Origin of the sequence: Bacillus sp. SIMBA_074 (genome assembly GCF_046534555.1) — a bacterium.
Classification (GTDB): Bacteria; Bacillota; Bacilli; order Bacillales; family Bacillaceae_G; genus Bacillus_A; species Bacillus_A mycoides.
The window spans coordinates 57,672-164,809 of sequence record NZ_JAWRYM010000010.1 but is presented as its reverse complement, the minus strand read 5'-3'; the positions used below and the strand labels follow the sequence as shown (position 1 = coordinate 164,809).

The following is a 107,138-nucleotide window of genomic DNA, read 5'->3' as shown; positions in this document are numbered from 1 at the left end:
GCAGAAGAAGTTGTGGAATTAGAGAAATCTGAGGAAGCGACAGAAGAAGTTGTGGAATTAGAGAAATCTGAGGAAGCGACAGAAGAAGTTGTGGAATTAGAGAAACCTGAGGAAGCAGCAGAAGAAGTTGTGGAATTAGAGAAATCTGAGGAAGCGACAGAAGAAGTTGTGGAATTAGAGAAATCTGAGGAAGCAGCAGAAGAAGTTGTGGAATTAGAGAAACCTGAGGAAGCGAAAGAAGAAGTTGTGGAATTAGAAGAAACTGAGGAAGCGACAGAAGAAGTTGTGGAATTAGAAGAAACTAAGGAAGCGACAGAAGAAGTTGCAGAATTAGAGAAATCTGAGGAAGCGACAGAAGAAGTTGTGGAATTAGAAGAAACTGAGGAAGCGACAGAAGAAGTTGTGGAATTAGAAGAAACTAAGGAAGCGGCAGAAGAAGTTATGGAATTAGAGAAATCTGAGGAAGTGACAGAAGAAGTTGTGGAATTAGAAGAAACTAAGGAAGCGACAGAAGAAGTTGTGGAATTAGAGAAACCTGAGGAAGCAGCAGAAGAAGTTGCAGAATTAGAGGAAGCTGAGGAAGCAGCAGAAGAAGTTGCAGAATTAGAGGAAGCTGAGGAAGCAGCAGAAGAAGTTGCAGAATTAGAAGAAGCTAAGGAAGCGACAGAAGAAGTTGTGGAATTAGAGAAATCTGAGGAAGCGACAGAAGAAGTTGTGGAATTAGAAGAAACTGAGGAAGCGACAGAAGAAGTTGTGGAATTAGAAGAAACTAAGGAAGCGACAGAAGAAGTTGCAGAATTAGAGAAATCTGAGGAAGCGACAGAAGAAGTTGTGGAATTAGAAGAAGCTAAGGAAGCGACAGAGGAAGTTGTGGAATTAGAAGAAACTAAGGAAGCAGAAGAAGTTGTGGAATTAGAGAAACCTGAGGAAGCGACAGAAGAAGTTGCGGAGTTAGAGGGTACTAAGGAAGAAGAACCAATTTCTCAAGAAACAGTAATTGAAGAAACGATGAATACAGATTTAGTGGAAAATACACCAGTTGCAGAGCAACCAGTGATTTCTCAACAAGAAACAATTACGTTCAAGGAAGAAAGTGAAGTATTCGTACCAGTTTCAGAAACGGATGAGCAAACAAAGAAAGATGTTCAAAACTTTGCGAACGTTTTAATTGAAGAAGCGGAAGAAAAGAAGCAAGTTGCTGAAGAACAGCCTGCTTTACAAATAGAAGAACCGAAACGTGAGAAAAAACGTCATGTCCCATTTAATGTTGTCATGTTAAAGCAGGATAGAAAGAAATTAATGGAAAGACATGCGGCAAGAACGAACGTAATGCAATCAACTGTCAGTGAACGAGTGGAAGAAAAGCCAGTGCAGCAAGTGGTAGTAAACCCGCAAGTGGAAGAAAGTCCAGTGCAGCAAGTGGTAGTAGAAGCCCAAGTGGAAGAAAAACCAATGCAGCAAGTGGTAGTAGAAGCCCAAGTGGAAGAAAAACCGATGCAGCAAGTGGTAGTGGAAGCTCAAGTGGAAGAAAAACCGATGCAGCAAGTAGTAGTGGAAGCTCAAGTGGAAGAAAAACCGATGCAACAAGTAGTGGTGGCTGGACAAGTACAAGAGTCAATTTCAAGTACGGAAGTACAAGAGAAGGCATATGTTGTAAATCAAAAAGAGAATGATATGCGCAACGTACTACAAGCGCCACCGAAGTATGAACTTCCGCCATTAACGTTGTTGTCAATTCCACAGCAGGCAGCATTAGATAATACGGAGTGGCTAGAAGAACAGGAAGAATTATTAAATACGACATTTAATAATTTCCATGTTGGAGCACATGTTATTAATGTGTCACAAGGGCCGGCGGTAACTCGTTTTGAAGTACAACCAGACCCAGGTGTGAAAGTAAATAAAATTACAAATTTAAGTGATGATATTAAGTTAAGTTTAGCTGCGAAAGATATTCGAATTGAAGCGCCAATTCCAGGGAAGAGTGCAATTGGAATTGAAGTTCCAAACAAGGAAAGTAAGCCAGTATTCCTGCGTGAAATTTTAAGAAGTCCTGTATTTACAAAGAGTGAATCACCGCTTACAGTTGCGCTGGGGCTTGATATTTCAGGTGATCCAATTGTAACGGATATTCGAAAAATGCCACATGGACTTATTGCGGGTGCAACTGGTTCAGGGAAAAGTGTGTGCATTAACGCGATTTTAACGAGCATTTTATATAAAGCGAAGCCGCATGAAGTGAAGTTGATACTAATTGATCCGAAGATGGTTGAGCTTGCACCATACAATTCTGTTCCACATCTTGTAGCACCTGTTATTACTGACGTAAAAGCAGCTACAGCTGCGTTAAAGTGGGCGGTTGAAGAGATGGAACGACGTTATGAATTGTTTGCTCATGCTGGTGCTCGTGATTTAACTCGTTACAATACGATTGTAAGTGGTAGAGAAATCCCAGGTGAGACATTACCTTATATTGTAATTGTCATTGACGAGTTAGCGGACTTAATGATGGTTGCTCCTGGTGATGTGGAGGAAGCGATTTGTCGTATTGCACAAAAAGCGCGTGCTTGTGGTATTCACTTATTAGTTGCGACGCAGCGTCCATCTGTAGACGTTATTACAGGTTTAATTAAATCAAACATTCCAACGCGTATTGCGTTTACAGTATCATCTCAAGTTGATTCGCGTACGATTATCGATATTGGGGGCGCGGAGAAGTTACTTGGTCGTGGTGATATGCTATTTTTAGGAAACGGCACATCTAAACCAGTTCGTGTACAAGGTGTATACGTATCAGATGATGAGATTGAAAGAACAGTTGATCATGTGAAAAAGCAAATGAAGCCAAACTACTTATTTAAGCAAGAGGATTTATTAGCAAAATCAGAGCAGAGTGAGTCTGAAGATGAACTATTTTTTGATGCATGTCAATTTGTTGTAGAGCAAGGGGGAGCGTCCACATCTTCTGTACAGAGAAAATTCCGCATAGGTTATAATCGCGCGGCACGTCTAATTGAAGAGATGGAGTCGCAAGGGATTATTTCTGAAGGAAGAGGAACGAAACCGAGAGATGTCCTTATTTCTGAGGATGAATTCGCTGCTATGCAGGAAACAAATGTATAGGAAACGGTTTTGCTGTATACTAATAGAAAATGTTGGATAGTAAAGTAGGGAGTAAAGCGACATGAAAGAAATTGAATTAAAATTAAAAGGTGAAATAAATCGACTAACAAATAAAACATTTAAATTTGATGAACGTGTTGGAGAAGGCTGGTTCTCTGCCGTTTACTTTTTAAAAACTAGAGAAATCATTGAAGAATTTCGCCCGAAAAGTGTTGTAACAATGCAGTTTTTTCAAAAAGAACATGCAGTTCTTTGCGGAGCAGATGAGGTAATCGCATTGCTACAAACATTTGCCAAAAATCCTGAGGAATTAGAAATTCATTCTTTAAAGGACGGCGATAATATTAGTCCGTTTGAAACAGTTTTAACAATTCATGGTCCTTATGAATACTTCGGCTTTTTAGAAGGTGTAATTGATGGGATTTTAGCTCGTCGTACATCAGTTGCGACAAACGTATATAATGTTGTCCAAGCTGCACGTAGTGTAGATAAAGAAAAACCGGTTATTTTCATGGGAGATCGTGACGATCATTATACGCAACAAGCTGGTGACGGCTATGCGGCATACATCGGAGGTATGAGCGCGCAAGCGACGCATGCAATGAATGAATGGTGGGGCAGAAGTGGTATGGGGACGATGCCTCACGCTTTAATTCAAATGTTTAATGGTGATGTTGTTGAAGCTGCAAAGGCATATCATAAAAAATTCCCAGAAGATGAATTAGTCGTACTAATTGATTATAACAATGATGTCATTACAGATGCACTTCGCGTAGCGCGTGAATTTGGATCAACATTAAAAGGTGTACGTGTCGATACGTCTCGCACAATGATTGATCAATACTTCATTCGTCACCCAGAAGTACTTGGAACATTCGATCCACGTGGTGTAAATCCATCACTTGTATTTGCACTTCGTAAGGCTCTTGATGAGGAAGGGTTCCAACATGTAGATATCGTTGTAACTGGTGGGTTTGATGAGAAGCGTATTCGTGAATTTGAAGCTCAAAATGTTCCTGTCGATATATACGGAGTAGGAAGTAGCTTATTAAAAATGAATATTGGTTTTACTGGTGATAACGTAGAATTAAATGGAAAACCAGAAGCAAAAGCTGGTCGTAAATACCGTCCAAATTCACGTCTAGAGCGTGTTCAATTAGAAACAAAAGAAGATATGTAAAAGCGAGAAAAACTGATAGGTGATTGACCCTATCAGTTTTTCTGTTATCATAGTATAGCGGCTTGTTTTTTGCTATAATAAATGTGTTATGGACATAAAAGAAGTACGTACGAGTTTATCACTGATAAGTGAATATAAAAAGAAATTCACTGCATCAGTAATGTATGATGATTACCAAAATAAGAAAAGATTCATATACTGTCTTATAGATAGGCCGTTGTATTAGTTCGAAATGTTGGAGGTTCTTTAAGATGACAGTTTACCATTTTGTAGGAATTAAAGGAACAGGAATGAGTTCATTAGCACAAATTCTTCATGACATGAAGCATACTGTTCAAGGGTCTGATTATGAAAAGCGTTTCTTTACACAAACAGCATTGGAAAAGCGTGGTATTTCCATCCTTCCTTTTGATAAGAATAATATTAAAGAAGGACAAGTGATTATCGCAGGAAATGCATTTCCTGATACGCATGAAGAAATCGTAGCAGCAAAAGAATTAAATATCCCAGTACATCGTTACCATCACTTCTTAGGTGATCTTATGAATCAGTACACAAGTGTTGCTGTAACTGGTGCACATGGAAAAACATCAACAACTGGTTTGTTAGCCCATGTAATGCAAGGTGCACACCCAACATCATACCTTATTGGAGATGGAACGGGGCATGGGGTAGAAAATAGTAAGTATTTTGTATTTGAAGCTTGTGAGTATCGTCGTCATTTCTTGTCTTACTATCCAGACTATGCAATCATGACAAATATCGATTTCGATCACCCAGATTATTTTGCAGACATCAATGATGTATTTAATGCATTCCAAGAGATGGCATTGCAAGTGAAAAAAGGTATTATTGCATGTGGTGATGATGAAGAACTTCAAAAAGTTCAAGCGAAAGTACCTGTTATTTTCTATGGATTTGGAGAAGATAATGATTTCCAAGCACGTAACATTCAAAAGAGAACTGATGGTACTATATTCGATGTATTCGTTCGTAATACGTATTATGACACGTTCAAAATTACAGGATACGGCGATCACAGCGTATTAAATGCATTAGCAGTAATAGCGCTTTGCCATTATGAAAACGTTGATGTAGAAGCAGTTAAGCATCAGCTAACAACTTTTGAAGGCGTAAAACGTCGCTTTAATGAAAAGCCAATGGGAGAACAAGTTATCATTGATGACTATGCACACCATCCGACAGAAATTAATGCAACGATTGAAGCAGCACGTCAAAAACATCCAGAGCGTGAAGTTGTCGCTGTATTCCAACCACATACATTCTCACGTACAGAGAAATTTTTAGATGAGTTCGCGGAAAGCTTAAGTAAAGCTGACCAAGTATACTTATGTGATATTTTCGGATCAGCACGTGAAAACAAAGGTGAATTAACAATTGAAGATCTGCAAAAACGTATTGATGGCGCAGAACTAATTACAGATACAACAACGGATGTGTTAAAGAAACATAAAAACGGCGTTCTTATTTTCATGGGCGCAGGTGACATCCAAAAATTCGAAGCAGCTTACGTAAAAGAAGTTCAAGTTGCAGAGAAGTAAGAAGAAAGACGCACAGCTATGGCTGTGCGTCTTTTTGTTGTGTTCGATATATTTTAAAAAGCGTTGATATGTTGATATTGCTTATTCTTTTTGTATTGTCGTTTTAATAAAACGATATACAGTGAACTAAAAAATACATATCCGATTAAATAATAGAATGAAAACATATCGAACTGTTTTGTTATCATAATTCGAATGGCGAAAAAAGTAAATGGAAGAGCGATTAACAACCTTGAGCTAACAAAAATCATTGTTTTAAAGTATTTTAATAGATCTGTGTTCCAATGATTTTCTCTAAAGATAAACCAAATGTTGCTTGCAATAAAGGCTAGTAAGAATGGCAAATTAGCTGAAATATTTATAAACCCAAGTGCGATAGGCACTGATAAAGCACCAAGCGGACCGATAGATAGACCGGAATAATATTTAATAAACGTATTTGTAGATTGCTGTGCATCTTGAATAACGTCTGTATATTCTGCTGCAATTTCCTTTGCTAATTCTTTTGGAGGCAGAAATTCTTCAATAACTTGTTGAGGGATCATTGCTGATGGTATCCCTTCACTTTCTTTACTTAATGCATTTTCGTATAAATCGGATTTGATTTCTAGCACATGTTGTTCTCTTGTTGATGTAGGCGAGTTCATTAAACCATTGTGAAGATCCTGTAAGAAAGAAGCGATGAGTTCATTTGAAAAGAACTGTTCCTTGTTCATTTTTTATCCTCTCCTTTAGCTAGTAACATTAGAGCATGATATACTGCATCATAATCATGTAAGCGACTATTTAAAATTTCTCTCCCTTCGTCTGTAATACGATAGTATTTTCTTTTTGGCCCATCACCGGACTCTTCCCAATAGGAAACAGCCCAATTGTTTTTTGTAATTCGATTTAATATAGGATAAATCGAACCATTTGGAATATGAAATACAGGGATCTCTTGTAGCGCACTTGTGATTTCATATCCATACATAGGTTGTTTGCTTATTAAAGACAAAATAGCCAGATCAAAAACACCTTTACGTAATTGAATTATAAAATTATCATTTTTTTCCATACTTTAACTATATATGATTCATATCTAGATATCAATCATATATAGTGGTGTTATATTTATTTCTTTTACAGAAGAAGTAAATGTAACACCCGCACAATGTGTAGGAATGATATTAGGCATTACGGGAGTACTATATTCTTCTGGCCTTATTAAGATAAGTTCGAAAGAAAGTGTGAATATTTAACATTTTCTATCTAAAAATGTTAGAATAATAAGAAAAATAAAAAGGGGCTAAAAAACATGTTCACACTCCGAGTAGATGATGAAATTGAATTACAACTATTAGAAAAACATCATAAAGGGGGACTATATGAATTAATAGATCAAAATCGTAATCATTTAAGAAGATGGCTTCCGTGGGTAGATGGGACGAAATCTGCTAATGCGTATGATGATATTTTTCCGATGTGGTTAAAGAAATTTGCAGAGGGAGACGGTTTTGAAAGTGGTATACGTTATAAAGGAAAGCTCGTTGGGATGGTGGGCATTCACCCGGTGAGCTGGGGGAAAAAAGCGACGAGTCTTGGATATTATCTTGCAGAAGATGCTGGTGGAAAAGGTGTTATGACACGTAGTGTGAAGGCTGTGCTTCAATATGCATTTGATAATTTAAAATTGAATAAAATAGAAATTCGGTGTGGTGTTGAAAATACGAAAAGCCGTGCAATCCCAGAACGTTTAGGTTTTAAGTTAGATGGAATTTTAAGAGATGAAGAATGGTTGTATGACCATTTTCAGGATATTGCTGTTTATAGTTTACTAGCTTCAGAATGGGAAGAAATTCGATGAATGAGAAGATTTGTGTCACTCCGTATGAAAGCAAATTTCAAGATGAAGTAGTAGATCTCATTGTTCATATTCAGCAAAAAGAGTACAATGTCCCAATTACGAAAGAAGAGCAACCTGACTTACTTGAAATAGAAACGTTCTATCAAAGGGATCACGGAAACTTTTGGGTAGCAACTTATGATGGTAAAGTAGTTGGAACGGTAGCTTTATTAGATATTGGGAAGCATCAAGTAGCGCTAAGAAAAATGTTCGTGAAGAAAGAGTTCCGCGGAAAAGAATGGGGTGCATCAAGTATGCTACTTCAAACAGCAATCTCTTGGGCGAAGGAACAGAACTTGGAAGACATTTATTTAGGAACAACAGTGAAATTTTTAGCAGCGCATCGCTTTTATGAAAAGAATAATTTCCAAAGTGTGAGTATAGACGAGTTGCCAAAAAGTTTTCCAGTGTTACAGGTGGATAAGAAATTCTATAGATATATTGTTTAAGAAGGTCATGTAGAAATGGCCTTTTTTTATGAACTAAAATGGAAAAAGTGGTATAATTTAGGGTAGGGGGTGCGTGTATGAACATTCCGATTCAAAGAAGTAAATCGGTAGTAATTTTCGTTTGTCTCACGTTAGCTTTTATGTTTGTATATCCACTTGTCATGATTCTCACAAATAAAGAGCAGTGGATGTCAGCGTTAATTGGAATGGGTTTATGTTTCCTTGTAAATGTACCACTCGTTTGGGAAGTATTTATTAAAAAGCATAAAGTAGAAAATGGTGTATTAAAGTACGGCATTTTAAATGACGATATCGTATTGAAAGAGATAAGAATCATTCGTCAAGTGGGAAAATCTCTTGAAATTACGACGAATGCATACAAAGTACATATGGTTGCGATGCCGCAAGATATGAATGAATTTTTGGCGCTTATCGAGAAAGAGAACCCAAATGTGAAAATAGAAATGGTAGGTAAGAAATGAAATATGTAAAACCTTTATTCTGTTTAGAAATTTTGTTTGTGCTTGTTGGTTGCACTAGAGTATATATGAAATGGGATCTGTCCTTATATGTACCAATATTAATAGGTACTATTGCAGTGACGCTTTTATTTTCATTTCCAGCAAACAAAAAGCGAGGCAAGTAGTTCTATATAGTGTAGGGAGGGATTTGGAATGAAAAAAATATGTGCGCTCTGTTTATTTTTATTAACGACATCAATTCTTTTAATAGGATGTAGTGCGAAGAAAGACAAGTCTGATGTTAGCTTAGAAAAGGCACAAAAAATTGAAGTTGAATCCCTTATTGATTTGAGTGATAAAAAAACAATTACTGATAAGAAAGAAATCACAAAGTTGTTTGAATCAATCAAAATGGATGAGTGGGAAATGGAATCGGCTCCTATAGATACTCCGCAAGGGAAAACATTTAAAATGTACCAAGCGGATACAACAAAATTATCGGAGTCGAGTAAAGATAAAAAAGAATTATATGAAATTGGTACTATGACAGTATATAAAGATGTTCCGTATGTCGAAGTTGAAATGAAAAATAAGAAAATGAGTTTTAAAGTGCCAGAAGATGTGGCGAAAGATTTATTACAATATTAATAAAAAGACGCTCGGAGAAAATTCCGAGCGTCTTTCATTATTTTAAGTTCTCTGGGTTTAAAGCTTCTAGTTCAGTTACAACGAAGCGTCCGTCTTTACGGATTAATACGTCGTCGAAGTAAATTTCACCGCCGCCGTATTCAGGGCGCTGAATGCATACTAAATCCCAGTGAATGTTAGAGTTGTTGCCGTTCCATGCATCATCATAAGCTTGTCCAGGTGTGAAGTGGAAGCTGCCATCGATTTTTTCATCGAATAGAATGTCTCCCATTGGATGTAAGATGTATGGGTTTACGCCGATTGCGAACTCACCAACGTAGCGTGCGCCTTCGTCTGTATCGAAGATTTTGTTAATGCGCTCTGAATCGTTTGCAGTTGCGTCAACGATTTGGCCATTCTCAAATTTAAGTTGTACATTTTCAAATGTATAACCGTTGTAAGGAGATGGTGTGTTGTAAGAAACTGTACCGTTAACAGAATCGCGAACTGGTGCAGAGTATACTTCACCATCTGGAATGTTTAAATGACCCGAGCATTTAATAGCTGGAATGTCTTTAATAGAGAATGTTAAGTCAGTTCCAGGACCAGTTAAGCGAATTTTATCTGTTTTATTCATTAATGTAACAAGGCTATCCATCGCCTTATCCATTTTACCGTAGTCTAAGTTACAAACTTCGAAGTAGAAGTCTTCGAAAGCTTCTGTGCTCATTTTAGCAAGCTGCGCCATAGAAGCATTTGGGTAGCGAAGAACAACCCAGCGTGTTTTCGGAACACGGATGTCTCTATGAACTTTTTTGCCAATTGTTTGGCCGTGAACTTTCATACGTTCACTTGGAACGTCAGCTTGTTCGTTAATGTTATCGCCAGAGCGAAGGCCAATGTAAGCATCCATATCTTTCATTACACTAGCTTCATATGCAGCGATTTGTTCGAAATGTTCTTCAGTAGCACCCATTAATAAAGAGCGATCTACTTGATGATCTTTTAAAGAAACGAATGGGAAACCACCAGCTGCATATGCTTCTTTTACAAGTGCAGTTACAAGTTCTTTTTGTAAGCCAAAGTTTTCAATTAATACTTTTTCGCCTTTTTGTAAACGAATAGAGTAGTTAATTAAATTGTATGCTAACTTTTCAATGCGTGGATCTTTCATATGTAAAGCCTCCCTACTAATTATGTATCCTCTCCTATTGTAACCTACTTAGTGGAATTTGTTGAATCATTTATGTTAAAGTTAACGAATAAGTATGAAAATTCTAATGAAAAGATAGGGATTAGAATGAAACGGAAAATGATTGTATAATGGGAGAAAGTATGAAAAAGATAAAGGAAGTGATGAAATGCAAGTTCTTCTATATGTAAGTGCGGCTATTATCGCGGTTGCTTTCGCAGTATTAGTAGTGTATGTATGCAGAACGTTGTTATCGGTTCAGAAGACGTTAGAAAACGTTGCGAGCACGTTAGAAGGTTTAGAAAAGCAAATGCAAGGAATAAGCGTAGAGACGGAGCAATTATTACATAAGACAAATGCGTTAGCTGATGATATTCAACAGAAGTCACAGTCGCTAAATAAAGTAGTAGAAGGTGTGGATGGAATCGGAACGACGATTCACTCTTTAAATACGAAGCTTCGCAACGTTTCAGAGTCTGTTACGGACGAAATTGAAAATAATGCAGATAAAGTAGCACAAGTTGTACAGTGGAGCAGCGCAGCAATTGAAGTATATAATCATTACCGTACTACGAGACAAGAGAAAAAGATTGAAAAAGAAGAGCGTAAACTTGAGAGAGCTGAGCAGAAGGCTGAAAAGAGAGAGAAGCGCTCTAGACTTCGCATGAGAGGTGAGTAATGATGAGTATGATGAAGATTGAAACAATTGAAGAACTTGAAGCGTTAGTAGAAAAGAACGAGCCTTACGTTCTTTTTAAACATAGTACGACATGCCCAATTAGTCACGGTGCATATACAGAGTTTCAAGCGTATTGCGGTGAAGAAAGAGAAGTGCCAGCATATTACTTATACGTACAAGATGCGAGAGATGTTTCGAACCATGTTGCAGAGCAGTACAGCATTAAGCATGAATCTCCGCAAGTGTTATACATAAAAGATGGAATGGTAGTATGGCATACATCGCACTGGAATATTAAAAAAGAAGCTTTAGAAGAGAATGTAAAATAGGGAGAGGCAAGCGAAGGGCTTGCTTCTTTTTTATTTTGTTGCAATATATTTAGTGGTACACTAGAGATACTTTAAAACTAAGTAAATTGACTTTTGAAAGTGGGTTTTAAGCAATGAAGAAAATGGCATTATGCATCGCAAGCTTAAGTTTATTACTGGGGGCTTGCAGCAATAATACTATTGAGAAGAAAGATGAAGTTGTACAGAAAGATACGAAAGAAAAAAGTATGATTCCAAGAACTGCTGTTTCTAAGGATTACTATAGAACTGTTATTCCTTTAAAAGAACAAAAGGTAATTAATACAGTTAATGTTAAAACTAATTCTAAACTAGATTTAGCAGAATATGAAAATGGTTTAATGGATATTGCTTCAAAACAATTCGATACAGAAAATTACGTATTACAATTAAATCAATATATTCCAGAGAAAACAATTGATGAATTAGTTACGAAACAAGAAGTACCAGTTTTGACTAATATTATAGAACAGGACTACTTCGGCAAACAGAATTCAAATGAACTAAGTTTATCTGGTGTTGTTATTGGTTTATCTATGTCTTCAAGTGTATCTAATGAGGAAGCTATTTCTAAAGGTACTGAAGTCGCTAAGGGGCTTATAGAAGCTATTAATAAAAATGATAAATATAACAAATCTCCAATTACGTTTGCTATATTTAAGCAAGAAAGTACAAGTTCTTTAAAGAATGGTACTTATATTTCAAGCGCTACTGTTCAAAAGAACGAGACTAATCTTGGAAATTGGGATACTATTGATGAAAAGTCGTATTCGTATCCTTCTCAAGAATTTGAGGGGGCACATGGAGAAGATAATGATAAGCTAAAGGATTTTTCTAAAGCAATGAAGGCATTTTCTCCAGGAGATTATATCCCTGTTAATGCTAAGGTTTCTTATAAGCAAAATAAGATGGATAAATTAAAGATGGATATTGTCGTTAAATATAACGGTAAGTCAGAATTAATGGCACTCTCTCAAACGGCTGCTCAAAGTATGTTAGAACAATTTCCTAAAGATGCTAAAGTTCAATTACAAATAAAGTCCGAGAATAAAATCGAGGCTGTTATTATAAAAGAGAAGAACAGCGATAAACCGTTTGTTTCTTTCCTATAATAAAAAAAGACAGTTTTTAAGCTGAGGCTACTGAAAAAGTGAATACTTCGAGAAAAACATTTCGAATTTCCTAAAGATGTTGAAAGAAGAAAGGAGGTCATTACCTGTACATAATAGGGAATGACCTCTTTTTTCTTATGAAATAGCCTCTTTCAGTGCCTTCTTTAAAGTGTCAGATTATGTTGATGTTATTCAAATTGGCGCTCGCAATATGCAAAACTTTGAACTGTTAAAGGCAGCTGGTGCTGTAAATAAACCAATATTATTAAAGCGTGGTTTATCAGCAACAATTGAAGAATTTATTAATGCAGCAGAATATAGTATGGCAGAGGGGAATGGTAATATCATTTTATGTGAGTGTGGTATTCGCACATATGAAACAGCAACGCGTAATACGCTTAATATTTCCGCTGTGCCAATTTAAAAGAAAGAAACACATTTACCTGTTGTTGTCGATGTAACGCATTCTACAGGGCGACGTGGCCTTCTATTACCGTTTGCAAAAGCGGCTATGGCAATTGGTGCTTTTGCTATTATGGCTGAAGTACATCCAGACCCAGCAGTTGCATTATCAGATGCAGCGCAGCAAATGGACATTCCAGAATTCAATGAGTTTATGAAAGAATTAAAAGCATTCGGAAGTAAATTATAAAAAGATTTCTTAGTCTATGTAGCCTTGTTACATAGCTTTTTTACAAAAATTGACCTTTTTTGCATAAAAAATACGAAAATACGAGAAAAGAAGCGAATTTTTTCGAAACTTTTGCGGGAAAATATTGTATGACCCTGTGTTTTTAGCGTATCATTAGTAAAAGGAAGAACTCGGGACGATTGTTGGCATCTGCAAATAGAGTTGATGTCTTTTTTTCATTCAAGTGAACCGATACATAAAAATAGATAACATAAATAGAAGGAGTGTGCGAAGAGATGAACGTAACAATCTATGATGTAGCGCGTGAAGCAAATGTTTCAATGGCTACCGTATCACGTGTTGTGAACGGTAACCCAAACGTAAAGCCTACAACAAGAAAGAAAGTATTAGAAGCAATTGATCAGTTAGGATACCGCCCAAATGCGGTAGCACGTGGACTAGCAAGTAAGAAGACAACTACAGTGGGTGTTATTATTCCTGATATCTCAAATACGTTTTATGCAGAACTTGCTCGTGGAATTGAAGATATCGCAACAATGTACAAATATAACATCATTTTAAGTAACTCTGACCAGAACAAAGAGAAAGAGTTCCACTTATTAAATACGATGCTTGGGAAACAAGTGGACGGGATTGTTTTCATGGGTGAAGATATTACAGATATTCACGTTGAAGAGTTCAAAAAATCTCCAGTACCAATTGTATTAGCAGCGTCATTTGATGAACAAAATGAAACGTCATCAGTAAATATTGATTATACACAAGCAGCTTACGATGCAATGAAGCATTTTATTGAGCAAGGACATAAACGTATCGGTTTCGTCTCTGGTCCTTTCATTAATAAAGCAGGAAGCGCGAAGAAGTTACAAGGTTATAAAAAAGCTTTAGAAGAAGCAGGTATTTCATATGATGAAAATCTTATAATTGATGGAGATTACACATATGATTCAGGTATAGAAGCGTTTGAAAGACTTTGGGGCATGGATGAAAAAGCAACAGCAATCTTCGTATCTTCTGATGAAATGGCACTAGGTGTAATCCACGCAGCACAAGACGCGGGATTAAACGTACCAACTGATATCGAAGTGCTTGGTTTTGACAACACACGTCTTGCATTAATGGTTCGTCCGCAACTTTCGACAGTTGTACAACCAATGTATGATATCGGTGCAGTAGCAATGCGTCTACTAACGAAATATATGAACAAAGAAAAAGTAGAAGATCACTCAGTTATTTTACCTCACCGTATCCAATTTAGAGATTCAACGAAGTAAGAATAAGAGAGCTCACAGCGATAGCTGTGAGCTTTTATTCATATTCAGGATAATGGTGTTTAACTACTGTATCTACAATTTCAGTTTTCTTAACATGTAAAAAGCGTGCATATAATTCTTTTCCTGTCTCAAATGGTGTGTCATCTCATTCGAAAACATGCAACACTTTTCTAAACGTCCATGTTACTTGCTCACCGTACATATTATCGTACGTATCTTCAGACTGTAGAGCTATCTTTTCACCTAGCTTGCGAGCTTCCTCTAAACTGTTCGCCTTAACGAGAATGATACTTTCTTCAAAAAGTGTATCGTGATTCTCTTCATAATGTTCATCAATTTTACTAGGATTAGGCTCACCTGAATGGACAGATTCAAATAATAATTTTACAGCATACACATGAGATCAGTCTCCTTATGCTGAATGTTTTACTTTATAAACAATACTCGCGATAAGTGAAGCGGGTATTGTAAATACGTTACTTTGATAATGATAATGTATTTGGGATTCTTCATAAGACATTCGCTACAGTTGGGGTTATTCCTTGTTATATGTCACACAAGTGCAAATTTAACTATTATAGGGCAATGTCATGTATAATAGAAAGAAAAGGCTTGTGAGGGGGGAGAAGAGATGATCGTTCTTTGGATAATTACGCTTTGCATGACTGCTATTTTTGCATATATGACGTTAAAACAAAATGGCTTAAAGCGATTTGTTCCAGGAAGTATTCTTGCAGGAATCGCCCTTATCACGTATGTAATTTCTATTTTTATTGAAAGTGTATCAGTGGACATGAGCACAAGTTTAATGTTCATGGGTATTACACTATTTGCAGGTAGTATTATGGTACTTATGGTTGCTGGTATTATTTTATTTATTCATATGAATTCAGAAACGTTATAGCATATAGAAAAGGCATGTCCCGAGGGGGCATGCCTTTTTATCCGTTCAATTATGCTCTATCTTTAGAAGAGTTTTGTTGTTTTAGTAAGTCGCGAATTTCGCCAAGAATTTCTTCTTCTTTTGTTGGTTCTGGAAGTTCTTCTTTCTTTTCTTCTTCTTCTCTTTTAGATGTTAGTTTGTTGAAAACTTTAACAAACATAAAGATAGCAGCTGCAATAATTAAGAAATCAAAAATAGTTTGGATGAAGTTACCATACATAATAGATGATTTACCGAATGTAAGTTTTAAATCTGTAAAGTTAACGCCGCCCAGTACCATACCAAGTAATGGTGTGATGATATCTTTTACTAAAGAACTAACGATTTTACCGAATGCAGCACCGATTACAACCCCGACAGCTAAATCGATTACATTCCCTTTGAATGCGAATTTTTTAAACTCGTTCCACATGTGTTAATCCCACCCTTTCCACGATTCATTATGAAATTTATAATTCCTATCAACATATTCTATAGAAATTTGTGAGAGAAATAAAGGGGAAATGGGAATGAAAGTAAATTCTGAAAAATGTATCCGTTTTAATTTTTGTTTACATTCTCCAGTAGAGATTGTAACAGTTGCTGCGTTTTTAATCCTTCTAATCCATCTACAACAGGCTTTGTATCGCCGTGTACACATTCAATAAAATGATGAACAGCATCTTCAAAACCGCGCTGTTTTAACGTCGTATCCCATGATGGTGAACCAATCTGAGAAACTGAATTTTCCTGCTCAACTTCAAATGTGTTCATATTTTTTACGCGAATGATTTTCCCTGTCGTTACAAGTTCAATTTGTTCTAAGTTTGTACCGGCATGGCGATGCATCGCTGTTGAAAGTAACAGTCCATTTGCAGTTGTATATGTATGATGTCCGTAAAGAAGTTCATTCTTTTCATTAATTTGCATCATATTATGAACGACGTTAAGATCATCATTAGCTAACCAGCGAGCAGTATCTACAATATGTAAGTAATCATCTAACATAGTAAAGTCGTACGTATATGGCCCGACTTTATTTGTGCGGTGTTTTTCAATTCGAACCCATGAAATATCATGAGCTTGCTCTTTTGCAGCAACATACATAGGAACGAATCGGCGATTAAATCCGACCATTAACTTTCGGTTATGCTTTTCGCTCAACTCGACTAGTTGCTCAGCTTGTTCCACTGTAGCTGCTAGCGGTTTATCAACATAAACGTCGATTCCTTTTTTCAGAAGTTCAGAAACGATTTCATAATGTGTAGCAGTTGAACTGTGAACGAAGATTGCATCACATTCCGAAGCTAACGTTTCAATAGAATGGAAGTCTTGAATGCGGTATTGTTGGCAAACTTGTTTCCTTTTCTCTGCGTTAGGTGTAAACGCCCCTACAAAATTCCAATCTGTTTCTTTTGTAAGTGTTGGAAGATAGGCCTTTTGCGCAATACTTCCAAGTCCAATCATCCCAATTTTAGGTTTGTTCATGTTTATTCCCACCCTATTAATATTAATGTAACGGGTTAAATGTAGCATAGGGTGGGGGAGGAAGGCAAAAATTAGCTTTTTACTTACGCCCTTCTAACAAAATCTTCTCTATCTCTTCAAAGTTATGAGCGCGAGCATGCTCTAACGGGGTAACACCATCGTTGTCTGGAATATTTACATCTGCACGGTGCTCAATAAGAAGCTGAATGACTTGTTGCTGTGTTTCGTTTCCATTACTTAGTACGATGGCTTCCATTAAAGCGGTCCACCCGAGATTATTTACATGGTTAACATCAATAGTTGTTCGCGTAAGGAGTTCTTTAATAACATCAATATAGCCATGTTCTGAGGCGGGGATAAGAGCTGTTCCGCCGTAACGATTTGTAAGCGATGGATCTGCACCGGCATCAATCGTTAGTTTTAAAATATCAAAGTAACCTTCTGCACCGGCGTATAGAAAGGGATTGTTTTTCATATCGTCTTGGATATTTACGTCAGCCCCTGCTTCAATAAGCGCTTTTGCAGTTTTTACATCATTTTTGTATGTAGAAATCATAAGAGGGGTACGTCCTTTACTGTCCGTTATATTTATGTCAGCCCCTTTTTTGAGTAACGATATAACAGTATTCGTTTCTTGTTTCTCAGTAGCTGCTAGTAGCGCTGTCTCCATGTTTGTCATCTCCTTTTTTACTTCTTGTTCTTGCGAGCATCCTTGCAAAAAAATTACGCAACAGATCATGCTTAATGTTTTTTTGAACATGGAATTTCAACCTCCTCATTTCAACTGTAAAATAAGAACATTAAATTTTTATAAACTGGTGCTAAAATTACTATAAAATCGCTTGAGTATTTGAACATATATTTTTATGCTTATGAGTAATAAGGATAGATAAAGTGAAACTTTAATCAATGGGGGGGCATCCCCACTGATTATTAGTTGAACCAATCGGGCGTTTACGGGCAGTTGATCTTCCACCTAACTTCTTTGCTCCAGGCGAATTTTGAGGTGGGAGTCTTACTGCCCGTTAATGCGGGGTAAAGTGAGGATTTTAATTATGTCTATTAAAACAAGATTTTTATTTTCTTATATCGCTGTTATTCTCGTTTCCATTACGCTTATATTAGTTACGGGATTTTTAATTGTTTTTTCGATAACTGGTGATTTAGAATCAGTGAAAAATTTCTACAAAAGTTCTTATATTCAAAAGCCGCTTACGCCAGAAGAAGAGAATACGTATATTGAATTGAAATTAGCGGCAAAGAAAAATCAATCACAACTATTAGATGAATCGTTCGTTTCATCACTTGAAAAAGAAGGTGTGAAAATAGTTGTAAGAAAGGGAGAAACCATTTCTTATGCTACAAAAATATTTGAAGGTGTATCTTTAAAAGAAGCCATTCCGAAATTTGAATCAGCAAATATTAATAGTCGTGGTACAACGGAACTAGGCGATACATTTTATCGATATGTAAAATTTGATTTTTATTTTCCCGGAGATGAAGAAGGGAGTATATTTGTACTAAAAAGGCAGAGTTCATTTGTCGATCTTACACAAAAATTATTTCCAATTTTGTTCGGAGCGCTTTTACTGTTAGCCATTTTACTCATAGGGTTATTAAGTTATTTCGTCTCAAGAAGTGTGATAAAACCAATTTTTGTATTGAAAGATGCAACTGAGAGAATTAAAGAAGGAAATTTAGATTTTCAAATTCCAGTTACATCGCACGATGAGGTAGGGCAATTAAATCAAGGGTTTGAGGAAATGAGGAAGAAGTTAAAAGAGTCGATTGAAGTACAAACGCAGTATGAAGAAAATCGAAAAGAGCTCATTTCAAACATCTCCCATGATTTGAAAACACCGATTACATCTATTATCGGATATGTGGAAGGAATAAAAGATGGGGTAGCAAATACCCCAGAAAAAATGGATAAGTATTTAACAACGATTCATACGAAAGCAAAACATATGGATACACTCATTGATGAACTATTTTTATTTTCGAAGCTCGATTTAAATCGAGTTCCATTCCAGTTTGAAACGGTTGAATTAAATATGTTTATGCAAGAATTAATAGAAGAGATGCAGATGGATTTAAGTAAAGAAGGTATAGAAATTAACTTACAATTACATGCATCACCACTATATGTAACGGCTGATTGCGAAAAGATAAATAGAGTGATATCAAATTTAATTCATAATAGTGTGAAATACATGGATAAAGAAGAAAAGAAAATTACTGTAACAGTATCGAGTGATAACGATAAAGTTATTGTGAAAGTGATGGACAATGGATCAGGTATAGAATCTGATACGCTACCGTATATATTTGAGCGTTTTTATCGTGCGGAACAATCACGAAACTCTAGTACAGGTGGAAGTGGACTTGGTTTAGCGATAGCGAAACAAATTGTTGAAGAACATGGCGGGGACATTTGGGCGGAAAGCGAGCTTGGGGAAGGCACAAGCATTTTCTTCTCATTGGAAAAAGTACAGGAATGTGGTGAGTAAATTGAAAAGAATCTTACTAATAGAAGATGAAATAAGTATTGCAGAATTACAGCGAGATTATTTAGAAATTAGTGATTTTCAAGTTGATGTAGAGCATTCAGGAGAAGTAGGTTTACAAATGGCCCTGCACGAAGATTATGACTTAATTATTTTAGATATTATGCTTCCGAAGATGAACGGATTTGAAATTTGTAAACAAATACGTGCTATAAAAGATATTCCGATTTTACTTGTTTCAGCAAAAAAAGAAGATATAGATAAAATTCGCGGACTCGGATTAGGTGCAGATGATTATATAACGAAGCCGTTTAGTCCAAGTGAATTAGTCGCAAGAGTAAAAGCACATATTTCTCGTTATGAAAGATTATCAGGAAATATGGTTAAGAAGCGTGATACATTATACATTCACGGGATTTCTATCGATCAGCGAGCGAGGAAAGTTTTTATCAATAATGAAGAAGTTTCGTTTACAACGAAGGAATTTGATTTATTAACATTTTTTGTGATGCATCCAAACCAAGTGTTAAATAAAGAACAGTTATTTGAACGCATTTGGGGATTAGACTCAGCTGGCGATTTAGCAACGGTTGTTGTTCATATTAGAAAGTTACGTGAAAAAGTTGAAAGAGACCCTGCCCACCCGCAATATATTGAAACAGTGTGGGGAGCTGGTTATCGCTTTAATGTGTAGTGAACCTGTCGAGTGATTGACAGGTTTTTTTATGCGTAATGGTGTAGTTCACTTGTTATTTGAATAAAAAGGTAAAAATAGGTAATTCGTGTTAGGATATAAGGAGAAATAAAACGTAGGATAGTTTGAGAGGGCGTGCTAGATTTTGGGGGAGAAATTGCAAAATAATAAATCAAACAAGGCTTTAAGGATTGGAACTAATATCGTAATTATTTTATTAATTATTGGTGCAATACAAATGTTTTATGATGAAGATTATAAAAATGATCATTATGGTTGGTTATTTTTGATAGTGTGTTGGATAGTTAGAAGTGTTTTTAATATTACGATAAGTTTAAAAGAAGGAGATAAAAAGTCAGTATTACTGGATTTAGGTTTAGTGCTTTTTTCCTTTTACCTTATATTTGTATATAGTACGAAATATTTCTACTGACAAAAAGCTCATAGTCTTATAGAGACTTTGAGCTTTTTGTCAGTAAATTTGCTTGTGAATTAATATGTTATTTTAGATTTTTACAATAATAGGCCCAGTACCAGCGTTGCTGTAACCAGGGGCAAAGTAAATATTTTAAACAGTAGAGTTCTGGCTTTCAGAACTCTTTTTACATGCTAAAATCTTCTTAAGATTTTTCAAAAAAGAAACTTCCTTATGGTAGTAGAGGGCACCATATATACATTGATATCACTGAGTTGTTTACTACGAGTAGAATATTTTATTTCTTTGTAAGGTGCTCTTTATCGAGCGATCCATTGGCGAAAATTTGAAGAAACGCAGAAGTAAAAAACTTCGTGTTTCTTCTTTAATATATTTATTAGAAACCGCTTTGCACTTCCCGTCACAGTTGCTCCTTCTAGCCCTCATTAAACAAAGTAACACCAACTGCATACAAGGGGCCTTTCGTCATAAGCTTCACTAATTGTTTTGCAGTATATTTCGGTGAATATTTCATGTCATTTTGAAGCCACCAAATTGCCATCCCAACAACACAGGAAGTGATGAAATGGAATACCATATCCTTTGGAATATCTAAGTCATGGTCTTCAATTTTAAGCTCAATGAAATTTTGTTCAAGATTATCCATAATAGTCTGCTGCATTTTCAGGTTAAAATCATGAATGCCATGAGGTCCAAGCATGCTTTTATAAAAGTCTGCATGTTTTAATATACACTCAAATATGGATTGTAAAATTCCCTCGAATTCCGAAAAATCTATTTGCTGTCCCTGCACATGAGTATATAGGACCATCTTACTTGTCAATTCTCCTAGTACATTTTCACTAAGCTTTGTTAACAAATCTTGTTTATCCCTGTAATGTGAGTAAAATGTCGCCCGATTAATGAGTGCCTCATCTGTGATGTCTTGAATGGTAATAGCATCGTATCCCTTTTCCGCTACCAGTTTAATAAAAGCATCATATATAAATTTCTTTGTCCGAATAATCCGCAGATCCGCTTTTTTCAACACCTTATACCTCCCTGTTCGTTATTGTCATTATAAACAACAGATTTCATTCTTTTGTTTTTTATCGTACATTCATGCCTTAAATGTAAATTGAATTGTTTAGTAAAAACGATATAATTACACTATAGACAACATGTATTTATTATAAACTACACTTTGTTCGTTATCTATCTTTTTGTTGAACGAATACTAGGAGGATGAACATGAGAGAAGAACAAACAAGCATTATTCCACAACCCAAAACATATGGACCACTGGGCAACTACCCCCTATTCGACATGAGTCAACCTACTATTTCTTTTTGTGAGATGGCGAAAGAATATGGACCAATATTTCGGTTGACCGCTCCAGGTTTTAAAACAATATGTATCTCTGACCACAAACTTGTAACGGAAGTCTGTGATATCAATCGTTTTGATAAACATGTCGCAAATGATATGGTGCATGTACGTGAATTTACAGGAGACGGTCTGTTTACAAGTAAAACATCGGAGCCAAACTGGCGAAAAGCCCATAATATATTGCTGCCAACATTCAGCCAACAAGCCATGAAGGGCTATCATACTATGATGTTAGACATCGCTTCACAGCTGATTCAGAAATGGGCTCGGTTGAATCACGATAGTGATCATATCGATGTACCGGGAGACATGACTCGCCTTACTTTGGATACGATTGGTCTTTGTGGCTTTAACTACCGATTTAATAGTTTTTATAAAGAAAAACATGATCCATTTATCGACAGCATGGTACGTGCACTTGACGAAGCTATGCATAAAGTTGCCCGCTCGAGGGGCATGGATACTCTGATGGTTAGAAAAAACAGACAATTCCAAGATGATATACAAAGCATGTTTTCGTTAGTAGATAAAATTATTAAAGAGCGGAAGGCTAATGGAAATAATGGAGAGATAGATCTGCTAGCCCGCATGTTAAACAGTAAAGACCCTGAGACCGGGGAAGTGTTGGATGATGAGAATATCCGATACCAAATTATTACCTTCTTAATTGCTGGGCATGAAACAACAAGTGGTTTATTATCCTTTACGACTTATTTTTTACTGAAACATCCGGAAGTTCTGAAGAAAGCACACGAAGAAGTGGATCAAGTTCTCGGTGATTCCACTCCATCTTATAAACAAGTGCTAAACCTCAAATACATTCGCATGATTCTAAACGAAGCCATACGGTTATGGCCGACCGCTCCATCTTTTGATGTGTATCCAAAGGAGGATACTATAATCGGCGGACAGTATCATGTGAAAAAAGGTGAAGGTTTGACCGTGCTTCTTCCCGCACTTCATCGGGATAAAGCAGTTTGGGGAGAGGATGCAGAAGAATTCCGTCCAGAACGTTTCGCAGATCCTTCCAAAGTACCAAATCATGCATATAAACCATTTGGGAATGGTCAGCGTGCTTGTATTGGTATGCAGTTCGCACTTTATGAAGCTACGCTGGTGCTTGGAATGATTCTTCAAAAGTTTGAATTAATTGATTCTGAAAACTATCAGTTGAAGATTAAACAATCATTGACCATAAAACCAGAAAATTTCAGAATTAGAGTTAAATTAAGAGAAGGAAAGGCAGTCGCATCTTTACTGAATCTTCCGTTGGATGATGAAACGGAGAAAGAGATTTCCCAATATTCAAAACAAGAAGCGCTTGAAGGTGCTGAAAACGTACCTCTACTTGTATTATATGGTTCAAATCTAGGAAGAGCGGAAGAGTTTGCTAGGAAGCTCGCAGACCATGCAAGGTTACTAGGCTTCCAGAGCGATGTGGGAACATTGAATGATTATATCGGAAAGTTACCTAAAGAAGGTGCGGTACTCATTGTAACTTCTTCATATAATGGTCAACCCCCTGAAAATGCCGCTCAGTTTGTAAAATGGCTGGAACAAAAAAGTGCAGAGGAATGCACCGGAGTCAAGTATGCAGTTTTTGGTTGTGGAGATCGAAATTGGGCGAATACTTACCAGAGTGTTCCGAAATTCATTGACAAAGAGCTTGAACAGAAAGGTGCTATAAGGTATACCGCAAGAGGAGAAGCTGACGCTGGAGGAGATTTCGAGAATGATTTTGCTCAATGGCAAAAGAACATGTGGAAGGATGTCTCGAATGCATTTGGCCTAAAGATGAAAGAAGGAGCAGAAACATTGTCTCATCAAGCATCGCTTTCCGTTCAATTGATTTCAGGCTCCCCCGCTAATCCGGTTGCTCAAAATAACGAAGCTGTTTATGCAACGGTGATTGCTAACCGGGAGCTTCAGTTACCTGAAAGTGAGCGAAGCACTCGGCATATTGAGATAGCCTTGCCGGAAGGAGTTACTTATCAAGTAGGAGATCACCTTGGAGTACTGCCAAGTAATAGCCGAAAAAATGTAAGGCGCATTTTAAAACGTTTTAAATTAAACGGGAAGGATCAAGTCATACTGAATGCAAGTGGAAGCAGTTCAGCTCATCTTCCTGTGGACCGTCCTGTTAGTTTATTTGATCTTCTTAGCTATAACGTTGAGATTCAAGAAGCAGCAACTCGAGCACAAATACGGGAATTGGCAACATGTACAATTTGTCCTCCCCATAAATATGAGTTGGAAGCATTATTGGAAGACGGAGTTTATAAGGAGCAAATACTAAAGAAGCGCATTTCAATATTGGATCTTCTTGAAAAGTATGAAGCGTGTGAAATCCCATTTGAGCGATTTTTAGAACTTCTCCCTATGCTCAAACCGCGTTACTATTCTATTTCAAGCTCTCCACTTGTTGCACAAGATCGTCTAAGCATTACGGTCGGTGTTGTTAGTGAACCTGCATGGAGTGGACAAGGAGAATATAAAGGTGTCGCTTCTAATTATTTAGCCCAATGTCACAATGAAGATGAGATTACTTGTTTTATTAGAACACCAGAATCCCGTTTTCAGTTACCTGAAGACCCAGAAACACCAATTATCATGGTTGGACCAGGCACTGGAGTTGCACCATTCCGTGGATTCTTACAAACGCGTCGTGTTCAAAAACAAAAAGGGGTTAACTTAGGAGAAGCGCATCTGTATTTCGGTTGTCGTCATCCTGAAAAAGATTATCTCTATCGTACAGAACTAGAAAATGATGAAAAAGATGGCTTAATATCTTTACACACAGCTTTTTCTCGCTCGGAAGGACATCCGAAAACATATGTACAGCATTTAATGAAACAAGACGGAGCTAATTTAATTTCGTTATTAGATAGCGGTGCCCACCTTTATATATGTGGTGATGGGAGCCGAATGGCTCCGGATGTAGAAGATACTCTTTGTCATGCATATCAAGAAATTCATGAAGTCAGTGAACAAGAAGCAAGAAATTGGTTGAATCAGTTACAACATGAAGGACGATACGGAAAAGATGTTTGGGCTGGAATCTAAATTTGGGTAACTTTGCCCACCCCATTAAAAAGGGGTGGGCAAAAACACCTAATTAATATTTTACTATTTTAGGAGGATAAATCATGACAACTAAGAATACGTACAAATTTTATATAAACGGAGAATGGAGAGAAAGCTCTTCAGGAGAAACAACCGAAATTTCATCTCCATACTTACACGAAGTAATCGGGCAAGTACAAGCAATCACTCGCGGAGAAGTAGATAAAGCAATTGCATCTGCAAAAGAAGCTCAAAAATCATGGGCGGAAGCTTCTCTACAAGATCGCGCAAAATATTTATATAAATGGGCTAAGGAGCTCGTAAATATGCAAGATGAAATTGCCGATATCATTATGAAAGAAGTCGGTAAAGGATATAAAGATGCGAAGAAAGAAGTTGTTCGTACAGCTGACTTTATTCGTTACACAATCGAAGAAGCTCTTCATATGCACGGAGAAAGCATGATGGGCGATAGCTTCCCAGGCGGAACGAAATCTAAACTTGCGATTATCCAACGCGCACCACTTGGTGTTGTATTAGCAATCGCACCATTTAACTACCCAGTAAACTTATCTGCTGCAAAACTTGCACCAGCACTAATTATGGGTAACGCTGTTATTTTCAAACCAGCAACTCAAGGTGCAATTAGCGGTATTAAAATGGTTGAAGCACTTCATAAAGCTGGCCTTCCAAAAGGTCTTGTAAACGTAGCTACAGGACGCGGTTCTGTAATTGGTGACTACTTAGTAGAGCACGAAGGTATCAATATGGTATCGTTCACAGGTGGTACAAACACAGGTAAACATTTAGCGAAAAAAGCTGCAATGATTCCACTTGTATTAGAACTTGGTGGGAAAGACCCTGGTATCGTTCGTGAAGATGCTGACTTACAAGATGCTGCAAACCATATCGTAAGCGGTGCATTCTCTTACTCTGGTCAACGTTGTACAGCTATTAAACGTGTACTTGTACACGAAAACGTAGCGGACGAGCTTGTTGGCTTATTAAAAGAGCAAGTAGCTAAATTATCAGTTGGATCTCCAGAACAAGACAGCACAATCGTTCCATTAATCGACGATAAATCTGCTGACTTCGTTCAAGGTTTAGTTGACGATGCTGTTGAAAAAGGTGCAACAATCGTTATCGGTAACAAACGTGAGCGTAACTTAATTTACCCAACATTAATCGACCACGTAACAGAAGAAATGAAAGTTGCTTGGGAAGAGCCATTCGGCCCAATCCTTCCAATCATCCGTGTTTCTTCAGATGAACAAGCAATTGAAATTGCTAACAAATCAGAGTTCGGCTTGCAAGCAAGTGTCTTCACAAAAGACATTAACAAAGCGTTTGCAATTGCTAACAAAATCGAAACTGGTTCTGTTCAAATTAACGGACGCACAGAGCGCGGACCTGACCACTTCCCATTCATCGGTGTAAAAGGTTCAGGTATGGGCGCACAAGGTATTCGTAAGAGCCTTGAGTCTATGACACGTGAAAAAGTAACTGTATTAAACTTAGTTTAATATTACAAAAGAAGCTAATCTAAAAGTTAAATTAGCTTCTTTTTCCCTATATGTTGCCCGATTAATAAGTGCCTCATCTGTGATGTCTTGAATGGTAATAGCATCGTATCCCTTTTCCCCCTATCAGTTTAATAAAAGCATCATAGTATAAATTTTTTTGTCCGAATAGGCAAATCCGCTTTTTTCAACACCTTATACCTCCCTGTTCGTTATTGTCATTATAAACAACAGATTTCATTCTTTTGTTTTTTATCGTACATTCATGCCTAAACTGTAAATTGAATTGTTTAGTAAAAACGATATAATTACAATATAAACAACATGCATTTATTATAAACTACACATTGTTTGTTATCTATCATTTCGTTAAATAAATACTAGGAGGAATAATTTTAAATGCTTACAATAAAGCAATTTTTCAAACAAAAGATGGTTCTAGGTGGCTTGTTAGGCATTATGGTTGCTGTTACCATCGCTAGTTTTGCTTTTATGGGATCAACTGTTAACCCTGTACCTAAAGACTTACCGATCGCTATAGTAATACAGGATACAGGTGTGAACTTACCAGGACAAGGAAGTGTAAATTTAGGAGATGAAATAAAAAAGAAAATTCTGCAAAATAAGCAAAGCCAAGTTAAATGGACGTTCTTACAAACACAAGAAGATGTATTGCAAGGGATGAAGGATAAGAAGTATTACGCTGCCATTATGTTTCCACCAGAAATGTCCCAGCAACTTATATCGCTGACCACACCGAAAGGAGAACAACCTGAGGTGCAAGTCTTGGTGAATCAAGGAATGAACTATACTGCCGCAACGGTTTCGAGCCAAATGATTGATAAGTTCATTGGAGGGATAAACGAAAATATCCGTAATACCTTATTTAATCAGATTTCACAAAGCAATATGACAGTAACAACTGAACAGGCAAAGTTATTAGCCAACCCATTTCTTATTAAAACGGAGTTAATTCATCCAGTTCAAACACATACAGGTAATGGAAATATTCCTATTATGCTGACACAAATCTTATGGATTACTACTCTTATCAGTTCTTTAGTCTTATTTATAGCTGTCCAAAAGTTTACAAACGGACGCGTTACAGGAAAGTCAGTCTTATCACAGGTCCTTGCAGGTTCTGTTTTCATGACAGTAATTGCAAGTTTAACCCTTTTCATTGCTCATACTATACTCGATGTATATATACCGAACGCAGGAGAAATTTTCTTATTGTTACTTTTCTTTGGTTTCATGTTCTTCCTTCTGCAAAGTGCAGTACTCAACTGGATTGGGCGTGTCGGGGTACCAATATTAATGGTAGTCTTCTTCTTTTCCATGCCAGTTTTATCACTGGCACACGAATTTCTTCCTGATGTGACAAAACATTGGTTGTATTCTTGGACTCCTTTTAAGTACAGTGTAGAAGCATTTCGTAGCAGCTTCTTCTTTGGAGGGTACAGAGTGGGATCATATGTTCAGACGATGGGGCTTCTTGGACTTGTATCTTTTATCATTATGGTATTGGCTGTATTCAAAGGGAAAGATAAACAAAAAGGTTCTTTATCTACTGAGTCAGTGTAGAGAGAGTAGATCTAAAGCTAAAGAGATACAAGGAATTTCCCTTGTATCTCTTTGGCTTTCATGAGCTCGGCGTTATTCAGCATCATTAAAAAGGAAATGGAATATCACAAAATTCCATTTATCGGATCATATATTAGAGAAAACTTGAGGAAACGAGCCTTAGAAACCTCACAATTTATTAATCCATTATATTTTATATAAATGATATGACGGACTAGAGCAGCAACCATGTGATTCTCCTTAATAGAAATGCTAGGTTACAGCTCCCATATACGAACTCTACATTTAAGAAAGAATAGGTGAATTTTATAAAGATGAAAAACCCGAAAGTTCAATTATTATGTGTATTTACACTTGTATCTATCATTCTCTTTCTGTTAGATACATCTATTACCTCACTATACAACTTTGTCGACGTACTATGGTTTATCACAATAGTAGGAATTGCCTTCATTATTTTTATCGAAAACCGTTCACCAAAAAGTACTTTAGCATGGTTTTTAGTATTAGCACTTCTTCCTGTTGTTGGTGTACTTTTGTACGCTCTTTTTGGCCGAAGTCGTTGGAGAAGAAAGAAGCATCTACATCGTTCAGAAGAGCAAAGAAAATTATTCCGTGAGATTTTAGAAGGAAAACATCTAGATTTATCATTCACTTCCCCATTAAGTGAGCGCTCTACTTATTTAACACATGTTGTACAAAAATTCGGTGGCGGTCCTGTCGCCAATAATACAACAACAAAACTCTTAACAAATGGTGATCAAACATTTACAAGCATTATACAAGCTATTGAAAGTGCTACACATCATATACACATTCAATACTTTATTTATCGAGCAGATGAAATTGGTACAAAAATTCGCGATGCATTAATTGAGAAAGCAAAATCTGGTGTAATTGTACGCTTTCTCTATGATGGAATCGGAAGCAATTCATTACGAAATCGTTTCTTACAACCTATGAAAGATGTAGAAATTGAGGTTGTGGCATTTGATCCTATTCTTTCGTCATGGCCACTTGAAACAGTAAATTATCGTAACCATCGTAAAATTGTCATTGTAGATGGAGAGATTGGTTTTACAGGTGGGCTCAACGTTGGTGATGAGTATCTTAGTCGTTCTAAAAAATTCCCAATTTGGCGTGACAGCCACTTAAGAATAGAAGGAAAAGCATTGTACAAATTACAAGCAATATTCCTTGAAGATTGGCTTTATGCCACTAATGGTTTAAATACTTATTCTTGGAATCAATTTATGAATACAAAATACTTTCCAGGTAAACAAAATTCTCATGCAGAAGGTGCTGTTCAAATTGTAGCAAGTGGACCAAGTTCAGATGATACAAACATTCGTAATACTTTACTTGCTGTTATAGCTTCTGCTAAGAAATCAATTTGGATCACAACACCCTATTTCATTCCGGACCAAGAAACATTAACATTACTACGTTTAAGTGCAATAGCTGGAATAGATGTCCGTATTCTATACCCAGGTAAGAGAGATAGAATCATTAGTGATCTCGCATCTCAATCATACTTCACACCACTTCTAAAAGCCGGTGCTTCAATTTACAGCTATAAAGATGGTTTTGTGCACGCTAAAATTGTACTTGTAGATGATGAAATTGCAACAATTGGCACAGCAAATATGGATGTCCGTAGTTTTGAACTAAATTATGAAATCATTAGCGTACTTTATGAATCTAAGACAGTTCTTGATATTAAACGTGATTTTGAAGAGGACTTTAACCATTCAACTGAAATTCAATGGAAATCATTTCAAAAACGTAGTATTCGAAAACGAATACTGGAATCCCTAATGCGTCTAATTTCCCCTTTATTATAATTCTGAAAAAAGTAATCTAAACAAATTTGATTACTTTTTTCTTTTATAATCACATGTTTTCTGCAAAACAAAAGTGGTTATTACGCATATTTGGCGAAACAACAAAAGAATTTTTAATTGACAATACAATCGTTCATTTTTTATGAAACCTCAGAGTGAAAATGTGTTCAAGCAAGACTCTATCTTTTCTTTAATACGTACAATTTTTAAATCGTCACCAAAAGAGCGTAAGAACCATTTTTTATTACACTGGAAACGAAGTCAGAGGTTAAACGAGTTCGCGGTAAAATTCCTGTGCGAAGCTTACTCGTTTCCTTATTTATTTTAACAGGTGTCATTTGTATGCAAGTAACAGAAGCTGGAACAGAAAAGAGATGGCAAAGTCATCTCCAAAGAGACCTACTACCAGCGTAGCTACGTTTAGAGCAAAGTAGTTTTATGTAACAAAAACGACCGTTTATGTTACATAAAGTGCTTAAGAATAATAAATTCTATAACTCTTGAATTCGTTGTAACAAAATACTGTATCAAAAATGATTCGTAACATTACTAATTGAAACTCTTTTTGTTACTGCAAAACACATGCATATATGGCTGATTTTCTACACTTAATCGCTACTTTGCCCCTGATTACAAGAACGCTGGTACTGGGCCTAATAACGGAACTAAAGACAGGTATTTTCCTGACGCAGCGATTTGTAAAATTCTTGAATAGTAGAAGTAAAATGAGCAGCTTCCTCTAAAAAAGGATAATGATTACTATCCTCAAATGAAACAAAAATAGAATTACGTATGCCCTCATGCATCTCAATAGAATACTGAATCGGGCACTGTATATCGTGTCTGCCGCATGTAATAAGCGTCTTTGTTTGAATAGAGGAAAGGGAATCTCTTAGATTGAAGTATGGGTATTCTTTATTGAAAGCGTTCATCCGATTGGCAGACATTGATTTATGAATTGGTTTATAAAAATAAGATTCATAGTGTTCTGGTATATATAAAGATAATTTGGTTCGCTTAGTAGATAGTTCTTTTCGCTCTTCACTTGTAAGGTGTGGGCTTTTTAAGTTCTCAATAAGTTCTTGCATATAATGAAACTGTGGATGTGCAGGGTGATAAATACAAAATGGTGTTTCGGTATAGTTACTTGCTGCTGCTCCAACAACGACTAGTGATTGTAAGGATTCTAGATATGTAATCGCGTATAAAAGTCCAAGCACACCACCAGTTGAATGGCCGGCGAAATGCCATGTGGAAAATTGCAAAGCTTCTTTAATTGCTTCTAAGTCGTGAATCGTTTCAATCATACTTAATTCGTTTTCTACTTTGGCTTTTACAGAGTTCCCAGCGTCTCGTAAGTTAATAAGGAATACACGATGTGTAGAAGTAAAAACATCCGCAAAGTAATCACCAGTTTCATTAAATTGTGAATAGTGATGTGTCATGCAAAGCGGTTCGCCATTTCCTTTAGTAAAGAGTTCGAATGTCCCACGTTTTGTGCTGATTATTTGTTGTTTCCACATAATATCACTACCTTTTCTCATAAAAGTTGGGCCAACCCGTTATTAAATGAAAATATATCAGCGATTTTTAAAAAATATCGACTTACCGACAGAAAACGACAATAATAGCTAGCTATAAAAGAAAGGAGGCTGTTCAAAAACGAGCCTCCTTTTCGTTTAGTACAAAGATTTTGTCATATTATTCCGAATAATTTCAAGGGATTTCGTTACAGTTAATGCATTCTTTTCTTCAATTTCTGGTTTACGGGGGATCGGTTTATACATGTTGTCTGGATCTTCCCATGTGAGGGGAAGTTCTGTTTCTGCTTGTCCTTTCCAAGCGTCAATCCATTCTGGAGGGAGATAACCTGAGATGTTTTGGATGTTGTTCATTTCGAGCCAAATAAGTGCCCAAGCTCTTGGTACGACGCGCCAGTGATCATAGCCACCACCGCCGACAGCAATCCAGCGACCGTCGCAATATTCATTAGCGATTTCACGAGCGAGCTTCGGTATTTCACGGTAAATGTTCATCGTTGCGCAAAGGTGTGTAAGTGGATCGTAATAATGTGCATCAGCACCATTTTGCGTTAAAATAATATCCGGTTTAAAGTATGCTGCCACTTCTTTTACAACTGTTCGATATGAATCTAAAAACGATTCGTCTTCTGTAAAAGCATCGAGTGGAACGTTAAAAGAATAATTATATCCATTTCCTTGTCCACGTTCATTTACTGCGCCAGTTCCAGGAAATAAATAACGCCCAGTTTCGTGTAATGAAATGGTGCATACGTTAGGATCGTCGTAAAAAGACCATTGTACCCCGTCACCGTGATGAGCATCTGTATCAATATATAAAACGCGTAAACCGTATTTCTTCTGAATATATTTCATTGCGATAGAGCTATCGTTATAAATACAAAAGCCAGATGCTTTACCACGAAAGCCATGATGTAAGCCGCCACCTAAATTGAGGGCGTGCTTTACTTTTCCAGAAAGAACAGCATCGACAGCTGTTAATGTTCCGCCAACGAGTAATGCACTTGCTTCATGCATATTTGGAAACATTGGTGTATCTTCTGTTCCAAGTCCATATGTCATCGCAATTGATTTTTCTAACTTTCCTTCTCCAGCAAGTTTTACCGCATTTATGTACTCCTCTGTATGAATGAATGCAATTTCCTCATCTGTAGCCATTCTTGGCGAGATGACTTGAGAAGGGGAGATAAAACCACTCTTTTGTAATAAATCATACGTGAGTGTGACGCGTAGTTGGTTAAAAGGATGATCAGGGCTAAAAGAATAGCCCCGAAAGTCATCCGAATAAATGAAGGCGCTGCTCATGCTTGCATCCCCATTATGTTTGGCCATAATACGCGGTAGCCCTCTGTTTCGAGTGCATCAATCACTTTTAGAGGATTCATCGTTTGAATGCGGAAAACGAGTACTTTATCATTCTCATCTTTTGCTGGATAGACGAGAACGCTCACAATATTTATTTGTAAATCACTAAAAATAGCAACGACTTTTCCAAGAATACCAGGTTCATTTTTCACTTGAATTTCAATTTGTGAACTCGGTTGATGAGCTCCTGTTAATTTTACTAACGTGTGCAGCACTGTAGATTCAGAAATGATACCTACGAGTTTTCCAGCTTTCGTAACAGGAAGACAGCCTATTTTATTTTCAAAAAATAAAGTCGCAATTTCCTCAACGAAATCGAGAGGGTGACAAGTCATAACAGGGTGTTTCATTATGAGTTCAAGAGGTTGCTTCAGCATATCGAGTGAAACTTGTTCATCTAAAATAGACGGACTTGCATCTCTTACATCCCGATCAGAAATAATGCCTACGACATGATTATTTTGATCGACAATTGGAATGTGCCGAATGCCTTTCGTACGTATCGTTCGGATTGCTGTTTCGATTGTATCGTTTGGATGTAGTGTTACTACATTTTGATTCATAATTTCTTCTACAATCATTCCAGTTGCCCCCTTTATTAATACATAAAACGATTGTGAAAACGTAGACGATCGAATGCTTGAATGGAATCCGTATCAACACGTTTACCGATGCGGACCATTAAACAGTTGGCAGGATGTGAACAAATTTCAGGATCATCTGTAGCCATCCATTGTAAACCACCAGCATTCATCATTTTTTCCATTACTTTTCGGTATTCCCAAACATTTAAGCCTGTTTGTTTTAAATCCCAGTGCCAATAATATTCAGTCGTTAATATAATGTAATCTTCCATATGATCGTCCATCATTGAAACTTCTAATAAATTTTTTCCGACAGAGCAACCACGAAAGGCTGGGACAACTTCAATCGCCCCGAGTTCAATTAAGTTTTCAATCTTTCCTTCTGACCATCGCTCGAGCGGATCAGGATATAAGTATGTAACATATCCAACGATCGTTTGGTCATGTCTAGCAATAATGAGACGAGCTTCTGGTAATTTAGAAATTTCGACAATTGCTTTATATTGCTGCTCGGCAGGACGAAACGCAATTAAGTCTGGATGAAATTCATACATTTCAAGATTATGTGTAGAGACAGGACCTTCAATAATTAAAGTGCCTTTCGCTGTTTTTAAGTTTCTGGCATTATATATTTTTTTATGAATCAATTTATTGCTCACCACCTTGAGGGTTTGTGAATCTATTAATATCGTACTTTATAATATATGCGATGTGAATCGAATTTTGTCATTAAAAATTTGTCTAAAAATCAACAAAAAATACTGAAAATTTTAAATAATGTCATTATAATAGATAATAGAATACATAGGAGGGGGATGTAAAGTATGAAAGTGGAAACGCTTCCTGTCATTAAAGGAGAAAATAATTTGCCGAATTATGAAGAGGCATACGCGAATTTTAACTGGGAAGAGGTTAATAAAAATTTTACTTGGAATGAAACAGGACGAGTAAATATGGCGTATGAGGCAATTGATAAGCATGCGAAATCAGATCGAAAGAATAAAGTAGCACTTTATTATCAAGATGGATCGCGAAAAGAGAAATATACGTTTAAGGAAATGAAGGATTTTTCTAATAAAGCAGGAAATGTCCTGAAAAACTATGGCGATGTTGAGAAAGGCGATCGCGTTTTTATTTTTATGCCGCGTTCCCCAGAATTATATTTCGCACTTTTAGGTGCAGTGAAATTAGGGGCAATTGTTGGACCATTATTTGAAGCATTTATGGAAGGCGCAGTTCGCGATCGTTTAGAAGATAGCGAAGCGAAGGTGTTAATTACAACTCCTGAATTGTTAGAGCGCATACCATTAAATGATTTACCTGCTTTAAAAACAGTCTTCCTTGTTGGAGACAATGCAGAAGAAGGCGGTAAAACTGTAGCGTTCAATCCTTTATTTGAACAAGCTTCAAAAGAATTACATATCGAATGGTTAGGCCGTGAAGACGGTTTAATTCTACATTACACATCTGGCTCTACTGGTAAGCCAAAAGGCGTCCTCCATGCTCAAAACGCAATGGTTCAGCACTATCAAACAGCGAAATGGGTATTAGATTTAAAAGAAGATGATGTATATTGGTGTACAGCTGACCCAGGCTGGGTAACTGGAACAGCTTACGGTATTTTTGCACCGTGGTTAGTGGGAGCATCAAATGTTATTTTAGGCGGGAGATTTAGTCCAGAGGCATGGTATGAAGCACTGCAAGATTACGGTGTAACAGTTTGGTATAGTGCACCGACAGCGTTCCGTATGTTAATGGGAGCTGGACAAGACGCAATTAAAAAATATGATTTATCACAAGTGCGTCACGTATTAAGTGTTGGTGAGCCATTAAATCCAGAAGTAATTCGCTGGGGTATGAGCGCATTTGGACTTCGTATTCATGATACGTGGTGGATGACAGAAACAGGTGGACAAGTTATTTGTAACTATCCTTGTATGGAAATCCGTCCAGGTTCAATGGGGAAACCAATTCCGGGTGTGAAAGCAGCGATTGTTGATAATGAAGGAAATGAAGTGCCTCCATACACAATGGGGAACTTAGCGATTGGTAAAGGTTGGCCAGCTATGATGCGTGGAATCTGGAATAACCCACAAAAATATGATTCTTACTTCATGCCGGGAGATTGGTACGTATCAGGTGACTCAGCTTATATGGACGAAGATGGATACTTCTGGTTCCAAGGACGTATTGACGATGTAATTATGACGTCAGGTGAGCGCGTTGGTCCGTTTGAAGTAGAAAGTAAATTAATTGAGCACGCTGCTGTTGCAGAAGCAGGTGTAATTGGTATTCCTGATCCAGTACGCGGGGAAATCATTAAAGCATTTATCGCGCTTCGTGCGGGATACGAACCATCTGATGAATTAAAAGAAGAGATTCGTCAATTTGTGAAAAAAGGCCTAGCAGCTCATGCAGCGCCAAGACAAATTGAATTTAGAGATAAATTACCGAAAACGAGAAGTGGTAAAATTATGCGCCGCGTATTAAAAGCGTGGGAATTAAACTTACCAACAGGCGATTTGTCGACGATGGAAGATTAAATAATATGTAAATGTAAGTATTATCGTACTTTGAAATTTTAAAAATAGAGGTAAGCAAACATATTAGTTATGTTTAATATGTTTGCTTACCTTTTTCAATGCGATTGTAGATTTAAAATAAAGAATAATCAACATAGCAGGAGGAGAAATACGTGATTACACTAAAGCCTATGAACCAAGAGGAGTTTCAGCGTTATTTTGAGTATGCGATTGATGATTATGCAAAAGATAAAGTTGCTGCTGGAAATTGGAGTGAAGATGAAGCAGTTAACTTGTCCAAAATAGAATTTGAGCGGTTGTTACCAAAAGGTGAAAAAACGGAGTACAATTACTTATACTCTATCTTTCATGATCAAAATCTAGTTGGAATGATTTGGATTGCGCAACAAGCGTCTACAAATAATGAGGTAGGTTTTATTTATGACTTTATTATTTTTGAGCAATATCAAGGGTTAGGGTATGGTAAGAAAGCAATGAAAGAAATTGAAGTGATTGCTAAAGAATTAGGAATGAAAAAAATTGGACTTCATGTTTTTGGTCATAACAAAGTTGCTCGTGGATTATATGAAAAGTTAGGGTATGAAATTACAAATATAAATATGATGAAATCCATTTGAGAAAGCTATTTATAAGTGTTTAAAGGGGACTTCTTATAAAATAGTTGGCTTTCGTTATGTAATTTGACGCTGAAAAGAACCGGATTTTTTATGAAAGAAAGAGTGTGTTTAAAGCACACTCTTTCTTTTTGTATGCTATTATAAGAATGAATAACTTATATATATAAGTTAAAGGGGGCAGTAAAATGAAAACAGAAAAAGAAAAGATGATACAAGGGGAAATGTACATACCGGCTGATCCAGTTTTAGTAAAGGACAGGGAGCAAGCTCGTATATTAACGAGAAAATTAAATGAAACACCAGAAGTAAAACTAGAAGAACGTAGTGCAATCGTAAAAGAATTATTCGGAACGACTGGAGATAACATTCATCTTGAATCTTCTTTTAGATGTGATTACGGTTATAACATTCATGTTGGCGAAAATTTTTACGCAAACTTTGACTGTACGATTTTAGACGTATGCCCAGTTACAATCGGAGTGAACTGTATGTTAGCTCCAGGTGTTCACATTTATACAGCAACACACCCGCTTGATCCGGTAGAGCGCATAAGTGGATCAGAGTACGGAAAACCAGTTACAATTGGCGATAACGTATGGATTGGCGGAAGAGCTATCATTAATCCGGGCGTAACAATTGGAGACAATGCAGTTATCGCATCTGGCGCTGTTGTAACGAAAGATGTGCCAGATAATGTAGTAGTTGGCGGGAATCCTGCGAGAATCATAAAAAAAATAAAATAATATTTGAACGAAGCGCCTTCCTCGTTTGTATACATTTATGAAAGAATAGATGAGGGAGGCTTTTTTATGTCTAATAAATTGATGCTTACTTTTGCTTTAATTGGAATTATAGTTGTGTTTTCTTGTGGTATGTTATTACCTATACCAATTGGATTTAAAATTTCAATGATTACAGTTGGGATTATTATGATTGTTATTTTTTCAATCCTTATTCCGTTTGATAAGAAGTATATTGTACGAAAAAATGGAAATAAAATTGATTTTACAAAAACAAAAATATATTTTCGTTGGAATGTATTTGATACAATTTCGGTCTGTCTTGCAGTGTATGCATATATATGTGTGCTGGCGGTAAATATTTTAGTTTCAACCGGCCATACGATTCAAAACCCATATGTTCAATTTTTTACGAATCAGTCACAAGTATGGGTCATTGTCGCAAGTGCATATTTAATTTCCCGTATTTCATTAACGTTAAAAGGAATAAAGGAGATCAAAAAAAATGGCGCAGATTGGGATTGAGGAGGAGCTCATGCTTGCTTATCAAAATGGAGATAAGCAAGCCGGAGAAAAACTATATGTTTTAATCAAACCAGCGCTATATACATTTTTGTATCGATTTAATCGTGATGAACAACTGAGTATAGATCTCGTTCAAGATACGTTTTTGACTCTAGAGCGTAAGAAACATATGTATGAAACCCGAAAAGGAAAAATTAAAACGTATTTATTTCAAATCGGTTACCGTCTTATGATTAATAAATTGAATAGAAGAAAAAAGTGGCGTTCGCTCTTACCGTTTTTAGTACCAATGCAAGAGGTAGAGTTTTCCCACGAAGATCGGCTTACGGTAAGAGAAGCAATTTTGAAAGTTCCTGAAGAACAGCGAGCGGTCCTGATTCTTTCTTATTATCATGATATGCAGCAAAAAGAAATTGCAGAGGTACTGGATATTCCTGTTGGAACAGTGAAGTCGAGACTTCATAACGGGATAAAGAAATTGAAACAATTACTGGAGGTGGATGAAATTGAGCGAAAATCCTTTTAAGAATGAATATAAATTAAAGCAGCATTTAGATAGCGATCATGTAGAAATACCGGATTTTCCAAAAACGGTAAGCCGCTTCGATCGATTACTTGGATTTCTTGCTTCTCCAGCGAAAGATCCTGTGGAAGCGACGATTGGGAATGATTTATCGGTTGTGTTTCATGTGTCGTTATTAGTTGGTGTTCCAGTTATTTCTCTTATTACGATATTCCTTGCGACTTTATAAAGGATTGGTAGGGAAAGAACTCATACCTCTATTTGACACGCCTATATAAATGATGGTATAAAGAAAAGTATATGAATAATTGAGCGTGGAAAGGGAGAAGTAGTGATCATTTCCCTGTTTTAGAGAGCTGATGGTCGGTGGAAATCAGCACATAGATGATCGTGAATTACGCCCCTAGAGCATCTTTTTTCGATTGAATTGTATTCAAAAGGGAAAAGACGGTGCTAAGCCGTTATGTAAATAAGGTGGTAGGCTTTTTTTGTCTGCAACTAGGGTGGTAACGCGATGATCAAAATCGTCCCTTATTTAAAGGGGCGATTTTTTTATGTTTTCAACCTTCACGCCAGTAATGAACTTAAAGGAGAGTATGTAGGATATGGGTATTTTACAAGATCTTGAATTTCGCGGTCTAATTAACCAGCAAACAGATGCTGAGGGCCTTGAGCAATTATTAGAAAAAGAAAGCGTTAAATTATACTGTGGTTTCGATCCGACAGCGGATAGCTTACACATCGGTCATATGTTACCAGTATTAATGTTACGTCGTTTCCAATTAGCTGGTCACCAACCAATCGCACTTGTTGGCGGTGGTACTGGTATGATCGGTGACCCAAGTGGTAAAAAAGCAGAGCGTACATTAAATACGAAAGATACAGTTGCTTACTACACGGAAAGCATTAAAAACCAACTTTCAAACTTCTTAGAGTTTGAAAACGTGGACAACCCAGCAACGATGGCTAACAACTATGACTGGCTTGGTAACTTAGATGTAATTACATTCTTACGCGATATCGGTAAAAACTTCGGTTTAAACTATATGTTAGCAAAAGATACAGTAGCATCTCGTTTAGAAACTGGTATTTCATTTACTGAGTTTAGTTACATGATTTTACAATCATACGACTTCTTAAACTTATACCAACAACACAATTGCCGCCTTCAAATCGGTGGTAGTGACCAATGGGGTAACATTACAGCTGGTCTTGAATTAATCCGTAAATCAGAAGAAGATGCGAAAGCATTCGGTTTAACAATTCCGCTAGTTACAAAATCTGATGGTACGAAGTTTGGTAAAACAGAGGGCGGCGCAATTTGGTTAGACCCAGAGAAAACAACTCCTTACGAGTTCTACCAATTCTGGATCAATACAGATGACCGCGATGTAGTTAAATACTTAAAATACTTCACATTCTTATCTCATGAAGAAATTCTTGAGCTTGAGAAGCAAGTAACTGAAGCACCAGAAAAACGTGCAGCACAAAAATCATTAGGATCTGAAATGACAAAACTTGTTCACGGCGAAGAAGCGTTAGAGCAAGCAATTAAAATTTCAGCTGCATTATTCAGCGGTTCTGTAGCAGAACTTACTGCAAGCGAAATCGAGCAAGGATTCAAAGACGTACCATCTGTAGAACGTACTGCAGAAGATACAGTATTAATCGAATTACTTGTAGAAAGTAAAATTTCACCATCTAAACGTCAAGCACGTGAAGATGTAACTAACGGTGCAATCTACGTAAACGGTGAGCGTACACAAGCGTTAGACTACGTTGTAACAGAAAACGACCGCATCGAAGGTAAATTCACAATCATTCGCCGCGGTAAGAAGAAATATTTCTTAATTCGTTACTAATAAATAAAAAGCTTTGAGGAAATTCCTCAAAGCTTTTTTTGTTTTAATCTCCTTTTCGAGTTCATACGGAAATCACATGTAAGCGGTATGATAAACGTATAACAAATAGAAAGGAGTGGTAAAACAAAATGTCACTAGAAGCGCTCATTATTTTTTCTTTGCTAAATGCGGGTCAGCTTGCAGAGAACACGAAGGTTGATGTACATAAAGAGCAGAAAGATGCTTATGTATACGTTCAAAAAGAGGAAAATAAATAATTTTAATATATAAATAAGGGCTACCAGAGAGAACGTTTTAATTTCTTTGGTAGCTTTTTCTATTGAGATATAATTTGGAAGTAATGAAATAAGGAGTAGTCTGAAAACGGATTATATGTTTAAGGGAATAAGTATAACAGCATGTAATGAAGATGGATTATAAAATTTTGCACAATAAACGGAGCCAGTATTAAAGAGAATCCAATCGTTGGAATGAATAAAAGAGAAGTAAGGACGATTATCCATAACTCATGAAAAAACTTCCTTGAAGTGTCTTACTATACATACGACATTTATATAAATAAAAAAAGCCCAGGCCCCTTGATAAACAAGGTTCCTAAGGCTTTTAATAATACTCTTTGCAGAGTACCGAGATTAACGAGAGTAGAACTCTACGATTAATGCTTCGTTGATTTCAGCTGCTAACTCAGAACGCTCAGCGTGACGAGTGTAAGTAGCTTCTAACTTATCAGCATCGAAAGTTAAGTATTCTGGTACGAAGTTGTTAACTTCGATCGCTTCTTTAACAACAACAAGGCTGTTAGATTTTTCGCGAACGCTGATAGTTTGGTTAGGTTTAACGCGGTAAGATGGGATATCTACGCGAGCGCCATCAACCGTGATGTGACCGTGGTTTACTAATTGGCGAGCTGCACGACGAGTGCGAGCTAAGCCCATGCGGTAAACTAGGTTGTCAAGACGAGCTTCAAGAAGGATCATGAAGTTTTCGCCGTGCTTACCAGGCATTTTACCTGCTTGGTCAAATGTGCGACGGAATTGACGTTCAGTCATGCCGTACATGTGACGAAGTTTTTGTTTCTCTTGTAATTGTAAACCGTATTCTGAAAGTTTCTTACGTTGGTTAGGACCGTGAGGACCTGGTGCGTAAGGGCGTTTTTCTAATTCTTTTCCTGTGCCGCTTAGAGAGATTCCAAGACGACGAGACAGTTTCCATGCTGGACCTGTATAACGAGCCATAGTTGACTCCTCCTTTAAAAATGTTTTTATTTTCGTAAAATAAAAACAGACGTAATCGATATTTACGGGTATTTTGTTTTCATGTACCTTCGCTCCAGCAGCAGGGAGTTACGAGATACACCTCCGCAGAGGAACAAAATACAAACGATAAACTCACATTACAAGGCTGCCTTTTTATTTTACACAAACGCTATTATATCTTTTACTTACAGTTTCGTCAAGAGACTCCCTTTTTGTTTTATGCAGATAAATTTTGGGAATTAACAAGAAGGAATTTAAAACAATATAAAAGAAAAGATAGAAACACAAATAAAACGCTTACATAAAATATAGTAAAAACGTTCATCAGTTTTTTCCTGGTGGATATGTGGCAATAAAGACATAAGGGGGATGTTTTTATGAAAAAGAAGCATATGGAGACAGCGTTAATTCATCACGGTTATACATCAGAGGAACATAAAGGAAGTTTAACACCACCTTTATTTCAAACGTCTACATTCACATTTGAGACTGCGCAACAAGGAGAAGCGAGTTTTGCGGGAGAAGATCCATCTTATATTTATTCAAGGCTTGGGAATCCAACTGTGAAATTATTTGAAGAACGTATGGCTGTTTTAGAAGATGGAGAGGAGGCGCTGGCGTTCGGTTCAGGTATGGCAGCCATTTCAGCAACGTTAATCGGTTTTCTAAAGGCTGGAGATCATATTATTTGTTCAAATGGATTATATGGATGTACGTACGGTTTTTTAGAAGTATTAGAAGAGAAATTTATGATTACTCATTCGTTTTGTGATATGGAGACAGAGACTGATATTGAAAATAAAATTCGTCCAAATACAAAGCTCATTTTCGTTGAAACACCAATTAATCCAACGATGAAATTAATTGATTTAGAAAAGGTGATCGGGGTAGCGAAGCGCAATGATTTGCTTGTTATTGTCGATAATACGTTTTGTTCACCTTATTTACAAAGACCTCTGGAGCTCGGTTGTGACGCCGTCGTTCACAGTGCGACAAAATATATTGGTGGTCACGGGGATGTTGTAGCGGGTGTAACAATTTGTAGAACGAAAACGTTAGCTGACAAAATCCGTCCGATGCGAAAAGATATCGGCGGTATTATGGCGCCGTTTGACGCGTGGTTATTGTTACGCGGATTAAAAACATTAGCAGTAAGAATGGATCGGCATTGTGATAATGCGGAAAAAATTTTATCGTTTTTGAAAAATCATGAAGCAGTAGAAGGTGTTTGGTATCCGGAGGGAGAATTAGCATCCCGCCAAATGAAACGAGGCGGGGGCGTTATTTCTTTTTCAATTAAAGGCGGGAAAGAGGAAACACAGTCGTTTATCAATGACCTCCATTTTATTACAATTGCCGTAAGTTTAGGTGATACAGAAACGTTAATTCAGCATCCAGCGACGATGACGCATGCAGCTATTCCAGCTGAACTAAGAAAAGAAATGGGTATTTTCGATAATTTAATACGCCTATCTGTCGGCTTAGAATCATGGGAAGATATCGTTTCTGATTTAGAACAGGCACTAAAGAAGATATCTACTGTGAGTAATCAATAAAGTGAAACTTTAATCAGTGGGGGTTTTGTCCATCCCCCGCTGATTATTAGCCCTCACCAATCGGGCTTTTACGGGCAGTTATCTCCCACCTAACTTCCTTGTATTCGCCGAATTTACTGCCCGTTAATGCGGGATAAAAAAGAGTGAGCTATCGGTTTCGTACATTACGTACTTAATCGATAGCTCACTCTTTTCTTTATTAAATATGTTTTAGGAGTGTTTCCACAAACTTTTCTAAATAGTGCTGATCTACTTCATCGAAACGATTTTTTTCAGGACTATCAATATCAAGCACACCAATGATATTCCCTTCTTTCATAATCGGTACAACGATTTCAGAATTAGAGGCACTATCGCAAGCGATATGTCCTGGGAATTGGTGAACATCTGCTACAAGTTGCGTTGTTTTTGTTTCAGCTGCAACGCCGCAAACACCACGTCCGAACGGAATACGCACGCAAGCTGGCATCCCTTGGAATGGTCCAAGAACAAGTTGATTTCCTTCTGTTACATAAAAGCCAACCCAATTAACGCGATCTAAAAATTGATTTAATAGTGCGGACGCATTTGATAAGTTTGCGACTAAGTTCGGTTCGCCAGTTAATAATGCATCCAGTTGTTTAATTACTGTCTCATATTGCTCTTCACGAGATCCTGCATAACTTTCTTTTGTAAACATGGAAACAACTCCCTTTTTAGCGAGATATGTAAAACGATAGCAAAATACGATGTATTTCACATGACTTTGTCGATAGAAAATTAAAGGAATTTGTCTTAAAAGTCAAGAAATTTAAACTATAGCTGTTCATTGAGAGGAAGTGAGCGCATGAAACAGACGAAACAAAAAGTAATTGATGCGGCAATATCGTTGTTTAACACGAAAGGTTATGACGGGACATCAGTGCGAGAAATTGCAAAGCGAGCGGATGTGAATGTAGCGAATATTTCATATTATTTTGCTGGAAAGCAAGGGTTATTAGAACAGCTTATTACTGATTTTTTAGAAGGATATATTCACGTAATTGAAACGTCATTTGAACAGAGAGAATATTTATCGGCTAAAGATGTGATGGTGCAAATGGTGCGCGGGATTTTACGATATCAATTTGATAATAGAGAACTGACACGTTTTTTTTATAGAGAGCTTTCGCTTGATACGACATTAATTCGTGAAGTGATGACCGTTTATTTTTCTAGAGAAAGATATTATATAGAGCAAATCATTAAACAAGGACAAATGAAGCAAGAATTTAAAAAGGTATCTTTTACAATGTTTATGACGCAATTAAAAGGCATGATAAATATGCCGTTTTTATATCCACAATATATATCAGAGGTGCTACACTCATTTCCGTCTGAGACGTTTTTCTTAGAAATGTATACGAAGGAAATTGAGCAATGGATGGAACGAACATTATATAAAGCGAGTATGTATTATGAACTACCAAGAGCTGTTCATATGTGAAAAATCCCCACCTAACGAACTGAGGTGGGGATTTTTATATGTTGTTTTCTTTGCCATAAATTGTTACATACTAGCGCAATAATTGTTAATGAGGCGCTGGCAATTTCTATGTTATCGACAGTATAACTTTGAAACATAGAACCGATAAGTGCAAGTACAGGAACTAAATTCATAAATAATATGCCGTTAATAGATGAAATATATCGATTTCCCGTGTTCCAGCAAAATACAGCGATACCCCCCGCAATAATCGACATATAAAAGAGTTCAAAACGAACGCTCATAACGGTACGCAGTGACGGTATAGAAATTATATTTGTGTAGGTATATTACCGAGTTTAGCGGCTCATTACATATCAAAGTGTAAAGACTTATTAGAGGATACATATGAAATAGAATGGAAAATTGAGCATATGAAAGTATTAATAGAGTTATTTAAAGAGTGAAAAGTTGAAGCGATGTTCATCGATTCAGTAGTAGAAGGCGCTACATATATAAAAGAAATGCGGGAAGAAAAAATCGTTTGTGCTGTTTCAAATGATCATCCGTATAGAGTGAAAAAGGTAATCCGAATGGAGGAGTTGCAAAATGAACAGCTAATTGTATACCTAGAAATATGTGATGTAAGGAAAATGATTATGAATGTGTTTCAATGTATGGGCGCGAAACCAATAATTGCGGTTGAAACATCTTATGCAGAACCGATGATTGCGATGGTAGGAGCTGGACTTGGTATAACATTGCTTCCGGAAACCGCGTTACAGTAAGCCGTAATGCAAGGTAACGTACGTGCGATTTCTGTAGAACCACCACTAATGCGAAAGATTTATTTCGTCTCTCATATGAAAGAGAGCTCTTTATCCTGCATTAACTGCCCGTAAAAGCCTTACCTTTATTGCATTCATTTGAGGACGGATAATGGAATAAGTGGAATATTAAGAAGTATTACAATTACATGTAAAGAAACATGAAATTTTAAAAAAAACTAGGTCAAAAACACGTCATTACATGGTATGATTAGAACATTGTTAGTTGTTAAATATAGGGGAATTCCCTTTTTATACATAATGCCTTCCATTTCATAAACGGAACGGACAAAAAAAGAGATATAACTAGGAGGCTTTTTTGCATGGATTCTATCCTGACGATCGTTATCATTGTAGTAAGCTCTATTCTAGTGCTGCTCATGATAGAGCTTGTGATAAGAAATCGTTCATATAAAGATATTGAAGCACTGGAGCAGTGGAAACAAGAGATAAAAGATAAACCTGTGGCAGATGAACTAAAGCGGGTAAAAGATTTAAATATGACAGGTCAAACAGAAGAGCTGTTTGGTAAATGGCGTGAAGAGTGGGATGAAATTGTATCAACAACTCTTCCGAAAGCTGAAAAAGATTTAGGGCAAGCGCGAAAATTCGCCTCGCAATTCTCCTTCCGCAAAGCAAAGCATGCGATGAAAGAATCCATAGGTGGTTTAGATGACGCTGATAATCGTATTACAGACATTTTAAATGAATTACAGCAACTGTTAGAAAGCCATGAGAAAAATAGCGCGGAAATTGAAGGGTTACGTGATACATATCGTAGTATGAAAAAGAGCGTTCTTGCTCATCGACACATGTATGGAGCAGCTGAGCAAAAAATTGAGGAGATGTTAGATGTTGAATCCGAGAAGTTCAAAACTTTTGAAGAGGCAACAGATAATGGTGATTATTTAAAAGCGAGAGAAATTGTTATTAGTTTAGAAGAAGGTTTAGCAAGTTTAGAAATCGTTATTCATCAAATTCCAGATTTATTGGTAGAGTGTCAAGCGACATTACCAGTTCAGCTGGAAGATTTATTACAAGGCCATGATGATATGATAAGACAAGGCTATGTATTAGAGTATTTGGAAATTCCTAAAGAAGTCCGCGATATGACGACACAACTACACACATGTTTAATGGATATACAGGAACTTCATATAACAGAAGCAGCAGAAAAAGTAGAGAACTTAAAAACTCGTTTAGACAGTTTTTATGATCAACTTGAACAAGAAGTGCATGCGAAACATTATGTGGAGCAAAAAACAATGTCTGTTTATGAAGATTTAGAAGAAATTCGTACAGAAACAATTGAAACGAAAATAGAAACACAACTTGTGAAACAAAGTTATCAATTACAAGACAAAGATATTGAGTCACAAAAAGTAATTGAAAAGCAAATGCATATTTTAATGAAACGTTTTGAAGTGTTACAAATACGCGTTGCTGAACAAGATATTGCATTCTCTATCATTCGTGAGGAACTAGAAGAGGTTTATGAGCAATGTGAAACTTTAAAAGTACTTCATGCAGAATATAAAGAAATGCTGCAAACGATGCGCAAAGAAGAATTTGAAGCACGTGAGAAGTTACAAGAAATGCGAAATACAATTTTTGAGACGAAACGTTTTATGCAAAAGTCGAATTTACCAGGTCTTCCAGAGAGTATTATGGAAGATTTACAAAAAGGGCAAATGGCGATGCAAGCTGTATATGAGCAATTAGAAGTAAAGCCGTTAAATATGAATACTGTAAATAGCAGTTTAGAAGAAGCATACACAGTTGTGAATGGTGTATCTGAAATGACAGAAGAATTAATTGGACAAGCTTATTTAGTTGAAAAACTAATTCAATACGGTAACCGATACCGCAGTCATGATGAGAATCTTGCAGAAAGCTTAAATTATGCGGAGAAATTATTCCGTGAATATCAATACGATGCAGCTTTAGAACAAGCGGCTTCTATATTAGAGCAACTTGAACCTGGTGTTGTTCAAAAAATAGCTGAATATGTAGACAATGAGCAAACCCTTTAATAAAGGGTTTGTTTTTTTGTGTAATTTTGAAGTCGATGTTGCTATAATGAATAGCGGAATACAGTAAGGTTGTTCGTTTCAAAATAAAGTGAAACTTTAATCAGTGGGGGGCCATCCCCCCACTGATTATTAGCCTTCACCAATCGGGCATTTACGGGCAGTGGATTTCCCACCTAACTTCTTTGCTCCAGCTGAATTTTGAGGTGGGAGTCTTACTGCCCACAAATAGCGGGATAAAGTGAAACCATAAGTGATGGGGTTTCATCCACCACTGATTATTAATCTTCACCACTCAGTATGCCTGCAAATGGCCGGGGGAAATGTACACTTTTATATAAAAACGGAACCTTTGAGTAGTCTTAGCGTAATTACACGTATTTGTGATATGATTATATGATGTGATAGCGCTGAAAGGGGAAGAACGATGATCTATTTTGATAATAGTGCGACGACGAAGCCATATCCAGAAGCGCTGCAATCGTACGTAACGGTTGCAGGGAAATATTTTGGTAATCCTTCTTCTATTCACTCGCTTGGAGGAGAGGCAGAGCGTCTATTAACACAATCGAGAACGATTGCGGCACAGCTCCTTCACGTTAAACCTTCTGAAATTATTTTCACATCAGGTGGAACGGAAGGGAATAACCTTGCGATTAAAGGGATAGCGATGAGGAATCGTTCGCGCGGCAAACATATCATTACAACAAATATTGAACACGCGTCTGTGTTTGAAGCATATAAACAATTAGAAGATCTCGGTTTTGATGTAACGTATTTACCGGTTAACGAGCACGGTGTTGTATCGGTAGAAGATGTAAAACGAGCACTTCGTGAAGATACGATTCTTGTGTCAATTATTCACGTGAACAACGAGACTGGAGCGATTCAGCCCGTTGCTGAAATTGGAACATTATTAACGAACTATCCGAAAATAAGATTCCACGTGGACCATGTACAAGGGATAGGAAAAGTACCACTTGATTTATACGCTTCTCATATTGACCTTTGTTCAATATCTGGACATAAATTTCATAGCGTAAAGGGGACAGGTCTTCTTTACGTACGTGATGGTGTAAGATTAGATCCAATCTTATCAGGTGGTCAACAAGAGCTCAAGTATCGTTCAGGTACAGAAAATTTACCTGGTATTGTAGCGATGGTGAAAGCACTTCGTATGACGATGGAACAAGTGAAAGAAAAGATAGTTCATTTGCAAAATTTACAAACAGAGCTGGTCCGTTTCTTTAAAGAGATGGAAACTGTAACGATTAATACATCACTTGAATATGCGGCACCGCACATTTTGAATGTATCATTTGTCGGTTTAAAACCAGAAGTAGTCGTTCATGCTTTAGAAGAGCATGGTGTATATGTATCGACGAAGTCTGCTTGTTCTTCAAAAGCAAATGAAGTGAGCAGAGTACTAGTGGCAATGGGAGTACCGCACGCCGCAGCTACAAGTGCGATTCGCATTAGTCTAGCACCAGACAACACGATGGAAGAAGTAAAACAATTTGAAGGTATTGTTAAAGAGACGATGCCAAAATTATATGAAGTGATGAGGTAAAGAAATATGATGACATATGAATATATTTTAGTTCGTTATGGAGAGATGACGACAAAAGGAAAGAACCGTTCTAAGTTTGTAAGTACGTTAAAAGATAATGTGAAATTCAAATTAAAAAAATTCCCAAACATTAAAATTGATGCAACACATGATCGTATGTACATTCAGTTAAATGGTGAAGACCATGAAGCAATTTCTGAAAGATTGAAAGATGTATTTGGTATTCATAAGTTTAACTTAGCAATGAAAGTAGCATCAGAATTAGAAGATATTAAAAAAGGTGCATTAGCAGCTTTCTTACAAGTAAAAGGTGATGTGAAAACATTTAAAATTACAGTGCACCGCTCTGATAAGCGCTTCCCAATGAAGACGATGGAGTTACTTCCAGAAATCGGTGGGCACATTTTAGAAAATACAGAGGATATCACAGTAGATGTTCATAATCCAGATGTGAATGTACGTATAGAAATTCGCAGTGGTTACAGCTATATTATGTGTGGTGAGCACATGGGAGCTGGCGGTTTACCAGTTGGCGTTGGCGGAAAAGTAATGGTACTTCTTTCTGGTGGTATCGATAGCCCGGTAGCAACTTACTTAACGATGAAACGCGGCGTATCTGTGGAAGCAGTTCACTTCCATAGTCCACCTTTCACAAGCGAGCGCGCGAAACAAAAAGTAATCGATTTAGCACAAGAGTTAACGAAATACTGTAAACGTGTAACACTTCATCTTGTTCCATTTACTGAAGTGCAAAAAACGATTAATAAAGAAATTCCATCTAGCTATTCTATGACAGTTATGCGTCGTATGATGATGCGTATTACAGAGCGTATTGCAGAGGAGCGTAATGCACTTGCAATTACGACTGGTGAAAGTCTTGGACAAGTAGCGAGCCAAACGTTAGATAGTATGCATACGATTAACGAAGTGACAAACTATCCTGTTATTCGTCCGCTTATTACGATGGATAAATTAGAAATTATTAAAATTGCAAAAGAAATTGGAACGTATGATATTTCAATTCGTCCATATGAAGACTGCTGTACAGTATTTACACCAGCAAGTCCATCGACGAAACCGAAGCGTGAGAAAGCAAATCGTTTTGAAGCGAAGTACGATTTCGCACCGTTAATTGAAGAGGCTGTAGCGAACAAAGAAACAATGGTATTACAAACAGTAGAAGTAGTGGCTGAAGAAGAAAAATTCGAAGAACTTTTCTAAACCCATAAATTACCACATTCAAATGTGCATGAAGTCATGTTGTTTATCACACTCTATACTCACAAGGAGGTGATATAACATGACACGAAGCACAAATAAATTAGCGGTTCCTGGTGCTGAATCAGCATTAGACCAAATGAAATACGAAATCGCTCAAGAGTTTGGTGTTCAACTTGGAGCTGATGCAACATCTCGCGCTAACGGATCTGTTGGTGGCGAAATTACGAAACGTCTAGTTTCACTAGCTGAGCAACAATTAGGCGGTTACCAAAAATAATCCCATATACGATGGCTTAGAAAGAGCGGGTTCTCCCGCTCTTTCTTTTTGTCGTTTTCGTCGTTATTTGCCGATGAATCGTTATGTTAAAAACATCGTCGCTATACATTCATACATCAATTCGACATAAATATAAAAAAATTGTCAAAAGAAGAGGGTTCAAAATTTACTGAAAATTCTTTATTATATAAGGGAGGCATAGAAATAAAGGAGGATGTTATATGAAGAGAGAGGAATTGTTAGCGCCACCGTCTTATAATTTAGTTTCGGAAATAGAGAAATATACGAGTGATAAAGAGAAGCTTGCTTTAATTTGGCAAGATGATAAAGGGAATAGACGAGAGATTACATATTTTGAATTAATGCAAGGTGCGAATAGAATTGGAAACGCTTTTATAAAAAGTGGCTTACAAAAAGGGGACAAGCTCCTTATTATGATGCCGCGCTTAATTGAAGCTTACATGACGTATATTGCTGCGATTAAAGCAGGATTTGTCGTTATTCCAAGCTCAGAAATGTTGCGTAAAAAAGATATTGAGTACCGTATTGGGCACGGAGAAGTGAAAGCAATTGTAAGTTACGAACCGTATATTGGACAATTCGACGGCGTAGAAGCGGTGGAATCTCTTCAAAAATTCGTTTTGAGCGAGCGTTCAGTAGATGGATGGACGAATTTAAAAACAGCATTAGAAACGGAAAGTGATACGTTAGAAATGGCGAAGACGGATAAAGAAGATATGGTCTTTTTATCTTATACGTCAGGGACGACAGGAAATCCAAAAGGAGTTGTTCATACACATGCATGGGCATACGCTCATTTACGTACAAGCGCCCCGAACTGGCTCGGAATTGAAGGGAATGATGTTGTATGGGCAACGGCTAGTCCAGGTTGGCAAAAATGGATTTGGAGCCCGTTTGTAGCGACTCTCGGTTCAGGTGCAACAGGATTTGTATACAATGGTAAGTTTGAACCAAAAACGTATTTAAATTTATTAGGCGATAACAAGGTGAATGTGCTTTGTTGTACGCCGACTGAGTATAGATTAATGGCAAAGGTAGAAAACTTAAGTGAGTACAATTTAGAAGCGTTACATAGCGCTGTATCGGCAGGTGAGCCGTTAAACAGGGAAGTTATTGAAACGTTCCAAAGGCATTTCGATATTACAGTAAGAGACGGCTATGGGCAAACGGAAAATACACTACTTGTTGGAATAATGAAAGGGATGGACATTAGACCAGGATCAATGGGAAAACCGACGCCAGGAAATCATGTTGATATCGTAAACGAAGAAGGAACTCCTGTACAGGTAGGAGAAGTTGGTGATATTGCAGTTCACATTGAAACACCAGCACTCTTTAAACAATATTATAAAGACGATGAGCGCACAGCGATGCAATTCCGCGGTGATTATTATATTACCGGTGATAAAGCGAAAAAAGATGAAGAAGGATATTTTTGGTTTGAAGGTCGCGGTGATGATATTATTATTAGCTCTGGTTATACAATCGGACCGTTTGAAGTCGAAGATGCACTTGTAAAACATCCATATGTAAGAGAATGTGCGGTTGTCGCAAGCCCTGATGAAATTCGCGGAAGTGTCGTGAAGGCATTTATCGTATTAAGAGAGAATATAGACAAGAACGAAGAAACATTAATTCCAGTGCTCCAACAACATGTCAAAGAATTGACTGCACCATATAAATACCCTCGCAAAATTGAATTTGTAGATGAACTACCAAAAACGATTTCCGGAAAAATTCGCCGTATTGAACTTAGAAAACAAGAGATGGAGCTGCCTTCAAAATAATTTTGAAAATAGGGAAGTAAATAGTTGAATGAAATGTTAAATGTATGATATTATAAAAACGAACATAAGTTCGATTTTATAAATTAAAAAAAGAGGTGTCCGTATGATTTTAGGTATTAATCCGTACTTAGTTTTAGATGGTGGTGGGCAAGAGGCTGTACAGCTTTATAAAGAGGCGTTAGACGCAAAAGTAGAAGTAATGCAAACTTTTGGTGAGATGCCTGAAAATCCAGAATACCCAATTCCAGCTGAAGCGAAAGAGCGCGTTGCACATGCTCATTTGAAAATTGGTAATACGGAACTTATGATTTCTGATACATTCCCAGGTCAGGGGCATACGATTGGATCTCAAGTGACAATTGCAGTTCGAATTAGTAATGCAGAAAAAGCGAAAGAAGTATTCGATAAGTTACAAGAAGGTGGAGAAGTTATTATGCCACTTCAAGAAACTTTCTGGAGCCCAGCATACGGACAAGTAAAAGATAAATTTAACATTGAATGGCAAGTTACAACGAACCCTACTGAACAAAATTAATTTTTGGGAAAGCACCATTTTTAATCGAAATGGTGCTTTTTTTATACGAACGAATTTCGTAGACTAAAGGAAAAAGGGGATGAGCATATGGGAGAAATTTGGTATGGCGGCACCATTTACACTATGCGAGAAGAGAATGAAAAAGTAGAAGCTATTTACGTTGAAAATGGCGTCATTGTTCATATAGGGAATAAAGAAGAGTTAGAAAGCCGATATTCAGAAGTGAAGTTATGTGACTTAAAAGGGAAAACGATGATTCCAGGGCTTGTTGATAGCCATATGCACCTTATTGGCCATGGGGAGAGGTTACTTCGTCTAGATCTATCAAATTGCAAATCTTATAGCGAAGTACTTACTCTTGTTCAGAAGCGCGTAGAAGAAGCGCCAGAAGGATCTTGGATTATCGGAGAAGGATGGAATGAAAATAATTTTACAGATACAAAACAAGTTCATGTACGTGATTTAGATGAAATCTCTAAAGAACATCCGATTTTATTAAAGCGCGTTTGTCGTCACGTGACATGGGTGAATTCATACATATTGCAAGAAGCGAACATAACAGAAGCGACGCAAGATCCAAAGGGCGGAAAAATTGGTCGTGACTCATTAAATAAATTAACAGGACTTTTATATGAGCAAGGACAAGAGTTAATTAAACATGTTCAGCCCGAAATAGATGGAGTGTATTTGCAAAGTGCTCTGCAAACAGCGATTTCAGACTGCTGGCAATACGGATTAGTTGGCGGACATACGGAAGACTTAAATTATTATGGCGGCTTTCAAAAAACGTACAATGCGTTTTCACACGTTATAAAAGAAATGCGGTTTAAAGCGCATTTACTCGTTCACCATGAAGTAGCGAATGAACGAAAAGAATATGAAAATGAGCACTATATTGAATTTGGTGCGATGAAAATTTTTTCTGACGGCTCTTTTGGCGGAAGAACAGCTTTATTAAGTGAACCGTATGAAGATGCGAAGGAAACAAATGGAGTTGCCATTTTCTCACGTGAAGAGCTTGCAGGTTTAGTGAAAAAAGCACGAGATTTACATATGCCAGTTGCGATTCATACAATTGGTGATTTATCGCTTGAATATGTCATTGATGCGCTTGAATTACATCCACCAGCAGAAGGATTACGTGACCGTATTATTCATTGCCAGCTAGCTCGTGAAGAGTTGATTGAAAGAATGCAACACTTGCCAGCTATTATTGATATTCAGCCGGTCTTTGTTTCATCGGATTTTCCGTCAGTTATTGAAAAACTAGGAGAACATCGTCTTCGTTATGCGTATGCTTGGAAGACGTTACTGGATGCAGGATTACACTGTAATGGAGGCTCTGATGCTCCAATTGAACAAGTGAATCCGTTTTTAGGTATGTATAGTGCTGTTACACGTAGAAGTTTTATTGATGGTGTATGCTATATGCCAGAAGAAAGATTAACGGTATATGAAGCTGTCTCTTTATTTACAACAGGAAGTGCCTATGCAATCGGAAAAGAAGCGAAGCGAGGACAAATCGCAAAAGGATATGAGGCAGACTTTACGATATTAGACCGCAATGTTTTTGAAATTGAGGCGGAAGAAATAAAAGAAGTACAGGCAGAAATGACCGTCATTGATGGGAAGATTGTTTATAGAAAAGACGTCTAAAAATTTGAGGGAGCGGCTCCGAAAATACATTTTGGTGCTGCTTCCTCTTTTTAGATAGGTTGATGATGTCGGTAAATTGATATTTTGGGTAAAATCGTTGATATAATTTCATATACTGTTGTCCTGTTCCAAAATGTTTTGTGAAACAGCGTCAAGTTGCATTTGATAAATAAAAAACCCTCGAATTATGGAAATCCCATAATTCGAGGGTTTTTTGATTACTATAAAAACGTTCTCTGTACTTTTTCCCAGAAAGAGTTGTTTTTTAATTTAACAGTTTTAATTTGTTTATCGCTTAAACGAACAACGGCTTTTTCCACTTGTTTAATGCTAAGTGCTTCGTTATCCATTCCGATAACAGGATAATCATTTCCATCTGGTTTAAGTGTTAAAGTTAACGTACGCTCGTGATTTAAAAGGAACGGTGACCCGAGTGTACGGTATGTGTTGTTATTTAAAGATGCTAGTTCGCTTACTTGGAAACATGGGATAAGTGGATCGACAACTGCACCATGTAATGATTTATTGTAAGCGGTACTTCCTGTTGGTGTGGAGATAACTAATCCATCACCTCTAAAGGTTTCGAAATGTAAATTGTCGACGTGTACATCTACGACAAATGTTTTAATGATACTAGAGCGTAATGTGAATTCATTTAAACAATGGAAAGATGTACCGTGATCTACATCTACTTTAATTGTTGGATATTTTCGTACTTCAATTTCGTTTTTTGTAATTTCTTGAAGGGCTGTATCAACGTGATCGATGTGGAAATCGCAGTAGAAAGAAATTTCATCTTTCGTAGAAATACCTGCGTATAAGCAATCTTCTCTAAAGCCAGTTTTACGAACGGCTTGTAAGAAAGTTCCATCATCTCCAACGCTGACGATAGCGTTTGCATTTTTTGGATGATCTAATATGGTAAATCCATTCTCCTCTAAAATACGATATACTGGTTTCATTTTTTCAACGAGCGTTACTTTGTCATCACCATAAAAGAAAAATAAATTGCGACGATTTGCCATTATGTATCCCTCCACTGCAGTTAAATTTTCTAGTCTTAGTGCTGCATATCATCAAAATGTATTCTGAATAATATGCTCAAATAGTATATTTCGATATAAAATGTCAAAATCCCTTTTTATTTTTAGAAAAATTTTTATATTCAATTTTATAAAAGGTTGTTTAATGATGAATAAACTTGTCGATAATGGGTATGGAGTGAAAGGATGGTAAGAATGAAATGGCTTGTAATTGGAATGATAATTCTTCTACTTTTTATTTTGCTTATACTATTATCGAAAATATCGCTTAAGGTGACGTTTTTATATTCAGAAATGGAAAAACAATGTTTATTTCAAGTGAAAATATGGATGATTCGATATACGTTTGATGTATTGGAAAGAATTGAAAAACAACAGAAAAAAACGGGGCAGAAAATCGAAAAAGCTGAGAAAGATGGCGGAATAGATAATAAAATTATGGCACAACTTGATAGCATTGGAGAACTGATAAAAAAGCTTCAAGAAGTTCATACTATTGTTAAAGATTTTCTCAAACGAGTGAAAATCAATAGTTGGAAGTGGCATTCACAAATTGGAGCAGGCGATGCGGCTAGTACTGGAATTGTCACTGGGTATGCATGGGGGACAAAAGGAATGGCTGCTGGAGTTGTAGGACAATATATGCATATTGTCGACGTACCAGAATTTGAAATTACCCCTGTTTTTCAAGGGAAAGGATTTGCATCAAGGTGTGAGTTAACAGCATCTTTTCGTATATTTCGTGCTATAAAAACGGGTATCAAATTACTCACGTTTATGAGAAGACAAAGATCTGGTACGAACGAAAAATCAGTTCAATCATAGGGGGGATATAAAGTGGACCATCCAATTCAAGGTTTAATGACAACTGCAATGCAGCATTTAAAACAAATGACTGATGTAAATACAATTGTTGGTGACCCAATTAAAGCGGCAGATGGAAGTGTAATTCTTACAGTTTCGAAAGTCAGTTTTGGATTTGCTGCTGGTGGAAGTGAATTTGGTAAAGTAGAACATTCAGGCCGTCATCCATTTGGCGGGGGAAGTGGTGGAGGAGTTTCTATTAATCCTGTTGCCTTTCTTGTTATAAATGGAGAAGGTGTGAAAGTATTACACTTAGATAAGCAAACACACGTCATCGATAAAATAATTGAATTAGCGCCACAAGCTGTTGATAAAGTGAAAGAAATGATGGATAAACGAAAAGAAGATGATCCTGAATTTCAAATTTAACGAATAAAGAAGCTGATCAATGGATTAGCTTCTTTATTTTTTTGTAAATAAAGCGATTTTATTTGCATTATTGATAGGGACAAACTATCATTTACATTGTACATATTTTGTTTAAAATAAGGGAGGATTTTTAAGTGGCAAATGTAACTTTTAAAGGTAACCCAATGACTTTAGTTGGAACAGAAGTTAAAGTTGGCGATCAAGCGCCTAACTTCCAAGTATTAGCAAATGACTTATCTCCAGTAAGTTTAGAGACATACAAAGGTGAAGTAAAATTAATTAGTGTTGTACCTTCAATTGACACAGGTGTATGTGATGCACAAACTCGTCGTTTTAACGAAGATGCAGCAGGTATTGAAAACGCGAAAGTATTAACAATTAGCGCTGATTTACCATTCGCTCAAAAACGCTGGTGTGCAGCAAACGGTTTAGAAAATGTTGTAACACTTTCTGATCACCGTGACCTTTCATTCGGTGAAGCTTACGGCTTAGTAATGAAAGAACTTCGTTTACTTGCTCGTGCAGTATTCGTAGTAGATAGCAATGACAAAGTAGTTTACGCAGAATACGTAGGCGAAGGTACAAGCCATCCAAACTATGAAGCAGCATTAGAAGCAGCTAAATCTGCGAAGTAATGTAAATGAAGACGACCTCTCATTAAAGTTTTACTTTAGAAGAGGTCGTCTTTTCTCATGTATTGTTAACTGAACCAATATATGAGAAAAGACGTTACATCATAAACAACTTGAAGGGGAGCTCTTTGCAAGAGGTCGCTTTTTCTTTTGGGAAAAATTTAGATTATGGTATGATATAAGTTATGTGTAAAAGAGAGAAGGAGGAATGTACGTGAGTCAGGCAGTGGAAACATTATTTTCTATTTTTGATTCTTCTACGGTAGTTTTACGTAAAGAATTAGATGTAACATATTTAGAGGCGCTTGTAGAAACAGGTGATAACTTGTTTGAAGGAGCGATTTTACAAGAGGAATTATCCGAATCAACAATTGAACGGTTGAATCGTGAATATAGTACGTTTAATGAAGAAACATATAAAGGGGAAGAAATTCGTAAAGCATTTCAGCTAGCCATTTTAAAAGGAATGAAAGAGGGCGTACAAGCGAATCACGAAATGACGCCAGATGCAGTTGGAATGTTCATGAGCTACTTATTCCATAAGTTTATGCAAGGTCAAAAAGAAATTACTGTTTTAGACCCTGCAATTGGAACTGGTAACTTAATGACTACATTGTTTAATAGCGCCAAAGAAGAACTAACAATGAGTGGATTTGGTGTAGAAGTGGATGAGGTGTTAATTAAACTTGCTTTAGTAAATGCAAATTTACAAAAGCATGCAATCGAATTCTTCCACCAAGATGGACTAGCACCACTTTATATTGATCCAGTTGATGCAGTCGTTTCAGATTTACCAATTGGTTATTATCCAAATGAAATTGTTGCAAGTGAATATACATTAAAAGCAAATGAAGGAATGTCATATGCACATCACTTATTTATTGAACAAAGTGTGAAACATACGAAAGAAGGCGGGTATTTATTCTTCTTAGTACCAAACTTCATTTTTGAAAGTGATCAAGCGCCAAAGCTACATGCATTCATTAAAGAGACATGTTTTATTCAAGGATTATTACAGCTTCCTGTTTCCATGTTTAAAAACGAGAAAAATGCAAAAAGTATATTTGTTCTCCAAAAGAAAGGCCAAGGTGTAACAATGCCGAAACAGGCACTACTAGTGGAATTACCTAAATTCTCTAACATGAAGGCTATGGAGAACATTATGGATCAATTGAATACTTGGTTTGCAACACATAAATAATACGATATATATGTAACAGGGTTAGTAATTAATGTAGTACAGTTTTATAGGATATGTAATGTTTTTTAATATATACAAGATTTAACTGAATTTTTTTGAAATCTGTAATATATTTTTTTTCTTGGTGTTACAATTTTTTCACTTGAAATATATGTCGGACGATGTTTAAATTAAAATCGTGAGTATAAAATTTACTAATGATGAAACGTTTTCATAATGAGTGAATTTAATTAGATAAAATCGAGCGGTTTGTGGAATGATCCACACAACTACCAAGAGAAAAAGGGGCGAAAGACTAGATGTCAAAAATCATCGCGATTAACGCAGGAAGCTCTTCGTTAAAGTTCCAATTATTTGAAATGCCAAGTGAAACAGTATTAACAAAAGGTTTAGTAGAACGTATCGGTTTAGAAGATAGTATCTTCACAATTACTGTAAATGGCGAAAAACAAAAAGAAATTACAAACATCCCAGATCATGCAGTAGCAGTTAACATGCTTCTTAAGAAATTAACTGAAAACGGAATCGTAAAATCTCTTGATGAGATTGGCGGTATCGGTCACCGTGTTGTACACGGCGGCGAAAAATTTGCTGATTCTGTTTTAATTGATGCTGAAGTATTAGCTGATATCGAAGAATTAAGCGATTTAGCACCACTTCACAACCCAGCAAACCTTGTTGGTATTAAAGCATTCCAAGAAGTACTACCAAACGTACCAGCAGTAGCAGTATTCGATACAGCATTCCACCAAACAATGCCGGAATCTGCATTCCTATACAGCTTACCATATGAGTACTATGAGAAATTTGGCATCCGTAAATACGGTTTCCACGGAACTTCTCATAAATATGTAACTGAGCGTGCGGCTGAATTATTAGGTCGTCCAATTGAAAGCTTAAGCCTACTTTCTTGTCACTTAGGTAACGGTGCAAGTATCGCAGCAGTAGAAGGCGGTAAGTCTATCGATACTTCTATGGGCTTCACTCCACTTGCTGGTGTAACAATGGGTACACGTTCTGGTAACCTTGACCCTGCGTTAATTCCATACATCATGGAAAAAACAGGCCAAACAGTAGAAGAAGTAGTTAACGTATTAAACAAGAAGAGTGGTATGTTAGGTCTTACTGGTTACTCTAGTGACCTACGTGACATCATTGCGAAAGAAGAAGAAGGCGACCACCGTGCGAAAGTAGCACTTGATGTATTCGTAAGCCGTATCCACAAATACATCGGTTCTTACACTGCTCGTATGAAAGGTGTAGACGCAATCATCTTCACAGCTGGTGTAGGTGAAAACAGTGCGATTATTCGTGAGCGCGTATTAGAAGGCCTTGAGTACATGGGCGTATACTTCGACGTAAAACGTAATAACGTATTCGGTGAAGAAGCATTCATCAGCTTCCCACACTCTCCAGTAAAAATTATCGTAATTCCAACTGACGAAGAAGTTATGATTGCTCGTGACGTATTACGTCTTGGAGATATTGGTTAATATACTATATAAAAAAAGACGAGATCCTATAGGATTTCGTCTTTTTTCTTTTGGATATAGTTTAAAATTCCATCTGGATATAGCACTTTTTCCTTCTGAATGAAAGCTGTAATGGGAATCCATTTCGCATACGATACGGTTTGCTCATCTTGTATATTCATTTTTTCCATTTCATATAGTGATGTGTCTAATAAGCGTAAAGAATATAGCTGAATGATTTCATGACCAATTTCTCCATCAAGATGAAAGATATTTTCTAAGCAGCCTAAATAATTGTTGATTTCCACTTCTGTGTGAAGCTCTTCTTGAAATTCGCGAATAACAGTATGTGCTGATTTTTCACCAAGTTCAATTGATCCGCCAAGAGGTCGGTAATATGTTTCATCGCCTGTATGATATTCTTGTACGAGAAGGCGACCGTGATGTATAGCAATGCCAAAAGCTTTTGCACGTGGATACATATATAATCACTCCTTATTTATTTTGTATAAGGATGATTATAAGGCAGGGTGTGATAAAAGGTGACGTGTATTTAAGCGTTTGGCCGAATTGTGATGCCATTAAATAAGTCATTCCAAAATGCTTCATTGTACTGGTATATATCCATCACTGGGCATTTTATAACACAAATATTTTGTAATCCCCAATCTTCTTGGGCGATAGTTGGTACATCTTCAGGAATGAGTAATAGGACAGAGAATGTATGTTTAACTATTTGAGATAAAATTTGTTCCAAGGAACGTGCTTCTTCGTATGTTCCTCCCGTTCGAATAAACAATGTGGATTCTGCCGTTTCGATTGTAGTTAGAAAACGATTAATTCGATGCTCATAGTTTAACTTAATTTCTGTATAAGAAGGCCAGGATGTTGGTGTGTTTACATCTGTTTTAAAGTCGTGACAGGAGTCGATTTCATATAGGTTGTCACGGAGTCTTAATTTCGCATCATCATCCCAAAATGAGATGAAGGATAAGTTTTCGAACTGTAAAAAACGGTCAAATCGATTTTGTAATAATAAATTCACTTTTTCTAATGAAGGGCTTAGCATAAAATCGATAACACCAAAAAATGGTGATAATTCGAATTGATATAAAGCCCAAGCAGGCCAGCAGTTTTGTCCTAAGCTGAATACTGCATTATATTCTTTTTTTATATTGGATAGATTCATGTGATTCATTTCATCCTTTTTGCTAATATTTTATGTCACTAAAAAATGGTATGTGAATAAAGATAGACAAGCATATTTGCAAAGAACAAGCAGAAATATGTTACAATAGGAAAAAATCGAACGAGGTGGTTGTTGTGATGCGATCGAAGCGAGAACAAGCCATTTTAGAAAATATAAAAGAGTGGGAAGGGCAATTAGTAGAGCAAGAAGCGACCGATTTTCAAAAGATGTTTGATAAGTGGTTGCATACTACAGTTGCAAAACTACCTGAGAAAAAACGAAAAGACTTTTTTACGAAAGCAGATGGATGGCTCTTTCATTTGCATGCACTTATTCAAAGTTCACAATCACAGTTAGATGCACGTAATCGTATTTTAGGAACATCGAGATTATTTGATGAATCAATTGAGCAACTTGAAGATTTGAAGGCGTTATCTATTGATCAATTAACATACATAGCAGAGCAGCAAACAGCACGTCATCGTCTATATTCATTCGTACAAGGCGGAGCAACAGGTGTTGGCGGCCTATTATTATTAACGGCTGATTTTCCGGTTATGATTGCGTTAAATGTGAAGGCTGTACAACTTATTGCGACATCATTTGGGCATGATGTGAACAAGCCGTATGAAATGATGCTTGCGTTAAAGGTATTCCATGCATCATTATTGCCGGCGAGACTTCAGCAATACGCATGGTACAATTTACTGAGAGAACTTGAGCAAGAAGATTCATTCTTTTATGAAGGAGACGAAGAGGTGTTAAAGCCAGCTTCTACTGAGGTTGTGTTAAAACAAATTTTGAAGACATTTTCGATTTATGCTCTCCGTCGTAAATTATTCCAAGGCATTCCTGTACTTGGAATGGCAATTGGCTCTACAGTGAACTACCGCTTAACGAGGAATGTTACTGAATTTGCAAATAAGTTTTATCAAGTACGCTACATATTAGAAAAAGAAAAGAGAGCATGAAAAAAAGCGAGAGGCCGAAGCCTTTCGCTTTTTAGTTTGTCGCATGTTTTTTGGATATTGGAATAGAAACGGGTTGCTTTGCTGCTTTCTTTTCTGTTTTTGGATAGTAAATTAAATCCAATGTTTTTGCCTGTACGGCAATCGAAAGAATAGTAAAAGCAATTTCTGTCCAATTTAAATAATATAATGAAAGCGCAAGAACAATCGCGTCAAAGACGAAGAAAATTTGCCCAATTGTAAACCGAGTTCGTTTACTTAATATAATTGTTAAAATATCGTCTCCACCGGTTGCACCGCCAAATCGCAATATAAAACCGAGTCCAATACCAGCTAACGCACCGCCAACTACTGCAGCTACAAATAAATTATTTGATAAATCTACCGTAAAAGGAGAATAATTTTCCATAAGGGAATAAAATACTCCGAATGAAAGTGAACCTAAGAATGAATAGCCAACCATTTTTCTACCTAAAAATGAAGCACATAGTAAAATAATAGGGATATCCATTACTACAGTTGAAATAGATGGTGAAATATCATAAAAATTTTGGATAAATAGTGCAATACCTACAAAGCCACCTTCTGTTAAGTGGTTTTGGAAGTGAATGTGATATAGCGCTGCTGCTAATATAAATGAACCGATTAAAACCATAAAAACTTCTTTAATAATTTGTCGACTTTGGATGTTCCTCATCGTTATTCCTTCTTTCAGTAGTTAGTAGTCCTTTTGGTGTTGTGAACTAACTACGAGCTCACATGTAGCTTTCAGTTAGTTTACGAAAAAAACTAACTACGCTATATGTCGCTGAAGAAATAACGAATAATCCTCTCGTCCATCAATTCTCCCTACCTTCGTTTTAGTTTAAGTCTTAAAGCGACTAAACAAAACGGGGAGTAGGATTCTTCATTTAGCAATCCTGCTCTTCTTTGTTTTGTTTAGCTAGTAACAATTAAGTCCTAAACAAAACGCTATGTGTAAGAAGAGTCTTTTTTTTGCCAAATTATCCTTCGGGCAATCATAATTTCCCCACTCTCGTATTTTTTTCGCTAGACTAAAGTATCTGAGCTGAAAAATACGCTACGTGTATGATTCGTCAATACGATGCCACATGCTCCTTCGAGCGATCATGATATCAAAATCCCTTCCTTCAAGATTTATATTATTATATCATACTTTCAAAAAATACATGCGGATGGAAACCGACAATAACCGGAGAGAATCTACAAAAAATGTTATGTTTAAATATTTTTGTAGAAAAGCCTAAGTTATTTCGTAGAACTGGACAACTTTTAGAAGTTTGTCCAATAAGTAAGAAAAGAAGGGTTTTTATTCAATTGTATTGTTCTCATCACTTTTATCTTTAAAAAATGCATCCCAGCTAATGATACTTAAAAAAGTTAAAGCGATAATAATGAAAGCTCGCATAAGTTTGAGACCTGCTTTTGTACATAGTATATGAATAATTTGTTTCGGAATGTGTCATTTTTTTACAAGCTCTAACTATTATGAGAGTATATTAATATAGATAGATGAGGGGGAGAATGGAGATATGCTAAAAGACATGTTTAAAAGAAAAGAATTAAAATGTGTTTCATGTCAGAAAAAGATTCAATATGAAGAAGAGCTAGTTGCTTTTGTAAAGTTGCCAAAAGAAAGAAGTATATTAGTTGGTCCGTTTGATGTGTGTTTGGCGAAAACAGCACAAGAAATATATTGTAAATCGTGTTACGACAAAAAAGCATGACCCGAATTAATTGAGGGGCATGCTTTTTTCATTGGTGTGCTTTTCCCTCAGATACGTTTTGGGTTAGACGATACCAAAGCCAAAGATCGTTAATAATTGAAGCAAGATCGGCAATTTCTGAATTTAGCCTGCAAGAAATTTCGAAGTCTTCTTCGTTATTTAAGTGGTGTTGTTTCGCGTTAATATGGTGCTCAAGTTCCTTTATGCGATCAGGTATTTTTCCGCGAACTTGCTCCCATTTTAATAAAATAGAATGCTGCGCTTGTTCAGAGATGTCTTCCCATTTTTTTTGTATGTTCGGTACTTCAATTCCTAGATGTTCATTGTATATAAAATACTTTTTCATAGACACCCCTCCATTTTCCTTCCTCTATTTTACATAAAAAAAGAAAGAAGTTCGACGGAATTGTTTGAAAAAAATTTATAAATTCCCCTTGATTCATTTTATGAAAGGTGATAAAGTTTGGATTATTATAAGGAAAGATGAATATTTATTCTTTAGGGGGATGCAAAATGGAGAAGAAAAAAGTTGTATTAGCATATTCCGGAGGTCTTGATACTTCCGTTGCAATTAAATGGTTACAAGAGAAGAATTATGATATTATCGCGCTTTGCTTAGATCTAGGGGAAGGTAAAGACTTAGCGTTTGTAAAAGAAAAAGCACTTTCAGTAGGTGCAATTAAATCATATATGATTGATGTTCAAGAAGAATATGCGAATGAATATGCATTGATAGCGATGCAAGCTCACACGTTATACGAAGGGAAATATCCTCTTGTCTCTGCATTATCTCGTCCGCTTATTGCAAAAAAATTAGTAGAAATTGCAGAGCAGGAAGGCGCAAGTGCAGTTGCACATGGATGTACAGGGAAAGGGAATGACCAAGTTCGTTTTGAAGTTTCTATTCAAGCGTTGAATCCATATTTAGAAGTTATTGCGCCTGTACGTGAATGGAAATGGTCACGTGAAGAAGAAATTGCATATGCAAAAGAAAACGATATACCGATTCCAATTAATTTAGATAGCCCGTTTTCAATCGATCAAAACTTATGGGGACGCAGCAACGAATGTGGAATTTTAGAAGATCCATGGGCAGCGCCGCCAGAAGAAGCATACGAGATGACATTAGCATTAGAAGATACACCGAATAAACCAGAGTTTGTAGAAATCGGATTTGAAGCAGGAGTACCGAAGACTTTAAACGGCACTGCATATTCACTTTCAGAACTAATTAAAACGTTAAATGCACTTGCTGGCAAACATGGCGTTGGACGTATCGACCATGTAGAAAATCGCCTTGTCGGTATTAAATCTCGTGAAGTATATGAATGCCCAGCAGCAATGACATTAATAACAGCGCATAAAGAACTTGAAGATTTAACACTTGTGAAAGAGGTCGCTCATTTCAAACCGATGATTGAGCAAAAACTAACAGAATTAATTTATAACGGTTTATGGTTCTCACCTTTAAAACAAGCGCTCAATGCTTTCTTACAAGAAACGCAAAAAAATGTAACAGGTACAGTGCGTGTGAAATTATTTAAAGGTCATGCGATTGTAGAAGGGCGTAAATCTGAGTACTCTTTATACGATGAAAAATTAGCAACGTATACTGCCCAGGATGAATTTAATCATGATGCAGCAGTTGGATTCATTTCATTATTCGGTTTACCTACGAAAGTATACAGCCAAGTGAATCAAAAGAAGGTGGAAGCGTGAGCAAACTTTGGGGCGGACGTTTTACAGAAGAAGCGGAAGCGTGGGTAGAAGAATTCGGAGCTTCTATTTCCTTTGATAAGCAATTGGTTAGCCAAGATATAAAAGGGAGTATCGCACACGTAACGATGTTAGCAAAGCAAGGCATCGTTACGAAAGAAGAAGCAGAGAAAATAAAGATAGGGCTTCAATATTTACTAGAGGAAGCGAAACAAAATAAATTGAATTTCTCAGTCGAGGCTGAGGATATTCATTTAAATATTGAAAAGATGTTAATTGAAAGAATCGGTGAAGTAGGAGGGAAACTTCATACAGGCCGAAGCCGTAACGATCAAGTAGCGACAGATATGCATTTGTATTTAAAAGAAAAAGTAGAAGATATTATAAAAGCTACAAAACAATTGCAAACTGTTCTTGTTCATCAAGCGGAAAATAACATTGAAACAATTATGCCCGGCTATACGCACTTGCAACGTGCACAGCCGATTTCATTTGCGCATCATATTCTTGCTTACTTTTGGATGTTAGAGCGCGATGTGAATCGTTATGAAGATTCGTTAAAGCGTATTAACATTTCACCATTAGGAGCAGGAGCACTAGCTGGTACAACATTCCCGATTGACCGAGAATATAGTGCGGAGCTTCTTGGATTTAATGGAATCTATGAAAATAGTTTAGATGCGGTAAGTGATCGTGATTTCATACTGGAGTTTTTAAGTAACTCATCTATGCTTATGATGCACTTATCACGCTTTTGCGAAGAACTTATTTTATGGAGTAGTCAAGAATTTCAATTTATTGAAATGAGCGATCAATACGCAACTGGAAGCAGTATTATGCCGCAGAAGAAAAATCCGGATATGGCGGAACTTATTCGTGGTAAAACGGGCAGAGTATACGGTAATTTATTCAGTTTACTTACAGTAATGAAAGGATTGCCGCTCGCTTACAATAAAGACTTACAAGAAGATAAAGAAGGAATGTTTGATACAGTGAAAACAGTTGAAGGATGCCTTCATATTATGGCAGGCATGCTTGAAACGATGAATGTAAACAAAGAAAAAATGGGGCAAGCTGTGACGCAAGACTTCTCTAACGCAACAGAAATTGCCGACTATTTAGCAAGCAAGGGAATGCCGTTCCGTCAAGCTCATGAAATTGTCGGGAAACTAGTTCTTCATTGTACGCAAAAAGGAATCTATTTATTAGATGTACCACTTGAAACGTATAAAGAAATGAGTCCGTTATTTGAAGAAGATTTATATGAAGTTCTTTCACCTTATGCAGCTGTAAAGCGTCGTAACAGTGCTGGTGGGACAGGATTTGAGCAAATTGAAAAAGCTTTGGAGAAAGCGAAGGGGTTAGCAATAGAGTTTGTTGGAAGTTAAATGATATATGATATAGAAGGTAAGGTGCTTTTTTAGAAAGTACCTTACCTTTTTGTATGGATTTAATTAAGCCTAGAACAATATGTTCTAGGCTTAAAGCTTCATTGATTAATCATACTTGTGTCGATCTTCCGTAATCCGAATGTATTCAATATCCATTAAATCTCGAAGCAATGCACCGTGACTTAGTTCAACACCATGTTTTTCTTTAAAATGCTCGCGAATCGTATTTAACATTTCGAGTTCTGTACCGTTCACATCTAAAATAATACGTTCATAATCATCCATGTAGCATCCTCCTTTTCTAAACACATATATTTTGTCCGTCTATTTCTAAAAAATGTATTTAAACTATTAAAGCATTTATATACAGTATCAAACACAAAACATTGATATGGTGTACCCTTTACCTTTGTTTCTTTATTTATGATAAATACGGTCAAAAATCTGTATATAAGGGGAGTTTAATTGAAGAATGATTTTTTAATTTTTTATGGTTTCAGAACCCCTAACCAGTTAGGAAGTCTAGACACTGTTGTTGAGGATATTGATTCATCGCTAATTGGAGGAAAGTAAAAAGTCTAGTTCTTTTTTTATGTTATTCTGGTAAAATTGGGCTAACATCATATGAAAATACTTTAGGAGGAGTTACAAATTGAAAGTGGTTTTAGAATTTTTAAAAAAGAGATGGAAATATGTACTAACAGCATTGATTGCTCTTAGTATTGGAGTTGCAGTTGGTCCTTCACAAGAGCAAATTGATGATGCGAATGCTAGAGTAGATGAATATAAAAAACAACTGTCTGCTAAAACAGAAACCGTAGCGAGCCTTGAAACAAAAAATAAAGATTTACAAGCGAAAGTAGATGAAGCAGCTCCATGGTTTAAAATGCAAGATGAGCAGAAGCAAAAAGAGGCTGAAGAGCAACGTTTAGCGGCAGAAAAAGCAAAACAAGAAGCAGATGCAGCCGCAGCCGCTAAAGCTAAAGCGGACGCAAAAGCAGCAGAACAATCACAAGAGCAAATGACAGTTGATAAAGTGAAAGAAATTATTGAGTATTATTCTATTGGAGGAAATGACAAATTAAATAACGTTTCTGTTGAAAATGGTGAAATAAAAGCAACTATTGTATTAGCACCCAACGAATTATTTTCTGCTAAGGATATGGCAGTTAATGGATACAGTAAATTATCAGATGAGTTATTAAACCATAAAGGTTGGCAAATATTAAATGTTACATATACTAATATAGGAAGTATTAGTATGAATCGTAATGAAAAGGAAACAAATGAGTTTGGTGATTATTTCCCGACACTTGAAATTGAGAAAAGATTAAAATGATAAAATAAGCATCCTTATAGGGCACATAGCCATCAAGTTAAGGAAATGAATAAAATCTGAAAATAGGTTATCCTTCCATATGTGTTGTGTGGAAGGATAACCCATTTTGTGTCTAAACTCAACGATACTACACAGGAAGAATTACATATATTAGGTGGAGAATTTAGAAGAGAAGAGGAAGATTCTAGTGAAGAAGAAGTGAGAGAACAAGAGAGTAAGAGAATAGAAGAAGACATAAAGAAACTTGGCGAACAAAAGTGGTATTTAAAATCAAAAATTATATATGTTCTTTGCTTCATTACGCCGCCAATCGGTTATGTGTATGTTTTCTTACTTCGTAAAAAAATGACAGAAGATGCAAAGCAAACGTACTTAACTGTTGCCACGATAATGATGGCGCTATGGTCTTTGAAATTTCTTCCGCCGTATGTGTTGGCAGGTACCGTTGTTGTTGTTGCTTGTCTTGTATTTATAGTGAAGTTTGTGAAATGAAAAACACCAAGCCTATGTGGACTTGGTGTCTTAATTATAAATTAAAGATCACCTTGCTCCTCATCACCACGAACAACAAGGACATCGCATTTCGCATAGCGAATAATATGTTCAGAGACGCTACCAATTAGGAAACGTTCTACAGCATTTAAACCAGTTGCACCACACATAATTAAATCTACTTTATGGTTTGGAGCGATTTCTTTTGAAATTTTAGATTTAGGATTACCAAATTCTAATACAGTTTCCACTTTTTCAAGACCAGCTTCAAGCGCAGTTTTTTTGTAGTCTTCTAATAAGTCTTCTGCAAATAGATTTGCACGTTCAGCAATTGCGCGGCTATAAGCCTCTACTGCTGAGTATGCTTTTACATCAACGATATGAGCAATTGTTAATGTTGCGTTGTTTCGTTTTGCAACTTGAATTGCTTTTTTAAAGGCTTTTTCTGCTTCTTTAGAACCGTCCACCGCAATTAAAATATTTGTATATGTATTATTCATAGTAAATTCCTCCCAATCATTTTTATTACCGTTTACAACTTTATTATAAAACAAATTTTGGTAATGTGCTTGTCGGAAACGTTACAGAATTTTGAAAACTTTGCCTTAATTCATTTTAGTTGTAATTGAAGCGAGAACTTGTTACATATGGAGTATAGCAATTTAAAAGGAGGCATGTTTGTGAGACACGCGCTCATTACAGCCGGTACGAAAGGTTTAGGAAAGCAAGTAACAGAAAAGTTATTGGATAAAGGATATTCAGTAACAGTAACATATCATAGCGATACAAGTGCTATGGAAACAATGAAAGAAACATATAAAAATATGGAAGAACGTCTACAGTTCGTGCAAGCTGATGTCACGAAAAAGGAAGATTTACATAAAATAGTAGAAGAAGCGATGAGCCGTTTTGGCAAAATTGACTTCTTAATTAATAATGCTGGTCCTTACGTATTTGAAAGGAAAAAATTAGTCGATTACGAAGAAGACGAATGGAATGAAATGATCCAGGGTAATTTAACAGCGGTGTTTCATTTATTAAAACTTGTCGTACCGATTATGAGAAACCAGCAATTTGGCCGTATTATTAACTATGGATTTCAAGGGGCAGATAGCGCGCCTGGATGGATTTATCGTTCAGCCTTTGCAGCTGCGAAAGTCGGACTTGTTTCTTTAACGAAAACAGTCGCATACGAAGAAGCTGAATACGGTATTACTGCGAATATGGTATGTCCTGGTGATATAATTGGTGAAATGAAAGAGGCAACAATTGAAGAAGCACGAAATCTGAAAGGTAGTAACACACCAATTGGTAGATCTGGAACAGGGGAAGATATCGCAAGAACCATTTCGTTTTTATGTGAGGACGATTCTGATATGATTACTGGCACGATTATTGAAGTAACAGGCGCTGTTGATGTTATTCATAGACATCGATAGAATTAAATAAAGTGAAGTTTCGAATAATTGGACAGTTTATCCTTTATACTGAGAGGTACGGATAATACTGTCCTTTCATGTAAGATTAAATCTATCGGAAAACTTGTATTATTTTTTTGTCAAATATTGAGATATTATGTTAGAATATAAGAGTATAGAAAGCGCTTTAAAAAATGATTCAGGGGTCATTTCATAACTCAAGGGGGAACTAATAATGCGTATCGGTATTCCAACAGAAATTAAAAACAATGAAAACCGCGTGGCAATGACGCCAGCGGGAGCTGTACATTTAGTACAAAATGGTCATGAAGTTTTTGTTCAAAAAGGATCAGGTGTAGGATCAGGCTTTACAGATGAAGAATACGTACAAGCTGGTGCGAAACTTGTTGAAACTGCTGAAGAAGCATGGAATCAAGATATGGTTATGAAGGTAAAAGAGCCAGTTGAAAGTGAATACGGTTATTTCCGCGAAGGTTTAATTTTATTCACATACTTACACTTAGCTCCAGAGCCAGAATTAACGAAAGCATTAATTGATAACAAAGTGGTATCAATTGCATACGAAACAGTACAATTAGACAATCGTTCTCTACCATTACTTGCACCTATGAGTGAAGTAGCTGGTCGTATGTCTGCGCAAATCGGTGCACAGTTCCTTGAGAAAAACAAAGGTGGTAAAGGTATTTTACTTGCAGGTGTTCCAGGGGTGAAACGCGGTAAAGTAACAATTATCGGCGGTGGTCAAGCTGGTACAAACGCAGCGAAAATTGCAGTAGGTTTAGGTGCAGATGTAACAATCATCGACTTAAGTGCAGAACGTCTTCGTCAATTAGATGACATTTTCGGAAACCAAGTGAAAACGTTAATGTCTAACCCGTATAACATTGCAGAAGCTGTAAGAGAATCTGACCTTGTAATCGGTGCAGTATTAATCCCAGGTGCAAAAGCGCCAAAACTTGTAACAGAAGAAATGATTCAATCAATGGAACCAGGTTCTGTCGTTGTAGATATCGCGATTGACCAAGGTGGTATTTTCGAAACAACTGACCGTATTACAACTCACGACAACCCAACTTATGAGAAACATGGTGTTGTTCATTATGCAGTTGCAAATATGCCAGGTGCGGTTCCACGTACATCAACTCTTGCATTAACAAACGTAACAGTACCATATGCAGTACAAATTGCTAACAAAGGCTACAAAGAAGCTTGCCTAGGCAACACTGCATTATTAAAAGGTATTAACACATTAGATGGCTACGTAACATTCGAAGCAGTTGCAGAAGCGCACAGCTTACAATATGCAGATGCAAAAGAGCTTCTTGAAAAAGCTCCTGCTTTATCATAATAGAAATAAAATAAAGACCTTTCCTTTGTAGGAAGGGTCTTTTTGTTTAAACTAATTATCTAATTTCTTCACAATTTTCAAGCCGAACATCATTGTGAAGAAAAGAATTCCAAACAAGTAATACAGGGCATACTCTACTCGTATCGTCGAATTTTTGTCAGTAATATATAAAATAAATAGTATCGCAGAGCCGATTAAATGAGAGAGACCGAAAATTTGCGCCATAAGCTTTAAGCCCATTTTTTCAATTCTTTCATCTGTCTCAGGTAATGGGTATTGCTTGGACTCTTTCTTTTTTTTCTTAAAGAATATTCGTTTCACTACTAATAGTACCAAGGCTAAGAGTATGTATACGCTAGCGAATAGAAGGACAGAACGAATCTTTTCTTCATCACTACTATTGAAATAAAGAAAGGCCGATCCTAACACTAAAATAGTAAGATGCGAAGCAAACCCTTGGATAAAATTATTTTTCATTTTTTTCCTCCCCAGTCTTATCTAATTGAAATAAATCCTCCACTTTACAGCCGAAAAACTCACATAATTTCAATGCTAATTCTAAACTTGGGTTGTATTTATTCTTCTCGATAGCGATGAGGGATTGTCTAGTGATTTGAACAGAGGAAGCTAATTGCTCTTGGGTGATGTCTCTAACGACACGGAATTGTTTTACTTTATTTTTAATCAAATATACAAAGTCTCCTTTTTGTAAATTTGTTACATTTACAATATCCATTTTTAGGTAAAAAGTAAATAAAACTTTACAAAAAGTAAATGAAACTTTACGAGAAATATTGCTTGTTATGATGTTGTTTTTTGTGATAATTTGGAATTAAATGAAAAATGAAAGTCGATAGAGGAGATTCAATGGGGAGCAAAAAGAGTAAGAAAAAGCAAGCTAAAAGACAAAAGTATATAAAGAAAAAACAGGAAGAGAACATACCTCTTTCAAAAAAAGTAGTCATTATGATAGAAAAAACATTTCGGTATATTTGTATGTTCTTGTATGTGATTTTTTGCGTGTTTTTATGTGGGATGGTTAAAAATTTTGGGATAACCCCTAATGTTATTGAAGGTATTTTTGGCGTTACACTTGTTATGGTAGAAGGATTCTTATTCTTTATATTATTTGATAAAGTGTGGCCTAGTCATGAAAGTAAAAAAGATAGAAAAAGAAGAAAAAAATCTTCATCCGATTCAAGCTCATCAAGCGGATTTGGTGATTACAGTAGCAACGATTGTAGCAGTTCAAGTGATGGTGGAGGAGATTGCGGAGGTGGTGGAGACTAAATTAGTTTTTCAGAAGAACGACTAATGAAAGGGTGGGACGAAAGATGGAAACTGTGAATTTATTAGAATTAACAAAGGACATTCAAGAACAACATAAAAACTTCGTCGTTTCAAATGTAAATAATCATTGCTTACGAATCGCCGTATTTACTGGTGAATATGATTGGCACTATCATTCTAATTCGGATGAATTATTTATTGTGCTAGAGGGAGAACTACTTATCGATTTTGAAGATGGAGAGACGGCGGTTTTAAAGCCAAATGATTCTATCTTAATTCCAGCATGCACGATCCATAGAACGAGAGCATTCAAGAGAACGGTAAATCTTTGTTTTGAAAATATAGAGGCGGATACGATTAAAGTGGAGCAATTATGAAAAAATTATCTGTAGCCCAGTATAGAAAAATCCTTCCGATTTTAGAAGGTCATACAAGGACAACAACCTTTGCTCATGCGGTATGTGATCAAATGATAGATGGTGAAGTTTTTGCAAACGAGAAATTAACAGCAGGACTAATTCGTACAGCTAATGGTATCTATTATTTATTTGGTGATACGGATGATCAAAATTATAACGAATATTTATTTGCGTATTTAAAAATGGCTATTGAAAAAACAGAGAAGAGATTTACATTGTTCACTTCGAGTGACGAGTGGGAAATGATGTTAGAAGAGCGTTTTAGTAATGCATTTCGGAACATCTCACGAATGACATTTCAATTTCAAAGAGAAGTTTTTGAAGATAGAAGAATAGAATTAAACAAAAATACATATGAAATTAAACGTATTGATAAAAGTGATATAGAACGAAGTAATGAATTTACAGAGGATTATTACAAAGAATATTGGGGATCAAAAGAAGTGTTTTTAAATAACGGCTTTGGTTTTTGTATAGAACAAGATGGGATGATTGTAGCCGAATGCGTCTCAATATTTAGAGGGAATGGTTTTGCTGAAATTGATATTGCAACACATGAAGCACATCAAGGGGAAGGGTTAGCTCAAGCTGTCGCAACACGTTTCATTGAACAGTGTATACAAAATCATATTACACCATGCTGGGATTGTAATGTAGATAATATTCCCTCGCAAAAATTAGCTAGTAAATTAAGCTTCCATAATCCAGTAGAATATGTTTTGTTTGTCCGCAAGAAAATGGGGGAATAAAAGATGAACGTAGAATTAACAAGATTCAAAGTCAAGCCAGGTAAAAGTCATCGCGTAGATGAATGGATGCAGCTTCTTAATGATAATATGAAAGAAGTGCTTTTGACATTAAACGACGAAAAGATGTATGTAGAGACAATTTTCCGGGAAATAAGAGATGGAGAAGAGTACTTATATTGGTATTCTGTGCAAGGAGAAGGCGGGGCTCTTGTCGGAAATTCTCATCATGAAATTGATAAAAAACATTTAGAGTTTTGGTATGAATGTATTGATGAAGAAGCACCGGCTGTCGATCTGAAGACGGAAGTCGTTATGATTCAAGATGTTGTGAAAGAAGCGATGAAATAATAGAGTAGTATTTTGTAAAGATAAACCATCCTCTTTTTTTGTGAAATATATATTATTGGAGATGCTGTAAGATGCGAATTAGTCATAAATATATCACTCTCGATGAAATAGAGATAATCAGAGACTCATTAGATAAATTGCATGAATATCATAACAGTAAATCAAAATGTTTTTCTGGTGATTATCCAAGAATGACATTTGAGGAACGTATTGAAGATTATAAAAAAAATTCAAAGTACGGAGAATATAGAATTGAACTATTGATTGAGTTAGAAACAGATAATATATTAGGCTTTTGTATAGCGTATAGTAAAAGCGTAAGTGGGAAGATTGAAGTTTTATTTGTTGATGAAAAATATCGAAGAAACGGATTCGGTTTGAAATTAATGAATAGTGCAGTGGAATGGTTTAAAGAAAAGCAAGTAGATGACATTGAATTAATAGTAGTGTACGGAAATGAAGCTGTATCGTTTTATCAAAAGCTGGGATTTTATCCACGTTCAATTATTATGACAACTAAATCATAAAGATATTATGAGAATATATCTTTTAAATGAGTGGAAGTTTTTATTTCGAAAAAATTGATTTGTATGTTAAAAAATTAAAATATATGTGAGAAGCACATTAAAATAGATGTGCTTTTTATTATGAAAATTTTTTTGGATTTGAAGGGAGTTATGCAAAAGTAACAGAAGGTGTGAAAAATGATTTAACAATAAACTCAAAAGAGTTTCTGTACCAAATGAAGTCTTTAGCAAAAAAATAGTGAAGGTATACCAAGTGATTATTTTGAACAATATTATAAAGAAATAAAAAACATCAAACCAAAAGACCTACCAATATACGGTGTAGTTGTAACAGGGAAAACAGAGGATTTACAAGGTTTACAAGGAGCGCCATATATTAAGGTGGCTGTAAGAGGCGTAACAGTTGAGAAATATTGATTACAATTAATTAATGTGAATAATCAGAAAATTTATGTTATAATATGGGAAAAGGAGGCTTATATGAGGCAAATACATGGAGCAATTTATATTTACATAACAATGTTTTTCGTAGGAGCATCTTATGGATTAGGGCATGTGTATTCGCATCCTATATTAACTTTTTTAAGCGGAGCATGTATGGCGTTTGCGCTTCTTGTGCACCTTTTCTCAGTTTGGATCGTGAAATTTCAAATAAATATTAGTGAGATAGAAGAAGGCACTTTTTAAAGGGCCTTCTTTAATAAAAGGTAGCGATCACGCTACCTTTTTTATTATTTCACAAATTGTAATTCTTTCGGGAACTTCGTTAAGATCTCTGATCCATCTTTTGTGATGTAAATATCATCTTCAATACGAACGCCGCCTACGTTTGGTACGTAAATACCCGGTTCGATTGTGAAGACCATACCTTCTCTTAATAGAGACTCGTTGCCTTCTTTTACATCTGGATATTCGTGTACGCTAATTCCAAGTCCGTGACCAAGGCGGTGTGGGAAGAAGTCTCCGTAACCTGCATCTGCGATGACAGAGCGAGCAGCGTTGTCGATTGCACCAAATGTAACGCCTGGTTTACACGCTTCAACTGCTTGTAGTTGTCCAGCAAGTACAGTGTTGTAAATGCGAGTTTGCTCTTCAGAAATATCACCAAATGCTACTGTACGCGTAATGTCAGAGCAATAACCTTCAATGATTACACCTAAATCAAATAGTACGAAATCGCCGCGTTTCATTTTGTTTGCACCTGGAATGCCGTGTGGAAGAGCAGAGTTTGCACCTGCTAATACCATCGTATCGAATGACATTTTATGGATGCCTTTTGTTTTTAATTCATGCTCAATAATTGCTAATACTTCTAGCTCGCTACGATTTTCTTTAATTGCATTTACACCAACTTCAACAGCATAATCTGCCATTTTAGCTGCTTCACGTAAAATAGAAAGTTCTTTTTCGTCTTTAATTAAGCGAAGCTCGCGAACTTTCTCTTCAGCTGATTTGAAAGCTGCATTTGGGAACAATTTTGTTAATTCTTCGTAACGTTCTACGTTTAAATGTTCTTTTTCAATTGCAACTGCATTTGCATCAATACCACGATCTTTAATTGCTTTTGCAATCATATCCCATGGTTTGTCCGTATCAGTAAATCCGATAATTTCATGTGCCCAGCCAGCGTTACGCGCTTGGCCTTCTTCCATTTTAGGACAAACTAAAATAGGTTCTTTTTCTTGGAATACAAACATACCAAGTAGTCTTTCATGTGGTTCACAATGGAAGTTCGTCATGTAGAAAACGTTTGGTGTAGAAGTTAAGAACGCAGCTTCTACGTCTTTTTCTTTTAGCCATTGCATTAAATTTTCTAATCTAGCATTCATCGATTGGCACCCCCGAGATATTTAATTACAAATATAACTTTACCTCGGACGAAAGCGTTATGACAAGTAAATAGATGTTAGAAAAGACAGGTAATTGAGAAATCATGTAGAATAAAAAGTGAGAATGTGAATAGGGGAGGAATGTAATGATGAAAGTATCTTATCACGGGCATTCAGTTGTAAAGATTGAAACGAATGGAAAAGTTATTTTAATTGACCCATTTTTAACGGGAAATCCGAAAACAGATTTAAAAGCTGAAGATGTAAAAGTTGATGCGATTATTTTATCGCACGGACACGGTGATCATGTCGGGGATACAGTAGCGTTAGCGAAGAAAAATAATGCGGTCGTTGTGGCACCGTTTGAATTAGCTACATTTTTAGGTTGGCAAGGTGTAAATACACATCCGATGCATATTGGAGGTTCGCATGAATTTGACTTCGGAAAAGTGAAATTTACCCAAGCATTCCACGGCTCTAGTTATATTGATGAAGAAAATAAGACGATTACATATACAGGTATGCCAGCTGGTATTTTGTTTACAGCAGAAGAGAAAACGGTATATCATGCAGGAGATACTGCTTTATTCTCTGATATGAAGTTAATTGGAGAACTGAATAATGTTGATGTAGCATTTTTACCAATTGGTGATAATTTCACAATGGGGCCAGAAGATGCTGTGTTAGCAGCAAAATGGATAGGTGCGAAAACAGTTGTACCGATGCATTACAATACGTTCCCAGTTATTGAACAAGATCCATATCAATTTGTAGAAAAGCTACAAAATTGTACAGGGAAAGTATTAGAAGCTGGAGAAAGTATTACACTATAAAAAAGAAACCCTTCATTTGAAATGACAAGTGAAGGGTTTTTTACGTGTGTAGTAAAGCTTTTAAAGTTTGCGCTTGTTTTGGTGATTCTTTTCTTTTTGGAAGTGGCTGTTCGGGTGTTTCATTCAACTCCATTGCAACTTTTTTTCCATCTACGAAAGCTACAAATACAGCACCTACAACCTCTAAAAATTTTTTCATCATGTATTCGCTCCTTTGTTTCATTTCTTGTCTTAATTGTATATGGAATCGAGTGGACAAACTATCGAACGAGATGACAACAGCATTACATTGTTGTAATAGAGTGACTAATGGAATGTAAGGGGCATTTTGTTATAAAAAAAATAGTACAGGTATATAAAGAGAGAGTGTAACAGTTTTGAAAATATAGTATACTGAAAATACAACACATGAAGAATTTAGGGAAAAGAAAGTATGGTGAAACCATTTGGCTACCAAGCATAATCAAATTTTAGAACATATTAATAGCCTACCGGTAGGGCATAAAATTTCTGTAAGGCAAATTGCGAAAGATTTGAGTGTAAGTGAAGGGACAGCTTACCGTGCAATTAAAGACGCAGAAAATAAAGGATATGTTAGTACAATTGAACGTGTCGGAACAATTCGAATTGAACAAAAGAAGAAAGAGAATATCGAAAAACTGACATATGCAGAAGTCGTTAACATTGTCGATGGCCAAGTGCTTGGGGGCAGAGAAGGACTACATAAAACATTAAATAAATTCGTAATCGGGGCTATGAAATTAGAAGCGATGATGCGCTATACAGAAGCGGGGAACTTGCTTATCATCGGGAACCGTACGAATGCACATCAATTAGCATTAGAAACAGGGGCTGCTGTATTAATTACAGGTGGATTTGATACAGAAGAGCATGTGAAAAAGTTAGCAGACGAATTAAAGCTTCCAATTATTTCGAGTAGCTATGATACATTTACGGTCGCAACGTTAATTAACCGTGCAATTTATGATCAACTTATTAAGAAAGAAATTGTACTCGTTGAAGATATTTTAACACCGATTGAAGAAACGTTATATTTAAAGCCAAGTGATACTGTGCAGAAATGGCATGAGTACAATGAAGAGACGATGCATGGACGTTATCCAATTGTGGATGAAAATAAAAAGGTGTTAGGTATTGTAACTTCAAAAGATATGATTGGTGTCGTGAAAGAAACACCAATTGATAAAGTGATGACAAAGCATCCAATTACGGTGAACGGAAAAATGTCTGTCGCAGCTGCAGCACGTATGATGGTGTGGGAAGGTATTGAGTTACTTCCTGTTGTGGAAGAAGGGAATAAATTGCAAGGGATCATTAGTCGCCAAGATGTACTTCAGGCGTTGCAAATGATTCAACGTCAACCGCAAGTTGGGGAAACAATTGATGATATTGTAACGAACCAATTTATGACGCCGAAAGAAGCTAAAAATGAGCATTTGTATCAATTTTCAGTGACGCCACAAATGACGAATTCAATCGGGACGTTATCTTACGGTGTATTCACAACAATTGTGACAGAAGCAACAAACCGTGTCATTCGTGCGCAGAAGAAGAGCGATTTAATTGTTGAAAACTTAACCATTTATTTCGTTAAGCCAGTTCAAATTGATAATGTTGTATCAGTTCATCCGAAAGTATTAGAAATTGGGCGTAAATTTGGTAAGATTGATGTAGAAGTGCATCATGAAGGTAATGTTGTCGGGAAAGCGTTACTTATGGTGCAATTGATCGATAAATAAAAAGATGGAACAAATCGCTTTGGTTTGTTCCATCTTTTTTGTTTTATTGGATTTGGAAGCTGTTGCTAAAGATGTGGAAGAGTTTTAGCGGGAAATATATATAAGGAGAGATGATTGTATAATTAGAAAAAACAGAATATTAATCCATTTAGAGTGTATACTATGATATAATTAGATTGTAAGATAATGGATGTCGGAAGGGGGATGCAATATGTCATCAGAATTACTCTTTTTTGTTGGTATCGCACTCTTTTATTTCCTTGTGATGATACCAATTCAATACTTATACTTACAAGGATTAAATGAAAAAAAGAAACGAACAGGATTATCTCAGCAAGAACTATACAAACAGATGTCTTTTGGAGAAGAACAATTACATTTTCACGTGCAAGGTAATCCCTTTAATATACCATCTGCGTTTGTTGCATATATGATTTTGAAAGTGAAGGGACGTAAAAAAGCATCACAATGTTGATGCTTTTTTTACGTTGTTTTATAAGATTCGGCTTCTTTGACTGCTAATGGTAGAAAGTGTTTATATTGGCGGAATCCATTAAATGTACTCGCGCTGCCAAGTAAAATAAACAAAACACCAACGATAATGCGTGCAGTTGAAAGTTCTAAAAAGAATTGGTTTATCCCAAAGAATAGGACGAATAAGCCGAGTGCCATTGCGGATTTTCCAGAGAGCCAACCTTTCTCCATTGGACGGTTTGTACGAAAGAATTTTGTTTTATAGAAGAGGTACAACACAAATGAGATGATAATACAAAAGACGAATACTGGCATAATACACGCTCCCATCGATTGGTATAAAAATAACAATTTAGAAAAAAGAAAAATCTAAACTTTCTAACTTTTATTATAAAGCAATTGTTCGCATGTATGAAATGTTTTCCGTTATAATGGGGGATAAAGTGAAACTTTAATTAGTGTGGGGAGATCCCACGTGCTAATTATTAGCCCTCACCAATCGGGCTTTTACGTGCATCCAGGCTCCAAATTAATTTTGCCCCATTGTTTTTAATACTTTTGAGGTGGGAGTCTTATTACACGTTAATGCGGGATAAAATGAAGAAGTTGAATAAAAAGGAGATTATACATATGCATGAGCAAATTTTAGGAGCAATTAAAGAGTTTGATACAATTATTATTCATCGTCATGTACGTCCGGATCCGGATGCGTTAGGTTCTCAGTGCGGACTTGGTACAATTCTGCAAGAATCGTTTCCAGAGAAAAATATTTATATGGTTGGGTACAACGAGCCTTCTTTATCGTTTTTACGAGTAATGGATGATATTGAAGATAGTGTATATGAAGATGCACTTGTTATCGTTTGTGATACAGCGAACCAAGAGCGTGTTTGTGATCAGCGTTATGCAAAAGGAAAGATGTTAATTAAAATTGATCATCATCCGAATGAAGACCCGTACGGAGATATTACATGGGTGGATACGACAGCAAGTTCTACAAGTGAAATGATTTATGAATTTTACAGTTATGGAAAAGATAAAGGATTAACGATTTCAAAGGAAGCAGCTCGCCTTATTTTAGCGGGTATTGTTGGAGATACAGGTCGTTTCTTATTCCCGAATACAACAGCGAAAACACTTCGTTACGTAAGTGAGCTTGTTGAAATGGATGTTAAATTTACGGATTTATACAATGAAATGTATAAGACAAAAGAAAAAATCGCTCGTTTAAACGGTTATATTTTACAAAACTTCACGATGGTAGAAGAAGGCGCAGCGTACATTAAATTAACGAAAGAGGTACTAGAAGAGTTTGATGTACTTTCTACTGAAGCATCTGGTGTTGTCGGAGCACTTGGTAATATTGATGGATTAAAGGCATGGGTTCTATTTTTAGAGGAAGATGATGTTATTCGTGTTCGTCTTCGTTCAAAAGGACCAGTTATTAATAAGTTAGCAATGCAATATAATGGCGGAGGACATCCGATGGCTTCTGGTGCAAAAGCATCTTCTTGGGAAGAAGCAGATCGCCTGTTTGCTGATTTACGTGAGCTGTGTAGATAAAAATTGTATGTTGAACGAAAGAGAAGGAGAGGCACTGAAGCCCTCCTTTTTTTATTTTTCTTTCTCTATATCAATACTAATTTCAAGTACGGTATCAAAAGAGACTGTGTCTACTTTAAAGCGGTATATACGATCGTAATGTTTGTACGTTTTATTTTCGATGACTTTTTTGAGCAGGTCTTTATTTTTTGCGATGCTTTGAATGTTTTTCGTTAAAAGATGCTGGAGATCATTATGGATAGAAGTGGTCATGTTTTCAAGTGTAAGATTGTCTAAATCATATTTTTTTCGATTTATAATTTTTATTTTGATTTCTTGAATTGTTAAGAGCCGTTTATTTTCTGTGTTCAATTTCTCTTGGTCTTCGAGAAGGACGTGGAGTTTTGCTTCTTGTTTTTCGATAATTTCTTTTTGTTCTGCTATTTTACTAGTTTGTTCTTCTTGAAAAACACCGTATATGTACAAGAAAACAAACCAGCTCAACACTCCTCCAACAGCAGCGCCAGCTAAAACTAAATACCACCTTTTGGCTGTATTGGCACTGGGTACTCTCATACATGTTCCTGTGTAAGCCATTTAATAATAATAAGACCAGTTTGCATACCGCCAGTTGCAAAAAAAATAAGGAGAATTTGTTTTACGATATCTTTTATATCTCCGCCAAAGAAGCTTCTTTCAAAGCTATAAAAGGTATCGAACGTTCCGCCAATTGCTGCAACGAGTGCCCAAATTCTTAAATTTTGGGCGAATTGATTAATATAAGTTAGAGTTGGTTTTCCGATGAGAAATGCACCAAATCCGCCAATTAATGAACCACCAAGTATAACTCCAAAGGCAATAAAATAACTAATAATAAGCAGAGAGAAAAAAGTATGTTCTCTTACATCCATCGTCATTCCCCTTTCTTCTTCATATATATGGACAAAGTATGAGAAGTATGTTTTGATTTCCGCTTTCCTCATCACCTATAATAAAAGTAGTCACATAGGTAAAGAGAGGGTACAACAGTGAAGTTTGTGCATTTACAATGTCAAACCGTTTTTAGTTTATTAAAAAGTGCTTGTAAAATTGATGAGCTTGTCATTCGGGCGAAAGAGCTTGGATTTTCATCGCTGGCCATTACAGATGAAAATGTTATGTATGGAGTTATTCCGTTTTATAAAGCATGCAAGAAAAATGGTATACAGCCTATTATAGGCTTAACAGCTTCTATTTTTAGTGAAGAAGAAGAAAGGTCTTATCCACTTGTCTTACTTGCTGAGAATGAAATAGGCTATCAAAATTTATTAAAGATCTCTAGCAGCATTATGACGAAGTCAAAAGAAGGTATCCCGAAGAAGTGGCTTGCTCATTATGCGAAAGGGTTAATTGCAATTTCACCAGGGAAAGACGGAGAGATTGAACAGCTATTATTAGAAGACAAAGAGAGTCAGGCTGAAGAAGTAGCTCATACGTATCAAAATATGTTCAGCAATTTTTATATAAGTTTGCAGCATCATGCAATTCAAGATGAACTGCTTTTACAAGAAAAACTGCCTGAATTTATTAATAAGGTAAACGTTCCAGTCGTTGCAACAAATGATGTTCGCTATATTAATCAAAGTGACGCACTTGTTCATGAATGTTTATTATCTGTTGAAGGCGGAACGAAAATGACTGATCCAGATAGACCAAGAATGAAAACGGATCAGTATTATTTAAAGTCATCGGATGAAATGGGAGCACTATTTTCTCATGCTGAGGAAGCGGTTCAAAATACAATAACAATCGCGGAACGTTGCCAAGTAGAAATTCCTTTCCATGTAAATCAATTACCGAAATTTCCTGTTCCATCTAACGAGACGAATGATACGTATTTGCGCCGTGTTTGTGAAGAAGGCTTGCAGAAACGTTATGGTACGCCGAAAGAAGCGCATATAAGACGTTTGGATCATGAATTAAATGTTATTTCTCGTATGGGATTTAGCGATTATTTCCTCATCGTATGGGACTTTATGAAATATGCACATGAAAATCATATTTTAACTGGGCCAGGCCGTGGATCGGCAGCTGGTTCACTCGTTTCTTACGTATTAGAAATTACAGATATTGATCCGATTGAATATGAATTATTATTTGAAAGGTTTTTAAACCCTGAACGTGTGACACTTCCAGATATTGATATTGATTTTCCAGATATAAGACGTGATGAGATGATTCGATATGTGAAAGATAAATATGGTCAGCTTCGTGTTGCTCAAATTGTAACGTTCGGAACTCTTGCAGCGAAAGCCGCAATTAGAGACATTGCTCGTGTAATGGGGCTCCTGCCAAGAGATATTGACATATTTTCAAAACTTATCCCATCAAAGCTTGGTATAACGTTAAAAGATGCATATGAGGAATCGCAATCGCTTCGTGAGTTTATACAAGGGAATCTTTTGCATGAGCGTGTGTTTGAAATTGCAAAACGTGTAGAGGGATTACCGCGTCATACGTCTATTCATGCAGCTGGCGTTATTATGAGCCAAGAACCGTTAACGGGAAGTATAGCGATTCAAGAAGGGCATAACGATGTCTATGTTACGCAATATCCAGCTGATGCATTAGAAGAACTTGGATTGCTCAAGATGGACTTTTTAGGCTTACGTAATTTAACGTTACTTGAAAATATTATAAAGTTTATTGTTGAAAAAACTGGGAAACAAATTGATATAAGAAATTTACCTCTGCAAGATGAAAAGACGTTTCAATTGTTAGGAAGAGGGGATACAACAGGTGTATTCCAGCTTGAATCAGGTGGTATGCGAAATGTACTTCGTGGGTTAAAACCGAATGAATTTGAAGACATAGTCGCTGTTAACTCGTTATACAGACCAGGACCGATGGAACAAATTCCAACCTTTATTGAATCGAAGCATGGGAAAAGACGAATTGAATATTTACATCCGGATTTAAAGCCGATTTTAGAAAGAACATACGGCGTAATTGTATACCAAGAACAAATTATGCAAATCGCATCGAAGTTAGCTGGATTTTCGCTTGGAGAAGCAGATTTGCTGCGCCGTGCAGTGAGTAAAAAAAATCGTGATATTTTAGATCAAGAACGTAAGCATTTTGTTCAAGGTTGTTTGGAAAACGGATACGATGAGACATCTTCAGAACAAATTTATGATTTAATTGTAAGATTTGCGAATTACGGTTTTAACCGAAGTCACGCTGTAGCTTACAGTATGATCGGATATCAGCTTGCATATTTAAAAGCAAATTATACGCTGGAATTTATGACTGCGTTATTATCAAGTGCAATTGGAAATGAAGATAAGATTGTGCAGTATGTACGAGAAACGAAGCGGAAAGGTTTTCACGTTTTACCGCCGTCTCTTCAGAGAAGTGGTTACAACTTCCAAATAGAAGGGAATGCGATTCGATATAGTTTACTTTCGATTCGGAATATCGGAATGGCTACCGTGACGGCATTACTCGAAGAACGAGAGGAAAAAATGTTCGAAGATTTATTTGAGTTTTGTCTTCGTATGCCATCAAAATTTGTAACAGAGCGAAATTTAGAAGCGTTTGTCTGGTCTGGTTGTTTTGACGGTTTTGGTGTTTCGAGGACGACGTTATGGAGAAGTCTTAAAGGAGCGTTGGAGTATGCAAATCTTGCACGTGATTTTGATTTAGGGGATGCTGTTCCGAAATCAAAATACGTACAAGGAGAAGAGCTATCCTTTATTGAACAGTTAAATAAAGAGAAGGAAGCACTCGGTTTTTATTTATCTAGCTATCCGACAGCGCAGTATGCGGAACTAGGAAAAGAATTAGAAATTCCATCTCTTGCTCAGGCGATGCGACATAAGAAAAAAGTACAAAGAGCGATCGTATATATAACAAGTGTGAAAGTTATTCGTACGAAAAAGTTGCAAAAGATGGCGTTTATTACATTCTGTGATCAAAATGATGAAATGGAAGCCGTTATTTTTCCAGAAACGTATATACATTTTTCGGACAGGTTACAAGAAGGTGCAATCGTTTTAGTTGATGGTACGATCGAGCAAAGAAATCATAAGTTGCAATGGATCGTGAATGGACTATATCCGCTAGAAGAAATGGATGTTTATGAAGGAATGAAAGAAGCATCTGTTTACGTGAAATTGCCGTCTCAATATGAAAAAAAGCTTGTAAATCAAGTTACAAAAATATTGTTTGATTATTCAGGTTTTACGAAAGTACTAATTTATTATGAAAAGGAACATAAAATGGTACAATTATCTCGAAGTTTATCGATTCATCCAAGTGAAGAATGTCTAGGAGCACTTCGTGAAATTGTCGGTGACGAAAATGTCGTTGTGAAAATATAATGGACAATTTCCCTACACTTCGATTATTATAGTAGTAGTGTTCGTGGTCAGACCACTTGGAGAAATTGATATCAGCAAGCATAATTTGAGGAGAGTGGATAGTTTGTCAACACTTCGTGAAGAAGCACTTCACATGCATAAAGTGCATCAAGGAAAATTAGAAACTGTATCAAAAGTAAAAGTAGAAAATGCAAAAGATTTAAGTCTTGCATATTCTCCAGGGGTTGCAGAGCCTTGTAAAGAAATTTATGACGATAAAAGTAAGGTATATGAATATACAATGAAGGGAAATATGGTAGCAGTTGTGACAGATGGAACGGCTGTACTTGGTCTTGGTAACATTGGACCTGAAGCATCTCTTCCAGTAATGGAAGGTAAAGCTGTATTATTCAAGAGCTTTGCTGGTGTAGATGCATTCCCGATTGCCTTAAATACAAACGATGTAGATAAAATTGTTGAAACTGTAAAATTAATGGAGCCAACTTTTGGCGGTGTAAACTTAGAAGATATCGCAGCGCCAAACTGCTTCGTTATTGAAGAACGTTTGAAAAAAGAAACAAACATTCCAATATTCCATGATGATCAACACGGAACAGCTATCGTAACAGTAGCAGGCCTTGTGAACGCGCTGAAGTTAGTTGGAAAGAAAATGTCTGACATTAAAGTTGTCGCAAATGGTGCAGGTGCAGCAGGTATTGCAATCATTAAACTTTTATATCGCTATGGTGTACGTGACGTTATTATGTGTGACCGTAAAGGTGCAATCTATGAAGGTCGTCCTGTCGGTATGAATCCGGTGAAAGATGAAGTTGCAAAATATACAAATAAGAGTCGTATAGAAGGTTCTTTAGCTGACGTTTTACAAGGTGCGGACGTATTCATTGGTGTATCTGCAGCAGGTGCATTAACTGAAGAGATGGTTCGTACAATGAATGACGATGCAATTATTTTTGCAATGGCGAATCCGGTTCCAGAAATTATGCCAGAATTGGCAAAAGCAGCGGGCGCAGCTGTTGTTGGAACAGGTCGTTCTGACTTCCCGAACCAAGTAAATAATGTACTAGCGTTCCCAGGGATTTTCCGCGGTGCACTTGATGTACATGCGACACAAATTAATGAAGAAATGAAGATGGCAGCTGTACAGGCCATTGCAGAGCTTGTATCAGAGGATGAGTTGAATGCAGATCATATCATTCCAGCACCATTTGACGCGCGTGTAGCGCCTCAAGTAGCGGCTTACGTTGCGAAAGCAGCAATGGAGACAGGAGTAGCTCGCCGTCAAGTAGATCCAAATGAAGTCGCTGAGAAAACAAAACAATTAGCGCTGATTGGTAAAGAATAAGCGAGGAATTTCCATTGACATCATCAAATACAAAAGTATATCTCGAAATTGTAAAAAAAATCCGTTCCATTATGGAAGAGGATTGTTTAGTAGCAGGGGATCGTTTGCCATCTGAGCGTGAGTTAAGTTCACGCTTAAATGTTGGACGTTCCTCTGTAAGAGAAGCATTACGTGCGTTAGAACTGGTAGGATTAATTGAAACGAGACGTGGTGAGGGAACGTTTATTCGAAACTTTTACGATAACGGTCTTGTACAATTAATTGCTCCGTTCTTGCTGCAAGATGAGAAAACAATTCGTGATTTATTACAAACAAAACGATTGCTTGAGAAAGATATGATTCGACTTGTATGTAATTTACCGAAAGAAACGTTTTCTGAAGTACTAAGTAAATTACACCAAGTGCTTGAAGAAAACGAAAGCTCAATTCCGGTGCTTCATCAAACGTTCTTTAAAACACTTATTGAACAATTCGATAATTATTTACTCTATCGCATTTGGATGATCGTAAATGATTACGTTGCAACTCTTTCTTGTGAAGTTTCAGGAGATTCTATCGAAATGTATAGAAAGCTTTATGCTACTTTGGAAGCGAAACAAGAAAATGATGCGTTAAAAATTTACGATGAATTAGTAGAGAATATACAGTTTCACTCGTAATGTATAAAATTTGTCGAAATGACCATGACACGTTATGACAAACATTCTACCGCATAGCGGTTAAAGTTAAACGTAAAGAGAGAGGTTATTAGACAGATTGAGAAGATAAGGCTAACATCAAACATTGGTGTTAGCCCCATTTTCTTCTTACGCTAACCTTAGCTCTCAATGAAGGGGGTCAAATTGTGCTAAGAGATTTATTCGTGAAAAAGAAAAAGTACGCTGCAATACCTTCAGAACAAGTACGAAAAGATGTACCAGATGGCGTTATGACAAAATGTCCGAAATGTAAAAAAATCATGTATACGAAAGAGCTTCTTAAAAATTTAAAAGTATGCGTGAATTGTGGATATCATCATCCGATGAATGCATGGGAACGCCTTGATAGTATATTGGACGAAGGTTCATTTCGTGAGTATGACAAAGAGATGGTTTCACTAAATCCACTTGAGTTTCCGGGATATGAAGAGAAACTAGAAAACGATCGTAAGAAGACTAAATTGAATGAAGCGGTTGTAACTGGTGAAGGAACAATTGATGACATGCTTGTTGTTGTTGCAGTAATGGATTCTCGTTTTCGAATGGGCAGCATGGGCTCTGTTGTAGGAGAGAAAATTGCCCGTGCGGTTGAAAAGGCATACGACTTACAAGTTCCATTTATTATCTTTACTGCGTCGGGTGGTGCTCGTATGCAAGAAGGGATATTAAGTTTAATGCAAATGGCAAAAACAAGCGTAGCTTTGAAAAAGCATAGTAATGCAGGAGGGTTATTTATTTCTGTTATGACTCACCCAACGACGGGCGGGGTTTCAGCGAGTTTCGCTTCACTTGGTGATTACAATCTTGCAGAGCCAGGTGCACTTATCGGATTTGCTGGTAGACGCGTAATTGAACAAACAGTGCGTGAGAAACTGCCGGAAGATTTCCAAACGGCAGAATTTTTACTAGAGCACGGTCAATTAGATGCGGTGGTGCATCGTGATGATATGAGAGAATCACTCCGTAAGATTTTAGAAGTTCATCAAGGGGGGGAAATGGCTGTATGGCAGAGCTAGAATTTGAAAAACCAGTTGTTGAGCTAAGAAATAAGATTCGTGAACTGAAAGACTATACGAAAAACAGCCAGATGGACTTCAGTGAGGAGATTCGTATTTTGGAAGACAAGCTAGAAAAACTAGAGGAAGATATATACGGCAATATGAAAGTATGGGACCGTGTTCAAATTGCTCGTCATGCAGAACGACCGACAACGCTCGATTATATTGAGCACTTATTTACTAATTTTTTTGAATGTCATGGAGATCGCCTATTTGGCGACGATGCAGCGATTGTCGGCGGCATTGCGAAATATAAGGGAATGCCCGTAACTGTAATTGGGCACCAACGCGGAAAAGATACGAAAGAAAATATTCGTCGTAATTTTGGGATGCCTCATCCAGAAGGATATCGAAAAGCACTGCGTCTAATGAAACAAGCGGAAAAGTTTAATCGTCCCATTATTTGTTTCATCGATACGAAGGGAGCTTATCCTGGTAAAGCAGCTGAAGAACGTGGACAAAGTGAGGCAATTGCCCGTAATTTATTTGAAATGGCGGGTTTAACTGTACCTGTTATTTGTATCGTTATCGGTGAAGGTGGTAGCGGTGGTGCGTTAGGTCTTGGAGTAGGAGATTACATTCATATGCTGGAAAATTCCACTTATTCTGTTATTACACCAGAGGGTGCGGCGGCGATTCTTTGGAAAGATGCTGGTAAAGCAAAAGAAGCTGCAGAAGCGATGAAAATTACAGCATTAGATTTGAAAGAATTAGGTGTAATTGACGAAATTATTCCAGAGGCAAAAGGCGGAGCACATCGTAATGTTTTGAAACAATCAGAAAATATAGATTTAATACTTAAGAAAACTTTTGAACAATTAAGCGGAATTTCGAAAGATGAATTAATCGAAAAACGTTATGAAAAATATATGAAAATTGGGCAAGTTTCGTTTTCAAACGCTTCCATTGGGATAAAATAAGAAAAGCGTGCGTTCCTCTTCGCGAATGCACGTTTTTATTATGAAAAGACACATCTTCTCCATTGTGTTTTTGTATTTTTTCGTGTTATTTTATTATAAGGCAAATAATCTTTATGAGGTGAGTACAAATGAAACGTATTGGTGTATTAACAAGTGGTGGAGATTCACCTGGTATGAATGCTGCCATTCGTGCAGTTGTTCGTAAAGCGATTTTCCATGATATTGAAGTATATGGTATTTACCATGGATACGCTGGTTTAATTTCTGGTCATATTGAAAAATTAGAACTTGGTTCTGTTGGCGATATTATCCACCGTGGTGGTACAAAATTATATACAGCAAGATGTCCTGAGTTTAAAGACCCAGAAGTACGACTAAAAGGAATCGAGCAATTAAAGAAACATGGTATTGAAGGACTTGTCGTTATTGGTGGAGATGGTTCGTACCAAGGCGCAAAAAAATTAACTGAGCAAGGATTCCCATGTGTAGGTGTACCAGGTACAATCGACAATGATATCCCTGGAACAGACTTCACAATTGGTTTTGATACAGCTTTAAACACTGTTATTGATGCAATTGATAAAATCCGTGATACAGCTACATCTCATGAACGTACATATGTTATCGAAGTAATGGGACGTCACGCTGGAGATATCGCATTATGGGCTGGTTTAGCTGATGGTGCAGAAACTATCTTAATTCCAGAAGAAAAGTATGACATGGAAGATGTTATCGCTCGTCTGAAACGCGGTAGTGAACGTGGTAAAAAGCACAGTATTATCGTTGTAGCTGAAGGTGTTGGAAGTGCAATTGACATCGGTAAGCACATTGAAGAAGCAACAAGCTTTGATACTCGTGTAACTGTATTAGGTCACGTACAACGTGGTGGATCACCAAGTGCACAAGACCGTGTATTAGCTAGTCGTCTTGGCGCAAGAGCAGTTGAATTATTAATTGCTGGTAATGGCGGACGTTGTGTTGGTATTCAAAATAATAAACTTGTTGATCATGACATTATCGAAGCGTTAGCTCAAAAGCATACAATCGATAAAGATATGTATCAATTATCTAAAGAATTATCTATCTAATCGGCTTAATGCCTTGTATTTGGGAACGGTTTCATAATTTTCGGAGGTGCAATATGCGTAAAACTAAAATTGTATGTACTATAGGTCCTGCTAGTGAAAGTATTGAGAAATTAGAGCAATTAATGGAAGCGGGTATGAACGTTGCTCGTTTAAACTTCTCTCATGGTAGCCATGAAGAGCATGGAGCTCGTATTAAAAATATTCGTGAAGCTTCAAAGAAAACTGGTAAAACAGTTGGTATCTTACTTGATACAAAAGGTCCAGAAATCCGTACACATGACTTCGTAGACGGACAAGCTGAGCTTGTAACAGGTGCAGAAGTAATTCTTTCTACTGAACAAGTATTAGGAACTGCAGAGAAGTTCTCTGTATCTTATGCTGGCCTTTATGATGATGTTGATCCAGGCTCTCGTATTCTAATCGATGACGGTCTTATCGAACTAGAAGTAATCGAGAAAGCTGACGGAAACATCCGTACAAAAGTATTAAACAGCGGAACTGTAAAAAATAAAAAAGGTGTTAACGTACCAAACGTAAGCATTAAGCTTCCAGGTATCACTGAAAAAGACGTGCAAGATATCGTTTTCGGTATCGAGCAAAAAGTTGATTTCATCGCAGCATCTTTCGTACGTAAAGCATCTGATGTATTAGAAATTCGTGAATTATTAGAAGGGCATAACGCTCAATACATCCAAATCGTACCAAAAATCGAAAACCAAGAAGGTATCGACAACATCGATTCAATCTTAGAAGTTTCTGACGGTTTAATGGTTGCTCGTGGTGATATGGGTGTAGAAATTCCACCAGAAGAAGTACCATTAGTACAAAAACGTCTAATCAAAAAATGTAACGTATTAGGCAAACCAGTTATTACTGCAACACAAATGTTAGATTCTATGCAACGTAACCCACGTCCAACTCGTGCGGAAGCAAGTGACGTAGCAAACGCAATCTTCGATGGAACAGATGCAATCATGCTTTCAGGTGAAACTGCTGCGGGTCAATACCCAGTAGAATCAGTAACAATGATGGCGAACATTGCAGTACGTGTTGAAAAATCATTACAGTACGAAGATATGTTCAAAAAACGTATTAAAGAATTCACTCCAACAATTACAGATGCAATTAGCCAATCTGTTGCGCACACAGCACTTGCTCTTGATGTAGCTGCAATCGTAGCTCCAACAGAAAGTGGACATACTGCGAAAATGATCTCTAAATACCGTCCAAAATCTCCAATCGTAGCTGTAACATCTGACGAGCAAGTAGGACGTCGTCTTGCACTTGTTTGGGGTGTACAAGCGTTTATGGCTGGGAAACGTGCAGCTTCTACTGACGAAATGTTAGATACAGCAATTCAAACAGGTATGGATGCAGGTCTAATCGGACTTGGAGACACTGTAGTAATCACTGCTGGTGTTCCAGTTGCTGAAACTGGTACAACAAACTTAATGAAAATCCATGTTGTTGGTGAAGAAGTTGCTAAAGGACAAGGAATCGGTCGTAAAGCTGCAAAAGGTAAAGTAGTTGTAGCGAAAACAGCTGCTGAAGCTGTAGCGAACGTAAACAAAGGTGATATCCTTGTTACAACAAGCACTGATAAAGATATGATTCCTGCAATTGAAAAAGCTGCTGCTCTAGTTGTAGAAGAAGGCGGTCTAACAAGCCATGCAGCTGTTGTAGGTGTATCAATCGGTATTCCTGTTATCGTTGGTGTAAACGGCGTAACAACAACTTTAAAAAATGGCCAAGAAGTAACAGTTGATGCAGCACGCGGAATTGTTTATAATGGACATGCGGAAGTGCTATAAGAAGTAATACGGAGAGAAGGATCGGAGTCCTTCTCTTTTTTTTACACAAAAAAGGATAGAGATAGCTCTAAATACCTGAAATCGCTTTTAAAAACGTTTATTATAATGTTTAGTGGAAGAGGGTTGTTTGTCCTTTGTGAAGCTTGTATGAGCGTTTTAAGGGGGTTTGCAAGGGTGGTACTTTCAAACCTTTTAAATGAAATATGAAGGAGTGCGAGCTATGAAGTGGTTACTGTTCTTACTTATTTTAGTGCCGGCGATTGAGATTACGGTGTTAATAGGATCGAGTCATGTAATAGGTTTATGGTCTACGTTCGCTATGATTGTATTTACGGGTATTGTGGGTGTATATTTGGCGAAACGACAAGGGTTTAAAGTACTTAGAGAGATTCAATTTAGGTTAAATAGAGGAGAAATGCCGGGTGATGCGGTTCTAGATGGGATTTTTATATTCGTAGGAGGTATTCTTTTAGTGCTGCCTGGATATGTGACGGATATAATAGGTTTTATCTTTGTTGTTCCTATAACGAGGGCTTTATTGAAGCCGGCTGTTATGAAGTGGATTGATTGGAAATTTAGAAAGAGAACTACTATTATTGTTCAGAAGTAACGCGTAGATTATAGCGATCTACGCGTTATTTTTTTATTTGCTATTTATAGTCAATTGTTAGCTTCCTGCTCGGGTTGGATTTTTGTTAGTTATTAAACGATAGGATGCAGAGGGTTCTTGTGAATGAAAAGTGTTACATTAGGATGATGTTTTTTGCTTGTAGTAAGATTCGACTAGTGAGCAGAAGTTAGACAGGAGAAGAAAAATTACTGATTAAAGGGTTCATCTGCCTTGTTTTGTATATTTATTCATTTACATAATAAGTAATAAATGTAAGTGATAATTATAAAGTATATAGAATAAAAATGTATTTTTGTCCTAAAATATGCGTTTTTATGCAAAAAAATAAGAGGATTATCCTTTTTTAGGAAATTCTCTTATAGATGTAGGTAGTACAAAAAAGTACAGTGAATAATCAGTGGGAATTTCCCACTGATTACAGTTGATTTTTTATTGTGTATGAATTAGGAAATATTATTTTGATGGTGAACCCTTAATGAATTTCCATAAGTCGTGGAATACATGAGCTTTGTGTAATGTATTAAGTAGTACTAATATGACTGGACCGATGATTAATCCTAAAAAACCAAAGAGCTTAAAGCCGACAAATAGAGCGATGAGTGTCGCTAATGGATCTAGTCCAATATTAGATGAAAGTACTTTTGGCTCCATGATTTGTCTTTGGACAATCACGACGATGTATAGGATGAGAAGACCGATGGCGAATGCAGTATCGCCTGTGAAAAATACGTATATAACCCAAGGAACGAAGACGGCTCCAGTTCCTAAATACGGGAGTAAATCTACAACCCCTGTAATAATCGCGATAGTAATTGCGTATGGCACGCGTAATATTAAAAGGCCGATTAGTACAATGATAGTTGTCATAGATACGAGTGTAAGTTGCGCTTTAACAAAACCAAACAAAGCTTTTCTTAAATCGACAAAAATAGTTTTTCCGTATCCATGCAAACGATTAGGTAGAAGTTTTCTTACTTTATGAGCAAGACGGTGCCAATCGTAACTAATGAAGAAGGTGGCTAATAAGACGAAGACAAGGACAGTTAAAGTTGTTGGTAATGCACTAATGAAATTTGTTAACCCACTTATAATGGCGGTTAAAAGTTCTTTCATTTGTGTCGTTGCTTCGGTGCCTAAGTTTTGAATGTTTTGTGTAATAGTGTATCGCTGTGGTTCTCCGAGATGATTAAATTTAGAGATTAAATCATCATAGAGAGGCATAATATGATTAAGTGCAAATTGTTGGGCGAATGCAACGATATCTGGAAACTTAACTGTAACAATTTGTAGTAAGTACGTTGTGGCAGATATTGCTTCAGTTACAAGGTATGTAACAAGTCCAACGATAGCTCCGAATACGAGAATTAAGCTAACGAGTACCGCTAATGCGCGAGGGAATTGTAGTTTTTGATTAAGGAAATTGACGACAGGATTAATCAAATAAGCGAATGCAAAAGCGATAATAAAAGGGTAGATAAGGCCTGACATGTACAGCAATGCATAGAACCCAACTACCGTTGCTACAATGACAAACATGAGTCGTAATATCATATATAGTAAGTTTCGGTTCAAAGATGTATACCTCCCATTCCAATTTGGATTATCCTAATTCGTTCAACTTATAACTAGTGAGATTCACTGATCAAAGTTTCACTTTATGTTATAGTGGAATGATGGATTTAGCCTGCTTCTGCAGCGGATTAATGACTACAGAAGCTTGTTGGTGATGCTTCTACTATATGGTAAAAACTTCATTTTCTCTCCTTTTTATTTTACCTGTTTCTTATTATAAAAGAAAGGAGAGACATCCGCTTTTAAATGTATATGCATGCTTTATTTTTTTCTGGTTAAAGTCTTGTTTGAAATTTTGAAATGCGCATGAAAATCAATTTGTTTCTTTATTATAATTGATAAATACGCATCGATATAGCATGTATAACGATAGGTTTAAAGGTATTTTTGTTTGGAAGCGAGTTCATTATTTTCAGAAAGGAAGTGCAAACATGATTAGTCAGTCAACGTTATTTTTATTCATACTACTTATTATAGGACTTATTGCTAAAAACCAATCGCTTACTGTAGCTATTGGAGTGTTATTCTTATTGAAGTTTACGTTTTTAGGAGATAAAGTCTTTCCTTATCTACAAACGAAAGGGATTAACCTTGGTGTAACAGTCATTACAATAGCAGTGCTCGTACCGATTGCGACAGGGGAAATAGGCTTTAAACAACTCGGAGAAGCAGCGAAATCGTATTATGCATGGATTGCTTTAGCCTCAGGTGTGGCGGTCGCTTTGTTAGCGAAAGGCGGCGTACAATTATTGACGACGGACCCACATATTACAACCGCACTTGTTTTTGGGACAATTATAGCTGTAGCTTTATTTAATGGAGTCGCTGTAGGTCCATTAATTGGGGCTGGAATTGCCTACGCAGTTATGAGTATTATACAGATGTTTAAATAAGGAATTTTATAGTAATATAAAATTTTTGAATTCTTTCTGTTCACAAAAGTCAGATAATTGTTTATAATAGGATTAGAAACTTTGAAAAGTTACATAACAGCAGAGACTTTACACCAGATAAAATAAAAACAACATAAAACAATTTTATAATGATATTGTTTTATGTTGTTTTTATCATAAACTCTTCGGAATTCATTTTCCTCACTAACTTGTTGTTCTGAGCGTGAGGATTCGGGGAGACATTCACGCTCATGCTTTCCATGTAAGCAATGGACAATAAGAGGGGAACATCGCAATAAATTTGCATGAACGTGCATTTTGCTTGCCTAAAGAGTGAACGAGCGTTCATAATTTATAAGGGGAGCAAATAGATATAAGGAGCAAGATTGGGAGAATTTTCAGGAAAAGGAGAGAATGTCATGACTGTTATTCGAGGTTTAGAAGGGGTAGTAGCAACAACATCATCTGTGAGCTCTATTATTGATGATACATTAACTTATGTTGGGTATAATATTGATGATTTAGCTGAGAATGCTACGTTCGAAGAAGTAGTGTACTTATTATGGCACCGCAAGCTTCCTAACGAAAAAGAACTAGCGGAATTTAGTGGAACAGTATCTGAATACTATAAAGTACCAGGTGAGATTTTAACATATTTGAAACAAGTAGATTTAAAAATCGCGCACCCGATGTCGGTTTTACGAACTGCGATTTCCATGCTATCATTATATGATGAGAGCGCTGAAATAATGGATGGAAAGTCTAATTATTTGAAAGCGGTTAAATTACAGGCTCAAGTCGGAACTTTAATTGCGGCTTATGCAAGAATTCGCAAAGGTTTAGATGTTGTTGAGCCAAGAAAAGATCTATCATTAGCTGCAAACTTCTTGTACATGTTAAATGATCGTGAGCCAAATGAAGTTGAAATTGAGGCTTTTGATAAGGCACTTGTACTTCATGCCGATCATGAGTTAAACGCTTCTACATTTACTGCACGTGTTTGCGTAGCTACACTTTCAGATGTGTATTCTGGTATTACAGCAGCAATCGGTGCATTAAAAGGTCCTCTTCACGGCGGGGCAAATGAAAATGTAATGAAGATGTTAACTGAAATTGGCGAAGAAGAAAATGTAGAATCATATATTCATAATGCTCTTCAAAATAAAGTGAAAATTATGGGATTTGGTCATCGCGTATATGAGCATGGTGATCCACGCGCGAAACACTTACGCGAAATGTCTAAGAGATTATGCGTGCTTTTAGGAGAAGACAAATGGTATAATATGTCTATCAAAATTGAAGACATTGTAACAAAAGAAAAAGGTCTTCCACCAAATGTTGATTTCTATTCAGCTTCTGTATACCATTGTTTAGGAATTGACCATGACTTATTTACACCTATCTTTGCAATTAGCCGTATGTCAGGCTGGTTAGCTCATATTCTAGAACAATATGAAAACAACCGTTTAATCCGTCCGCGTGCTGATTATGACGGACCGACACATCAAGTGTACGTTCCGCTAGCGCAACGATAAGCGAAAAACACTATTTTGATAGTGAAAATACGCTTTCAAAAGTCTGATTTTTTTGGGAAGATGTAATGATTAGAATATTTAAATTTGACTAACGGTTTGAACTGAGGGGTTATTCCCTCAGTTTCATACATATGAAATTTCAAACATGGGGGTTATCACATTGACGACAGGTGAAAAAATTACTGTAACTAATGGTGTTATGAATGTACCAAACAATCCGATTATTCCATTTATCGAAGGAGATGGAATTGGTCCTGATATTTGGGCTGCAGCATCTCGCGTAATAGAAGCAGCAGTTGAAAAAGCTTATGATGGTGAGAAGAAAATCGTTTGGAAAGAAGTGCTTGCAGGGGAAAAAGCATTCAACCAAACAGGCGAGTGGTTACCAGAAGAGACTTTAAATTTAATTCGTGAATATTTAATCGCAATTAAAGGTCCACTTACAACTCCAGTTGGTGGTGGTATTCGTTCTCTAAACGTTGCGCTTCGTCAAGAATTAGATTTATATGTATGTCTACGTCCAGTTCGTTACTTTGAAGGTGTTCCTTCACCTGTAAAACGTCCGGAAGATACTGATATGGTTATTTTCCGTGAAAATACAGAAGACATTTACGCTGGAATTGAATATGCACAAGGTTCTCCAGAAGCAGAAAAAGTTCTTGCTTTCTTAAAAGAAGCAATGGGTGTTAATAAAATCCGCTTCCCAGAAACATCAGGGATTGGTATTAAACCAATTTCAGAGGAAGGGACAAAGCGTCTTGTTCGCGCTGCAATTCAATATGCAATTAACGAAAAACGCTCTTCTGTTACATTAGTTCATAAAGGAAACATTATGAAATTTACAGAAGGTGCTTTCAAAAACTGGGGTTACGAAGTAGCGGAACAAGAATTCGGCGACAAAGTATTTACTTGGGCTGAATATGATCGTATCGTTGAAAAAGATGGTAAAGATGCAGCGAATAAAGCGATGGCAGACGCAGAAGTGGCTGGGAAAATCATCGTAAAAGATTCTATTGCAGATATCTTCTTACAACAAATTTTAACTCGTCCACGTGAGTTCGATGTTGTTGCAACAATGAACTTAAATGGAGACTACATCTCTGATGCACTTGCTGCACAAGTAGGTGGAATTGGTATTGCACCTGGTGCAAACATTAACTATGTGACTGGACATGCTATCTTTGAAGCTACACATGGTACAGCTCCAAAATATGCAGGTTTAGATAAAGTAAACCCATCTTCAGTTCTTCTTTCAGGTGTATTATTATTAGAGCACTTAGGATGGAACGAAGCTGCGAATTTAGTAACTGATTCAGTTGAGAAAACAATTGAATCAAAAGTAGTAACTTATGATTTCGCGCGCTTAATGGAAGGTGCAACAGAAGTAAAATGTTCTGAGTTTGCTAATGAACTTATTAAAAACATGGATGTAGCGATAATCAAAAACGCATAATTAAAGCGGGGGGTAAATTATGACAATCAAACGCAAGAAAGTTTCAGTCATCGGTGCAGGATTTACAGGAGCAACAACAGCATTCTTATTAGCACAAAAAGAACTTGCAGATGTTGTATTAGTGGACATTCCACAGCTGGAAAATCCAACAAAAGGGAAAGCGTTAGATATGTTAGAAGCGAGCCCAGTACAAGGTTTTGATGCTAACATTATTGGTACATCTGATTACGCAGATACTGCTGATTCTGACGTTGTCGTTATTACAGCAGGTATTGCGCGTAAGCCTGGTATGAGCCGTGATGACTTAGTAGCAACAAACTCTAAAATTATGAAAAGTATTACGCGCGACATTGCAAAACATTCACCAAATGCGATTATTCTTGTATTAACAAATCCAGTTGATGCAATGACATATTCTGTATTTAAAGAAGCAGGATTCCCGAAAGAGCGTGTTATCGGTCAATCGGGTGTATTAGATACAGCTCGTTTCCGTACATTTATTTCACAAGAGTTAAACCTTTCTGTGAAAGACATTACAGGATTTGTTCTTGGTGGACATGGTGACGATATGGTACCTCTTGTACGCTATTCCTATGCAGGTGGCATTCCGTTAGAAACATTAATTCCAAAAGAGCGTTTAGAAGCAATCGTAGAACGTACACGTAAAGGTGGCGGTGAGATTGTAGGCTTATTAGGAAACGGTAGTGCATATTACGCACCAGCAGCTTCTTTAGTTGAAATGACAGAAGCGATCTTGAAAGATCAACGCCGTGTATTACCAGCTATTGCGTACCTTGAAGGTGAATATGGTTATAGTGACCTTTACTTAGGGGTACCAGTAATTCTAGGTGGTAACGGAATTGAAAAAATTATTGAATTAGAACTTCTTGCAGATGAGAAAGAAGCGTTAGATCGCTCTGTAGAATCTGTACGTAACGTTATGAAAGTTCTTGTTTAATAATTAAATATAAGTAGAAAAAGATTCGGGGCCCCGAATCTTTTTCTACTATATATTGAAATGTTTTTTTGAAATAATATGAAAACGCTATCATTTGGTGTATCCTATAATGAAACTATAGACTTATACTATACATTGCCCTCATCACAGTAAATTTCGGATAAGGTATCGCTTTTAGTAGGATAATAAGGTGAAAAAATCGGAGGGGGTTGTAACATGTTAAAGAAAAAAGTTCAAATTGGTCGTAGAATGGATGAAATTACAGTAGGAGAGAAATTATCTATCACTGAAAAAATTGAGGATAAAGATTTGTTATTGTACTTAGGGTTAACGAATGATGCCAATCCATTATATATTCAGCATGATTACGCATCCCAAACTCCGTATGAAAAGCCGATTGTCCCAAGCATTATGCTAACGGGACTGATTACAACGGCGGTTACGAAATATTTACCAGGTCCAGGTAGTCATATTACTAGGAAGGACCTTACGTTCGTGAAACATGTTCACCATTATGAAACGTTACAAATCCACTTTGAAGTTGTGGCTGTTTCAGAGGAGGAACATACAATTGATATGCTTGTATTTGCTCATGATGAAAAAGGAGAAACTGTTGTAAAAGGTTCATTAACAGTAACACCACCTTTTAAATCTGTTTCCATTATGGAAAAAGCATTAGATAATTTTTAAAAAATGAAAGTTAGAATGATATAAAAGTAGCGTTAGTCATATTCTTATTAAGGGTATGCTAGCGCTACTTTTTGTTTGGAAAGGGTGATATAACTGTGAAATGGGAGAGGGAAGACATTATTTTTGAAACGATAAGAGAAGCTGAAGTATGGGCCGATTCAATCGCGAATGAAATGTACGGGAAAGTATTTGATGGATATGAAACACCAGATTATAAAATAGCGTATGCTCTTTCGTTTTTCCTAGCGCAAAATCGAGAGTTTATAGTTCATACGGAAGAAGAGTTTAAAATAGATAGATTCATCTATAAAGTTTGGATAGCGACCGGATAGAGGGAATGAAGTTACGATTGCTTTTATTTTCCGAAACTCTAGTACAAACGAGCTCCATGAATAGACAATTATATTGAGGGAGACCTTGTTTTCTAGTATGATGAGAATAACGGGGAAAATACTAGGATGAAGAAGGTTTCAAGTCTATAACTTGGAGGAAAAGAATGAACAATCGTATTTTAGTAGTTGATGATGAGGAATTTATCTTAACTTTAATTGAATTTAATTTACAACAAGCTGGGTTTGAAGTTATTACAGCAATGGATGGAGAAATGGCGCTTCAAAAAGCGACTACAGAACGCCCAGATTTAATTATATTAGATTTAATGCTTCCAAAAATGGATGGTATGGAAGTTTGTAAAGAATTACGATTGCAGCGTATTATGACGCCGATTTTAATGTTAACAGCAAAAGATGATGAATTTGATAAGGTACTAGGTCTTGAGCTTGGGGCTGATGATTATATGACGAAGCCATTTAGTCCAAGGGAAGTTGTTGCTCGTGTGAAGGCGATTTTGCGCCGTACGAAATTACAGCAGGAAGAACAAGTTTCAGAATCGCCAGATGAAGAGAGCATCAAAATTGCAGAGCTTAAAATTTTACCGGAGTTTTATGAAGCGTACTTCCAAGGAAGGAAACTGGAATTAACACCGAAAGAATTTGAGTTACTTGTTTATCTTGCGAAAAATAAAAGTCGTGTATTAACTCGTGACCAATTATTAAGTGCTGTATGGAATTATGATTTTGCCGGTGATACAAGAATTGTTGATGTCCATATTAGCCATTTGCGCGATAAAATTGAACAAAATACGAAAAAACCGACGTACATTAAAACGATACGTGGTTTAGGTTATAAATTAGAGGAGCCAAAAGTGGATGAATAAGTTTCGTTCCAGGCTTCTTTTTACATTTGTTTCTCTTATCGTTTTTATTTTAGTTGGACTAGGTGTATTATTAGAAACTGTATTTGAAAACTACTATATAGATCATGCTAAAGAGAGAATGATAAAAGAGACACAGTATGTTGCGGTATTAGCAGAAGAGCAAGGGTTTGATGCTGTTTTAAAAAAGCCTTATGTATTTGAAAAGTTAGAAGAAAAAATACCAGCTTCTATTATATTTGTTGATGAAAAAAAGAAAGTTCAATATAGCGGAGGGCAACCATCTGCATTTAATCAAGAGATGATTAAAGAACTTTCTTCTGAAGCAGCAAAACAACGAAGTAAAGTGATTACGCAAGAAACAGATCAAAAGAATGAATTTTATCATGCGGTGTTCGTTCAAGATCTAGCAGGAAAACAAGGATATATTTTGGTGAAAAGTACAATTGAGCCATTGAAAGACGTACATCAAAAAACGTGGGGATTATTAATTATAGGATTTGTTATCGCTTGTCTCGTAGTCGTATTTTTAGGTATGAAAATTACGGGGCAATATATTAGGCCGATTGAATCGGTTACGAAAGTTGCGATTGAATTAGCGAAGGGAAATTATAAAGCACGCGCTTATGAAAGTCATTCGGATGAAACAGGAATGCTGAGTAAAGCAATTAATATTTTAGCTCGTAATTTACAAGAGATGACACTCGAACAAGAAATGCAACAAGATCGTTTGCACACATTAATTGAAAATATGGGAAGCGGAATGATTTTAATTGATAGCCGTGGTTATATAAACCTTGTAAACCGTTCTTATAAGGAGACTTTCCACGTAACAGATGAAGAATATTTAGACCGTTTATATTATGAATCATTTCACCATACGGAAATTATTGAGCTTGTGGAAGAAATTTTTATGACAGAAGTGAAAGTGCGTAAACAAATGTTATTGCCACTTAGTATTGAGCGAAAGCATTTCGAAGTATATGGAGCACCAATTATTGGGACGAACCATGAGTGGAAAGGGATTGTTCTCGTATTCCATGACATTACTGAGCTGAAGAAATTAGAACAAATAAGAAAAGACTTTTTAGCGAATGTTTCTCATGAACTAAAGACACCGATTACTTCTATTAAAGGTTTTTCAGAAACACTCTTGGACGGAGCGATGGATAATAAAAAATTCTGCGAACATTTCTTACATATCATTTTAAAAGAAAGTGAGCGTATGCAAGGATTAATTGAAGATTTATTAGATTTGTCAAAAATCGAGCAGCAAGGGTTTAGATTAAATATGGGTACGGTTGATATGAAGGGGATTCTTGAAGACATTCACATGGTGCTTGATAATAAAGCGGGTGAAAAAGAAATCTCTTTACAAGTGAATGCATTGAAACGAGTTTCCGTGATTGGAGATCCAGGCCGCTTGAAACAAATCTTTATTAATTTAATTAATAACGCGATTGTATATACACCGGCTGGAGGCGTTGTTTCTGTTGAATTGGCAGAAGATAAATATAATGCTTATATAAAAGTATCTGATACTGGAATTGGTATTAGTAAAGATGAAATTCCGCGTATTTTTGAACGCTTTTACCGAGTGGATAAAGCAAGAAGTAGAAATACGGGTGGAACGGGTCTTGGTTTATCAATTGTAAAACATTTAGTTGAAGCGCATCAAGGTACGATTACAGTGGATAGTGAGGTTGGGGAAGGAACAACATTTACAGTTGTTTTACCAAAATCAGCTACTGAAAAATAGGATGAAGGATATTTACAATATATTAACAATGGCTTAATTAAATATTAATAAAGCTCTGTTAATATAATATATGAAAACCCCTTCATCCAAGGAGTAATTTTGGACGAGAGTAGTTATGCTATTCTCGTCACTTCCCTTTATGTCAATGTAAGTCTGTTTATATATGATAGAAAAAAACCGTTATTTTTCTTCTCTCTATTAGTCATGTTAATATAGAGAGAGGACAGGAACGGTTTTTTTTCTGTGGAAAAAACCGTTTCAAATATGTATGGGGAGGTTTGTAGTTTGGAAAAAAAAGTCGTATTAGTAGATGGTAATAATATCGCGTATCGTGCTTTCTTTGCACTACCGCTTTTAAATAACGACAAAGGTATACATACGAACGCAATTTATGGTTTTACAATGATGTTAATGAGGATACTAGAGGAAGAAAAACCGACGCATATGCTTGTGGCGTTTGATGCGGGGAAAACAACATTCCGTCATAAAACGTATAGTGATTACAAGGGAGGGCGTCAAAAGACTCCACCTGAGTTATCAGAGCAATTCCCGTTTATTCGTGAGGTGCTTGATGCATTCAATGTACCGCGTTATGAGCTGGAAAATTATGAAGCGGATGACATTATGGGAACGTTAGCGAAAGAAGCGAGTGAGCAAGGGTTTCATGTTAAAGTTATTTCAGGAGATAAAGATTTACTGCAACTTGTTTCAGATAATACACTCGTATGTATTCCTCGCAAAGGTATTACGGAAGTAGATGAATATACGAAAGAAGCTTTATTTGAGAAATATAGCTTATCACCAAAGCAAATTATCGATATGAAAGGTTTAATGGGAGACCAATCGGATAACATTCCAGGTGTACCAGGTGTTGGTGAGAAGACAGCCATTAAATTATTAACGCAATTTGAAACGGTAGAAGCAGTATATGAAAACTTAGATCAAGTGAGTGGAAAGAAATTAAAAGAAAAGTTAGAAGCGAATAAAGAACAAGCTCTTATGAGTAAAGAACTTGCGACTATTATTACAGACGCACCGATTACTGTGCATGTAGATGATATGGAATATAAAGGGTATGAACCAAGCGATTTGATTCCAATGTTCGAGAATTTAGGATTTACATCCCTTTTAAATAAGTTAGGTGTTACGCCGGAGGAAACGGCTCCAGCTGAATTAGATGATATTACATTTGATATTGTAGAAGAAGTTGCAGAAGAAATGCTTCAGCAAGATAGTGCGCTTATTGTTGAAGTGCAAGAAGATAATTATCATAAAGCCGATATTCAAGGTTTTGGTATTCAAAATGAAAATGGTTGTTACTTCATTCCAGCCGATGTTGCTCTTAAATCGGATGCTTTTAAAGAGTGGCTTGCAAATGGAGAAATGAGAAAACATACATTTGATGCGAAGCGTGCTATCGTTGCTCTCAAGTGGAAAGGTGTAGATATTCAAGGGATTGACTTTGATTTATTAATTGCCGCTTATTTACTTGATCCAGCCGATACAGATAAAGATTTCCGTACTGTAGCGAAAATGAAAGAAACGCATGCCGTAAAATCTGACGAAGAAGTTTACGGGAAAGGTGCGAAGCGTGCTGTTCCGGAGCTAGAGGTAGTAGCGGAGCATGTAGCTCGTAAAGTGCATGTATTATATGATGTAAAGCAAACGTTCTTAGAAGAATTAAAAAAGAACGAGCAATATGAATTATTTACGGAATTAGAATTACCACTTGCACGTGTATTAGCTGATATGGAAGTGAAAGGTGTAAAAGTTGATACGGAGCGTCTTCGTAATATGGGAGAAGAACTTGCAGGTAGATTAAAGGAAATGGAGCAGGAAATTTATAAGCTTGCGGGAACAGAATTTAATATTAATTCACCGAAGCAACTTGGGGTTATTCTGTTTGAGAATTTAAACTTACCAGTTATTAAAAAGACGAAAACAGGTTATTCTACGTCGGCGGATGTATTAGATAAACTTATGGATCGTCATGAAATTATTCCAAATATTTTACATTACCGTCAATTAGGAAAGCTAAATTCAACTTACATTGAAGGTTTATTGAAAGTTGTACATGAAGATTCATCTAAAATCCATACTCGTTTTAATCAAGTGTTAACGCAAACAGGTCGATTGAGTTCAACAGATCCGAACTTACAAAATATCCCGATTCGCTTAGAAGAAGGAAGAAAGATTCGTCAGGCATTCGTTCCATCAGAAGAAGGATGGATCATGTACGCGGCTGATTATTCACAAATCGAACTTCGTGTGCTTGCTCACATTGCAAATGATCCAGGGTTAGTTGAAGCGTTCCAACATGACATGGATATTCATACGAAAACAGCTATGGATGTATTTGGTGTTGGGAAAGATGAAGTAACATCTAACATGAGACGACAAGCAAAAGCTGTTAACTTCGGAATTGTGTATGGTATTAGTGATTATGGTCTTTCGCAAAACTTAGGAATTACAAGAAAAGCAGCAGCGGAATTTATTGAAAAGTATTTAGAAAGTTTCCCTGGTGTACAAGAATACATGGATGAAATCGTAAAAGATGCGAAACAAAAAGGATATGTGGTTACATTATTAAATCGTCGCCGTTATATTCCGGAAATTACGAGTCGTAATTTCAATTTACGTAGCTTTGCTGAGCGTACAGCTATGAATACACCAATTCAAGGTAGTGCGGCTGATATTATTAAAAAAGCGATGATTATTATGGCAGATCGTCTAGAAGAAGAAGGATTACAAGCGCGTCTTCTTCTGCAAGTGCACGATGAATTGATATTTGAAGCACCAAAAGAAGAAATTGAAAAATTAGAGAAGCTTGTACCTGAAGTAATGGAGCATGCAATTGAACTAGCCGTTCCATTGAAAGTTGATTATTCTTACGGTCCAACTTGGTACGATGCGAAATAAGGACGTGATGAAATGCCGGAATTACCAGAGGTTGAAAACGTTAGACGGACGCTTGAAAATCTTGTAACAGGAAAAACGATTGAAGATGTCGTTATTACTTATCCCAAAATAGTAAAACGACCGGATGATGCAGAAATTTTTAAAGAAATGCTAAGAGGCGAGACAATTGAAAATATAAAGCGAAGAGGTAAGTTTTTGCTTTTGTATGTAACGAACTATGTAATTGTTTCACATTTGCGCATGGAAGGTAAGTTTTTACTTCATCAAGAGGATGAGCCAATTGATAAACATACACACGTCCGTTTCTTATTTACAGATGGAACTGAATTACATTATAAAGATGTGAGAAAGTTTGGTACGATGCATCTCTTTAAGAAAGGTGAAGAGTTGAATCAAATGCCTCTTGCTGACTTAGGCCCGGAGCCATTTGATGCTGAATTGACACCGCAGTATTTACAAGAAAGATTGCAAAAAACAAATCGTAAAATAAAAGTCGTATTATTAGATCAGCGTCTTTTAGTAGGGCTTGGAAATATATATGTAGATGAAGTGTTATTCCGTTCTCAAATTCACCCAGAACGAGAAGCTGCATCTTTAACAGAAGAAGAAATAGAAAGAATTTACGAGGCGATTGTTACAACGCTGGGCGAAGCTGTTAAGCGAGGCGGAAGTACAATTAGAACGTATATTAATTCACAAGGACAAATTGGTTCGTTCCAGGAACTTCTAAATGTATATGGGAAAAAAGGAGAACCGTGTGTGACTTGCGGTACGCTATTAGAAAAAACAGTTGTTGGCGGAAGGGG

At 36.6% G+C, this 107,138-nt stretch carries 102 protein-coding genes, 13 pseudogenes and 1 other annotated feature (1 of these 116 only partly in view); of the genes and pseudogenes, 83 read left to right on the top strand and 32 right to left on the bottom strand.

Features of this window, described 5'->3' with window-relative positions; all coding sequences use genetic code 11:
- The first annotated feature begins 129 nt into the window (after positions 1-129).
- The 3 genes from SB773_RS13915 to murC all read left to right on the top strand — a co-directional run bounded on the left by SB773_RS13915 (position 130) and on the right by murC (position 5,865).
- Positions 130-3,123, top strand: a complete 2,994-nt coding sequence (locus tag SB773_RS13915) for a DNA translocase FtsK (protein WP_410590417.1) — start codon at positions 130-132, stop codon at positions 3,121-3,123.
- Positions 3,124-3,184: 61 nt separating this feature from the next.
- Positions 3,185-4,303 carry a nicotinate phosphoribosyltransferase gene (locus SB773_RS13910; RefSeq protein WP_002015597.1) on the top strand — a complete coding sequence of 373 codons (1,119 nt, stop codon included), beginning with the start codon at positions 3,185-3,187 and terminating at the stop codon, positions 4,301-4,303.
- A 251-nt stretch (positions 4,304-4,554) separates the two neighbouring features.
- Positions 4,555-5,865: a UDP-N-acetylmuramate--L-alanine ligase gene (gene murC, locus SB773_RS13905; protein WP_002015598.1), complete on the top strand. Its 1,311-nt coding sequence runs from the start codon at positions 4,555-4,557 to the stop codon at positions 5,863-5,865.
- A gap of 53 nt (positions 5,866-5,918) precedes the next feature.
- Here the strand turns inward: murC and SB773_RS13900 are convergent, their stop codons facing one another.
- Both SB773_RS13900 and SB773_RS13895 read right to left on the bottom strand, forming a co-directional pair.
- Positions 5,919-6,581: a hypothetical protein gene (locus SB773_RS13900; protein ID WP_256485101.1), complete on the bottom strand. Its 663-nt coding sequence runs from the start codon at positions 6,579-6,581 to the stop codon at positions 5,919-5,921.
- Positions 6,578-6,922 carry a PadR family transcriptional regulator gene (locus tag SB773_RS13895; RefSeq protein WP_193662705.1) on the bottom strand — a complete coding sequence of 115 codons (345 nt, stop codon included), beginning with the start codon at positions 6,920-6,922 and terminating at the stop codon, positions 6,578-6,580. Before SB773_RS13895 ends, SB773_RS13900 begins: the two co-directional genes overlap by 4 nt.
- A gap of 52 nt (positions 6,923-6,974) precedes the next feature.
- Between SB773_RS13895 and SB773_RS13890 the strand changes: the two are divergent.
- The 5 genes and pseudogenes from SB773_RS13890 to SB773_RS13870 all read left to right on the top strand — a co-directional run.
- A pseudogene (locus SB773_RS13890) lies at positions 6,975-7,106 on the top strand (EamA/RhaT family transporter); the annotation flags it as partial.
- Positions 7,107-7,162: 56 nt separating this feature from the next.
- On the top strand, positions 7,163-7,711 hold the full coding sequence (locus SB773_RS13885) for a GNAT family N-acetyltransferase (protein ID WP_410590410.1): 549 nt from the start codon (positions 7,163-7,165) through the stop codon (positions 7,709-7,711).
- Positions 7,708-8,199 carry a GNAT family N-acetyltransferase gene (locus tag SB773_RS13880; RefSeq protein WP_410590408.1) on the top strand — a complete coding sequence of 164 codons (492 nt, stop codon included), beginning with the start codon at positions 7,708-7,710 and terminating at the stop codon, positions 8,197-8,199. The genes SB773_RS13885 and SB773_RS13880 overlap by 4 nt, the downstream gene beginning before the upstream one ends.
- A gap of 77 nt (positions 8,200-8,276) precedes the next feature.
- Positions 8,277-8,681 carry a PH domain-containing protein gene (locus SB773_RS13875; protein ID WP_410590406.1) on the top strand — a complete coding sequence of 135 codons (405 nt, stop codon included), beginning with the start codon at positions 8,277-8,279 and terminating at the stop codon, positions 8,679-8,681.
- Positions 8,682-8,873: 192 nt separating this feature from the next.
- The gene (locus tag SB773_RS13870) at positions 8,874-9,308 is read left to right on the top strand and encodes a hypothetical protein (protein ID WP_410590404.1); all 435 of its coding nucleotides are present in this window, start codon (positions 8,874-8,876) and stop codon (positions 9,306-9,308) included.
- A gap of 37 nt (positions 9,309-9,345) precedes the next feature.
- Here the strand turns inward: SB773_RS13870 and SB773_RS13865 are convergent, their stop codons facing one another.
- Positions 9,346-10,461, bottom strand: a complete 1,116-nt coding sequence (locus SB773_RS13865) for an aminopeptidase (protein ID WP_131248036.1) — start codon at positions 10,459-10,461, stop codon at positions 9,346-9,348.
- A 187-nt stretch (positions 10,462-10,648) separates the two neighbouring features.
- On the opposite strand from SB773_RS13865, the gene SB773_RS13860 reads away from it, so the two are divergent.
- From SB773_RS13860 to ccpA, 5 genes and pseudogenes are all read left to right on the top strand, one after another.
- Positions 10,649-11,158: a DUF948 domain-containing protein gene (locus SB773_RS13860; RefSeq protein WP_088032316.1), complete on the top strand. Its 510-nt coding sequence runs from the start codon at positions 10,649-10,651 to the stop codon at positions 11,156-11,158.
- Between the two features lie 2 nt (positions 11,159-11,160).
- Positions 11,161-11,487, top strand: a complete 327-nt coding sequence (gene ytxJ / locus SB773_RS13855) for a bacillithiol system redox-active protein YtxJ (RefSeq protein WP_002145356.1) — start codon at positions 11,161-11,163, stop codon at positions 11,485-11,487.
- 113 nt (positions 11,488-11,600) lie between these two features.
- Positions 11,601-12,617 carry a CamS family sex pheromone protein gene (locus SB773_RS13850; RefSeq protein ID WP_282915051.1) on the top strand — a complete coding sequence of 339 codons (1,017 nt, stop codon included), beginning with the start codon at positions 11,601-11,603 and terminating at the stop codon, positions 12,615-12,617.
- Positions 12,618-12,756: 139 nt separating this feature from the next.
- A pseudogene (locus tag SB773_RS13845) lies at positions 12,757-13,269 on the top strand (bifunctional 3-deoxy-7-phosphoheptulonate synthase/chorismate mutase); the annotation flags it as partial.
- A 275-nt stretch (positions 13,270-13,544) separates the two neighbouring features.
- Positions 13,545-14,543 (top strand): catabolite control protein A, encoded by a 999-nt coding sequence (gene ccpA / locus SB773_RS13840; RefSeq protein WP_410590401.1) that lies wholly within the window; start codon positions 13,545-13,547, stop codon positions 14,541-14,543.
- A 34-nt stretch (positions 14,544-14,577) separates the two neighbouring features.
- Here ccpA and SB773_RS13835 read toward each other — a convergent pair.
- Together SB773_RS13835 and SB773_RS13830 are read right to left on the bottom strand one after the other, a co-directional pair.
- A pseudogene (locus SB773_RS13835) lies at positions 14,578-14,940 on the bottom strand (DUF4288 domain-containing protein).
- 15 nt (positions 14,941-14,955) lie between these two features.
- A pseudogene (locus SB773_RS13830) lies at positions 14,956-15,063 on the bottom strand (DUF3949 domain-containing protein); the annotation flags it as partial.
- Between the two features lie 111 nt (positions 15,064-15,174).
- Between SB773_RS13830 and SB773_RS13825 the strand changes: the two are divergent.
- Positions 15,175-15,447, top strand: a complete 273-nt coding sequence (locus SB773_RS13825) for a DUF3917 domain-containing protein (RefSeq protein WP_000636592.1) — start codon at positions 15,175-15,177, stop codon at positions 15,445-15,447.
- Positions 15,448-15,496: 49 nt separating this feature from the next.
- Here the strand turns inward: SB773_RS13825 and mscL are convergent, their stop codons facing one another.
- The 3 genes from mscL to SB773_RS13810 form a co-directional block, all read right to left on the bottom strand.
- Positions 15,497-15,898 carry a large-conductance mechanosensitive channel protein MscL gene (gene mscL / locus SB773_RS13820; protein ID WP_002015591.1) on the bottom strand — a complete coding sequence of 134 codons (402 nt, stop codon included), beginning with the start codon at positions 15,896-15,898 and terminating at the stop codon, positions 15,497-15,499.
- Positions 15,899-16,026: 128 nt separating this feature from the next.
- Positions 16,027-16,953: a Gfo/Idh/MocA family protein gene (locus SB773_RS13815; RefSeq protein WP_044442124.1), complete on the bottom strand. Its 927-nt coding sequence runs from the start codon at positions 16,951-16,953 to the stop codon at positions 16,027-16,029.
- A 79-nt stretch (positions 16,954-17,032) separates the two neighbouring features.
- Complete coding sequence (locus SB773_RS13810; RefSeq protein ID WP_410590398.1) at positions 17,033-17,713, bottom strand: ankyrin repeat domain-containing protein; 681 nt, start codon at positions 17,711-17,713, stop codon at positions 17,033-17,035.
- 295 nt (positions 17,714-18,008) lie between these two features.
- On the opposite strand from SB773_RS13810, the gene SB773_RS13805 reads away from it, so the two are divergent.
- From SB773_RS13805 to SB773_RS13795, 3 genes are all read left to right on the top strand, one after another.
- The gene (locus tag SB773_RS13805; RefSeq protein ID WP_410590396.1) at positions 18,009-19,463 is read left to right on the top strand and encodes a sensor histidine kinase; all 1,455 of its coding nucleotides are present in this window, start codon (positions 18,009-18,011) and stop codon (positions 19,461-19,463) included.
- A gap of 1 nt (position 19,464) precedes the next feature.
- Entirely contained in the window at positions 19,465-20,154 is a 690-nt protein-coding gene (locus SB773_RS13800) for a response regulator transcription factor (RefSeq protein ID WP_113734094.1), read from the top strand.
- 145 nt (positions 20,155-20,299) lie between these two features.
- Positions 20,300-20,587, top strand: a complete 288-nt coding sequence (locus SB773_RS13795; protein WP_410590394.1) for a hypothetical protein — start codon at positions 20,300-20,302, stop codon at positions 20,585-20,587.
- 418 nt (positions 20,588-21,005) lie between these two features.
- Here SB773_RS13795 and SB773_RS13790 read toward each other — a convergent pair whose 3' ends face one another.
- Positions 21,006-21,620, bottom strand: a complete 615-nt coding sequence (locus SB773_RS13790; protein WP_410590392.1) for a TetR/AcrR family transcriptional regulator — start codon at positions 21,618-21,620, stop codon at positions 21,006-21,008.
- 200 nt (positions 21,621-21,820) lie between these two features.
- On the opposite strand from SB773_RS13790, the pseudogene SB773_RS13785 reads away from it, so the two are divergent.
- From SB773_RS13785 to gapN, 3 genes and pseudogenes are all read left to right on the top strand, one after another.
- Positions 21,821-23,753 (top strand): annotated as a pseudogene (locus tag SB773_RS13785) (cytochrome P450); the annotation flags it as partial.
- 80 nt (positions 23,754-23,833) lie between these two features.
- Positions 23,834-25,021, top strand: a pseudogene (locus SB773_RS13780) (NADPH--cytochrome reductase); the annotation flags it as partial.
- A gap of 83 nt (positions 25,022-25,104) precedes the next feature.
- Positions 25,105-26,544: an NADP-dependent glyceraldehyde-3-phosphate dehydrogenase gene (gene gapN, locus SB773_RS13775; RefSeq protein ID WP_410590390.1), complete on the top strand. Its 1,440-nt coding sequence runs from the start codon at positions 25,105-25,107 to the stop codon at positions 26,542-26,544.
- 24 nt (positions 26,545-26,568) lie between these two features.
- On the opposite strand, the pseudogene SB773_RS13770 reads toward gapN, so the two are convergent.
- A pseudogene (locus tag SB773_RS13770) lies at positions 26,569-26,735 on the bottom strand (TetR family transcriptional regulator); the annotation flags it as partial.
- A 205-nt stretch (positions 26,736-26,940) separates the two neighbouring features.
- Here SB773_RS13770 and SB773_RS13765 point away from each other — a divergent pair.
- The 3 genes and pseudogenes from SB773_RS13765 to SB773_RS13755 form a co-directional block, all read left to right on the top strand.
- Positions 26,941-28,125 (top strand): YhgE/Pip domain-containing protein, encoded by a 1,185-nt coding sequence (locus tag SB773_RS13765; RefSeq protein ID WP_410590388.1) that lies wholly within the window; start codon positions 26,941-26,943, stop codon positions 28,123-28,125.
- 314 nt (positions 28,126-28,439) lie between these two features.
- The gene (locus SB773_RS13760; RefSeq protein ID WP_341025888.1) at positions 28,440-29,969 is read left to right on the top strand and encodes a cardiolipin synthase; all 1,530 of its coding nucleotides are present in this window, start codon (positions 28,440-28,442) and stop codon (positions 29,967-29,969) included.
- Between the two features lie 237 nt (positions 29,970-30,206).
- Positions 30,207-30,332, top strand: a pseudogene (locus SB773_RS13755) (multidrug resistance efflux transporter family protein); the annotation flags it as partial.
- A 302-nt stretch (positions 30,333-30,634) separates the two neighbouring features.
- Here the strand turns inward: SB773_RS13755 and SB773_RS13750 are convergent.
- The 4 genes from SB773_RS13750 to acuA form a co-directional block, all read right to left on the bottom strand.
- On the bottom strand, positions 30,635-31,513 hold the full coding sequence (locus SB773_RS13750) for an alpha/beta fold hydrolase (protein ID WP_410590386.1): 879 nt from the start codon (positions 31,511-31,513) through the stop codon (positions 30,635-30,637).
- 135 nt (positions 31,514-31,648) lie between these two features.
- Positions 31,649-32,815, bottom strand: a complete 1,167-nt coding sequence (gene acuC / locus SB773_RS13745) for an acetoin utilization protein AcuC (RefSeq protein ID WP_410590415.1) — start codon at positions 32,813-32,815, stop codon at positions 31,649-31,651.
- Positions 32,812-33,456: an acetoin utilization AcuB family protein gene (locus SB773_RS13740; RefSeq protein WP_016120902.1), complete on the bottom strand. Its 645-nt coding sequence runs from the start codon at positions 33,454-33,456 to the stop codon at positions 32,812-32,814. Before SB773_RS13740 ends, acuC begins: the two co-directional genes overlap by 4 nt.
- Before the next feature lie 17 nt (positions 33,457-33,473).
- Positions 33,474-34,106, bottom strand: coding sequence for an acetoin utilization protein acetyltransferase AcuA (gene acuA / locus SB773_RS13735; RefSeq protein ID WP_002112293.1), 633 nt, complete (start codon positions 34,104-34,106; stop codon positions 33,474-33,476).
- Between the two features lie 177 nt (positions 34,107-34,283).
- On the opposite strand from acuA, the gene acsA reads away from it, so the two are divergent.
- The 8 genes from acsA to SB773_RS13695 all read left to right on the top strand — a co-directional run bounded on the left by acsA (position 34,284) and on the right by SB773_RS13695 (position 40,526).
- Positions 34,284-36,002, top strand: coding sequence for an acetate--CoA ligase (gene acsA, locus SB773_RS13730; RefSeq protein ID WP_061674734.1), 1,719 nt, complete (start codon positions 34,284-34,286; stop codon positions 36,000-36,002).
- 152 nt (positions 36,003-36,154) lie between these two features.
- A complete protein-coding gene (locus SB773_RS13725; RefSeq protein WP_088293504.1) occupies positions 36,155-36,619 on the top strand; it encodes a GNAT family N-acetyltransferase in 465 nt (154 codons plus the stop codon).
- Positions 36,620-36,804: 185 nt separating this feature from the next.
- Complete coding sequence (locus SB773_RS13720) at positions 36,805-37,362, top strand: maltose acetyltransferase domain-containing protein (protein WP_002129424.1); 558 nt, start codon at positions 36,805-36,807, stop codon at positions 37,360-37,362.
- Between the two features lie 66 nt (positions 37,363-37,428).
- Complete coding sequence (locus SB773_RS13715) at positions 37,429-37,884, top strand: hypothetical protein (RefSeq protein ID WP_410590382.1); 456 nt, start codon at positions 37,429-37,431, stop codon at positions 37,882-37,884.
- Positions 37,865-38,410 (top strand): RNA polymerase sigma factor, encoded by a 546-nt coding sequence (locus SB773_RS13710; RefSeq protein WP_016120899.1) that lies wholly within the window; start codon positions 37,865-37,867, stop codon positions 38,408-38,410. The genes SB773_RS13715 and SB773_RS13710 overlap by 20 nt, the downstream gene beginning before the upstream one ends.
- Complete coding sequence (locus SB773_RS13705; protein WP_002190896.1) at positions 38,391-38,636, top strand: hypothetical protein; 246 nt, start codon at positions 38,391-38,393, stop codon at positions 38,634-38,636. The genes SB773_RS13710 and SB773_RS13705 overlap by 20 nt, the downstream gene beginning before the upstream one ends.
- 77 nt (positions 38,637-38,713) lie before the next feature.
- Positions 38,714-38,942 (top strand) — a binding site (T-box leader).
- Between the two features lie 70 nt (positions 38,943-39,012).
- Positions 39,013-40,269, top strand: a complete 1,257-nt coding sequence (gene tyrS / locus SB773_RS13700; RefSeq protein ID WP_410590379.1) for a tyrosine--tRNA ligase — start codon at positions 39,013-39,015, stop codon at positions 40,267-40,269.
- Positions 40,270-40,397: 128 nt separating this feature from the next.
- Positions 40,398-40,526 (top strand): hypothetical protein, encoded by a 129-nt coding sequence (locus SB773_RS13695; RefSeq protein ID WP_044737572.1) that lies wholly within the window; start codon positions 40,398-40,400, stop codon positions 40,524-40,526.
- 375 nt (positions 40,527-40,901) lie between these two features.
- Here SB773_RS13695 and rpsD read toward each other — a convergent pair whose 3' ends face one another.
- Entirely contained in the window at positions 40,902-41,504 is a 603-nt protein-coding gene (gene rpsD, locus SB773_RS13690) for a 30S ribosomal protein S4 (protein ID WP_002015568.1), read from the bottom strand.
- Positions 41,505-41,902: 398 nt separating this feature from the next.
- On the opposite strand from rpsD, the gene megL reads away from it, so the two are divergent.
- Positions 41,903-43,081 carry a methionine gamma-lyase gene (gene megL, locus SB773_RS13685; RefSeq protein ID WP_410590376.1) on the top strand — a complete coding sequence of 393 codons (1,179 nt, stop codon included), beginning with the start codon at positions 41,903-41,905 and terminating at the stop codon, positions 43,079-43,081.
- A 199-nt stretch (positions 43,082-43,280) separates the two neighbouring features.
- On the opposite strand, the gene SB773_RS13680 is transcribed toward megL, so the two are convergent.
- Positions 43,281-43,760, bottom strand: coding sequence for a GAF domain-containing protein (locus SB773_RS13680; RefSeq protein WP_410590374.1), 480 nt, complete (start codon positions 43,758-43,760; stop codon positions 43,281-43,283).
- A 147-nt stretch (positions 43,761-43,907) separates the two neighbouring features.
- Here SB773_RS13680 and refZ point away from each other — a divergent pair, with 147 nt between their 5' ends.
- On the top strand, positions 43,908-44,546 hold the full coding sequence (gene refZ, locus SB773_RS13675; protein WP_088293502.1) for a forespore capture DNA-binding protein RefZ: 639 nt from the start codon (positions 43,908-43,910) through the stop codon (positions 44,544-44,546).
- Positions 44,547-44,557: 11 nt separating this feature from the next.
- Here the strand turns inward: refZ and SB773_RS13670 are convergent.
- A pseudogene (locus SB773_RS13670) lies at positions 44,558-44,872 on the bottom strand (EamA family transporter); the annotation flags it as partial.
- On the opposite strand from SB773_RS13670, the pseudogene SB773_RS13665 reads away from it, so the two are divergent.
- The 8 genes and pseudogenes from SB773_RS13665 to SB773_RS13630 all read left to right on the top strand — a co-directional run.
- A pseudogene (locus SB773_RS13665) lies at positions 44,861-45,427 on the top strand (LysR family transcriptional regulator substrate-binding protein); the annotation flags it as partial. The pseudogenes SB773_RS13670 and SB773_RS13665 overlap by 12 nt on opposite strands.
- Positions 45,428-45,675: 248 nt before the next feature.
- A complete protein-coding gene (gene ezrA / locus SB773_RS13660; RefSeq protein ID WP_113734105.1) occupies positions 45,676-47,385 on the top strand; it encodes a septation ring formation regulator EzrA in 1,710 nt (569 codons plus the stop codon).
- A 424-nt stretch (positions 47,386-47,809) separates the two neighbouring features.
- The gene (locus SB773_RS13655; protein ID WP_033731427.1) at positions 47,810-48,952 is read left to right on the top strand and encodes a cysteine desulfurase family protein; all 1,143 of its coding nucleotides are present in this window, start codon (positions 47,810-47,812) and stop codon (positions 48,950-48,952) included.
- 6 nt (positions 48,953-48,958) lie between these two features.
- Positions 48,959-50,173: a tRNA uracil 4-sulfurtransferase ThiI gene (gene thiI, locus SB773_RS13650; RefSeq protein ID WP_088034024.1), complete on the top strand. Its 1,215-nt coding sequence runs from the start codon at positions 48,959-48,961 to the stop codon at positions 50,171-50,173.
- Between the two features lie 79 nt (positions 50,174-50,252).
- Entirely contained in the window at positions 50,253-50,450 is a 198-nt protein-coding gene (locus SB773_RS13645; RefSeq protein WP_060750624.1) for an alpha/beta-type small acid-soluble spore protein, read from the top strand.
- A 221-nt stretch (positions 50,451-50,671) separates the two neighbouring features.
- On the top strand, positions 50,672-52,258 hold the full coding sequence (gene mbcS / locus SB773_RS13640) for an acyl-CoA synthetase MbcS (protein WP_410590370.1): 1,587 nt from the start codon (positions 50,672-50,674) through the stop codon (positions 52,256-52,258).
- Between the two features lie 103 nt (positions 52,259-52,361).
- Positions 52,362-52,793 carry a VOC family protein gene (locus SB773_RS13635; protein WP_012261823.1) on the top strand — a complete coding sequence of 144 codons (432 nt, stop codon included), beginning with the start codon at positions 52,362-52,364 and terminating at the stop codon, positions 52,791-52,793.
- Between the two features lie 87 nt (positions 52,794-52,880).
- Complete coding sequence (locus tag SB773_RS13630) at positions 52,881-54,449, top strand: amidohydrolase (protein ID WP_410590367.1); 1,569 nt, start codon at positions 52,881-52,883, stop codon at positions 54,447-54,449.
- Positions 54,450-54,670: 221 nt separating this feature from the next.
- On the opposite strand, the gene SB773_RS13625 is transcribed toward SB773_RS13630, so the two are convergent.
- Entirely contained in the window at positions 54,671-55,474 is an 804-nt protein-coding gene (locus tag SB773_RS13625) for an NAD kinase (RefSeq protein WP_002015552.1), read from the bottom strand.
- A gap of 204 nt (positions 55,475-55,678) precedes the next feature.
- Here SB773_RS13625 and SB773_RS13620 point away from each other — a divergent pair, with 204 nt between their 5' ends.
- The 5 genes from SB773_RS13620 (at position 55,679) to ackA (ending at position 60,051) form a co-directional block, all read left to right on the top strand.
- Positions 55,679-56,317, top strand: a complete 639-nt coding sequence (locus SB773_RS13620; RefSeq protein WP_016106347.1) for a DUF2953 domain-containing protein — start codon at positions 55,679-55,681, stop codon at positions 56,315-56,317.
- A gap of 12 nt (positions 56,318-56,329) precedes the next feature.
- Entirely contained in the window at positions 56,330-56,725 is a 396-nt protein-coding gene (gene ytfJ / locus SB773_RS13615) for a GerW family sporulation protein (protein ID WP_000350005.1), read from the top strand.
- Between the two features lie 134 nt (positions 56,726-56,859).
- Positions 56,860-57,360 carry a thiol peroxidase gene (gene tpx, locus SB773_RS13610; protein WP_002015549.1) on the top strand — a complete coding sequence of 167 codons (501 nt, stop codon included), beginning with the start codon at positions 56,860-56,862 and terminating at the stop codon, positions 57,358-57,360.
- Positions 57,361-57,571: 211 nt separating this feature from the next.
- Positions 57,572-58,558, top strand: a complete 987-nt coding sequence (locus SB773_RS13605) for a class I SAM-dependent methyltransferase (RefSeq protein WP_002015548.1) — start codon at positions 57,572-57,574, stop codon at positions 58,556-58,558.
- A 299-nt stretch (positions 58,559-58,857) separates the two neighbouring features.
- The gene (ackA, locus tag SB773_RS13600) at positions 58,858-60,051 is read left to right on the top strand and encodes an acetate kinase (RefSeq protein ID WP_060752077.1); all 1,194 of its coding nucleotides are present in this window, start codon (positions 58,858-58,860) and stop codon (positions 60,049-60,051) included.
- A gap of 26 nt (positions 60,052-60,077) precedes the next feature.
- Here the strand turns inward: ackA and SB773_RS13595 are convergent, their stop codons facing one another.
- Both SB773_RS13595 and SB773_RS13590 read right to left on the bottom strand, forming a co-directional pair.
- Complete coding sequence (locus tag SB773_RS13595; protein ID WP_016092427.1) at positions 60,078-60,512, bottom strand: NUDIX hydrolase; 435 nt, start codon at positions 60,510-60,512, stop codon at positions 60,078-60,080.
- Positions 60,513-60,583: 71 nt separating this feature from the next.
- Entirely contained in the window at positions 60,584-61,219 is a 636-nt protein-coding gene (locus SB773_RS13590) for a DUF1796 family putative cysteine peptidase (RefSeq protein ID WP_002129398.1), read from the bottom strand.
- Positions 61,220-61,356: 137 nt separating this feature from the next.
- On the opposite strand from SB773_RS13590, the gene SB773_RS13585 reads away from it, so the two are divergent.
- Entirely contained in the window at positions 61,357-62,190 is an 834-nt protein-coding gene (locus SB773_RS13585) for an EcsC family protein (protein WP_289404744.1), read from the top strand.
- Positions 62,191-62,221: 31 nt separating this feature from the next.
- On the opposite strand, the gene SB773_RS13580 is transcribed toward SB773_RS13585, so the two are convergent.
- Positions 62,222-62,884 (bottom strand): YitT family protein, encoded by a 663-nt coding sequence (locus tag SB773_RS13580; protein WP_002015542.1) that lies wholly within the window; start codon positions 62,882-62,884, stop codon positions 62,222-62,224.
- Positions 62,885-63,740: 856 nt separating this feature from the next.
- Here SB773_RS13580 and SB773_RS13575 point away from each other — a divergent pair.
- Entirely contained in the window at positions 63,741-63,935 is a 195-nt protein-coding gene (locus SB773_RS13575) for a hypothetical protein (protein WP_002067549.1), read from the top strand.
- 28 nt (positions 63,936-63,963) lie between these two features.
- Here SB773_RS13575 and SB773_RS13570 read toward each other — a convergent pair whose 3' ends face one another.
- Entirely contained in the window at positions 63,964-64,281 is a 318-nt protein-coding gene (locus SB773_RS13570; RefSeq protein ID WP_002034320.1) for a hypothetical protein, read from the bottom strand.
- 167 nt (positions 64,282-64,448) lie between these two features.
- Between SB773_RS13570 and SB773_RS13565 the strand changes: the two genes are divergently transcribed.
- Together SB773_RS13565 and argH are read left to right on the top strand one after the other, a co-directional pair.
- Positions 64,449-65,654, top strand: a complete 1,206-nt coding sequence (locus SB773_RS13565) for an argininosuccinate synthase (RefSeq protein ID WP_410590361.1) — start codon at positions 64,449-64,451, stop codon at positions 65,652-65,654.
- Positions 65,651-67,039, top strand: coding sequence for an argininosuccinate lyase (gene argH / locus SB773_RS13560; protein ID WP_410590359.1), 1,389 nt, complete (start codon positions 65,651-65,653; stop codon positions 67,037-67,039). Before SB773_RS13565 ends, argH begins: the two co-directional genes overlap by 4 nt.
- Positions 67,040-67,147: 108 nt before the next feature.
- On the opposite strand, the gene SB773_RS13555 is transcribed toward argH, so the two are convergent.
- On the bottom strand, positions 67,148-67,327 hold the full coding sequence (locus SB773_RS13555) for a hypothetical protein (protein WP_002034316.1): 180 nt from the start codon (positions 67,325-67,327) through the stop codon (positions 67,148-67,150).
- A gap of 715 nt (positions 67,328-68,042) precedes the next feature.
- Between SB773_RS13555 and SB773_RS13550 the strand changes: the two are divergent.
- Positions 68,043-68,381: pseudogene (locus tag SB773_RS13550) on the top strand (hypothetical protein); the annotation flags it as partial.
- Positions 68,382-68,540: 159 nt separating this feature from the next.
- A pseudogene (locus SB773_RS13545) lies at positions 68,541-68,873 on the top strand (hypothetical protein); the annotation flags it as partial.
- Between the two features lie 41 nt (positions 68,874-68,914).
- On the opposite strand, the gene SB773_RS13540 reads toward SB773_RS13545, so the two are convergent.
- On the bottom strand, positions 68,915-69,373 hold the full coding sequence (locus SB773_RS13540; RefSeq protein WP_001066676.1) for a universal stress protein: 459 nt from the start codon (positions 69,371-69,373) through the stop codon (positions 68,915-68,917).
- Between the two features lie 147 nt (positions 69,374-69,520).
- Between SB773_RS13540 and SB773_RS13535 the strand changes: the two genes are divergently transcribed.
- Positions 69,521-70,312: an SDR family oxidoreductase gene (locus SB773_RS13535; RefSeq protein ID WP_002015530.1), complete on the top strand. Its 792-nt coding sequence runs from the start codon at positions 69,521-69,523 to the stop codon at positions 70,310-70,312.
- 214 nt (positions 70,313-70,526) lie between these two features.
- On the top strand, positions 70,527-71,660 hold the full coding sequence (ald, locus tag SB773_RS13530; protein WP_002015529.1) for an alanine dehydrogenase: 1,134 nt from the start codon (positions 70,527-70,529) through the stop codon (positions 71,658-71,660).
- 51 nt (positions 71,661-71,711) lie between these two features.
- Here the strand turns inward: ald and SB773_RS13525 are convergent, their stop codons facing one another.
- Entirely contained in the window at positions 71,712-72,137 is a 426-nt protein-coding gene (locus SB773_RS13525) for a hypothetical protein (RefSeq protein WP_410590356.1), read from the bottom strand.
- A complete protein-coding gene (locus tag SB773_RS13520; RefSeq protein ID WP_340803992.1) occupies positions 72,127-72,396 on the bottom strand; it encodes a helix-turn-helix transcriptional regulator in 270 nt (89 codons plus the stop codon). Before SB773_RS13520 ends, SB773_RS13525 begins: the two co-directional genes overlap by 11 nt.
- 131 nt (positions 72,397-72,527) lie before the next feature.
- On the opposite strand from SB773_RS13520, the gene SB773_RS13515 reads away from it, so the two are divergent.
- From SB773_RS13515 to SB773_RS13485, 7 genes and pseudogenes are all read left to right on the top strand, one after another.
- Complete coding sequence (locus tag SB773_RS13515) at positions 72,528-72,950, top strand: hypothetical protein (protein ID WP_044442216.1); 423 nt, start codon at positions 72,528-72,530, stop codon at positions 72,948-72,950.
- Positions 72,951-72,994: 44 nt separating this feature from the next.
- Positions 72,995-73,327 (top strand): cupin domain-containing protein, encoded by a 333-nt coding sequence (locus SB773_RS13510; protein ID WP_002129379.1) that lies wholly within the window; start codon positions 72,995-72,997, stop codon positions 73,325-73,327.
- Positions 73,324-74,118 carry a GNAT family N-acetyltransferase gene (locus SB773_RS13505; RefSeq protein ID WP_410590353.1) on the top strand — a complete coding sequence of 265 codons (795 nt, stop codon included), beginning with the start codon at positions 73,324-73,326 and terminating at the stop codon, positions 74,116-74,118. Before SB773_RS13510 ends, SB773_RS13505 begins: the two co-directional genes overlap by 4 nt.
- A gap of 3 nt (positions 74,119-74,121) precedes the next feature.
- Entirely contained in the window at positions 74,122-74,466 is a 345-nt protein-coding gene (locus SB773_RS13500; RefSeq protein ID WP_044442222.1) for a DUF6176 family protein, read from the top strand.
- A 71-nt stretch (positions 74,467-74,537) separates the two neighbouring features.
- Positions 74,538-74,993 carry a GNAT family N-acetyltransferase gene (locus tag SB773_RS13495; protein ID WP_410590350.1) on the top strand — a complete coding sequence of 152 codons (456 nt, stop codon included), beginning with the start codon at positions 74,538-74,540 and terminating at the stop codon, positions 74,991-74,993.
- Positions 74,994-75,118: 125 nt separating this feature from the next.
- Positions 75,119-75,410: pseudogene (locus tag SB773_RS13490) on the top strand (anti sigma factor C-terminal domain-containing protein); the annotation flags it as partial.
- 63 nt (positions 75,411-75,473) lie between these two features.
- Entirely contained in the window at positions 75,474-75,680 is a 207-nt protein-coding gene (locus tag SB773_RS13485) for a hypothetical protein (protein WP_219920499.1), read from the top strand.
- Between the two features lie 44 nt (positions 75,681-75,724).
- Here the strand turns inward: SB773_RS13485 and pepQ are convergent, their stop codons facing one another.
- Positions 75,725-76,822: a Xaa-Pro dipeptidase gene (pepQ, locus tag SB773_RS13480; RefSeq protein ID WP_410590348.1), complete on the bottom strand. Its 1,098-nt coding sequence runs from the start codon at positions 76,820-76,822 to the stop codon at positions 75,725-75,727.
- A gap of 149 nt (positions 76,823-76,971) precedes the next feature.
- Between pepQ and SB773_RS13475 the strand changes: the two genes are divergently transcribed.
- Positions 76,972-77,655, top strand: a complete 684-nt coding sequence (locus SB773_RS13475) for a metal-dependent hydrolase (RefSeq protein WP_060752094.1) — start codon at positions 76,972-76,974, stop codon at positions 77,653-77,655.
- Positions 77,656-77,695: 40 nt separating this feature from the next.
- On the opposite strand, the gene SB773_RS13470 is transcribed toward SB773_RS13475, so the two are convergent.
- Positions 77,696-77,857, bottom strand: a complete 162-nt coding sequence (locus SB773_RS13470) for a hypothetical protein (protein WP_165497901.1) — start codon at positions 77,855-77,857, stop codon at positions 77,696-77,698.
- A 244-nt stretch (positions 77,858-78,101) separates the two neighbouring features.
- Here SB773_RS13470 and SB773_RS13465 point away from each other — a divergent pair, with 244 nt between their 5' ends.
- Positions 78,102-79,415, top strand: coding sequence for a CBS domain-containing protein (locus SB773_RS13465; RefSeq protein ID WP_060752088.1), 1,314 nt, complete (start codon positions 78,102-78,104; stop codon positions 79,413-79,415).
- Positions 79,416-79,626: 211 nt separating this feature from the next.
- Positions 79,627-79,890, top strand: coding sequence for a DUF3949 domain-containing protein (locus tag SB773_RS13460; protein ID WP_410590345.1), 264 nt, complete (start codon positions 79,627-79,629; stop codon positions 79,888-79,890).
- An 8-nt stretch (positions 79,891-79,898) separates the two neighbouring features.
- Here the strand turns inward: SB773_RS13460 and SB773_RS13455 are convergent, their stop codons facing one another.
- Positions 79,899-80,204, bottom strand: a complete 306-nt coding sequence (locus tag SB773_RS13455; RefSeq protein ID WP_002088950.1) for a YtpI family protein — start codon at positions 80,202-80,204, stop codon at positions 79,899-79,901.
- A gap of 315 nt (positions 80,205-80,519) precedes the next feature.
- Here SB773_RS13455 and SB773_RS13450 point away from each other — a divergent pair, with 315 nt between their 5' ends.
- Positions 80,520-81,452: a DHH family phosphoesterase gene (locus SB773_RS13450; RefSeq protein WP_044442234.1), complete on the top strand. Its 933-nt coding sequence runs from the start codon at positions 80,520-80,522 to the stop codon at positions 81,450-81,452.
- Positions 81,453-81,503: 51 nt separating this feature from the next.
- Here SB773_RS13450 and ytrI read toward each other — a convergent pair whose 3' ends face one another.
- Positions 81,504-82,007: a sporulation membrane protein YtrI gene (ytrI, locus tag SB773_RS13445; RefSeq protein ID WP_002088948.1), complete on the bottom strand. Its 504-nt coding sequence runs from the start codon at positions 82,005-82,007 to the stop codon at positions 81,504-81,506.
- Positions 82,004-82,417: a YtrH family sporulation protein gene (locus SB773_RS13440; RefSeq protein WP_080784575.1), complete on the bottom strand. Its 414-nt coding sequence runs from the start codon at positions 82,415-82,417 to the stop codon at positions 82,004-82,006. The genes ytrI and SB773_RS13440 overlap by 4 nt, the downstream gene beginning before the upstream one ends.
- Positions 82,418-82,459: 42 nt before the next feature.
- On the opposite strand from SB773_RS13440, the gene dnaE reads away from it, so the two are divergent.
- From dnaE to SB773_RS13400, 8 genes are all read left to right on the top strand, one after another.
- Positions 82,460-85,792, top strand: coding sequence for a DNA polymerase III subunit alpha (gene dnaE, locus SB773_RS13435; RefSeq protein ID WP_060752091.1), 3,333 nt, complete (start codon positions 82,460-82,462; stop codon positions 85,790-85,792).
- Between the two features lie 133 nt (positions 85,793-85,925).
- On the top strand, positions 85,926-87,134 hold the full coding sequence (gene ystJ, locus SB773_RS13430; RefSeq protein ID WP_161793975.1) for an NADP-dependent malic enzyme: 1,209 nt from the start codon (positions 85,926-85,928) through the stop codon (positions 87,132-87,134).
- Positions 87,135-87,148: 14 nt separating this feature from the next.
- A complete protein-coding gene (locus tag SB773_RS13425) occupies positions 87,149-87,793 on the top strand; it encodes a FadR/GntR family transcriptional regulator (protein ID WP_113734121.1) in 645 nt (214 codons plus the stop codon).
- A 185-nt stretch (positions 87,794-87,978) separates the two neighbouring features.
- On the top strand, positions 87,979-88,848 hold the full coding sequence (gene accD, locus SB773_RS13420) for an acetyl-CoA carboxylase, carboxyltransferase subunit beta (protein ID WP_002015500.1): 870 nt from the start codon (positions 87,979-87,981) through the stop codon (positions 88,846-88,848).
- Positions 88,836-89,810, top strand: a complete 975-nt coding sequence (gene accA, locus SB773_RS13415) for an acetyl-CoA carboxylase carboxyl transferase subunit alpha (RefSeq protein WP_410590341.1) — start codon at positions 88,836-88,838, stop codon at positions 89,808-89,810. The genes accD and accA overlap by 13 nt, the downstream gene beginning before the upstream one ends.
- Positions 89,811-89,938: 128 nt before the next feature.
- On the top strand, positions 89,939-90,898 hold the full coding sequence (gene pfkA / locus SB773_RS13410; RefSeq protein ID WP_002034288.1) for a 6-phosphofructokinase: 960 nt from the start codon (positions 89,939-89,941) through the stop codon (positions 90,896-90,898).
- A 53-nt stretch (positions 90,899-90,951) separates the two neighbouring features.
- Complete coding sequence (gene pyk / locus SB773_RS13405) at positions 90,952-92,709, top strand: pyruvate kinase (RefSeq protein WP_060752092.1); 1,758 nt, start codon at positions 90,952-90,954, stop codon at positions 92,707-92,709.
- A gap of 220 nt (positions 92,710-92,929) precedes the next feature.
- Positions 92,930-93,319: an FxsA family protein gene (locus tag SB773_RS13400; protein ID WP_002088939.1), complete on the top strand. Its 390-nt coding sequence runs from the start codon at positions 92,930-92,932 to the stop codon at positions 93,317-93,319.
- A 474-nt stretch (positions 93,320-93,793) separates the two neighbouring features.
- Here the strand turns inward: SB773_RS13400 and ytvI are convergent, their stop codons facing one another.
- Positions 93,794-94,912, bottom strand: coding sequence for a sporulation integral membrane protein YtvI (gene ytvI / locus SB773_RS13395; protein WP_002143350.1), 1,119 nt, complete (start codon positions 94,910-94,912; stop codon positions 93,794-93,796).
- 431 nt (positions 94,913-95,343) lie between these two features.
- On the opposite strand from ytvI, the gene SB773_RS13390 reads away from it, so the two are divergent.
- From SB773_RS13390 to mutM, 10 genes are all read left to right on the top strand, one after another.
- Positions 95,344-95,805, top strand: a complete 462-nt coding sequence (locus tag SB773_RS13390; protein ID WP_000625507.1) for a DUF441 domain-containing protein — start codon at positions 95,344-95,346, stop codon at positions 95,803-95,805.
- Positions 95,806-96,191: 386 nt separating this feature from the next.
- Positions 96,192-97,340, top strand: a complete 1,149-nt coding sequence (gene citZ / locus SB773_RS13385; protein ID WP_002015492.1) for a citrate synthase — start codon at positions 96,192-96,194, stop codon at positions 97,338-97,340.
- Positions 97,341-97,500: 160 nt separating this feature from the next.
- Positions 97,501-98,793, top strand: a complete 1,293-nt coding sequence (icd, locus tag SB773_RS13380; protein ID WP_002088934.1) for an NADP-dependent isocitrate dehydrogenase — start codon at positions 97,501-97,503, stop codon at positions 98,791-98,793.
- A 19-nt stretch (positions 98,794-98,812) separates the two neighbouring features.
- On the top strand, positions 98,813-99,751 hold the full coding sequence (mdh, locus tag SB773_RS13375) for a malate dehydrogenase (RefSeq protein WP_002034284.1): 939 nt from the start codon (positions 98,813-98,815) through the stop codon (positions 99,749-99,751).
- Positions 99,752-99,967: 216 nt separating this feature from the next.
- The gene (locus SB773_RS13370) at positions 99,968-100,441 is read left to right on the top strand and encodes a MaoC/PaaZ C-terminal domain-containing protein (RefSeq protein ID WP_002015489.1); all 474 of its coding nucleotides are present in this window, start codon (positions 99,968-99,970) and stop codon (positions 100,439-100,441) included.
- 95 nt (positions 100,442-100,536) lie between these two features.
- Complete coding sequence (locus SB773_RS13365) at positions 100,537-100,773, top strand: hypothetical protein (RefSeq protein WP_410590336.1); 237 nt, start codon at positions 100,537-100,539, stop codon at positions 100,771-100,773.
- A gap of 164 nt (positions 100,774-100,937) precedes the next feature.
- Complete coding sequence (phoP, locus tag SB773_RS13360) at positions 100,938-101,657, top strand: two-component system response regulator PhoP (RefSeq protein ID WP_002015484.1); 720 nt, start codon at positions 100,938-100,940, stop codon at positions 101,655-101,657.
- Positions 101,650-103,413, top strand: a complete 1,764-nt coding sequence (phoR, locus tag SB773_RS13355) for a sensory box histidine kinase PhoR (protein ID WP_410590333.1) — start codon at positions 101,650-101,652, stop codon at positions 103,411-103,413. Before phoP ends, phoR begins: the two co-directional genes overlap by 8 nt.
- A 285-nt stretch (positions 103,414-103,698) precedes the next feature.
- The gene (polA, locus tag SB773_RS13350) at positions 103,699-106,332 is read left to right on the top strand and encodes a DNA polymerase I (RefSeq protein WP_016102973.1); all 2,634 of its coding nucleotides are present in this window, start codon (positions 103,699-103,701) and stop codon (positions 106,330-106,332) included.
- Between the two features lie 12 nt (positions 106,333-106,344).
- On the top strand, positions 106,345-107,138 hold the 5' portion of the coding sequence (gene mutM / locus SB773_RS13345) for a DNA-formamidopyrimidine glycosylase (RefSeq protein ID WP_002015480.1). The gene runs 37 nt beyond the window's last position; 794 of the gene's 831 nt are visible here — the first part of the coding sequence; its start codon is at positions 106,345-106,347; its stop codon lies beyond the right edge, outside the window.

Coding starts and splice junctions, on each gene's coding strand:
- mscL (WP_002015591.1), bottom strand. CDS start 15,898: ATGTGGAACGAGTTTAAAAAATTCGCATTCAAAGGGAATGTAATCGAT.
- SB773_RS13880 (WP_410590408.1), top strand. CDS start 7,708: ATGAATGAGAAGATTTGTGTCACTCCGTATGAAAGCAAATTTCAAGAT.
- SB773_RS13825 (WP_000636592.1), top strand. CDS start 15,175: ATGATCGTTCTTTGGATAATTACGCTTTGCATGACTGCTATTTTTGCA.
- SB773_RS13535 (WP_002015530.1), top strand. CDS start 69,521: ATGGAGTATAGCAATTTAAAAGGAGGCATGTTTGTGAGACACGCGCTC.
- SB773_RS13620 (WP_016106347.1), top strand. CDS start 55,679: ATGGTAAGAATGAAATGGCTTGTAATTGGAATGATAATTCTTCTACTT.
- SB773_RS13645 (WP_060750624.1), top strand. CDS start 50,253: ATGACACGAAGCACAAATAAATTAGCGGTTCCTGGTGCTGAATCAGCA.
- rpsD (WP_002015568.1), bottom strand. CDS start 41,504: ATGGCTCGTTATACAGGTCCAGCATGGAAACTGTCTCGTCGTCTTGGA.
- SB773_RS13885 (WP_410590410.1), top strand. CDS start 7,163: ATGTTCACACTCCGAGTAGATGATGAAATTGAATTACAACTATTAGAA.
- SB773_RS13495 (WP_410590350.1), top strand. CDS start 74,538: ATGCGAATTAGTCATAAATATATCACTCTCGATGAAATAGAGATAATC.
- accA (WP_410590341.1), top strand. CDS start 88,836: ATGGCAGAGCTAGAATTTGAAAAACCAGTTGTTGAGCTAAGAAATAAG.
- SB773_RS13520 (WP_340803992.1), bottom strand. CDS start 72,396: ATGGATATTGTAAATGTAACAAATTTACAAAAAGGAGACTTTGTATAT.
- refZ (WP_088293502.1), top strand. CDS start 43,908: ATGAAACAGACGAAACAAAAAGTAATTGATGCGGCAATATCGTTGTTT.
- SB773_RS13485 (WP_219920499.1), top strand. CDS start 75,474: ATGAGGCAAATACATGGAGCAATTTATATTTACATAACAATGTTTTTC.
- SB773_RS13450 (WP_044442234.1), top strand. CDS start 80,520: ATGCATGAGCAAATTTTAGGAGCAATTAAAGAGTTTGATACAATTATT.
- SB773_RS13860 (WP_088032316.1), top strand. CDS start 10,649: ATGCAAGTTCTTCTATATGTAAGTGCGGCTATTATCGCGGTTGCTTTC.
- SB773_RS13815 (WP_044442124.1), bottom strand. CDS start 16,953: ATGAACAAACCTAAAATTGGGATGATTGGACTTGGAAGTATTGCGCAA.
- SB773_RS13525 (WP_410590356.1), bottom strand. CDS start 72,137: ATGAAAAATAATTTTATCCAAGGGTTTGCTTCGCATCTTACTATTTTA.
- SB773_RS13875 (WP_410590406.1), top strand. CDS start 8,277: ATGAACATTCCGATTCAAAGAAGTAAATCGGTAGTAATTTTCGTTTGT.
- SB773_RS13850 (WP_282915051.1), top strand. CDS start 11,601: ATGAAGAAAATGGCATTATGCATCGCAAGCTTAAGTTTATTACTGGGG.
- SB773_RS13475 (WP_060752094.1), top strand. CDS start 76,972: ATGAAAGTATCTTATCACGGGCATTCAGTTGTAAAGATTGAAACGAAT.
- SB773_RS13870 (WP_410590404.1), top strand. CDS start 8,874: ATGAAAAAAATATGTGCGCTCTGTTTATTTTTATTAACGACATCAATT.
- mdh (WP_002034284.1), top strand. CDS start 98,813: ATGACAATCAAACGCAAGAAAGTTTCAGTCATCGGTGCAGGATTTACA.
- SB773_RS13590 (WP_002129398.1), bottom strand. CDS start 61,219: ATGAATCTATCCAATATAAAAAAAGAATATAATGCAGTATTCAGCTTA.
- SB773_RS13595 (WP_016092427.1), bottom strand. CDS start 60,512: ATGTATCCACGTGCAAAAGCTTTTGGCATTGCTATACATCACGGTCGC.
- SB773_RS13565 (WP_410590361.1), top strand. CDS start 64,449: ATGGAGAAGAAAAAAGTTGTATTAGCATATTCCGGAGGTCTTGATACT.
- mbcS (WP_410590370.1), top strand. CDS start 50,672: ATGAAGAGAGAGGAATTGTTAGCGCCACCGTCTTATAATTTAGTTTCG.
- acsA (WP_061674734.1), top strand. CDS start 34,284: ATGAAAGTGGAAACGCTTCCTGTCATTAAAGGAGAAAATAATTTGCCG.
- SB773_RS13505 (WP_410590353.1), top strand. CDS start 73,324: ATGAAAAAATTATCTGTAGCCCAGTATAGAAAAATCCTTCCGATTTTA.
- SB773_RS13400 (WP_002088939.1), top strand. CDS start 92,930: ATGAAGTGGTTACTGTTCTTACTTATTTTAGTGCCGGCGATTGAGATT.
- SB773_RS13750 (WP_410590386.1), bottom strand. CDS start 31,513: ATGAGAAAAGGTAGTGATATTATGTGGAAACAACAAATAATCAGCACA.
- SB773_RS13500 (WP_044442222.1), top strand. CDS start 74,122: ATGAACGTAGAATTAACAAGATTCAAAGTCAAGCCAGGTAAAAGTCAT.
- SB773_RS13570 (WP_002034320.1), bottom strand. CDS start 64,281: ATGAAAAAGTATTTTATATACAATGAACATCTAGGAATTGAAGTACCG.
- ytxJ (WP_002145356.1), top strand. CDS start 11,161: ATGAGTATGATGAAGATTGAAACAATTGAAGAACTTGAAGCGTTAGTA.
- SB773_RS13695 (WP_044737572.1), top strand. CDS start 40,398: ATGTCACTAGAAGCGCTCATTATTTTTTCTTTGCTAAATGCGGGTCAG.
- SB773_RS13625 (WP_002015552.1), bottom strand. CDS start 55,474: ATGGCAAATCGTCGCAATTTATTTTTCTTTTATGGTGATGACAAAGTA.
- SB773_RS13740 (WP_016120902.1), bottom strand. CDS start 33,456: ATGATTGTAGAAGAAATTATGAATCAAAATGTAGTAACACTACATCCA.
- SB773_RS13765 (WP_410590388.1), top strand. CDS start 26,941: ATGCTTACAATAAAGCAATTTTTCAAACAAAAGATGGTTCTAGGTGGC.
- SB773_RS13455 (WP_002088950.1), bottom strand. CDS start 80,204: ATGCCAGTATTCGTCTTTTGTATTATCATCTCATTTGTGTTGTACCTC.
- SB773_RS13715 (WP_410590382.1), top strand. CDS start 37,429: ATGTCTAATAAATTGATGCTTACTTTTGCTTTAATTGGAATTATAGTT.
- pyk (WP_060752092.1), top strand. CDS start 90,952: ATGCGTAAAACTAAAATTGTATGTACTATAGGTCCTGCTAGTGAAAGT.
- tyrS (WP_410590379.1), top strand. CDS start 39,013: ATGGGTATTTTACAAGATCTTGAATTTCGCGGTCTAATTAACCAGCAA.
- SB773_RS13630 (WP_410590367.1), top strand. CDS start 52,881: ATGGGAGAAATTTGGTATGGCGGCACCATTTACACTATGCGAGAAGAG.
- SB773_RS13810 (WP_410590398.1), bottom strand. CDS start 17,713: ATGTTCAAAAAAACATTAAGCATGATCTGTTGCGTAATTTTTTTGCAA.
- SB773_RS13585 (WP_289404744.1), top strand. CDS start 61,357: ATGCGATCGAAGCGAGAACAAGCCATTTTAGAAAATATAAAAGAGTGG.
- megL (WP_410590376.1), top strand. CDS start 41,903: ATGAAAAAGAAGCATATGGAGACAGCGTTAATTCATCACGGTTATACA.
- SB773_RS13635 (WP_012261823.1), top strand. CDS start 52,362: ATGATTTTAGGTATTAATCCGTACTTAGTTTTAGATGGTGGTGGGCAA.
- gapN (WP_410590390.1), top strand. CDS start 25,105: ATGACAACTAAGAATACGTACAAATTTTATATAAACGGAGAATGGAGA.
- SB773_RS13760 (WP_341025888.1), top strand. CDS start 28,440: ATGAAAAACCCGAAAGTTCAATTATTATGTGTATTTACACTTGTATCT.
- SB773_RS13865 (WP_131248036.1), bottom strand. CDS start 10,461: ATGAAAGATCCACGCATTGAAAAGTTAGCATACAATTTAATTAACTAC.
- SB773_RS13390 (WP_000625507.1), top strand. CDS start 95,344: ATGATTAGTCAGTCAACGTTATTTTTATTCATACTACTTATTATAGGA.
- SB773_RS13470 (WP_165497901.1), bottom strand. CDS start 77,857: ATGATGAAAAAATTTTTAGAGGTTGTAGGTGCTGTATTTGTAGCTTTC.
- SB773_RS13370 (WP_002015489.1), top strand. CDS start 99,968: ATGTTAAAGAAAAAAGTTCAAATTGGTCGTAGAATGGATGAAATTACA.
- SB773_RS13580 (WP_002015542.1), bottom strand. CDS start 62,884: ATGAGGAACATCCAAAGTCGACAAATTATTAAAGAAGTTTTTATGGTT.
- SB773_RS13655 (WP_033731427.1), top strand. CDS start 47,810: ATGATCTATTTTGATAATAGTGCGACGACGAAGCCATATCCAGAAGCG.
- ytrI (WP_002088948.1), bottom strand. CDS start 82,007: ATGAGAGTACCCAGTGCCAATACAGCCAAAAGGTGGTATTTAGTTTTA.
- SB773_RS13895 (WP_193662705.1), bottom strand. CDS start 6,922: ATGGAAAAAAATGATAATTTTATAATTCAATTACGTAAAGGTGTTTTT.
- SB773_RS13540 (WP_001066676.1), bottom strand. CDS start 69,373: ATGAATAATACATATACAAATATTTTAATTGCGGTGGACGGTTCTAAA.
- ystJ (WP_161793975.1), top strand. CDS start 85,926: ATGCATAAAGTGCATCAAGGAAAATTAGAAACTGTATCAAAAGTAAAA.
- ald (WP_002015529.1), top strand. CDS start 70,527: ATGCGTATCGGTATTCCAACAGAAATTAAAAACAATGAAAACCGCGTG.
- murC (WP_002015598.1), top strand. CDS start 4,555: ATGACAGTTTACCATTTTGTAGGAATTAAAGGAACAGGAATGAGTTCA.
- SB773_RS13900 (WP_256485101.1), bottom strand. CDS start 6,581: ATGAACAAGGAACAGTTCTTTTCAAATGAACTCATCGCTTCTTTCTTA.
- thiI (WP_088034024.1), top strand. CDS start 48,959: ATGATGACATATGAATATATTTTAGTTCGTTATGGAGAGATGACGACA.
- ackA (WP_060752077.1), top strand. CDS start 58,858: ATGTCAAAAATCATCGCGATTAACGCAGGAAGCTCTTCGTTAAAGTTC.
- SB773_RS13710 (WP_016120899.1), top strand. CDS start 37,865: ATGGCGCAGATTGGGATTGAGGAGGAGCTCATGCTTGCTTATCAAAAT.
- SB773_RS13720 (WP_002129424.1), top strand. CDS start 36,805: ATGAAAACAGAAAAAGAAAAGATGATACAAGGGGAAATGTACATACCG.
- SB773_RS13910 (WP_002015597.1), top strand. CDS start 3,185: ATGAAAGAAATTGAATTAAAATTAAAAGGTGAAATAAATCGACTAACA.
- pfkA (WP_002034288.1), top strand. CDS start 89,939: ATGAAACGTATTGGTGTATTAACAAGTGGTGGAGATTCACCTGGTATG.
- SB773_RS13575 (WP_002067549.1), top strand. CDS start 63,741: ATGCTAAAAGACATGTTTAAAAGAAAAGAATTAAAATGTGTTTCATGT.
- ezrA (WP_113734105.1), top strand. CDS start 45,676: ATGGATTCTATCCTGACGATCGTTATCATTGTAGTAAGCTCTATTCTA.
- SB773_RS13805 (WP_410590396.1), top strand. CDS start 18,009: ATGTCTATTAAAACAAGATTTTTATTTTCTTATATCGCTGTTATTCTC.
- phoR (WP_410590333.1), top strand. CDS start 101,650: ATGAATAAGTTTCGTTCCAGGCTTCTTTTTACATTTGTTTCTCTTATC.
- SB773_RS13555 (WP_002034316.1), bottom strand. CDS start 67,327: ATGGATGATTATGAACGTATTATTTTAGATGTGAACGGTACAGAACTC.
- SB773_RS13460 (WP_410590345.1), top strand. CDS start 79,627: ATGTCATCAGAATTACTCTTTTTTGTTGGTATCGCACTCTTTTATTTC.
- phoP (WP_002015484.1), top strand. CDS start 100,938: ATGAACAATCGTATTTTAGTAGTTGATGATGAGGAATTTATCTTAACT.
- SB773_RS13510 (WP_002129379.1), top strand. CDS start 72,995: ATGGAAACTGTGAATTTATTAGAATTAACAAAGGACATTCAAGAACAA.
- pepQ (WP_410590348.1), bottom strand. CDS start 76,822: ATGAATGCTAGATTAGAAAATTTAATGCAATGGCTAAAAGAAAAAGAC.
- SB773_RS13680 (WP_410590374.1), bottom strand. CDS start 43,760: ATGTTTACAAAAGAAAGTTATGCAGGATCTCGTGAAGAGCAATATGAG.
- ccpA (WP_410590401.1), top strand. CDS start 13,545: ATGAACGTAACAATCTATGATGTAGCGCGTGAAGCAAATGTTTCAATG.
- SB773_RS13515 (WP_044442216.1), top strand. CDS start 72,528: ATGGGGAGCAAAAAGAGTAAGAAAAAGCAAGCTAAAAGACAAAAGTAT.
- acuC (WP_410590415.1), bottom strand. CDS start 32,815: ATGAGCAGCGCCTTCATTTATTCGGATGACTTTCGGGGCTATTCTTTT.